This is a genomic window from Limnobacter sp. 130 (genome assembly GCF_902506325.1).
GTDB lineage: Bacteria > Pseudomonadota > Gammaproteobacteria > Burkholderiales > Burkholderiaceae_B > Limnobacter.
Genome location: NZ_LR732328.1, coordinates 458,210 through 572,042, shown reverse-complemented (window position 1 = coordinate 572,042; position 113,833 = coordinate 458,210). Strand labels below are relative to the sequence as shown.

The 113,833-nt window shown below is 51.8% G+C and carries 113 protein-coding genes, 1 tRNA gene, 1 pseudogene and 1 riboswitch (2 of these 116 cut by a window edge); of the genes and pseudogenes, 67 read left to right on the top strand and 48 right to left on the bottom strand.

Annotation, left to right across the window (positions count from 1 at the left end):
• From FRIGORI9N_RS02770 to FRIGORI9N_RS02755, 4 genes are all read right to left on the bottom strand, one after another.
• Positions 1 to 702 carry the 5' portion of an RND family transporter gene (locus FRIGORI9N_RS02770; RefSeq protein ID WP_159568370.1) on the bottom strand. 1,665 nt of this gene lie to the left of the window's left edge, so only the first 702 of its 2,367 coding nucleotides appear in the window; it begins with the start codon at positions 700 to 702; its stop codon lies beyond the left edge, outside the window.
• Positions 703 to 716: 14 nt separating this feature from the next.
• On the bottom strand, positions 717 to 1,877 hold the full coding sequence (locus tag FRIGORI9N_RS02765) for a YCF48-related protein (protein ID WP_159568369.1): 1,161 nt from the start codon (positions 1,875 to 1,877) through the stop codon (positions 717 to 719).
• 106 nt (positions 1,878 to 1,983) lie between these two features.
• Entirely contained in the window at positions 1,984 to 3,327 is a 1,344-nt protein-coding gene (locus tag FRIGORI9N_RS02760; protein ID WP_159568368.1) for a DUF1329 domain-containing protein, read from the bottom strand.
• Positions 3,328 to 3,382: 55 nt separating this feature from the next.
• A complete protein-coding gene (locus tag FRIGORI9N_RS02755; protein WP_159568367.1) occupies positions 3,383 to 5,365 on the bottom strand; it encodes a DUF1302 domain-containing protein in 1,983 nt (660 codons plus the stop codon).
• A gap of 280 nt (positions 5,366 to 5,645) precedes the next feature.
• On the opposite strand from FRIGORI9N_RS02755, the gene FRIGORI9N_RS02750 reads away from it, so the two are divergent.
• Positions 5,646 to 6,536 carry a methylated-DNA--[protein]-cysteine S-methyltransferase gene (locus tag FRIGORI9N_RS02750; protein WP_159568366.1) on the top strand — a complete coding sequence of 297 codons (891 nt, stop codon included), beginning with the start codon at positions 5,646 to 5,648 and terminating at the stop codon, positions 6,534 to 6,536.
• Here FRIGORI9N_RS02750 and FRIGORI9N_RS02745 read toward each other — a convergent pair.
• Positions 6,523 to 7,584, bottom strand: coding sequence for an aldehyde reductase (locus tag FRIGORI9N_RS02745; RefSeq protein WP_159568365.1), 1,062 nt, complete (start codon positions 7,582 to 7,584; stop codon positions 6,523 to 6,525). The genes FRIGORI9N_RS02750 and FRIGORI9N_RS02745 overlap by 14 nt on opposite strands.
• Before the next feature lie 84 nt (positions 7,585 to 7,668).
• Here FRIGORI9N_RS02745 and FRIGORI9N_RS02740 point away from each other — a divergent pair, with 84 nt between their 5' ends.
• Complete coding sequence (locus FRIGORI9N_RS02740) at positions 7,669 to 8,589, top strand: alpha/beta hydrolase (RefSeq protein WP_236550784.1); 921 nt, start codon at positions 7,669 to 7,671, stop codon at positions 8,587 to 8,589.
• A gap of 135 nt (positions 8,590 to 8,724) precedes the next feature.
• Positions 8,725 to 9,945: a serine hydrolase gene (locus FRIGORI9N_RS02735; protein ID WP_159568364.1), complete on the top strand. Its 1,221-nt coding sequence runs from the start codon at positions 8,725 to 8,727 to the stop codon at positions 9,943 to 9,945.
• A gap of 116 nt (positions 9,946 to 10,061) precedes the next feature.
• Here FRIGORI9N_RS02735 and FRIGORI9N_RS02730 read toward each other — a convergent pair.
• Positions 10,062 to 10,161 (bottom strand): annotated as a pseudogene (locus FRIGORI9N_RS02730) (transposase domain-containing protein); the annotation flags it as partial.
• Positions 10,162 to 10,420: 259 nt separating this feature from the next.
• Here FRIGORI9N_RS02730 and FRIGORI9N_RS02725 point away from each other — a divergent pair.
• The 4 genes from FRIGORI9N_RS02725 to FRIGORI9N_RS02710 all read left to right on the top strand — a co-directional run bounded on the left by FRIGORI9N_RS02725 (position 10,421) and on the right by FRIGORI9N_RS02710 (position 13,814).
• Positions 10,421 to 11,257, top strand: a complete 837-nt coding sequence (locus FRIGORI9N_RS02725) for a 16S rRNA pseudouridine(516) synthase (RefSeq protein WP_201301395.1) — start codon at positions 10,421 to 10,423, stop codon at positions 11,255 to 11,257.
• Positions 11,258 to 11,381: 124 nt separating this feature from the next.
• The gene (efp, locus tag FRIGORI9N_RS02720) at positions 11,382 to 11,942 is read left to right on the top strand and encodes an elongation factor P (protein WP_159568363.1); all 561 of its coding nucleotides are present in this window, start codon (positions 11,382 to 11,384) and stop codon (positions 11,940 to 11,942) included.
• A 69-nt stretch (positions 11,943 to 12,011) separates the two neighbouring features.
• The gene (gene earP, locus FRIGORI9N_RS02715) at positions 12,012 to 13,082 is read left to right on the top strand and encodes an elongation factor P maturation arginine rhamnosyltransferase EarP (RefSeq protein ID WP_159568362.1); all 1,071 of its coding nucleotides are present in this window, start codon (positions 12,012 to 12,014) and stop codon (positions 13,080 to 13,082) included.
• Positions 13,083 to 13,154: 72 nt separating this feature from the next.
• The gene (locus FRIGORI9N_RS02710; protein ID WP_159568361.1) at positions 13,155 to 13,814 is read left to right on the top strand and encodes a hypothetical protein; all 660 of its coding nucleotides are present in this window, start codon (positions 13,155 to 13,157) and stop codon (positions 13,812 to 13,814) included.
• Between the two features lie 14 nt (positions 13,815 to 13,828).
• On the opposite strand, the gene FRIGORI9N_RS02705 is transcribed toward FRIGORI9N_RS02710, so the two are convergent.
• Genes FRIGORI9N_RS02705 through FRIGORI9N_RS02685 form a run of 5 tightly spaced genes read right to left on the bottom strand, consistent with a single transcriptional unit; the run spans position 13,829 to position 17,986 of the window.
• Positions 13,829 to 14,725, bottom strand: a complete 897-nt coding sequence (locus FRIGORI9N_RS02705) for a tyrosine-type recombinase/integrase (RefSeq protein ID WP_159568360.1) — start codon at positions 14,723 to 14,725, stop codon at positions 13,829 to 13,831.
• Positions 14,686 to 15,336, bottom strand: a complete 651-nt coding sequence (locus FRIGORI9N_RS02700) for a DUF484 family protein (RefSeq protein WP_159568359.1) — start codon at positions 15,334 to 15,336, stop codon at positions 14,686 to 14,688. The genes FRIGORI9N_RS02705 and FRIGORI9N_RS02700 overlap by 40 nt, the downstream gene beginning before the upstream one ends.
• Positions 15,333 to 16,208 (bottom strand): diaminopimelate epimerase, encoded by an 876-nt coding sequence (gene dapF / locus FRIGORI9N_RS02695; RefSeq protein WP_159568358.1) that lies wholly within the window; start codon positions 16,206 to 16,208, stop codon positions 15,333 to 15,335. The genes FRIGORI9N_RS02700 and dapF overlap by 4 nt, the downstream gene beginning before the upstream one ends.
• Before the next feature lie 39 nt (positions 16,209 to 16,247).
• A complete protein-coding gene (locus FRIGORI9N_RS02690) occupies positions 16,248 to 17,123 on the bottom strand; it encodes a lysophospholipid acyltransferase family protein (RefSeq protein ID WP_159568357.1) in 876 nt (291 codons plus the stop codon).
• Positions 17,120 to 17,986: a lysophospholipid acyltransferase family protein gene (locus FRIGORI9N_RS02685; RefSeq protein WP_159568356.1), complete on the bottom strand. Its 867-nt coding sequence runs from the start codon at positions 17,984 to 17,986 to the stop codon at positions 17,120 to 17,122. The genes FRIGORI9N_RS02690 and FRIGORI9N_RS02685 overlap by 4 nt, the downstream gene beginning before the upstream one ends.
• 178 nt (positions 17,987 to 18,164) lie before the next feature.
• On the opposite strand from FRIGORI9N_RS02685, the gene metK reads away from it, so the two are divergent.
• The 4 genes from metK to metF all read left to right on the top strand — a co-directional run bounded on the left by metK (position 18,165) and on the right by metF (position 22,608).
• Positions 18,165 to 19,331 carry a methionine adenosyltransferase gene (metK, locus tag FRIGORI9N_RS02680; protein WP_159568355.1) on the top strand — a complete coding sequence of 389 codons (1,167 nt, stop codon included), beginning with the start codon at positions 18,165 to 18,167 and terminating at the stop codon, positions 19,329 to 19,331.
• Positions 19,332 to 19,408: 77 nt separating this feature from the next.
• Positions 19,409 to 19,490, top strand: a riboswitch (S-adenosyl-L-homocysteine riboswitch).
• A gap of 31 nt (positions 19,491 to 19,521) precedes the next feature.
• Entirely contained in the window at positions 19,522 to 20,949 is a 1,428-nt protein-coding gene (gene ahcY, locus FRIGORI9N_RS02675) for an adenosylhomocysteinase (protein ID WP_159568354.1), read from the top strand.
• A 17-nt stretch (positions 20,950 to 20,966) separates the two neighbouring features.
• On the top strand, positions 20,967 to 21,767 hold the full coding sequence (locus FRIGORI9N_RS02670) for a TlyA family RNA methyltransferase (RefSeq protein WP_159568353.1): 801 nt from the start codon (positions 20,967 to 20,969) through the stop codon (positions 21,765 to 21,767).
• Positions 21,768 to 21,786: 19 nt separating this feature from the next.
• Entirely contained in the window at positions 21,787 to 22,608 is an 822-nt protein-coding gene (gene metF, locus FRIGORI9N_RS02665; protein ID WP_159569573.1) for a methylenetetrahydrofolate reductase [NAD(P)H], read from the top strand.
• On the opposite strand, the gene FRIGORI9N_RS02660 is transcribed toward metF, so the two are convergent.
• Complete coding sequence (locus FRIGORI9N_RS02660) at positions 22,605 to 23,174, bottom strand: 5-formyltetrahydrofolate cyclo-ligase (protein WP_159568352.1); 570 nt, start codon at positions 23,172 to 23,174, stop codon at positions 22,605 to 22,607. The genes metF and FRIGORI9N_RS02660 overlap by 4 nt on opposite strands.
• Here FRIGORI9N_RS02660 and FRIGORI9N_RS02655 point away from each other — a divergent pair.
• The 5 genes from FRIGORI9N_RS02655 to FRIGORI9N_RS02635 all read left to right on the top strand — a co-directional run bounded on the left by FRIGORI9N_RS02655 (position 23,173) and on the right by FRIGORI9N_RS02635 (position 29,677).
• Positions 23,173 to 25,164: a lytic transglycosylase domain-containing protein gene (locus FRIGORI9N_RS02655; protein ID WP_159568351.1), complete on the top strand. Its 1,992-nt coding sequence runs from the start codon at positions 23,173 to 23,175 to the stop codon at positions 25,162 to 25,164. The genes FRIGORI9N_RS02660 and FRIGORI9N_RS02655 overlap by 2 nt on opposite strands.
• A 19-nt stretch (positions 25,165 to 25,183) precedes the next feature.
• Positions 25,184 to 26,158, top strand: a complete 975-nt coding sequence (locus FRIGORI9N_RS02650; RefSeq protein ID WP_159568350.1) for a complex I NDUFA9 subunit family protein — start codon at positions 25,184 to 25,186, stop codon at positions 26,156 to 26,158.
• A 123-nt stretch (positions 26,159 to 26,281) separates the two neighbouring features.
• The gene (locus FRIGORI9N_RS02645) at positions 26,282 to 27,463 is read left to right on the top strand and encodes an aspartate aminotransferase family protein (RefSeq protein WP_371717133.1); all 1,182 of its coding nucleotides are present in this window, start codon (positions 26,282 to 26,284) and stop codon (positions 27,461 to 27,463) included.
• Positions 27,464 to 27,500: 37 nt separating this feature from the next.
• Complete coding sequence (argF, locus tag FRIGORI9N_RS02640) at positions 27,501 to 28,412, top strand: ornithine carbamoyltransferase (protein WP_159568349.1); 912 nt, start codon at positions 27,501 to 27,503, stop codon at positions 28,410 to 28,412.
• A 35-nt stretch (positions 28,413 to 28,447) separates the two neighbouring features.
• A complete protein-coding gene (locus tag FRIGORI9N_RS02635) occupies positions 28,448 to 29,677 on the top strand; it encodes an argininosuccinate synthase (RefSeq protein ID WP_159568348.1) in 1,230 nt (409 codons plus the stop codon).
• Between the two features lie 56 nt (positions 29,678 to 29,733).
• On the opposite strand, the gene murB is transcribed toward FRIGORI9N_RS02635, so the two are convergent.
• The gene (murB, locus tag FRIGORI9N_RS02630; protein WP_159568347.1) at positions 29,734 to 30,759 is read right to left on the bottom strand and encodes a UDP-N-acetylmuramate dehydrogenase; all 1,026 of its coding nucleotides are present in this window, start codon (positions 30,757 to 30,759) and stop codon (positions 29,734 to 29,736) included.
• Positions 30,760 to 30,810: 51 nt separating this feature from the next.
• Between murB and FRIGORI9N_RS02625 the strand changes: the two genes are divergently transcribed.
• Genes FRIGORI9N_RS02625 through FRIGORI9N_RS02610 form a run of 4 tightly spaced genes read left to right on the top strand, consistent with a single transcriptional unit; the run spans position 30,811 to position 35,660 of the window.
• Positions 30,811 to 31,296 carry a YajQ family cyclic di-GMP-binding protein gene (locus FRIGORI9N_RS02625; protein ID WP_159568346.1) on the top strand — a complete coding sequence of 162 codons (486 nt, stop codon included), beginning with the start codon at positions 30,811 to 30,813 and terminating at the stop codon, positions 31,294 to 31,296.
• Between the two features lie 18 nt (positions 31,297 to 31,314).
• Positions 31,315 to 31,923 carry a hypothetical protein gene (locus FRIGORI9N_RS02620; protein WP_159568345.1) on the top strand — a complete coding sequence of 203 codons (609 nt, stop codon included), beginning with the start codon at positions 31,315 to 31,317 and terminating at the stop codon, positions 31,921 to 31,923.
• 23 nt (positions 31,924 to 31,946) lie between these two features.
• Positions 31,947 to 34,661, top strand: coding sequence for an aminopeptidase N (gene pepN / locus FRIGORI9N_RS02615; RefSeq protein ID WP_159568344.1), 2,715 nt, complete (start codon positions 31,947 to 31,949; stop codon positions 34,659 to 34,661).
• Positions 34,662 to 34,691: 30 nt separating this feature from the next.
• Complete coding sequence (locus FRIGORI9N_RS02610) at positions 34,692 to 35,660, top strand: class 1 fructose-bisphosphatase (RefSeq protein ID WP_201301436.1); 969 nt, start codon at positions 34,692 to 34,694, stop codon at positions 35,658 to 35,660.
• An 18-nt stretch (positions 35,661 to 35,678) separates the two neighbouring features.
• On the opposite strand, the gene FRIGORI9N_RS02605 is transcribed toward FRIGORI9N_RS02610, so the two are convergent.
• Positions 35,679 to 37,220: a M48 family metallopeptidase gene (locus tag FRIGORI9N_RS02605; RefSeq protein WP_159568342.1), complete on the bottom strand. Its 1,542-nt coding sequence runs from the start codon at positions 37,218 to 37,220 to the stop codon at positions 35,679 to 35,681.
• 207 nt (positions 37,221 to 37,427) lie between these two features.
• Here FRIGORI9N_RS02605 and moaC point away from each other — a divergent pair, with 207 nt between their 5' ends.
• On the top strand, positions 37,428 to 37,898 hold the full coding sequence (moaC, locus tag FRIGORI9N_RS02600; RefSeq protein WP_159568341.1) for a cyclic pyranopterin monophosphate synthase MoaC: 471 nt from the start codon (positions 37,428 to 37,430) through the stop codon (positions 37,896 to 37,898).
• 3 nt (positions 37,899 to 37,901) lie between these two features.
• Here the strand turns inward: moaC and FRIGORI9N_RS02595 are convergent, their stop codons facing one another.
• The 14 genes from FRIGORI9N_RS02595 to miaB form a co-directional block, all read right to left on the bottom strand.
• On the bottom strand, positions 37,902 to 38,405 hold the full coding sequence (locus FRIGORI9N_RS02595) for a pilin (protein WP_159568340.1): 504 nt from the start codon (positions 38,403 to 38,405) through the stop codon (positions 37,902 to 37,904).
• 156 nt (positions 38,406 to 38,561) lie between these two features.
• Positions 38,562 to 39,449 (bottom strand): succinate--CoA ligase subunit alpha, encoded by an 888-nt coding sequence (gene sucD / locus FRIGORI9N_RS02590; protein WP_159568339.1) that lies wholly within the window; start codon positions 39,447 to 39,449, stop codon positions 38,562 to 38,564.
• Between the two features lie 53 nt (positions 39,450 to 39,502).
• The gene (gene sucC / locus FRIGORI9N_RS02585; protein ID WP_159568338.1) at positions 39,503 to 40,669 is read right to left on the bottom strand and encodes an ADP-forming succinate--CoA ligase subunit beta; all 1,167 of its coding nucleotides are present in this window, start codon (positions 40,667 to 40,669) and stop codon (positions 39,503 to 39,505) included.
• A 268-nt stretch (positions 40,670 to 40,937) separates the two neighbouring features.
• Entirely contained in the window at positions 40,938 to 41,498 is a 561-nt protein-coding gene (locus FRIGORI9N_RS02580) for a regulatory protein RecX (protein ID WP_159568337.1), read from the bottom strand.
• Complete coding sequence (recA, locus tag FRIGORI9N_RS02575) at positions 41,476 to 42,555, bottom strand: recombinase RecA (RefSeq protein WP_159568336.1); 1,080 nt, start codon at positions 42,553 to 42,555, stop codon at positions 41,476 to 41,478. Before recA ends, FRIGORI9N_RS02580 begins: the two co-directional genes overlap by 23 nt.
• Before the next feature lie 62 nt (positions 42,556 to 42,617).
• Positions 42,618 to 43,115, bottom strand: a complete 498-nt coding sequence (locus FRIGORI9N_RS02570) for a CinA family protein (RefSeq protein ID WP_159568335.1) — start codon at positions 43,113 to 43,115, stop codon at positions 42,618 to 42,620.
• A 31-nt stretch (positions 43,116 to 43,146) separates the two neighbouring features.
• A complete protein-coding gene (locus FRIGORI9N_RS02565; RefSeq protein WP_159569569.1) occupies positions 43,147 to 43,614 on the bottom strand; it encodes a phosphatidylglycerophosphatase A in 468 nt (155 codons plus the stop codon).
• Positions 43,615 to 43,649: 35 nt separating this feature from the next.
• Positions 43,650 to 44,726, bottom strand: coding sequence for a thiamine-phosphate kinase (gene thiL, locus FRIGORI9N_RS02560; protein ID WP_159568334.1), 1,077 nt, complete (start codon positions 44,724 to 44,726; stop codon positions 43,650 to 43,652).
• Between the two features lie 15 nt (positions 44,727 to 44,741).
• Entirely contained in the window at positions 44,742 to 45,230 is a 489-nt protein-coding gene (gene nusB / locus FRIGORI9N_RS02555; protein ID WP_159568333.1) for a transcription antitermination factor NusB, read from the bottom strand.
• The gene (gene ribH / locus FRIGORI9N_RS02550; protein WP_159568332.1) at positions 45,223 to 45,729 is read right to left on the bottom strand and encodes a 6,7-dimethyl-8-ribityllumazine synthase; all 507 of its coding nucleotides are present in this window, start codon (positions 45,727 to 45,729) and stop codon (positions 45,223 to 45,225) included. The genes nusB and ribH overlap by 8 nt, the downstream gene beginning before the upstream one ends.
• The gene (gene ribBA / locus FRIGORI9N_RS02545; protein ID WP_159568331.1) at positions 45,726 to 46,850 is read right to left on the bottom strand and encodes a bifunctional 3,4-dihydroxy-2-butanone-4-phosphate synthase/GTP cyclohydrolase II; all 1,125 of its coding nucleotides are present in this window, start codon (positions 46,848 to 46,850) and stop codon (positions 45,726 to 45,728) included. Before ribBA ends, ribH begins: the two co-directional genes overlap by 4 nt.
• A 25-nt stretch (positions 46,851 to 46,875) precedes the next feature.
• Positions 46,876 to 48,414 carry an apolipoprotein N-acyltransferase gene (gene lnt / locus FRIGORI9N_RS02540; protein WP_159568330.1) on the bottom strand — a complete coding sequence of 513 codons (1,539 nt, stop codon included), beginning with the start codon at positions 48,412 to 48,414 and terminating at the stop codon, positions 46,876 to 46,878.
• Positions 48,414 to 49,328, bottom strand: coding sequence for an HlyC/CorC family transporter (locus FRIGORI9N_RS02535; protein ID WP_159568329.1), 915 nt, complete (start codon positions 49,326 to 49,328; stop codon positions 48,414 to 48,416). Before FRIGORI9N_RS02535 ends, lnt begins: the two co-directional genes overlap by 1 nt.
• Before the next feature lie 62 nt (positions 49,329 to 49,390).
• A complete protein-coding gene (gene miaB, locus FRIGORI9N_RS02530) occupies positions 49,391 to 50,758 on the bottom strand; it encodes a tRNA (N6-isopentenyl adenosine(37)-C2)-methylthiotransferase MiaB (RefSeq protein WP_159568328.1) in 1,368 nt (455 codons plus the stop codon).
• 137 nt (positions 50,759 to 50,895) lie between these two features.
• On the opposite strand from miaB, the gene coq7 reads away from it, so the two are divergent.
• Positions 50,896 to 51,582, top strand: coding sequence for a 2-polyprenyl-3-methyl-6-methoxy-1,4-benzoquinone monooxygenase (gene coq7 / locus FRIGORI9N_RS02525; protein WP_159568327.1), 687 nt, complete (start codon positions 50,896 to 50,898; stop codon positions 51,580 to 51,582).
• Here coq7 and FRIGORI9N_RS02520 read toward each other — a convergent pair.
• Entirely contained in the window at positions 51,579 to 52,001 is a 423-nt protein-coding gene (locus tag FRIGORI9N_RS02520; RefSeq protein ID WP_105027035.1) for an OsmC family protein, read from the bottom strand. The two genes, coq7 and FRIGORI9N_RS02520, sit on opposite strands and share 4 nt — an antisense overlap.
• 535 nt (positions 52,002 to 52,536) lie before the next feature.
• Here FRIGORI9N_RS02520 and rplM point away from each other — a divergent pair.
• From rplM to FRIGORI9N_RS02485, 7 genes are all read left to right on the top strand, one after another.
• A complete protein-coding gene (gene rplM, locus FRIGORI9N_RS02515; protein ID WP_008251461.1) occupies positions 52,537 to 52,965 on the top strand; it encodes a 50S ribosomal protein L13 in 429 nt (142 codons plus the stop codon).
• An 8-nt stretch (positions 52,966 to 52,973) separates the two neighbouring features.
• Positions 52,974 to 53,366 (top strand): 30S ribosomal protein S9, encoded by a 393-nt coding sequence (gene rpsI, locus FRIGORI9N_RS02510; RefSeq protein ID WP_159568326.1) that lies wholly within the window; start codon positions 52,974 to 52,976, stop codon positions 53,364 to 53,366.
• Positions 53,367 to 53,478: 112 nt separating this feature from the next.
• Complete coding sequence (gene argC, locus FRIGORI9N_RS02505) at positions 53,479 to 54,522, top strand: N-acetyl-gamma-glutamyl-phosphate reductase (RefSeq protein ID WP_159568325.1); 1,044 nt, start codon at positions 53,479 to 53,481, stop codon at positions 54,520 to 54,522.
• Between the two features lie 18 nt (positions 54,523 to 54,540).
• Positions 54,541 to 55,257 carry a DUF6776 family protein gene (locus FRIGORI9N_RS02500; protein WP_159568324.1) on the top strand — a complete coding sequence of 239 codons (717 nt, stop codon included), beginning with the start codon at positions 54,541 to 54,543 and terminating at the stop codon, positions 55,255 to 55,257.
• Positions 55,258 to 55,269: 12 nt separating this feature from the next.
• Complete coding sequence (locus FRIGORI9N_RS02495; RefSeq protein WP_159568323.1) at positions 55,270 to 55,671, top strand: polymer-forming cytoskeletal protein; 402 nt, start codon at positions 55,270 to 55,272, stop codon at positions 55,669 to 55,671.
• A 21-nt stretch (positions 55,672 to 55,692) separates the two neighbouring features.
• The gene (erpA, locus tag FRIGORI9N_RS02490) at positions 55,693 to 56,049 is read left to right on the top strand and encodes an iron-sulfur cluster insertion protein ErpA (protein WP_159568322.1); all 357 of its coding nucleotides are present in this window, start codon (positions 55,693 to 55,695) and stop codon (positions 56,047 to 56,049) included.
• 87 nt (positions 56,050 to 56,136) lie between these two features.
• Positions 56,137 to 57,036: an AEC family transporter gene (locus FRIGORI9N_RS02485; protein WP_159568321.1), complete on the top strand. Its 900-nt coding sequence runs from the start codon at positions 56,137 to 56,139 to the stop codon at positions 57,034 to 57,036.
• 23 nt (positions 57,037 to 57,059) lie between these two features.
• Here the strand turns inward: FRIGORI9N_RS02485 and miaA are convergent, their stop codons facing one another.
• The 4 genes from miaA to tsaE are packed head-to-tail and all read right to left on the bottom strand — an operon-like array spanning position 57,060 to position 61,732.
• Entirely contained in the window at positions 57,060 to 58,016 is a 957-nt protein-coding gene (gene miaA / locus FRIGORI9N_RS02480; protein ID WP_159568320.1) for a tRNA (adenosine(37)-N6)-dimethylallyltransferase MiaA, read from the bottom strand.
• 8 nt (positions 58,017 to 58,024) lie between these two features.
• On the bottom strand, positions 58,025 to 59,866 hold the full coding sequence (gene mutL, locus FRIGORI9N_RS02475; protein ID WP_159568319.1) for a DNA mismatch repair endonuclease MutL: 1,842 nt from the start codon (positions 59,864 to 59,866) through the stop codon (positions 58,025 to 58,027).
• A 30-nt stretch (positions 59,867 to 59,896) separates the two neighbouring features.
• On the bottom strand, positions 59,897 to 61,201 hold the full coding sequence (locus FRIGORI9N_RS02470) for an N-acetylmuramoyl-L-alanine amidase (protein WP_371717127.1): 1,305 nt from the start codon (positions 61,199 to 61,201) through the stop codon (positions 59,897 to 59,899).
• Positions 61,202 to 61,246: 45 nt separating this feature from the next.
• On the bottom strand, positions 61,247 to 61,732 hold the full coding sequence (gene tsaE, locus FRIGORI9N_RS02465) for a tRNA (adenosine(37)-N6)-threonylcarbamoyltransferase complex ATPase subunit type 1 TsaE (protein ID WP_159568317.1): 486 nt from the start codon (positions 61,730 to 61,732) through the stop codon (positions 61,247 to 61,249).
• Here tsaE and queG point away from each other — a divergent pair.
• From queG to FRIGORI9N_RS02445, 4 genes are all read left to right on the top strand, one after another.
• Positions 61,731 to 62,870: a tRNA epoxyqueuosine(34) reductase QueG gene (queG, locus tag FRIGORI9N_RS02460; protein ID WP_236550782.1), complete on the top strand. Its 1,140-nt coding sequence runs from the start codon at positions 61,731 to 61,733 to the stop codon at positions 62,868 to 62,870. The two genes, tsaE and queG, sit on opposite strands and share 2 nt — an antisense overlap.
• A gap of 97 nt (positions 62,871 to 62,967) precedes the next feature.
• Entirely contained in the window at positions 62,968 to 63,483 is a 516-nt protein-coding gene (locus tag FRIGORI9N_RS02455) for a PAAR domain-containing protein (protein ID WP_236550781.1), read from the top strand.
• Between the two features lie 6 nt (positions 63,484 to 63,489).
• Complete coding sequence (locus FRIGORI9N_RS02450; RefSeq protein ID WP_159568316.1) at positions 63,490 to 64,032, top strand: hypothetical protein; 543 nt, start codon at positions 63,490 to 63,492, stop codon at positions 64,030 to 64,032.
• A complete protein-coding gene (locus FRIGORI9N_RS02445; protein ID WP_159568315.1) occupies positions 64,029 to 64,286 on the top strand; it encodes a hypothetical protein in 258 nt (85 codons plus the stop codon). The genes FRIGORI9N_RS02450 and FRIGORI9N_RS02445 overlap by 4 nt, the downstream gene beginning before the upstream one ends.
• Before the next feature lie 128 nt (positions 64,287 to 64,414).
• Here FRIGORI9N_RS02445 and purM read toward each other — a convergent pair whose 3' ends face one another.
• Positions 64,415 to 65,455, bottom strand: a complete 1,041-nt coding sequence (gene purM, locus FRIGORI9N_RS02440; protein ID WP_159568314.1) for a phosphoribosylformylglycinamidine cyclo-ligase — start codon at positions 65,453 to 65,455, stop codon at positions 64,415 to 64,417.
• 156 nt (positions 65,456 to 65,611) lie between these two features.
• On the opposite strand from purM, the gene FRIGORI9N_RS02435 reads away from it, so the two are divergent.
• The 8 genes from FRIGORI9N_RS02435 to panD all read left to right on the top strand — a co-directional run bounded on the left by FRIGORI9N_RS02435 (position 65,612) and on the right by panD (position 71,715).
• On the top strand, positions 65,612 to 66,307 hold the full coding sequence (locus FRIGORI9N_RS02435) for a DnaA ATPase domain-containing protein (protein ID WP_159568313.1): 696 nt from the start codon (positions 65,612 to 65,614) through the stop codon (positions 66,305 to 66,307).
• Positions 66,288 to 66,953 carry an HAD family phosphatase gene (locus FRIGORI9N_RS02430; RefSeq protein WP_159568312.1) on the top strand — a complete coding sequence of 222 codons (666 nt, stop codon included), beginning with the start codon at positions 66,288 to 66,290 and terminating at the stop codon, positions 66,951 to 66,953. Before FRIGORI9N_RS02435 ends, FRIGORI9N_RS02430 begins: the two co-directional genes overlap by 20 nt.
• Positions 66,950 to 68,407 carry a polynucleotide adenylyltransferase PcnB gene (gene pcnB, locus FRIGORI9N_RS02425; RefSeq protein ID WP_159568311.1) on the top strand — a complete coding sequence of 486 codons (1,458 nt, stop codon included), beginning with the start codon at positions 66,950 to 66,952 and terminating at the stop codon, positions 68,405 to 68,407. The genes FRIGORI9N_RS02430 and pcnB overlap by 4 nt, the downstream gene beginning before the upstream one ends.
• Positions 68,408 to 68,415: 8 nt before the next feature.
• Positions 68,416 to 68,895 carry a 2-amino-4-hydroxy-6-hydroxymethyldihydropteridine diphosphokinase gene (gene folK / locus FRIGORI9N_RS02420; protein WP_159568310.1) on the top strand — a complete coding sequence of 160 codons (480 nt, stop codon included), beginning with the start codon at positions 68,416 to 68,418 and terminating at the stop codon, positions 68,893 to 68,895.
• 75 nt (positions 68,896 to 68,970) lie between these two features.
• Positions 68,971 to 69,612, top strand: a complete 642-nt coding sequence (locus FRIGORI9N_RS02415; RefSeq protein ID WP_159568309.1) for a deoxynucleoside kinase — start codon at positions 68,971 to 68,973, stop codon at positions 69,610 to 69,612.
• A 33-nt stretch (positions 69,613 to 69,645) separates the two neighbouring features.
• Positions 69,646 to 70,476 carry a 3-methyl-2-oxobutanoate hydroxymethyltransferase gene (panB, locus tag FRIGORI9N_RS02410; RefSeq protein ID WP_159568308.1) on the top strand — a complete coding sequence of 277 codons (831 nt, stop codon included), beginning with the start codon at positions 69,646 to 69,648 and terminating at the stop codon, positions 70,474 to 70,476.
• A 7-nt stretch (positions 70,477 to 70,483) separates the two neighbouring features.
• Entirely contained in the window at positions 70,484 to 71,335 is an 852-nt protein-coding gene (gene panC, locus FRIGORI9N_RS02405; protein ID WP_159568307.1) for a pantoate--beta-alanine ligase, read from the top strand.
• Entirely contained in the window at positions 71,335 to 71,715 is a 381-nt protein-coding gene (gene panD / locus FRIGORI9N_RS02400) for an aspartate 1-decarboxylase (protein WP_008251515.1), read from the top strand. Before panC ends, panD begins: the two co-directional genes overlap by 1 nt.
• A gap of 15 nt (positions 71,716 to 71,730) precedes the next feature.
• Here the strand turns inward: panD and FRIGORI9N_RS02395 are convergent, their stop codons facing one another.
• The 7 genes from FRIGORI9N_RS02395 to FRIGORI9N_RS02365 all read right to left on the bottom strand — a co-directional run bounded on the left by FRIGORI9N_RS02395 (position 71,731) and on the right by FRIGORI9N_RS02365 (position 79,212).
• Positions 71,731 to 72,762 (bottom strand): L-threonylcarbamoyladenylate synthase, encoded by a 1,032-nt coding sequence (locus FRIGORI9N_RS02395; protein WP_159568306.1) that lies wholly within the window; start codon positions 72,760 to 72,762, stop codon positions 71,731 to 71,733.
• A complete protein-coding gene (locus tag FRIGORI9N_RS02390; protein ID WP_159568305.1) occupies positions 72,749 to 73,924 on the bottom strand; it encodes a 5-(carboxyamino)imidazole ribonucleotide synthase in 1,176 nt (391 codons plus the stop codon). Before FRIGORI9N_RS02390 ends, FRIGORI9N_RS02395 begins: the two co-directional genes overlap by 14 nt.
• Before the next feature lie 16 nt (positions 73,925 to 73,940).
• Positions 73,941 to 74,462, bottom strand: coding sequence for a 5-(carboxyamino)imidazole ribonucleotide mutase (purE, locus tag FRIGORI9N_RS02385; protein ID WP_159568304.1), 522 nt, complete (start codon positions 74,460 to 74,462; stop codon positions 73,941 to 73,943).
• 4 nt (positions 74,463 to 74,466) lie between these two features.
• Complete coding sequence (locus FRIGORI9N_RS02380) at positions 74,467 to 75,363, bottom strand: phosphoribosylaminoimidazolesuccinocarboxamide synthase (RefSeq protein ID WP_159568303.1); 897 nt, start codon at positions 75,361 to 75,363, stop codon at positions 74,467 to 74,469.
• 85 nt (positions 75,364 to 75,448) lie between these two features.
• On the bottom strand, positions 75,449 to 76,513 hold the full coding sequence (gene fba / locus FRIGORI9N_RS02375; protein ID WP_159568302.1) for a class II fructose-bisphosphate aldolase: 1,065 nt from the start codon (positions 76,511 to 76,513) through the stop codon (positions 75,449 to 75,451).
• A gap of 39 nt (positions 76,514 to 76,552) precedes the next feature.
• Positions 76,553 to 78,031 (bottom strand): pyruvate kinase, encoded by a 1,479-nt coding sequence (pyk, locus tag FRIGORI9N_RS02370; RefSeq protein ID WP_159568301.1) that lies wholly within the window; start codon positions 78,029 to 78,031, stop codon positions 76,553 to 76,555.
• On the bottom strand, positions 78,031 to 79,212 hold the full coding sequence (locus tag FRIGORI9N_RS02365; protein WP_159568300.1) for a phosphoglycerate kinase: 1,182 nt from the start codon (positions 79,210 to 79,212) through the stop codon (positions 78,031 to 78,033). Before FRIGORI9N_RS02365 ends, pyk begins: the two co-directional genes overlap by 1 nt.
• A 101-nt stretch (positions 79,213 to 79,313) precedes the next feature.
• Between FRIGORI9N_RS02365 and FRIGORI9N_RS02360 the strand changes: the two genes are divergently transcribed.
• Complete coding sequence (locus tag FRIGORI9N_RS02360) at positions 79,314 to 79,856, top strand: rhomboid family intramembrane serine protease (RefSeq protein WP_159568299.1); 543 nt, start codon at positions 79,314 to 79,316, stop codon at positions 79,854 to 79,856.
• Here FRIGORI9N_RS02360 and FRIGORI9N_RS02355 read toward each other — a convergent pair.
• The 3 genes from FRIGORI9N_RS02355 to tkt form a co-directional block, all read right to left on the bottom strand.
• Complete coding sequence (locus FRIGORI9N_RS02355) at positions 79,810 to 81,804, bottom strand: S8 family peptidase (RefSeq protein ID WP_159568298.1); 1,995 nt, start codon at positions 81,802 to 81,804, stop codon at positions 79,810 to 79,812. The genes FRIGORI9N_RS02360 and FRIGORI9N_RS02355 overlap by 47 nt on opposite strands.
• A 262-nt stretch (positions 81,805 to 82,066) precedes the next feature.
• On the bottom strand, positions 82,067 to 83,077 hold the full coding sequence (gap, locus tag FRIGORI9N_RS02350) for a type I glyceraldehyde-3-phosphate dehydrogenase (RefSeq protein ID WP_159568297.1): 1,011 nt from the start codon (positions 83,075 to 83,077) through the stop codon (positions 82,067 to 82,069).
• A gap of 38 nt (positions 83,078 to 83,115) precedes the next feature.
• Complete coding sequence (gene tkt, locus FRIGORI9N_RS02345; RefSeq protein WP_236550780.1) at positions 83,116 to 85,116, bottom strand: transketolase; 2,001 nt, start codon at positions 85,114 to 85,116, stop codon at positions 83,116 to 83,118.
• 137 nt (positions 85,117 to 85,253) lie between these two features.
• On the opposite strand from tkt, the gene FRIGORI9N_RS02340 reads away from it, so the two are divergent.
• The 14 genes from FRIGORI9N_RS02340 (at position 85,254) to ruvB (ending at position 98,594) form a co-directional block, all read left to right on the top strand.
• A complete protein-coding gene (locus FRIGORI9N_RS02340) occupies positions 85,254 to 86,030 on the top strand; it encodes a 16S rRNA (uracil(1498)-N(3))-methyltransferase (RefSeq protein WP_159568295.1) in 777 nt (258 codons plus the stop codon).
• A 14-nt stretch (positions 86,031 to 86,044) separates the two neighbouring features.
• On the top strand, positions 86,045 to 87,547 hold the full coding sequence (locus FRIGORI9N_RS02335; RefSeq protein WP_201301394.1) for an NAD-dependent succinate-semialdehyde dehydrogenase: 1,503 nt from the start codon (positions 86,045 to 86,047) through the stop codon (positions 87,545 to 87,547).
• Positions 87,548 to 87,625: 78 nt separating this feature from the next.
• Entirely contained in the window at positions 87,626 to 88,552 is a 927-nt protein-coding gene (glyQ, locus tag FRIGORI9N_RS02330; protein ID WP_159568294.1) for a glycine--tRNA ligase subunit alpha, read from the top strand.
• Positions 88,553 to 88,566: 14 nt separating this feature from the next.
• On the top strand, positions 88,567 to 90,651 hold the full coding sequence (glyS, locus tag FRIGORI9N_RS02325; protein ID WP_159568293.1) for a glycine--tRNA ligase subunit beta: 2,085 nt from the start codon (positions 88,567 to 88,569) through the stop codon (positions 90,649 to 90,651).
• 28 nt (positions 90,652 to 90,679) lie between these two features.
• Positions 90,680 to 91,243, top strand: coding sequence for a D-glycero-beta-D-manno-heptose 1,7-bisphosphate 7-phosphatase (gene gmhB / locus FRIGORI9N_RS02320; protein WP_159568292.1), 564 nt, complete (start codon positions 90,680 to 90,682; stop codon positions 91,241 to 91,243).
• 26 nt (positions 91,244 to 91,269) lie between these two features.
• The gene (locus FRIGORI9N_RS02315) at positions 91,270 to 92,037 is read left to right on the top strand and encodes a 1-acyl-sn-glycerol-3-phosphate acyltransferase (RefSeq protein ID WP_236550779.1); all 768 of its coding nucleotides are present in this window, start codon (positions 91,270 to 91,272) and stop codon (positions 92,035 to 92,037) included.
• A gap of 3 nt (positions 92,038 to 92,040) precedes the next feature.
• Positions 92,041 to 92,796, top strand: a complete 756-nt coding sequence (locus tag FRIGORI9N_RS02310) for a M48 family metallopeptidase (protein ID WP_159568291.1) — start codon at positions 92,041 to 92,043, stop codon at positions 92,794 to 92,796.
• Entirely contained in the window at positions 92,793 to 93,185 is a 393-nt protein-coding gene (gene gloA / locus FRIGORI9N_RS02305; RefSeq protein WP_159568290.1) for a lactoylglutathione lyase, read from the top strand. The genes FRIGORI9N_RS02310 and gloA overlap by 4 nt, the downstream gene beginning before the upstream one ends.
• Before the next feature lie 172 nt (positions 93,186 to 93,357).
• Positions 93,358 to 94,407 (top strand): tRNA dihydrouridine synthase DusB, encoded by a 1,050-nt coding sequence (gene dusB / locus FRIGORI9N_RS02300; protein WP_256366097.1) that lies wholly within the window; start codon positions 93,358 to 93,360, stop codon positions 94,405 to 94,407.
• Positions 94,404 to 94,658 (top strand): Fis family transcriptional regulator, encoded by a 255-nt coding sequence (locus tag FRIGORI9N_RS02295; RefSeq protein ID WP_159568288.1) that lies wholly within the window; start codon positions 94,404 to 94,406, stop codon positions 94,656 to 94,658. Before dusB ends, FRIGORI9N_RS02295 begins: the two co-directional genes overlap by 4 nt.
• Positions 94,659 to 94,701: 43 nt before the next feature.
• Complete coding sequence (gene purH, locus FRIGORI9N_RS02290) at positions 94,702 to 96,294, top strand: bifunctional phosphoribosylaminoimidazolecarboxamide formyltransferase/IMP cyclohydrolase (protein ID WP_159568287.1); 1,593 nt, start codon at positions 94,702 to 94,704, stop codon at positions 96,292 to 96,294.
• A 27-nt stretch (positions 96,295 to 96,321) separates the two neighbouring features.
• Positions 96,322 to 96,870: a crossover junction endodeoxyribonuclease RuvC gene (gene ruvC / locus FRIGORI9N_RS02285; protein WP_159569561.1), complete on the top strand. Its 549-nt coding sequence runs from the start codon at positions 96,322 to 96,324 to the stop codon at positions 96,868 to 96,870.
• 62 nt (positions 96,871 to 96,932) lie between these two features.
• The gene (ruvA, locus tag FRIGORI9N_RS02280; protein WP_159568286.1) at positions 96,933 to 97,523 is read left to right on the top strand and encodes a Holliday junction branch migration protein RuvA; all 591 of its coding nucleotides are present in this window, start codon (positions 96,933 to 96,935) and stop codon (positions 97,521 to 97,523) included.
• A gap of 15 nt (positions 97,524 to 97,538) precedes the next feature.
• Entirely contained in the window at positions 97,539 to 98,594 is a 1,056-nt protein-coding gene (gene ruvB / locus FRIGORI9N_RS02275) for a Holliday junction branch migration DNA helicase RuvB (protein WP_159568285.1), read from the top strand.
• Between the two features lie 64 nt (positions 98,595 to 98,658).
• Here ruvB and FRIGORI9N_RS02270 read toward each other — a convergent pair whose 3' ends face one another.
• The gene (locus FRIGORI9N_RS02270; protein ID WP_159568284.1) at positions 98,659 to 100,212 is read right to left on the bottom strand and encodes a wax ester/triacylglycerol synthase family O-acyltransferase; all 1,554 of its coding nucleotides are present in this window, start codon (positions 100,210 to 100,212) and stop codon (positions 98,659 to 98,661) included.
• A 136-nt stretch (positions 100,213 to 100,348) separates the two neighbouring features.
• On the opposite strand from FRIGORI9N_RS02270, the gene ybgC reads away from it, so the two are divergent.
• The 11 genes from ybgC (at position 100,349) to FRIGORI9N_RS02215 (ending at position 110,456) form a co-directional block, all read left to right on the top strand.
• Complete coding sequence (gene ybgC, locus FRIGORI9N_RS02265; RefSeq protein WP_159568283.1) at positions 100,349 to 100,753, top strand: tol-pal system-associated acyl-CoA thioesterase; 405 nt, start codon at positions 100,349 to 100,351, stop codon at positions 100,751 to 100,753.
• Positions 100,754 to 100,796: 43 nt separating this feature from the next.
• On the top strand, positions 100,797 to 101,474 hold the full coding sequence (tolQ, locus tag FRIGORI9N_RS02260; protein ID WP_040513351.1) for a protein TolQ: 678 nt from the start codon (positions 100,797 to 100,799) through the stop codon (positions 101,472 to 101,474).
• A 31-nt stretch (positions 101,475 to 101,505) separates the two neighbouring features.
• Positions 101,506 to 101,934 (top strand): protein TolR, encoded by a 429-nt coding sequence (gene tolR / locus FRIGORI9N_RS02255; RefSeq protein ID WP_159568282.1) that lies wholly within the window; start codon positions 101,506 to 101,508, stop codon positions 101,932 to 101,934.
• On the top strand, positions 101,931 to 102,851 hold the full coding sequence (locus FRIGORI9N_RS02250; protein WP_201301393.1) for an energy transducer TonB: 921 nt from the start codon (positions 101,931 to 101,933) through the stop codon (positions 102,849 to 102,851). The genes tolR and FRIGORI9N_RS02250 overlap by 4 nt, the downstream gene beginning before the upstream one ends.
• Positions 102,852 to 102,865: 14 nt before the next feature.
• Positions 102,866 to 104,203, top strand: a complete 1,338-nt coding sequence (gene tolB, locus FRIGORI9N_RS02245; protein ID WP_159568281.1) for a Tol-Pal system beta propeller repeat protein TolB — start codon at positions 102,866 to 102,868, stop codon at positions 104,201 to 104,203.
• Positions 104,204 to 104,260: 57 nt separating this feature from the next.
• A complete protein-coding gene (gene pal, locus FRIGORI9N_RS02240) occupies positions 104,261 to 104,788 on the top strand; it encodes a peptidoglycan-associated lipoprotein Pal (RefSeq protein WP_159568280.1) in 528 nt (175 codons plus the stop codon).
• Positions 104,789 to 104,806: 18 nt separating this feature from the next.
• Complete coding sequence (gene ybgF, locus FRIGORI9N_RS02235) at positions 104,807 to 105,553, top strand: tol-pal system protein YbgF (RefSeq protein WP_159568279.1); 747 nt, start codon at positions 104,807 to 104,809, stop codon at positions 105,551 to 105,553.
• Positions 105,554 to 105,639: 86 nt separating this feature from the next.
• A complete protein-coding gene (locus FRIGORI9N_RS02230; protein ID WP_159568278.1) occupies positions 105,640 to 106,755 on the top strand; it encodes a YeeE/YedE family protein in 1,116 nt (371 codons plus the stop codon).
• Between the two features lie 67 nt (positions 106,756 to 106,822).
• Positions 106,823 to 106,899 (top strand) — tRNA-Met (locus FRIGORI9N_RS02225).
• A 307-nt stretch (positions 106,900 to 107,206) separates the two neighbouring features.
• Positions 107,207 to 109,498 carry a galactose oxidase-like domain-containing protein gene (locus FRIGORI9N_RS02220; protein WP_159568277.1) on the top strand — a complete coding sequence of 764 codons (2,292 nt, stop codon included), beginning with the start codon at positions 107,207 to 107,209 and terminating at the stop codon, positions 109,496 to 109,498.
• Complete coding sequence (locus tag FRIGORI9N_RS02215; RefSeq protein WP_159568276.1) at positions 109,485 to 110,456, top strand: hypothetical protein; 972 nt, start codon at positions 109,485 to 109,487, stop codon at positions 110,454 to 110,456. The genes FRIGORI9N_RS02220 and FRIGORI9N_RS02215 overlap by 14 nt, the downstream gene beginning before the upstream one ends.
• Before the next feature lie 21 nt (positions 110,457 to 110,477).
• Here the strand turns inward: FRIGORI9N_RS02215 and FRIGORI9N_RS02210 are convergent, their stop codons facing one another.
• The 3 genes in view from FRIGORI9N_RS02210 to fabR are tightly spaced (at most 14 nt apart) and all read right to left on the bottom strand, a layout consistent with a single transcriptional unit that may run on beyond the window.
• Complete coding sequence (locus FRIGORI9N_RS02210) at positions 110,478 to 112,046, bottom strand: glycosyltransferase family 39 protein (protein WP_159568275.1); 1,569 nt, start codon at positions 112,044 to 112,046, stop codon at positions 110,478 to 110,480.
• Positions 112,047 to 112,060: 14 nt separating this feature from the next.
• The gene (locus FRIGORI9N_RS02205) at positions 112,061 to 113,473 is read right to left on the bottom strand and encodes a UbiA family prenyltransferase (RefSeq protein ID WP_159568274.1); all 1,413 of its coding nucleotides are present in this window, start codon (positions 113,471 to 113,473) and stop codon (positions 112,061 to 112,063) included.
• A protein-coding gene (fabR, locus tag FRIGORI9N_RS02200; protein ID WP_159568273.1) for an HTH-type transcriptional repressor FabR crosses the window boundary here: on the bottom strand, positions 113,470 to 113,833 show its 3' portion. It continues 338 nt past the right edge of the window; the window shows 364 of its 702 coding nt (coding positions 339-702); its start codon lies beyond the right edge, outside the window — the gene reads right to left on this strand; it ends in the stop codon at positions 113,470 to 113,472. The genes FRIGORI9N_RS02205 and fabR overlap by 4 nt, the downstream gene beginning before the upstream one ends.

The window sequence follows — 113,833 nt, the reverse complement described above, 5'->3', positions numbered from 1 at the left end:
GATGTCTTTTGCACCTTCGATCAGATCACCCACAACCTTGGCAAAACCAGTGATGTGAATCGAAATGTCGTCACTCTGGTATTTGTCGCGAATCAATTCTTCGATTCGCTCTGACAACTTGCCGTAACTCAGCTTTTCACCAGAATCAGGATCAACCTCCAACAGCGGGGCCAGAATAATTGCCGACCGCTGATCATTCGATACCAAAGAACCGATTCGACCTGATTTCTCAACGTTGGCCCTCACAGCTTCAATTTGCTCAGGTGTCCCCGAGAAGCCCTGTCCAATCACAGGCCCCATGCGAAGACCTTCCTCGGTCACCTGCCGCCACATCACATTCGGCGTCCAGATCGAACTCAAATTACCCCGATCCACACCCGGAATGTAAAACACCTCATCCGTGATCAAGCGAAGCTTTTCAAGAAAATCTGCCTCGTAAATCGTGCCATTTTTGTTGTGTACTGCAATTCGCAACACGTTACCCAAAGGCCGTAACTCATTCTCGTAATTCAAATAATTGGCAATGAATGGATGCGTGACGGGTACCATTTTCTGGAACGATGCATCGGGTCTAAGTTGCACCGCGTGGTAGGCAAAAAACACCGACAGCACTGCAAAAATGGCGATAACCAACTTGCGGTGTCCAAACAAAATCGACTCAAAAAACCGTTCGACTTTTCCCAATTCTTCTTGATTGCTCATATCAATTCTTCCAGTTAGCGTGGCAGCGCGAGTGTTCTAGGGCCATTCTGGCCGCTCAGTACCAAAGTGTTATTGACCAATGCCATCCCAGTGACTGGTTTACCTTCCTCGGCACTGACCATTCTCAAAGTAGTACCCGACTCGTCGGTACTTATCAGACGGCCTTTCTGATCAACAAACAGGGCAGCCTTCCCGACCGCAAGTCCTTGAACAAAACTTTCCTTGCTAGGACTTTTCAATTGCCACCATGCCGCAGCGCCAGCACCCAATCGATACACATTGCCACCAAAGCCATAGGCAAACACAATGGGTTGCCCCTGTTCATTCCGCAACACAACCGTTCCATAGAAATGACCGTTGTATCCCGTCTCTGATCGTGTCCAATTGACACCGAAATCAGTAGAGATATAAACCCGGCCAGCCTCACCGGCAATCAATAGCAATCCAGTCTCATCGCCATACAAACCGTTGTAATGACGAAAATCAGGATTGTCCAAGCGATTCGCGATCAGCGTCCAGGTCACGCCACTGTCATTGGTTTCAAAAATCTGGCCATAGCTACCCACAACCCAACCTGTATTGGAATCTTTGAACCAAACATCCAACATCGGCCGGGCTGGGCCGAATCGGGCACCCGCCTCCGCATCTTCAAATGCAAAAGTAGCCGCCTCCAATGCTTCATTCATCTTGTCTTGGTCTGCAGGGCTTGCCGCGTCATAACGACTCTGCATGTCCTCCATCTTCTTTTTCGCTGCCGCCACAACCTGCTCGTTGGCTTTAATACCATCAAATACTTTGGCCCAAGTCGCGCCCGCATCTGTCGATTTCAACACGACACCGTCATGGCCTACTACAAAGGCAAGGGTTTCATTTACGAACTGCACACCAGTCAGATTAACTGACACAGGCACCTTGGCCTGAGTCCACACTTTACCCTCATTGTCTTTTACACCTTGAGCAACATCGCCAACTGCAAAGTCCCGCTTCAAGATAATGCCGCGCTCACCGACCATTAATACGGTATCGCCATACGAAGTAACATTCAGCAGCAATGCTTTTGCAGCTTTTGGCGCTTGAATTGCGGGCAACTCCAAAGGGTCCTTGAATGCATAACTGTATTGACTTGCACACAATCCAAAAGCGAGCAATGTTGCGCGCAACAGTGGCTTACTCATGCCATCTCCAATTTAAAAAACCCAGAGAATTTATTTCTCTGGGTTACAAAATATTTAAACCCCAGGTGCTTGGAGCTCAAGTTGCTCCAAACACACTGAATAATCATTACCGACCCATGCGACGCAATGCAGCTGTCGAAAAATCAGCGGTGGTGTACTTCTTGCCAAATTCGATAGGCTTCTCTTCGTTTGTCAAAGCATTCACGAGATAACGGCGTGCCTGAAGGTCGTAAATCACCTCGCCAGCGGGTCCAAATGTTGGTGCATCATAAAACTGCACACCAAACACCTCACGAACTCGCCACAAACCGCCACGCGCATCGTACTGATCACCGTGCAAAATCGCCCAGGAATCCTCATCCACATAGAACACACGCTTGGAGTAAATATGGCGCGCACCCGGCTTCAAGGTTCCCTCAACAACCCAAACACGATGCAATTCGTAACGCAAAAGATCAGGATTCACATGGTTGGTCTTGATAATGTCGCTGTACTTTAACGCCTTGCTGGTCAACTTGAAGTTGTTGTAAGCCACGTACATTTCTTTCTTGCCAACCAACTTCCAGTTGTAGCGGTCCGGCGCCCCGTTGTACGCGTTGAAGTCATCGTTTGTACGCAAACCGTCGGCACCAATACCTGGTGAGTCGTAAGCCAGCTCTGGCGCACGAATTACCCGGCGTTGGCCCGGATTGTACTGCCAGGCCAAACGAGGCTCTTGAACCTGGTTCAAAGGCTCATGCACCAAAGCCACCTCACCAGCCGCGTTTGCGGGTGCTGTTGTCTGGTTCAAGTAATAGAAAATTCGGTTTGGCTCCGGATCTGCCATGAAAGCCGCATAAGAAATGGTCTCTGTACGCTTACCCACGGTGAAACTTCCGTTGGTTTGAACCGGGAAATCTGCCGAATAACGCGTAATTGAACCACCCAGATCACGCATAATGTGGTTCCAGATCACCTGGATACCCTCGGTTGGAATCGGGAACGGCACATTGGACTTCTTCAAATTCAAGATACCATTGCCACCCTCGGCCAGCTTGATACCCGCCGCTTCTTCTTTTGCATATTTGTACACATCTGCACGGTAAGCAGCCGTACGTTGCGTAGGGTACACGTTGATTTTGTACGTGGGATAACGCTTCATCATCTCCATTTGACCGGGCGCCAGCTTGTCCTTGTGCTGCTCCATGTTGGCAGCATTAATGGTCAACAGCGGCTTGTCGGCCGCAAACGGATCCAGGTAACCCTTGCTGGGGTCAAACCCAGCGGGTGGTTTCGCCATACCGCCGTTCCAAGCCGGAATGGTACCAGCGGCATTTCCAGCCTTTTCTGCGCCGACCGGTGTTAGCGTTGTACCCAGTTTTGAAAAATCAGCCGACTGCGCGTGGACAGAGACCGCAGTTCCCAACAGTGCCAGAGACACGGCCAACTGCTTGATTTGCGTCAATTTCATTTCAATACTCTCCTAAAAACAAATCTCAAATGGCTCACCCTTGTAGTTCCACCTTTTACAGGTTGGCGCCCACTACCAAAGACAGGAAGTCACGGTCTTTGAATGGATCGAAATAAGCCTTGTCATTGAACATGCTGTAGTTCATCTCCGCGAAGTACTTGGCAGACTGAATCTCAGCCCTCAATCCCAAGCCCAAATTCATGCGGTCTTCAAGAAATACGCCATCCGCTGAATAACCCTTAAAGTCATGCGAGAAAAAGATTCGAGGCGCCAAAGTAACGCCAAACAATGCATCTGGATATTGGGCCACCGACAAAATACGATAACCAAATGCGGTCTCGGTTGCATAGCCATCAACAACGCAATTCTGGGGATTGGGGTTTACGCCGGCATTACAATCACCGCCATTGTATGTCGCGTGGGCACCGGCACCGAATGCAGGTGAACGGCCAAAACGTTCGCTGGTGAATGGATCGCCGATACCGCGCCACATTTGCGCGCCCACTTCAGCGACAAGAGCCACTTGGCTAGCACCTAGACGACGCGGAAACAGCTTGATCGTTGATACCTGTGCCTGAATTTTATCCAGGGGTTTGGATCCCGACAAAATTGATCCTTCCGGAAATGCAGTGTTATCCCCATAGCGTGCCAAAGGACCATCACCTGTGGCACCGCCTTTCAACAAATCGGCAGTGTTGTAGGCTGCAGGAAAGTCTTTAGTGTAACTAACCTCTCCAAACACTGAATAGCCGAAAAACTCAGTCGCTGCAGAAACCCCTGCCACCTGAATATTCTCAGCGCCATAGTCAAAGAAATAAGACAGCGGGTTCACTACACTCTGACCACCAGCTTCAAGTCCATTGAAAATTGAACCCTCGTAATTCGAAGGAGTTTTCTTCAAAGACAAATTGGGGATCCGTTGATGGTAATTTACGACGTAAGCACCGAACTCAGTGCCGATCTCACCAGCATAATACCGCGCAGCCAAGCCAACCTGCCCACTGTCTTTGGGTCTGCGGTCAGCCAACTGTGCCATGCGGAAGTTAAGATTACCCAAATCAGCAGGTAGCCCAGTGATCCCACCGATCAAACCCGTCAAACCATTAATCCCGGATGTTGTCGAGGTATCAAACGGCGCGCCACCGACAGTCACGGTACCCCCACCCTCGAAACTCTCGCGATCGTTGTATCCGGTAAAATCAATGTCACCCAATGGCGTACTCAGAATACCTGGGTTAATGGGGGAACCCTGAAAATTACAATTCAGCAAGTCAGCAGGAGAAAAGAAGGTACCACAACCATCAACCACCACTTTCTCGTGATTGAGTTGAACAAAAGTTTCTAGTGAAAGCTCGTCTGTTGCCTGCAAATTTGCAGAAATTTGTGGGATCGGCAGGAAGACTTCCTTCAACTGAGCGCCAGGGCGGCGCAAGGCAGCGGCGTCAAAGTTTGAATATTGATTCACACCGCCAAGTACGAAAAGGGCCTCCCCCCATGTCACAACCTGATTACCCGCTTTCACGGTCAGTGGTTTGCCCAAGGGTTCGAAATCCCCAAACACATAAGCATCCAGGAACTGGGCATCTTCAAACTTGGTACCTTTGTCGAACCCATTGTCGTTCAAAGGTTCGTTTGGCCGAAAACCATTGTTTGCGGAACCGTGAGGTACGCGGTTGCTGCGGTTGTGAAAATCTGAAAATGCCTTGGCACGAACGAACACGCCAACATTGTCTTTCTTCAACTCAAGCTCGCCCACCGCTTTGGCCACCGCGTTGAAGACATCACCCTTGTTGTAGTTCAAATTACCGTCGTCCACCGTACCGCTAGAGGCCTTGCCACCATTGCCGATAAACACCAGCGACTCATCGGCATCCTTCGTTCGCATAGAGGCACCGACAGTGACCTCCATTGCCCATCGCCCCTCAATGCCAGCAGGGCCTTCGAAGGCGCCTGCAGCGGCCGACAGACCGTGCGTGGAGACCAGCGCAGATAAAACGGCAAATTTCAAAGTGGAATTCTTGGGCAGAAAACCGGCCATGTGTGTCTCCTCAGGGCCTTATGGCCTCTCGAATAGGTAGTTAGGTCACTAATCTGAAGTGTTTAGTTGTTACCCCTCTTACTAAAACACAGAGCATTTAGATTCACAAATCGAACAATACCCACAAGAAATAGAAAAGCGCTTGCAAAAATCCATGTAACTTGTGAGTAAATTTCGATTCCCACTGTGCGCCCAAGTTTAAATTTGCGCAAGAAACAGATTGCCCTAACACACAGTAAGAATCACACTGACAAAGTGAACAACCATTCAGCGCACAGCCGTGGCACCATTTTATAACCACAAGCAATACCAACTGATTGCAAAAGCAATTCAGCTACTGGAGCAAAACGCAAGCGGCTTCGGCGTAGATCAACCGCAAATCGAGCTCAAACTTGACACACTGGCCAAACATTTGCACACCTCGTCATATCACCTGCAGCGCACGTTCACAGAGTGGGCTGGAATCAGCCCCAAACAATTTTTCCATTGCCTGCAGAAGGATCACGCCCGCAAGCTGATTGCCTCCGGCAAAAGCATTCTTCAAACGTCCACTGAACTCGGGCTCACAAGCGGCAGCAAACTCCATCACTTGATGTTGAAGTTCGAGGCCTTGACACCAGGGGAGATCAAAACGCAAGGCTTGAATTTAACATTCACGATTGGGCAGGCGGTCAGCCCGTTCGGTCAAGTATTCATTTGCCTCACAGACAAAGGGGTAAATAGCCTCGAGTTCGAAACCGATGAATTGACCTATGGGAGTTGGGCCAATGCGCTCGCCGGGCTGTATCCCAAAGCGACTTTCGTTGAGTCACACAAGAAAGCGGAGAGCATCATCGCGCAAATTTTTCGCCCAGCTGCACAGCCTCCATTCGATGTGTGTTTGCACTTGCGAGGCACCCCATTTCAACTTCAGGTTTGGCAAGCGTTGATGCATTTGCCTCTAGGGCACTTGGCCAGCTACCAACAAATCGCAGCTCACATCGGGAAACCTTCGGCCAGCCGTGCGGTGGGAAGCGCCATTGCGAAAAACCCGATCGCTTTTCTTGTTCCTTGTCACCGAGTCATACAAGCCACAGGGGAACTGGGGCAGTATCGCTGGCAAAGTGAACGTAAAAAGGCCCTGCACCTTTGGGAACAGGGCCAAACATCAGCATCGGTCAACGTCGCTTGAGCAACCCGTCTTCAATCATTTGTGCGAAATGCTCGCACAAAGTTTCTGTTAAAGGTCTGTATCTAACACCCAAGCTGCTCGTGGAACGACTGTTATCGAATTTCAGCGCATAACCCACATTCTTCTGAATAAAATCACGACTGACTCCTGCCGCAATCGGCGCTACCAACTTTACTAAAAACTTTGGCAACTGCTTCTTGGGCAGTGGATACTTTGGAAAACGTGCACGCAGAATAGTGGCCATTTGCAACAAGCTCGCGGTGTGGGCAGACAAAATATGACGTCCCTCCGCATCTGGATTAAATCCCGCCGAAATATGAGCCTTGGCCACCTCACGAACATCAACAATGCCGAACTCCAGCAAAGGGACCCCAGTGCGCTGTCGCCCACTACCCAAGTCCCGCATTACGTCGATACTTGTGGATTGGGTTTGTGTGGTCAAAGAAGGCCCCATAACCAAACTTGGATTAATTGTCACCAAGTCCCATCGAGATTGATTCTTACAAATTTCCCAAGCCCTTCGCTCGGCCATCACTTTCGAATACGAGTAAGGCTGATGGCTTTCGCTACTAGTGTTATTCCAAAGCTGCTCAGTGAAAACACCACCTGGTGCCTTCAAAATTTCAACTGCATCCCCATAAATCGATGCGACCGAACTGGTAAGCACAACTCGGCGAACCGATTCCACAGCGTTACAAGACTTTAAAACATTGTCGGTACCCTCCACTGCCGGGCGAATCAATGCCTCATAGGGATCAGTAAACCCCTTAATCACGAAAGGCGAAGCAGTATGAATAACCAACTCACACCCCTCGATTGCCTTCGTGAAACTACCTTCTTGAATCAAATCGGCGTCAAACAACTTCAGCGTGCCCTTGGCTCCATTGGCCGCCTTCAACAGGTGGGCAACCGAACTTTCTTTGCTTGAATCGCGCACCGTTGCATGAACCAAAAACCCGTCATCCAGCAAATACTTCACAATCCAGCTGGCGATATATCCCGACGCGCCCGTCACACAGATCGGCTTGTTCTTGTCAATTGCTACCATCTTCATCATCCTGCATTCAAATTCTGTTTAATATAAAGCATCACCCATTACCAGCACTGCCCTTGCGCACTACTGTAGCACCCCATGAAATCAACATTGAATTTATTACGCACGCTTAAAGTCATTCCATTCATCCTCCTGGGTGGTTGCTCAGCGCTTCAAGTCGTCAACTCCGTGTCAAAAATTTACACCGCTGAGGTAAAGGAAAATATTGAGTTTGGTGCCCACCCCAAGCTCAAATACGACTTGTACCTGCCAGACAACGCCAATGAAGAGTTCAGCAGCACGCCAGTTGTTGTTTTCTTTTATGGAGGAAGCTGGAATCGGGGTGACAAATCAGAATATGAATTTGTTGGGCGACGTCTCGCCTCCATGGGGTACATCACTGCCGTACCTAACTATCGCCTGTATCCCGAAGTTCAATATCCCGATTTTCTGGAAGATGGCGCACAAAGTATTGCGCACCTGAGCAAAGAGCTGGCCAAGCCTGAATACATCAAGCTAAACCCCGCCACACAATATGTTTTGATGGGCCACAGTGCCGGCGCGTACAACGCAGCCATGCTTGCCCTTGATCCCCGCTGGTTAAACGCCGCAGGCCTTGAACACCAAACAAAGGTCCAAGGACTAATCGGCCTGGCCGGTGCTTACAACATTTACCCGATCAAAGACACCGATGTACAGCCTGTCTTTAATCACCCCAACTACCCGACAAAGTCCCAACCAATCGATTACGCCAACAAAGGCAATGCACCAACGCTACTACTCGCTCCCGAAAGCGATACCTTAGTCAGCATCGAGAGAAATACCATCGCACTGAACAACGCGCTAACAAAGGCAGGTAATACCTCGACCGTAGAAAGCGTAGACGGAACTGATCACATCACCTTAATCGGCACACTGTCGCCCCTCTTGTTTTTCAAAGGCAGTACCGCAAAACCTATTGAAGCATTCATGCGCAAACTTCATCAAAACAGCGAAAAAACGGGTCCAATCAAGGGCTAGAGAGTCCGCCCTAAAAACTCAATTGACCTGAGCTTTGGCTTGGAATGATACTTGTAAGTTACACAAATACTTACAACAACGAGACAAGCCAAATCTATGTTTAAAAAATCAAACACAGTTTCCGTGCCGAGAAACGTGGGATCAGTCACCCAAATCGACTCAAAAGCAGAAACAAGTCCCTATGATGTCAGCATGACCCGCGATAACGTTGAGGCCATCTGGAACAGCGTAGAAAGCTTTTACAAAACAGGACTGCAGCCAGGCATAACCATGGTCATTCGCCGTCAAGGTGAAATTGTACTCAAACGTTCAATTGGCCACGCCAGGGGCAATCCCCCACCAAACCATCCCGACCAAGATGTTGAACAGGTGCTAATGACACCTGACACACCAATCTGTCTGTTCTCCGCTTCCAAGGCAATTACTGCCATGTTGATTCATAAGCTTCAAGAGCAGGGAAAACTTCAACTCAACGACACAATTGGGAAATATATTCCAGAGTTCGCATGCAATGGAAAAGAGAAAATCACCATTGCACAAGTGCTGTCCCATCGTGCGGGTGTTCCTCAAATACCCATAAGCAACCCTCATCCATCCCTGCTATTCAAATGGGATAGCGTTATCGATTTGATCAACTCCGGCTACACAAACCGCGGCGACGGCAGTCAACAGGCTTATCACGCGATCGTTGGTGGGTACATTCTGGGCGAAATGGTGAAAAGAATTACCGGTAAGTCAGTTGAATCTGCCCTACAGGAATTCATCGCGAAGCCACTTGGTGCCAAATACCTCACCTATGGTCTTAACAAAAAACATCAAGACTTGGCTGCATTTAATTACAGCACTGGCGCCACTCCAGTATTCCCGATCAACGTTTTGGCCAAACGGGCACTCAATATTGAATTTGAAAAGATAGCCAGCATTTCAAATACACCTGGCTTCATGGACGCCAGCATCCCAGCTGGAAACATTTATGGAACCGCGGACGAAGTCAGCCGTTTTTATCAAATGATGCTGGATGGTGGTACTTTTAATGGAAACCAAGTATTTGAAGAAAACACCATTAAGCTGGCCACCCGTCCAGCCGGTCCACTGACTATCGATCAGACTTTGATGATTCCAATCAGGTTTTCTACTGGTTTCATGCTGGGTGAGAATGTATTTTCTTTATTCGGCATAAAAGCTCGCAAAGCATATGGCCATCTTGGCTTGATTAACATTGTGACGTGGGCAGATCCTTCACGAGATATATCGGTGGCATTTTTGAACACTGGAAAATCACTGGATCCTCGTTCGCTACCCGCGCTTGGCAAAGTACTGATTTCAGTGAGCTCCAATTGCAGTGTTTTGAAATAACCCTACGTCGTCAGCACCCCTGACGAAACACCTAAGTAAACAAACAAAAAAAGCCAGTTTATTTGAACTGGCTTTTTTTGTGCTTTCTGAGTAAGCCCCCAGCAAACCCGTCTTGATTAGTTCGCTGGTTTCCAGTTGTGCGGCAGCAATTCATTGATCCTGCTGTACGGCTGCGTGGGCAGGCGGTCCATCACATCCTTTAGATATTCCAGCGGGNTAATCTCTGCAAAATTTACTAAACTCGACGGAGTAGATGTTATTCAAACCTTGACGATTTGAACTTCACTTACTTTATTCCGTGAGCACTAACTCTGAATCGTGATTCAAAGTCATTCTTTTTGAGAAAAGAACAAACCTTAAACCCATCTGGTCAGTGCCCACACTTATCGGCTGTTAACTTGTTAAAGATCGCTTCGAAATTTCTGCTAACCTTGCTGCTCTTCACTACTACTTAAAACCTTGAAGAACCGCTTGCTTGCTTCGTTTCGTCCTGCTTGTCGTGCAGCAGAGAAACGAGATTATGCACATCAATCCAAAACCTGTCAAACACTTTTGGCAAATAAATTCAAAGAATCTTTACATGAAAGTTAGACCGAGCGTAAAAATACTGCAATCACAAGGACTTGGGAGTCGACGCGAGTGTGAAAATATTTTCTGGAATTCAGAGATTTTTCGGAACGAAACTCGACTTGATCCCGAAATTGATGAAATTTCATTGGGCGATACCCTTTTAATTGATGGAAATACCTTTGAAATTACCCAGTACAAGTACTTGTTGATGCACAAACCGGCGGGGTATGAGACTTCTCACCTGCCCAGCCACAATCCTTCTGTGTTTGATTTGCTTCCCAAGCACTATATAAAGCGTGGCTTGCAGGCTGCGGGTAGGCTGGATGTGGACACAACCGGGCTTTTACTGTTCTCGGACGATGGTCAGTTTATTCACCGCCTGATTAGTGGGAAGGTAGGCACCAAACAAGAGATCGAGAAGATCTATGAAGTGGCTGGTGCCCGCCCGTTCACGGAATTGCAATTGCAACGATTACTGGAAGGCGTAGACCTGGATGACGAACCGGAGATTATTTATGCCAGCAGGGCCAGCCTGACGACAGATGGCAGACTTGAACTGGGCATTACAACCGGTAAGTATCACCAGGTAAAAAGGATGGTGGCGGCTGTTGGCAATCATGTAGAGAGATTGCACCGTCGCGCTGTTGGACCTTACGAGTTACCCGCGGATTTACCACCTGGCTCTTATATAGAGATAGACCCAAGCCCGGTGCTGAACAGAGGGTCAGCAAAAGCTGCCTGAATTAAAAGGCTTTCTTTCCCATTAACCCTTTAAAAATGCCCCGAATTCGAACTAGAAAGTGTGTTGTACCAACAAACACTTCGAGTACAATACGGGGCTTGAATTTTAAATCCTCATCAAACTCATGAAAACAGCACAAGAAGTTCGCCTAGGCAACGTGGTTATGGTTGGCAAAGACCCCATGGTGGTTTTGAAGACCGAATACAACAAATCAGGCCGTAACGCCGCCGTTGTAAAAATGAAAATGAAAAACCTGCTGACCGGCGCAGGCATGGAAAGCGTTTATAAGGCGGACGAGAAGTTCGAGCTGCTGGTACTGGAACGCAAGGAAGTCACTTACTCCTATTTTGCAGACCCGATGTACGTTTTAATGGATGCGGATTACAACCAGTACGAAGTGGAAGCCGAAAACATGGGCGACGCACTGAATTATCTTGATGATGGCATGGAATGTGAAGTGGTGTTCTATGACGGCAAGGCGCTGTCTGTGGAATTGCCGACAAGCCTGATTCGAGAAGTTGAATACACGGAGCCCGCAGTGCGCGGCGACACTTCAGGCAAAATCATGAAAACAGCCCGCATCAAGCCAACCAGCTTTGAAATTCAAGTGCCTGCATTTGTTGAAATTGGTGACAAGATTGAAATTGACACACGCACTGCTGAATACCGCAACCGCGTGAAGTAAATTATCCACAATACAGTGGACTTGCTGGGGCCCCATTGGGGCCCTTTGTATTTTCAGGCATGAGGCGCTATGCACATCGGGATTGTTTGCAAGGTAATCGATAATTTCGGCGATGCTGGTTTTTCCCTTCGTTTGGCCAAAGCATTGGCCTCTAATGGGCACAGCGTAGATTTATTTCATGACCACTCTGCTACTTTTAGTGCGCTGTACCCGACTCACGACATTGACAGGTTAACGTTAATTGATGCAACTCAAGCTGCGATTGAAGACACCGCAGTGCGAGCGCCAGATCTGATTCTGGAGCCTTTCGGGACATCGAGTGAACAAACCCGATTTCGTTTTGATGTGGCACTGAAACACAATTGTCCTGGTGTTCCGTGGTTGCTGATTGATTACCTGTCATCCGAAAAATGGGTCGAAAGCTTTCACTTGAGTACCTCTGTGGACCCCAGCACGGGACACATGACCACATTTTTTTATCCTGGCTTTACGGAAAAAACTGGTGGACTCATTCACTGCGACTACCCAAGGCACTTGCTTGATTGTCCACCGCAAGCGAAAAAGACAGGTCTCGATATTTTCATTTTTGCCTATTCGAATGCGCCGGTAAGGGAGTTAGTTGATGCCTGCAACTCGATGAATGAGCGCGAACACACGATACGAATTGGACTTGCCGGGAATGGAATGGCGCTTAAAGCGCAAGATTGCGCAAAGCTGCTCCCATTCGTGCCTCAAAGTCAATTTGATGAATTGCTGGCGCAACACGATGTATTGTTCGTGAGGGGCGAGGATTCATTTGTTCGGGCTCAACTGGCGGGCAAACCACTTATTTGGCAAATTTACCCCACCGAAGACAATGCACATGCCGAAAAACTGACCTGCTTTTACGAGCTTTATGCCGAGGGGCTTGACGCGGATTGCAAAGTGGCACTTTGGAATTGCTGGCTGGCTTGGAACGGTATTGATACAGAGGCCGATTTTGGCGAGATTTGGATAGCGCTTTTACCGCACCTACCCGAATTACAAACCCATGCGATGAGGTGGCAAACTCGACTTCTAAACGGTCGGGAACTTGTAAAGGAAGTTCTTACATGGTGCCGTTTGCAGACTCCTACTTTGCTTGAAAAGCCTGATTTATAAGGCTTTTCTCAGCAAAAAGAAACACACAGGGAAGGCAGACACTGAATTCAAGTTCAACGCTTGGATTCAACCATGCTGTCATTCCTTCTTTCTCTGGGTTTGGGTTTTGGCTCAATTGACCTGGCACAACTGCCAGCACAACAAGTTGAGCAAATCGCAAGAGAAGTCATGATCGAACTGGAATCTGACATGCGAACAAAACCCTCTTTGATTGTAACGGAGCGCCCAGAACCTACTCCCCTTGGTGCCTTGGCTTATGCCAACGGTAAATGCGTGGTTATTGTGAACACCAATGAAACGGCGTGGGCACAATGGGGAAGATTTTTGAATGAAAACAACCGCGCACAATGGCCAAAAATTATTGCAGCATCCGTTGCTCACGAAATGGGACACTGTTTCCGGGAAAGTCGTTCTTTCGTGGCCAATTACGAAGTGAATGAGGACGAGTTTCGTGGTATTCAGCACACCGGAAGCTTTGGACCAAAGCCAGAGATGGTCTACAAACAAGAATTGTTTGCGGACACTGTGGCGATTCTCTATGCAAAAGAGAATGCCGGGAGTGATGCCGACACTGTGATTGATTCCATGATCGAGGCACGGGAACGATTCAGTGCCAATGATCCAACACACAACACAGCAAAGATGTTGAACCGCCTGATCGCGAACGACACTTCACGCCAAGACAATGAAACATTGGGTTTGGCGGCCACGCGTTTGCTATCCGCACTCTAAACCCGCGCATTTACTTATTTGGCACGCGGAAATGCGTTGTCATAGACGCTGGAAAGGTGATCAAAATCGAGTGCGGTGTACACCTGCGTGGATGCAATTGATTCATGCCCCAGCAACTCCTGAACCGCTCGCAAATTTTGCGTACCTTGCAACAAATGACTTCCAAAAGAGTGACGCAGCATGTGCGGGTGCAGATGTTGACCCAAACCGCAATTCGCAGCATGGTCAGCGACGTCTCGCTGGGCTTGCCTGACAGTCAATGCCTGCCCCTTGGCGGACACGAACAGTGAAGTTTCTTGCAACCGGCCCAGCTTGACCAAATGACGCTGGCGAGGTTCTACAAATTCTTTGAAACGCGTTTGCAGCGCATCGACCACAGGCACAATTCGGGTCTTGCTTCCCTTCCCGATAACCCGCAGTTCTGCGGCCCCGTTCAAGACGTCAACCCGAAGTGTTAAAGCCTCGCTGATTCGCAAACCAGTGCAGTACAAAAGTTCAATTAATACATGCGCCTGGGCGAACCGAAACCGTTGCGGAAGCGGTATGGCAAGCAATGCTGCCAAAGGATCAACTCCCACCGCCTTGGGCAATGATCGAGGCAGTTTGGGTGTTTTGAGGCCCAAGGTGGGATCAGCCTCGATTGCGCCGTTGTTAAGCAAATATTTAAAAAAACCCCGCCAGCTTGAAGCAATGCGGGCGAGGCTTGCTGGCGCAGCGCCATTTGCATGACGCTGGGCGAGGATTGATTTGAGTACTGAGGCTGTGACTTGGTCATGTGGGCTGCGAATCAAAAGCAGGTCACGATGAGCAGCCTTCACAGAGTTGTCGCTGTAACGACGCTCCAGGCGCAGAAAATCCAGATACCGCTGAATCAGGATTGCGGATTCTGGAGTCTGCTCAGTGCGGCGCATGCGGTTTCAGCCAGTGTATTCAGAAAATCGGTTTCTAAAGTTGGCGAGAATCGGTCTTTGTCTGGTGAGCCGAAACCCAGACAACCAAAGGTCACCGGACTGGCACCAATACGCAAAGGGATCAACACCACCGAGCGGGGTGCCACTTGCTCTCCGTCAAATAACGACAAGGTCGGCGCATTTTCTGCAAAACCACAATAGAGATTTTTCATGTCATCAATCCGGCTCTTGTCGGAATCACCGATTGAACAATCGCTTTCGTTCCACAGCTGTAAACGAACAATTGGTACTACAAATTTCTTTTGGATTGCGTCTACCAGCACGGCAGGTAGATCGACTGCATCTTTGACTGTCAACAATGTGCGGGTAATCGCCTGCAAGTTGCCGATGATGGCTTGATTCTCAACCGCAGCATGGGTCAATTCAACGACACGGAGTTCAAGTGATTTGACTTTCTCACGCATGGTTTGAACTTGACGCTCGTGCAGCGAAGCCACATTCCCGGTGCTTTGCTCGGGCAATTTGATGAAAGCCAAAATACCCGGGTTCTTGATTAAGAAATCGGGATGTGCCTTCAAAAAATCGGCAACCTGAACGGCCTCGTCAGTCATAAGTAAAACTCTCCTTCAAAAACTGTTTGCGCTGGGCCTGTCATCAAAACATCACTGTCCTGTTGCCCACTCCATTCAATGGTAAGCGTTCCACCGGCTTTGACCACGTCTACACGCTCGGCAATAAGCCCCATTTTCATGCCCACGACAGCTGCCGCGCATGCTCCTGTTCCACAGGCCAGAGTTTCTCCCACGCCGCGCTCATAGACGCGAAGGTGAACCTGGCTGCGATCCACCACATGAAGAAAACCGACATTGACCCTCTCGGGAAAACGGGGATGTGATTCCAGGGTTGCGCCGAGGTGCTGAACCAATTCATCAGAGGCAGGTTGTTCCAAAAGTATCACAACATGCGGATTTCCCATGGAAGCGACGCCAACCCACAGCTCTTCGAGCTCAGGACCTAAATCGATCGGGAGCTTGTATTGCGTTAGGGCACCCGCTTTTCGGGTGACCAAACCTTCTGAAATAAATGGCACATTGCCAGGACTGAATTCAGCGGGCCCCATGTTGACTTTGACCCAATTGTGCCTGATCAATTCGGGCTGAATAATACCAGCAAGTGTTTCCACTGTGATTTGATTTTTCTGAGTGAGCCCTTTGTCAAACACATACTGCGCGAAACAACGTGCGCCATTGCCACATTGTTGTACCTCTTGTCCGTCTGCATTGAAGATGCGGTATTTGAAGTCGGCCTGCGAAGAAGATTCGACAACAAGGACCTGGTCTGCACCCACGCCGAAATGGCGGTCGGCGAGTCGCTTGATCAGCCCAGGACTAAGGTCAATTTGACCGGCACAGTTATCGAGCACAACGAAGTCGTTGCCCGCACCGTGCATTTTGGTGAACCTGAGTGTTGTCGGATTAGTCATCTTTGATCTGTTGAGCCATCAATCTGTTTAATTCAGGTGTCAGTATATTCTTGACTCACCCTCTGGGCGGGTTTTGAATCGTTTGTGCAACCACAAGTATTGTGGAATGTTGTCTTTGACCCAAGACTCAATGTGGTGATTCATGGCTTGTGTAGAGTCCGTGTCATCTTCCAGCGGGAAATTGGGTAAAGGTTCGTGAATATGGATGAGGTAACGGCCATTGCAGTATCTCGTGGTGACGGGCACGACCTGCGCCTTGAGCAATTTCGATAATCTGGCCACCGCCGTGACAGTGGCTGCTTTGACACCAAAAAAATTCACGAACACAGAGTCGCGCTCGCCGAAGTCCATATCGGGCAAATAATACAAAGGGCGCCCTTTTTTCATTGCTGCAAGCAAGGGACGCACGCCCTGTTGGCGTGACAAAAGCAATTGCTCCCCGAATTTGGACCGCCCCTCCAATATCAACGAATTTAATACCGGATTTTTCTGGTTGGAATACATGGTGACCATGTCGATTTCAAGGCACAAGCGGCTCCACGCTGCATCCAGACCCAAAAAATGGGGTGCAAGAAAAATGGTGGGAGTCTCGGTGTCAAGAATAGCCAAAGCTTCGGGATTGTCTATTCGAACTCGGTCACGAACTACCCTTTCGTTACCCGACCATAACCAGGCCCGATCCAAAAATGTACGCAGGTAAAAATAAATATGAGCCAAAGCCCAGCGAATGCGCTGGAAATTGGACGAGTCGGGAAAACACAAGGAAAGATTGGTGAGTGCAACCCGGCGACGCTCACGGGCCAATACAAACAGCACCAGGGCCAACAATGCAGACACCGATGTAGAGATGAATCGATAAGCGAAGAATGGCAAACGCGCGAGAGCAAACCAGATTGAAATCAATAACTGCGTCATGATTGCCCTTGTTGGCCAGGCTGACCTTTGGGAGGCTTGTAACGCTCATAGCCCCAATAATATTGATCGGGATGCATCAGAATCAGTTTTTCCATTTCAGCATTCACTTGTGTGGCGGCCTCTACGGGATCAGGACTCAGAGATTCTGGGCCAGGGTAAAGCTCAAGGCAAAACCCTTTACCACCCGGTTTTCGGTAACCGATTGCCAGAACAATTACAGCGCCGGTTGACTGATGCAGTCGACCCGGTAAGGTCATGGTGTAAGCAGGCTGACCAAACATGGGAGCCCAAATGCCCTCGCCTTGGGCCGGGACCTGGTCGGGCAACATCCCGACCGCTTCGCCTCGCCTTAGGGCTTTGAGCAAGATTTTCACACCACCAATCGTGGTGGGAGCCAAGGCGACATTGTCGCGGGCCCGGCTGTCTTCGATGATATTTTGGAGTTCTGCCTTGCGATTGGGGCGATACAAGACCGTGATGGGTGCGCGAGTGGAAAATATCTGGGCCGTGGACTCAAAACTGCCCATGTGCGGGGTTAGGAAAATAACCCCTTTTCCTTTGGATTGAGCCTTTTGGACAACATCCCAACCAGAAATATCGGTACAGCGCCCTGCACCCTTTTGCGTCGACAATCCCCAAAGGAAAGGCAATTCCAAAAGTGCCATTCCGGCATGCTTGACCGAACCTTTCACAGCCGCCAAGCGCAAGGACTCGTTGTGAGGAAAAGCGATTTTTGAGTGGACATCGATTTTTCGACGATAACTGGCCGACAAACCATATACCGCCCAACCCAACCATGCGCCTAGTGCGTGCAGGATTGGCAAGGGAAATACAGACAGGACTTTGAACAAATATTTGATCATGGGGCAGATTGTAACCAGTCCTCGCTTTGCCTTCGCCTCCAAATGTTGTATATTTCCCAAGTTCGCTGAGTTAAATGACAACTTGCGGGGCGAACTAAAACAAATCTGCTAAAGCGTCGCCGGGCTTCAATCGAACATGGCGGCTGTAATAACCCCCTGTTTTATTGGAGCTTTTTTAATGTCTAACGAATTCTTCTTCACCTCTGAGTCCGTGTCAGAAGGTCACCCAGACAAGGTAGCAGACCAGATTTCTGATGCGGTATTAGACGCAATTCTCGAACAAGATCCCAAGGCACGAGTCGCTGCCGAAACCTTGACCAACACTGGCTTGGTGGTAATGGCTGGCGAAATCACAACCACTGCGCAGGTAAATTACATCGAAGTGGCGCGTGATACCTTGAAAAAAATCGGCTACGACAATGGCGATTTTGGTATCGACTACAAAAGCTGCGCGGTGATGGTTTGCTACGACCGACAAAGTCCGGACATTGCTCAAGGCGTGGACAAAGCCCATGACAACGACCTGGACCAAGGCGCTGGCGATCAGGGCTTGATGTTTGGCTATGCTGTCAATGAAACCCGTGAGTTGATGCCGCTGGCGATCAGCCTTTCTCATCAGCTGGTTCAACGCCAGAGCCTGTTGCGCAAGGATGGACGACTGCCTTGGCTGCGCCCCGATGCGAAATCGCAGGTGACGATCAAGTATGTAGACGGAAAACCTTATTGCATCGACACCGTTGTACTTTCCACACAACATTCGCCGGACATCGAGTTGGCTACGCTGCGGGAGGCGGTGATTGAAGAGGTCATCAAACCGGTGTTGCCCAAAGAGTTGATCAAAGGCGACATCAGTTATTTGGTGAACCCGACTGGCCGCTTTGTAATTGGTGGACCTCAAGGCGATTGTGGTTTGACTGGTCGCAAGATTATCGTGGACACCTACGGTGGTGCCGCACCCCACGGTGGTGGTGCATTTTCCGGCAAAGACCCCTCGAAGGTAGACCGTTCCGCCGCATACGCAGGTCGATACGTGGCCAAAAACATTGTCGCAGCTGGTTTGGCAGAAAAATGCCTGGTGCAGGTGAGCTATGCGATTGGCGTGGCACGCCCTACTTCCATCATGGTAAATACTTTTGGTACCGGAAAAATTGACGACGGCGCAATTACAGAATTGGTCAGAGCCCATTTCGACCTGCGTCCCAAAGGTATCGTTCAGATGCTCGATTTACTGCGCCCGATTTATGCAAAAACAGCCGCCTATGGCCACTTTGGCCGCGAGGAACCAGAATTCAGCTGGGAACGCACGGACAAAGCCGAAGCGTTGAAAGCAGCCGCAGGCATTTGACACCAACAGGGTTGATCAGGACAGGGCTCGCTTGAATACCGCTTGGCCTTCCTGAACCAACCCTGTTACAATTTAGGCCGTTCGAGGAGCGTTGCGACACACCCATGCTTTTTGGGGTGCTAGGCTCGAACAAGAAATAAACAACGGCGCTCACGCTTCTTTCTTTATGAACTTTAAAAAGGAGGGCGTGATGAACGCCATTGCAAAACCTATCACCGCTAACGGCGAAAACGATTTTTTCGTAGCCGATATGTCTCAGGCCGATTTTGGCCGCAAAGAAATTGCAATCGCAGAAACCGAAATGCCTGGCCTAATGGCCATTCGCAAGGAATTTGCGGTATCCCAGCCTTTGAAAGGCGCCCGTATCACCGGTTCACTGCACATGACCATTCAAACAGCTGTGCTGATTGAAACATTGGCAGCGCTGGGTGCAGAAGTGCGCTGGGCCTCTTGCAATATTTATTCAACACAAGACCATGCTGCCGCCGCAATTGCTGCCGCCGGCATTCCTGTGTTCGCCTTCAAAGGCGAGTCGCTGACCGACTATTGGAATTTCACCCACCGCATTTTCGAATGGGCAGATGGTGGTTATTCCAACATGATTCTGGACGACGGCGGCGATGCAACGATGTTGCTGCACCTGGGCACCAAGGCTGAAAAAGACATCAGCGTACTGAACAACCCAGGCAGCGAAGAAGAAATTTGCCTGTTTGAATCCATTAAGAAAACGCTGAAGACTGACCCAAGTTGGTATTCCAAGCGCTTGAAAGAAATCAAGGGCGTGACTGAAGAAACCACAACTGGTGTGCACCGTTTGTACGAAATGCACAAGAAGGGCGACTTGGCTTTCCCTGCAATTAACGTAAACGATTCTGTAACCAAGTCCAAATTCGACAACCTGTATGGCTGCCGGGAATCACTGGTGGATGGTATCAAGCGTGCAACCGATGTAATGATTGCCGGTAAAGTGGCTGTTGTTGCTGGTTATGGCGACGTGGGCAAGGGCTCTGCTCAGGCATTGCGCGCCCTGTCTGCCCAGGTTTGGGTTACAGAAATCGATCCGATCTGTGCGCTGCAAGCTGCCATGGAAGGCTATCGCGTAGTGACCATGGATTATGCAGCAGACAAGGCTGACATTTTTGTGACTGCCACGGGCAACAAGGACATCATCACCCATGACCACATGGTCAAGATGAAAGACCAGGCCATCGTCTGCAATATTGGTCACTTTGACAATGAAATCGACATTGCTAGCGTAAAGAAATACCAGTGGGAAAACATCAAACCACAGGTTGACCATATTATTTTCCCGGATGGCAAGCGCATTATCATGTTGGCTGAAGGTCGTTTGGTGAACCTGGGTTGCGGCACTGGCCACCCCTCTTTCGTGATGTCTTCAAGCTTTGCCAACCAGACGATTGCACAAATCGAGCTGTGGACTAATACGGAAAACTACCCCGTGGGTGTTTATGTATTGCCCAAGCACCTGGACGAGAAAGTAGCCCGCTTGCACTTGATGAAAATTGGCGCGCAGTTGACTGAACTGAGCACCGCACAGGCGAGCTACATTGGCGTAAATCAGGACGGCCCTTACAAGCCGGACCACTACCGCTATTAATCAGGACAGACCTACCCTTGCGCGCTGACCTGGCCTTGGTTGAAAAAGGCTTGTGCCCCTCAAGGGCGCAAGCACAGACTTTGATTGAGCAAGGAAAAGTGTTGGTACGCAATGGTGTAGTTCATGCCCCTGTTGTTGTCAAAAAAGCATCGCAGCAGATCGAGCCCTTCATGACGTTGGAATTGATTCACTGCGATGCCCCTAGTTTTGTATCGCGCGGTGGATTGAAGTTGCACCATGCGCTTGAACACACCCAAATTGAAGTCCGCGGCAAGCGTTGTATTGACTTGGGGCAATCTACCGGGGGGTTTACTGACTGCCTTCTTCAACGTGGGGCGCTCAGCGTGACAGGAATTGATGTTGGACGGGATCAGCTACACCCCAGCCTGAGAGCACATCCTGCTGTAATGGCCATGGAAGGCATCAACTTGTACAAAGTGAATGCCGGCGAACTTGAGCAGGACATCGTCAGACTGAAACCAGAATTCATGCCTTTTGAGCTGGTTGTGGCAGATTTGAGTTTTATTTCACTTCGCAAGGTGCTGCCCAATATCGCGCTGCTTATGCCTGCGAATTGCGAAGGTTTGTTCTTGGTTAAACCTCAATTTGAAGTTGGACCAGAACACATTGGGAAAAATGGTTTGGTGAAATACCTCGAGAACCTCATTGCTCAACTGGAAAACGATGTGAAGACTTGCTGCGCGCTACTCGACCTGACCGTGAATGATTTTTTCGCGTGTGAGTTGAAGGGTGGTGACGGCAACCAGGAATATTTTGTGTACGCAGCGAAGAATTCACTTGCTGCGGAGAACCAATAACACAGTGAATAAACACACCATGATGAATATCAGCTTTGAGTTTTTCCCCGCGAAAACAGATGAAGGCGCAGAGAAATTGCGCGCTACGCGTGAAAAACTGTCTGAACGAAAACCCGAGTTTTTTTCGGTAACCTTCGGTGCCGGTGGTACAACCCAGGACGGAACACTTTCAACTGTGCTGGAAATCAAGGCTTCAGGCGAAGAGGCGGCGCCACATCTGTCGTGCGTCGGCTCATCCAAAGAGAAAGTAGCCGCTTTGCTGAAACAATACAAAGAAAACGGAATCAAGCGTATCGTCGCGCTTCGTGGAGACTTGCCCTCTGGCATGTTGGAGACAGGCTCGTTTCGCTATGCGAGCGAGTTGGTGGAGTTTATTCGACAGGAAACAGGCGATCATTTCTTTATCGAGGTAGCCGCTTATCCAGAAACACACCCACAAGCAAAAAGCCCAGCAGCCGATGTGGATGCATTTGTACACAAAGTGAATTGCGGTGCAAATTCAGCGATTACGCAATATTTCTTCAATGTGGATGCTTTTTTGTATTTCCGTGATCAGGTTCAGCATCGCGTTTCAATACCGTTGATCCCCGGCATTATGCCGATCACGAATTTCAGTCAACTTGCCCGTTTTTCTGACGCTTGCGGTGCAGAAATTCCGCGATGGATGCGCACCCGATTACAACATTTTGGTGACGATCGAGAGTCAATTCGCGCGTTCGGGCTGGAGGTCGTGTCGAACCTGTGCGAACAACTAATTAAGGAAGGTGCCCCCGGTCTGCACTTTTACACCATGAACAATGCACAACCAACGTTGTCTGTTCTGGATCAAATCGGCTATTAAGAACACCCTGGGCGAGTGGAAATCAGCTCTCGCTCAGTAGCAATATAATCGAGCAGCACATCATGCTTTTCTGAAAAGTCATACGTGGATTCAGTCGAAGCGTAGGCAACACCGACTACCAGGGGCTTGTGCGACATTTGACTCAAAGTGCGGTCATACCAACCTGCGCCATATCCCAGTCTGGCACCTTTCCTGTGAAAGGCGAGACATGGAACAATCAAGACAGAAGGCTGAACCCAGGACTTGGATTTTGGAACTGGTATATCGTATCGACCAACTTCCAATTCCAGGTCGGGAGCAAACTGCGCGAACTGCAAAAAATGTTCTGTTGGGGACTCGCAACACACTGGCAAGGCCCATAAAAAGGCATTAAGGGCCAAATTATTCATGATGCCCAGTACATTCGGCTCGCCGCGCGTGGGATAGAACAGACCCACAGTGCAAGGCTGGAATGTTTGGAGTAGAGTTGAGACAGAAATCGAGATGTCTTGGCTCAGCGCATGGCTTTCATCAAGCTGCAGCTGATTTCGATAGGCCAACGCACTTTGCCGCAATGATTTTTTCATGACAGGAACAATGACAATTTCTCACCACATTTCACGTTGGATTTCGCTACCCTTGTTTGTATTGGGCGCTATGGCATTTCAACCCGCTTTGGCCAGCAAGGAAAGTGATTCAGAGTTGATCAAACAAATCAAATCTGCGTATGCCGATGGCGCGTATGACAAGTTTAACCGCTTGGCCGCCGACCTGCCGCAAAAAAGCATATTTAGACCCTACGTGGACATTTGGCAGTTTCGCTTTTTTCAGAAAGGTGTGGAGAAGCAATTCCCTGACCAGGAATTGGTATGGAATAAATCTGAAATTTTGCCGTTGCTGAACAAACACGACAACAGTTGGCCTGCTGAAACGCTACGACGCGACTGGCTGGAGCAACTTGCGCGTACCGCCCAATGGACCGATTATGCGGAACAGCGACAACACTTGCGTTATCGCCCAGATCAAGGGGTTGAGTGTGCCGACTTGATGTACTCCGCCGAGCAGGGTCAGTTGGTGAGATACAAACTGGATGCTGTACTGGGGTTTGACAAACGCTTGCCCAAAACATGCCGGGTGTTATTGAAAAATCTTTACAAGCGCGGAGGCGTTAGCGCGCAGGACCTGGATCGCCATGTGTTGCAAATGGTGGCTGCAAACCAGCTGACAAATTCGATCAAGTTCGTTGAAGAATTCAACGACACCGCTTGGGGCAAAGCAATTGATAGCCAAACTTTGAGGGAGGCTATTTTCAATCCCGACAAGTATCTTAAATCTCCAAGTCGCTCTACGGACACTGACCTTTATTTGACAGGCGCACTGGCCAGAAAAGCTGTCGATGACCACGAACGAGTGGCACGACAAATTGCAGAAAACTACCAAAGCAAACTTTCACCAAGCTCGGAACAATGGTTATGGGCACACGTTGGGTACCGTGCCGGCTTGGTGTGGGACAGAAACGCACTGAATTACTTCAAGCGCAGTAACCCTGACGTGATGAGCCAGGAACAACAGGAATGGAAAGTGCGCGCCGCACTCCTTTTAGAAGACTGGAATGCAGTGCTTCAGGCCACCAATGAGATGAGCCCTAACGTGAAAGAAGACCGGGCCTGGACCTACTGGCGCGGACGCGCTATGGCACAGTCAGGCAAATTGGTGGAGGCCAGACAAGAATGGATCAAAGCCAGCAGTCCGTTTTCTTTTTATGGAAAACTGGCTCACGAAGAACTGGGTGATACGGTTACAGCACCCAAGCGACCCGAATTGTTGAGTGCTGCAGAGCTGGATTGGGCAAAAAAACACCCGGGCCTAGCACGCTCACTTGCGCTTTACGATGCGGGCTTGCGTACAGAAGGATTCTGGGAGTTCAACCTGCAAGTTGCGCAAATGAACGACCGGCAATTACTTGCTGCTGCCACTTGGGCTGAACGTAACCAGTTGTATGACCGCGCGATTGCGGCCGCAGACCGAACCGAAGCTGAACATGACTTGGGTTTGCGCTACCTGACGCCGTTTCGCGACAATATGCGAGCGAAAACCAAGGAAATTGGTGTGGATGAATCGTGGGTGTACGGCTTGATTCGCCAAGAATCCCGCTTTGTAACCATTGCCCGTTCTGGCGTGGGTGCCAGTGGTTTGATGCAGGTAATGCCAGCTACCGCCAAGTATGTAGCGAAGAAAATCGGTTTGTCCGACTTCAAACCAACTGATATCACCGAAATTGAAACCAACCTGACCTTGGGTACCAGTTACCTGAAAATGGTATTCGAGCAGCACGACCAGTCACCCGTACTGGCTTCGGCTGGGTACAACGCGGGGCCAAGCCGCCCTTCCCTGTGGAAACGCCGCCTGGGTGACAGGCAAATTGAAGGGGCCATTTTTGCAGAGTTGATTCCTTTTGATGAAACCCGGGGTTATGTGAAGAACGTGATGTCCAATACGGTGGCTTATTCCCTGCTGTTGAACAATGCCTCGACCCCTTTGAAACAAAGACTGGGTATCATCTACGGATCCAAGTAATTAGGTTGATGCTGTTGCTATGAGTAAAACGAAAAATGTATTGGTAATCGGTGGTTCGGGCTTTCTGGGCCAGGCTGTTTGTAATCAACTGGCCAAATCGGGTTACCGAATTACAGTGCCTACCCGTCGCTATGACAAGGCGAAGCATTTGCTGACCCTGCCCACTTGTCAAATTGTTGAAGCGAATATTCATGACCGCGCCACCTTGGGTCGCCTTGTCTCAGGGCAAGACATCGTCGTGAATTTACTGGGCGTGCTTCACAGCAAACCGGGTAAACCGTATGGCCAGAACTTTCGGGTCAATCATGTTGAATTTCCAAAAGCGTTGTGTACAGCGATGTCAAAGCATGGTGCAAAGCGCATCGTCCACATTAGCGCGCTGGGTGTGGGCGTACAAAACCCTGCACCATCCATGTATCTTCGCTCAAAGACAGATGGTGAAGCCGTAGTCAAAGACAGCGGATTGGCCTGGACAATTCTTCGACCCTCGGTTGTGTTTGGTCGTGAAGACAAGTTTTTGAACACCTTTGCCTCACTTGCAAAGATTGCGCCTTTCATTCCATTGGCTGGCGCGGACGCCCGTTTTCAACCGGTGTCCGTCAGTGATGTCGCCAAAGCTGTATTTGCATGTGTAGAGGACCAGGGCAAGGACACGCTGCACAACACCTATGACCTGGTCGGCACCGAGATATTCACGCTCAAAGAGTTGGTGAGGCTTTCGGCCCGTGCAGTGGGCAAGAATCCGCTGATATTCGGTATTCCAGATGTTGCGGCAAAAGCCCAGGCGTTTTTGATGGAACTGGCACCCGGAGAGCCGCTCATGAGTCGAGACAATGTCGATTCGATGAAAATTGACAATATTCGGACCTCGGGCAGAGCGTTTCCCTTGCCCAGCTACGAGTGCTTGTCCGTAGTTGCCCATGAATACTTGAGAGCCAAGCATTTACCCTCTGATCTTGATGAATTTAGGACCCGGGCTCACCGGCAAGACTAGCCCTTAAGCCTTGATTCATCGTACAATGTCGCTTTGCATAACGCAGCCGCACGTCGACCGATTGGCTGCGTTTGTTTTTAGAGCCCGCGTTTTGCCTGAACACTGCTGATAGAGAGTTTTACCGTGACAGACCACTTGATGAAAACCTACGCCCGCCAGCCTATTGCCTTCACCCACGGTGACGGCGCCTGGCTGTGGTCCACTGATGGAAAAAAGTACCTGGATGGTCTTTCCGGTATCGCGGTAAACGGTTTGGGGCACAATCACCCAAAACTGGTCAAAGCGATTGCGGAACAAGCTGGCAAACTGATTCACACCTCGAACCTTTACGGCATTGTGGAACAGGCTGAACTGGCCGACCGCCTGTGCGAAATTTCTGGCATGCAGGAAGCTTTTTTCTGTAATTCAGGCGCAGAGGCCAACGAAGCAGCCATCAAACTGGCGAAATACTACGGCCACAAAAAGGGCATTGAGAACGCGAAAATCATTGTGATGGACCGCGCCTGGCATGGCCGCACACTGGCAACGCTTGCTGCAACCGACAGCCCGAAAGCCAAAGTGGGTTTTGGCGACTTGCCGGGCGGATTTGTACGCGTGCCGTATAAAAACTTTGCAGCCATTGAACAGGCCGCTGACGAACATCCGGAAATTCAAGCCGTATTGCTGGAAGTGCTGCAAGGCGAAGGCGGCATTAATGTGGCTGATACGGAATACCTTCAGGCGTTGCGCAAGCTGTGTACGGCCAAAGGCTGGCTTCTGATGATTGACGAGGTGCAGAGCGGAATTGGACGTACTGGAAAGTGGTTTGGTTATCAGCATGCTGGTATTCAGCCTGATGTGATTACCTTGGCCAAAGGGCTTGGATCGGGTGTGCCCATTGGAGCCTGCCTTGCCGCTGGTCCGGCAGCTGACGTATTCACACCCGGAACCCACGGCACCACTTTTGGCGGTGGCCCCTTGGTTTCAGTCGCCGCCCTGGCAACCATTCAGATCATGGAAGAGGATGGTCTGCTGGAACATGCCGAACAAATGGGGCAACTGATTCGTGCCGTTTTGTCACGCGAGCTGGCAGGTATTGCTGGTGTAAAAGACATTCGCGGACGCGGTCTGATGGTGGGTGTTGAATTGTGGAAACCTTGCGGTGAACTGGTTGCCATTGCACGCGACAAAGGTTTGATTATCAACGTGACCCGAGACAATGTGGTGCGCTTGTTGCCACCATTGGTGATTAAAAAAGAAGAAGCAGAAACGCTGGCCATGGAATTGGCCCCATTGATTAAAGCGTTTCTTGAACAATCCGCATAAGGAGGAACCGGCCTGCCAGGCAAGCCGGTCTACAAAAATGCCTATCAAACATTTTTTGCAATTCAACGACATCAGTAAAGCTGAGTTCGAATACCTGATGCAATCGTCGCGCGACGTGAAGGCGCGATTCAAGCGTTATGAGCCTTACTATCCGCTGCAAGACCGCACACTGGTGATGATTTTCGAGAAAGCATCCACGCGCACGCGCCTGAGCTTTGAAGCGGGCATGCACCAGCTGGGCGGGTCGGCCATTTACCTGAACACGAAAGACTCCCAATTGGGTCGCGGTGAACCGGTGGAAGACGCTGCACAGGTGATTTCACGCATGTGCGACATTGTAATGATCCGCACTTACGAGCAAGAAATTATCGAACGTTTTGCTGCCAACAGCCGTGTGCCGGTGATCAACGGGCTAACCAATGAATACCATCCTTGCCAGATTCTGGCGGATATTTTTACATTCATTGAGCACCGCGGCAGCATTCAAGGCAAGACAGTGGCGTGGGTGGGCGATGGCAATAATATGTGTGCCACCTGGCTACAAGCTGCGGAATTGCTGGACTTCAAAGTCAATATTTCCACACCCAGCGACTACAACATCGACCCGGCTAAAACCAATATCAAGGGTACCCACCATGAGTGGTTCGAAGACCCGATGGACGCCTGCAAAGGCGCTGACTTGGTAACCACCGACGTGTGGACCAGCATGGGCTTTGAGAATGAGAACAAGGCGCGCCGCCGCGCGTTTGCTGACTTTCAGGTAGACACTGAAATGATGGATGTGGCCAACCCGGAGGCACTGTTTATGCACTGCCTGCCCGCCCACCGGGGCGAGGAAGTGGCGGCCGAAGTGATTGACGGGCCCAAAAGTGTGGTGTGGGATGAGGCAGAGAACCGCCTGCATACGCAAAAAGCCTTGATGGAATTCCTTTTGTTGGGCCGCAAGTAAGCGGACCTGTAACAACCCTTTTTGAATCGAGAACCATGAGCGATATTAATAAAGTAGTACTGGCCTATTCAGGCGGTTTGGACACCTCAGTCATCTTGAAATGGCTGCAAGACACCTACGGTTGCGAAATCGTGACATTCACGGCCGATTTGGGCCAAGGTGAAGAACTTGAACCTGCGCGCCAAAAAGCGCTGAAGTTTGGCATCAAACCCGAGAACATTTACATCGATGACGTGCGCGAAGAATTCGTACGCGACTTCGTATTTCCAATGTTCCGTGCCAACACCGTGTACGAAGGCGAGTACCTGCTGGGCACCTCGATTGCTCGCCCGTTGATCGCCAAGCGATTGATCGACATTGCACGTGAAACTGGCGCAGATGCCATTTCCCACGGTGCAACCGGCAAAGGCAATGACCAGGTTCGTTTCGAACTGGGTGCTTATGCGCTGATGCCCGGCGTAAAAATTATCGCGCCTTGGCGTGAATGGGATTTGCTAAGCCGCGAAAAACTGCTGAAGTACGCAGAAGACGCTGGCATTGAAATCGACATGAAGCACAAGAAAGGCGGTGCACCCTACTCCATGGATGCCAACCTGCTGCACATCAGCTTTGAAGGCCGCCACCTGGAAAACCCAAGTGCGGAAGCCGAGGAAGCCATGTGGCGCTGGACAGTCAGCCCCGAAGCGGCACCCGATGAAGCTGAGTACCTGGATATCGAATACGAGAAAGGCGACATTGTTGCCCTGAACGACAAGAAAATGAGCCCAGCCACAGTGCTGACCGAGTTGAACCGCTTGGGCGGCAAACACGGTATTGGTCGCCTTGACCTGGTTGAAAACCGCTACGTGGGCATGAAAAGCCGTGGCTGCTACGAAACCCCGGGTGGCACCATTATGTTGAAAGCACACCGTGCCATTGAATCCATCACGCTGGACCGCGAAGTGGCCCACCTGAAGGACGACTTGATGCCCCGCTATGCAAGCATGATTTACAACGGTTACTGGTGGGCGCCAGAGCGTGTGGCGCTGCAAACCCTGATCGATCACACCCAAAGCACAGTGAACGGTTGGGTGCGCATTAAGCTTTACAAAGGCAACGTGATTGTGGTGGCCCGTGACTCGAAAACCGATTCGCTGTTCGATCAGAATATCGCGACATTCGATGAAGATGGCGGTGCTTACAACCAAGCCGATGCAGGTGGTTTTATCAAGTTAAACGCCCTGCGCATGCGGATTGCCGCCAACGCAAAATTGAAACGCGGCTAAGTAATCAATCGGTTGTGAATTCAATTTAAGAACCGCCACCCAATGTGGCGGTTTTTTTATGCTTGAATCAAATTGGGTTCGGGTTCGATCAATACCCCAAATTTGCGCTGAACACTGGATTGCACATGCTGAACAAGTTGCAACAAGTCGCTGCCAGTTCCAGAACCCAAATTCACCAAAATCAAGGCCTGCTTGCTGTAAACACCCACACCGCCCAGCACATGGCCTTTCAAGCCACACTGCTCAATTAACCACCCAGCCGCAAGCTTTACTTTGCCATGGTCAGCCGGGTAATTAACCAAATTCGGATATTGCTGAATCAGGGCCTGAGCCTGTGCAGTGTCTACAATCGGATTTTTGAAAAAACTTCCACTGTTTCCCAACACGGCGGGATCAGGAAGCTTCTCAGTGCGAATGGCACTGATCGCCTTTAATAAATTCAAGGGACTTAAAGCGCCCAAATCGGAAACTCGCCGAGCAACGTCGCCGTAGCCCAGTACGGGTTGCCACTGAACTGGCAAAGCGAAATCGACTGCGGTTATGACACAGCGACCGAGTTGCGCATGCTTGAAAACGCTGTCGCGATAGGCAAACTCACATTCATCCAACGAGAAAATTCGTGCCGATTGTGTGTCCAGATCAAATGCATGTACTGCGGATACCCGGTCTTTCAGTTCAACCCCATATGCTCCGATGTTTTGCACAGGGCTTGCTCCCACACAACCAGGAATCAAAGCCAGGTTTTCCAGCCCCCCCCAGCCCATGGCTACAGTCCACTCTACAGTGTGATGCCAATTTTCACCTGCTTGCACTCGCAGATGGTGATGAACCCCATCACAACCCAGGTATTGACGCCCCAGCAAGGCCACCTTCCACACCGTGGCGTCCACTTGTGGGGTGGTAAACACCGTGTTGCTGCCTTCGCCCAACAACAAAAAATCTTTTTGCTCTTGCCTGGCGCGGGCAAAAGCCAGCAAATCAGCTGTATTGGCCAGCAAACGCAACTCGCGGGCACGGACTGGCAAACCAAAGGTGTGCAAGGGTTGCAGATCGACGCTGTGGGTGACAGTGTGGGCTGACATAGGGGATGGTCTAGCGATTACAATGAGGCATTATGCTTGAAGGAATGAACTATGCCGTCTTTTGATGTGGTCTGCAAACCGGACTTGATCGAATTGCGCAATGCGGTTGATCAGGTGAACAAGGAAATTGGTACCCGCTTTGATTTCAAGGGGTCGGATTCCAAGGTGGAATTAAACGAAAACACCATCATGGTGTACGCCGACGATGACTTCAAACTGGAGCAAGTCGCGGAGATTATTCGCAACAAATGCGCCAAACGCAATGTAGATGTTCGCTTTCTGACCTTTGACAAGAAAGAAAAAATGTCTGGCGACAAAATCAAGCAGACCGTGACCGTGAAAAACGGATTGGACAAAGACTTGGCCAAGCAGGTGGTGAAGGAAATCAAAGACAGCAAGATGAAAGTGCAAGCCAGTATTCAGGGCGACACGGTGCGAATTCAAGGTGCCAAACGCGACGACTTGCAAAGTGCAATTGCCTTGCTGAAACAGAAAGTGACAGAAACACCGTTGGGTTTCGAAAACTTCCGAGACTAACCGAATTAAGGACATGCCATGAGCGCAGACCATTCACACGACCATGACCATGGTCATGACCACGAACACGAACACGGCCACGATTGCGGCCACAACCACGATGTGGTGTACAACAAATTGGTGAAAGCCAACCACAAAGTGGCCTCGGTGCTGCTGCGCAATGCCAAAACGATTGAACTGACATTTGATGAGCGCCAGGAAGTACCTCACGATGTGAAGGCCACCGATGGCAGCACACTGATTTGCCACCTGCACGACACGGTTGAAGTGGGTGACAAACTGGTGTCCAACACCAACGAGTGGGCTGTTGTTGCAGCCGCGCAAGAAGAACTGTTTGAGATAGCCCGCGGCCAGAAAGGTTTTGAAGAATTTCTGCACGTGGCTGGCTTGAATTTCTGGCCAGTGCAACTGAATGACACAGGTGCTCGCATTGTGGCCAGCCATGAATGCATGCACATGCTGGAACACTTCGAACTGAAGTTCGGCACGTTGACTGCACCAATGCTGGAAATTGTGGTGCCTGAAATCAAACACCACGACTGTTGTGACCACGACCATGGTCACAGCCACGAGCACGGTCATGCGCATGAACACAAACACGGCCCCGATTGCGGCCACGACCACTAAGCAGTAAAAAAGGATTTCCCGGCATGAGAGACGCACAAGCACCCATCACCTTTTATCGCAAAGACTACACCGCGCCGAACTACAAAATCAGTCAGACTGATTTGACCTTCACGCTAAACCCTTCGCGCACCAAGGTGGCAAGCCGCTTGCAGTTTCAGAGCTGGGATGAAAGCACCCCAGATAACGTGCCTCTTGAACTGGATGGGGAAGATCTGGAGCTGGAAATGGTACTGCTTAACGGCGAGAAACTCGACCCAGAGCATTACACCCAGAGCCCCACGGGCTTGAGCATTCACAACCCAGGTCGGGCAGGTGTTCTTGAGATTACAGTTCACATTCAACCCGATCAAAACACTCGACTGGAAGGTCTGTACGTATCCAACGGCAACTTTTTTACGCAGTGCGAGGCGCAGGGATTCAGGCGCATTACTTACTTTCCTGATCGTCCCGATGTTCTAAGCCAATTCACCGTCACACTGATTGCGAACGAGGCCACTCATCCAGTCAGTTTGTCCAATGGCAACTTGCTAGAAGAAAAGCAGTTGGGTGAAGGCTTGCACATGACGCGCTGGGAAGATCCCTTCCTGAAACCTGCTTACCTGTTTGCCTTGGTCGCTGGTCGCTTTGTGTGCCAGGAAGAAACCGTACAAAAAGGCGATGGCAAGCCTGCATTGTTACAAGTGTGGGTGGAGCCGGGCAACCTCGACAAAACCGACTTTGCCATGCAAAGCCTGAAAAAGTCCATTGACTGGGACCGCGCACGTTTTGACCTTGATCTGGATTTAGACCGCTTCATGATCGTGGCCACAGCTGATTTCAATATGGGTGCGATGGAGAACAAGGGACTGAATATTTTCAATACCAAGTTTGTATTCGCCAACCCTGAACTGGCCACTGACGTTGACTTTGAAAATGTAGAAAGCGTGGTGGGCCACGAATACTTCCACAATTGGACCGGCAACCGGGTCACCTGCCGTGACTGGTTTCAACTGTCGTTGAAGGAAGGTTTAACCGTGTTTCGCGACCAAGAGTTTTCAGCGGACATGATGGCCGATGGGCTGGACGAAGCACAGGCAGACTCTGCCCGCGCCGTTAAGCGAATTGAAGATGTGAAAGTGCTACGCGCCGCACAGTTTCCGGAAGACGCTGGGCCCATGGCCCACCCGATCCGGCCAGACAGTTATCAGGAAATCAACAATTTTTACACGGTCACCGTGTATGAAAAAGGTGCAGAAGTGATTCGCATGCAGCACACGCTGCTGGGCGAACATTTGTTTCAGCGCGGCATGAAAATTTATTTTGAACGCCACGATGGTCAAGCTGTGACCTGTGAAGATTTTGTCAGCGCCATGGAAACGGCACTGCAAGAAGACCATCCCGAACTGGATTTGAAACAGTTTCGCCATTGGTATTCCCAAGCTGGAACCCCGGAAGTGTTTGCCAGCTGGAAACAAACAGAAGACAAACTGGAACTGACGCTGAAGCAACATTGCCGCCCGACCCCAGGGCAGAGCAAGAAACCAGCTTTTCACATTCCGGTGAAACTGGGTTTTGTCGATCAAGCGAGCGGACTAGACATGCCATTGAAGCTGGTCGGCCAGCCAGGCGCACTTCATGGCGATGTACTGGACTTCACCGAAGCAGAGCAAACATTTGTATTCACCGGACTGGACAAACCGGTGGTGCCTTCACTACTGCGCGGATTTTCCGCACCGGTGATGCTGCAAACTGCGCACAACACAGATGATTTGATCTTTTTGGCCGGACACGACAACGACCCTTTCAATCGCTGGGATGCCTGCCAAAAGGTATACGGCAAAGCCATTCTGGACATCTACTTGCAACGCGGACAAACCGACAGTTCAAATACGCAGGCGGCCGTACAAATTGTGGGTAACCTGTTGAATGACAGGCAATTGTCGGACGGCTTTCTGGCTTTGGCCTTGCAATTGCCCAGTGAAGGAACCTTGCTTGAGGCATTTGATGGCTTGGTCGACCCTGTCGCCATGCATTTTGCACGCACCACGCTGCGCGATTTGCTGGCCTGTACCTTTGGGGCCGAGTTCAACGAAATTTACGAAGCGCGCCACACACCTGGGCAACCATACGACTACAACGCGGTGGCTGCAAGCCAGCGTGCATTGAAAAATGTGGCCTTGGCTTATCTGGTGGCTGCAGGTGGTGATGACGAACTGATTGTCGCCAAGACGCAGTACGCAGCCTCGAACAATATGACTGACCGCATGGCGTCGCTGAGCAACATTGTGCACAATGGGCCAGCCAATCCAGCGGAACTTTCAGAGTTCTTTGACCGTTTCAGAAACGAAGCGCTGGCCGTGGACAAATGGTTCATGTTGCAAGCCACCGTGCCCGCCAGCAATGAAAGCGTCAACACCCTGAATACAGTGCGTGCATTGTTGAAGCATCCCTCATTTACGCTTAAAAATCCAAATCGCGCACGTTCACTTCTGGCTGCTTTTGCAATGCAGAACCCCAGCGTGTTTCACTCACATTCGGGTGAAGGCTATTCGCTGTGGGCAGACCTGGTGATCGAATTGAATACCATTAACCCGCAAGTGGCTGCGCGCATGGCACGTGGCCTAGACCGCTGGACCAAACTGGTGCCCGCGTTGCAGGAGAAAGCCAGAGAACAGCTGGAGCGAATTTTCAAGACAGACCAGCTGTCGCCCGATGTACGGGAAGTGATCGGCAAAGCGCTGGATGCGGCCACCCATTAATTTTGAATTGAACAGAGGACAAGAATGAGCATGAATTTGGCGCAATACCTTGAACACCATGCCGACGCGCACATGGGTGTGTTGATTTCGGCAATTGCCGAAGTGTCGCAATCCATTTCCGCGGCGGTTCACAAAGGCGCGCTGGGCGGTGTGTTGGGTAGTGCAGGTTCGGAAAACGTACAAGGTGAAACCCAAAAGAAACTCGACATTATTGCCAATGACATGATTCTGGATGCGCTGGGCGCCACTGGTGTGGTGGCTGGCATGGCATCCGAAGAGCTGGATGATTGCTCTCCGGTTCCCGGACATTCAGATCGCCCATTCCTTGTGCTGTTCGATCCATTGGATGGCTCCAGCAATATTGACGTCAATGTGTCGATCGGTACCATTTTTTCAGTGCTGCCCAACCCCGATGTGGGCGAAATTACCAATGAAAGCTTCCTTCAGGCTGGAACTGAACAATTGGCAGCAGGCTATGTGGTGTATGGCCCGCAAACATCACTGGTGCTGACATTTGGCAAGGGCGTGGTGGCCTTTACTCTCGATCGTGAAGCAGGTGAGTATATTCAAACCAGTGAGAGCATGGACATTCCCGAAGACACAAAGGAATTTGCCATCAATATGTCAAATCAGCGCCACTGGTATGCACCAGTGCAACGTTATATTGCTGAATTGCTGGAAGGGAAAACCGGCGCACGCGGAAAAGACTTCAACATGCGCTGGATTGCCTCCATGGTGGCTGATGTGCACCGTGTACTAACCCGGGGCGGCATTTTCATGTACCCCAAAGACCTGCGCGATCCCGGCAAACCGGGCAAACTGCGCCTGATGTACGAAGCCAACCCGATGAGTATGCTTGTGGAACAAGCGGGCGGCAAAAGCTTTGATGCCACTCAACGCATTCTGGACATTCAACCCACAGATTTGCACCAGCGCTGCGCGGTTATGCTGGGTTCGGCCAATGAAGTGCAGCGGGTCAGTGATTATCACAAAGGCTGATTTGGCTTTGCCCGTCAATTAATTGCCGAATTTCGCGAATTCACGCTCTGCGTCAGCCTTGCGCTTGTATTCGCGTTGTTTGGCATCAATTTCCGCTAACAAATAATAATTATCCTTGGCATAACGCTTGGCAATTTCAGCCTGTTCAATGGCTGGCAAATACGCTTGACGGGCATTGTAAGACTGCGCCAACGCCATGTGATGTTCCGCAGGCTGGCGTAGCGCCAGGGCACTTTGCGCGAGCAAATCGAACACCTCTGGCACTGAACGATAAGCTTGGGACAACTCTTTCAAGTAGGCATCTGATTCAGCAAACAAGCCCAAGCGTTGCAAGCCCTCCGCATACAGCAAGCGAATCGACATTTCACTTTTGAAATCATTGCGCAGTGCGGTCAGCTGCCCGAGCAGGGCTCTTTCCTGCGCATTCAGTGCGGAGCGGTCCCTCACGGGTCGCTGATCCATGGGTGCAGAGGCCAAAGGCAAATTGACATCCATGGCCATTCGCATGTGCTGACTTTGCAGTAGCTGTGGCACTTCGGTTTTCTTGACCACCGATTGCCCAGCCTTGAACAACTCAATGGCTTTTTCACTGGCGGCAAGAGCCTCTTGCTTTTTACCCATTGAATTCAGAACCAAAGAACGTCCATAGGTCAAAGCAACCTGGCCTTTAATTCCCTCTTGCTCGTTCGGCGACTCGAAAGTACGCAGACGATCAAGCAATTGCTGGTTACTGCGCTCTGCAAATACGATTGATTTGACCCTGATCAATTCAAATTCCAGACTCGACTGGTTCCGGGTACGATTTGAACCACTTTCCAGGCCAGCCCGATTTCGGATGTCAGCAATTCGCTCGGTGGTCAGGGGGTGCGTGCGCAAATAGGAGGGCGCGTTGTTTTCATACAGTCGGGAAGCTGTTTGCAAACGTCCGAAAAAATCCACCATACCCTGGGTGTCAAATCCAGCTTGTTGAAGCGTTAGAAAACCGACCCGATCAGCTTCGCGTTCTGCATCCCGGGAAAAAGCCAATTGCTGATCGATGGAGTACCCGGCACCCGCAGCCATCAAACCAGAGGCCGCTTGAGGGTTGGAGCCGGCGACCAGCAAGGCGGCAATCAAGGCCGCGGTGGCGACCAGACTGGCCTGCTTTTGTTGGCCAAAACGACGTGCAATGTGGCGTTGGGTAACGTGCCCTACTTCGTGTGCCAACACCGAGGCCAATTCTGACTCGGTTTGCGACGCAGCAATTAAACCCGTGTGCACGCCGATGTAGCCACCAGGCATAGCGAATGCATTGACCGATTTATCTGTGACCAGGAAAAACTCAAAATTGGAAGGAGATTCAGATGCAGCTTGAACAATTTTATTGCCCAACCTACTGATGTACGCAGTGATTTCAAGATCGGTGTTCACTGCGCCGAAGGCACGATAATCTTTCATGATCAGCGCACCCAGACGGCGCTCGTCCTGAACGGACAGCTCTGCTCCGCCTGCATCGCCCAAACTGGGCAAGTTGTTCAAGCCATCGGCATGCGCAACAGGCGAAATCAAGGATGACAGCAACAGGGTACTGCACAGCACACTCGCAACACTTTTCCGAAAATCAAGACGCATCATGGGCTTTTTACGGTGATAGTCTGGGTATGATAGCGCGATGAAAAACAAGTTCAATCAACTTCGGGCTTTGTGTTGTGTTTCCATGGGTAAATTTAGGTAAATGCAGCAGGCACCATTGAAGTTTGGAAAATCAGTTAGCAGGGGATTACAACAATGAACGGACTCACGCATTTTGACCAGGAAGGCAATGCACACATGGTCGATGTGGGCGGCAAAAGCGAGACAGAACGCAAAGCGGTGGCCACAGGGACCATACAATTGGGCCGCGAGGCTTACGCTGTTTTGAAATCGGGGACAGCCAAGAAGGGTGATGTGCTGGGAGTGGCACGAATTGCTGCAATTCAGGGTGCCAAACGAACTTCTGATCTAATTCCACTTTGCCACCCACTACCCCTGACTCGATTGGCTGTTGAATTTGAACTAAACGATGAACTGTGCGAGGTGCACTGCACCTGTACGGCGCAAACAGTGGGTAAAACCGGCGTTGAAATGGAAGCCCTGACCGGTGTTCAGGTAGGGCTTCTGACCATTTACGACATGCTTAAAGCGATAGACAAAGGCATGGTGATGACGCAAACCAAGCTAGTGGAAAAACGCGGCGGCAAGAGTGATTTCAGTCGATAAATACTAGTTAACGTTGTTGTTACGGCAGGCTGCCGGTAAGTAGCGCCGGAACTCGGCGGTGACATTAGTTACGCAGCGCCATTCTCCCACAGGCTGCAAAGGGTCTGTATGCCTTACTCCACCTGTGAATGGAATCAAGGCAATGAAATTGTTAGCAACAATGCCGGCCGCCACCGTGTTGGCTTGAAATGTCACCTGAATTCTTCCGTTTGCACCAACCAGCAATTGACGTGCGTACTGACTTTGGGCCGCTACGTTGGACTGACACCCGGCATCGCCCGCGTTGGCTGGCCATGCATTTGTAGTTGCGGTGAACTCGATAATACCCGCCTTGCAAGACTGGGCAATATTCATCAATTCGGTGACCTTGGCGCGATTCAGATAATCCTGAAACGCTGGAATTGCGATGGCAGACAGCACGCCAATAATTGCAATGCCAATCATCAATTCGATCAGGGTAAAACCCTTCGAAATCTTGCTTCGGGTAAAGGTTTTTGGAGTAATCATCGTCGCATTCCTCACATCGAAAAGTGGTGTTGAGAGACCATTCTTCGGTGTTCAGCCTGCGCGAAGTACCCCCGCTAGGGTTAAAAACAAAAACCCCACCATTCAGGGTGAACAGTGGGGTTTGCGTAGTTGGCCATTGAGACCCAGTGCAGACTCTTAGGCGCCGATTGCCTTTTTCAGCAATTGACCCATGACCGAGGGGTCTTTGGTCACAGTGATACCGCACTCTTCCATAATGGCCAGTTTTTCCTGAGCTGTACCTTTACCGCCAGAGATAATGGCACCTGCATGGCCCATACGCTTCCCGGGGGGCGCTGTGACACCAGCAATGAAACCAACCACTGGCTTGGTCATATTGTCCTTGACCCACAACGCAGCTTCTTCTTCATCGCTACCGCCAATTTCGCCAATCATGACTACAGCATCCGTGTCCGGATCATCATTGAACATGCGCATGACATCAATGTGCTTCAATCCATTCACGGGATCGCCGCCAATACCCACGGCAGTGGACTGGCCCAAGCCCAACTCACTCAACTGACCCACCGCTTCGTAAGTCAGGGTACCTGAGCGGGATACAACACCAATACGACCCTTCTTGTGAATGTGGCCGGGCATGATGCCGATCTTGATTTCATCAGGTGTGATTACGCCTGGGCAGTTTGGACCGACTACGATTGTTTTACGGCCTTCACGACGCATGCGATCGCGTACTTCGATCATGTCGCGAACAGGAATGCCTTCGGTGATACAAATCACCAGGTCCAGATCGGCTTCGACTGCTTCCCAAATGGCAGCAGCCGCGAAGGGAGGTGGTACATAAATAACTGAGGCATTGGCGCCAGTTTGCTTTTTGGCATCGGCCACGGTGCCAAAAATAGGCACGCCTTCGAAGTCCTCGCCGGCTTTCTTCGGGTTCACACCCGCTACGAAACAGTTATTGCCGTTGGCATATTCACGGCACATGCGCGTGTGGAACTGACCAGTTTTACCAGTAATACCCTGGGTAATTACCTTGGTGTCTTTGTTAATGAGAATAGACATTGTGAAAATCCTTTTTCGTGTTGAATGGCTGTCAAATGTGGAGCACCAGGCGCTTAAGCACCTTTGGTAGCAGCCACCACTTTTTGAGCAGCCTCACCCATGGTGTTCGCTGCAATGATCGGCAAACCAGATTCGGCCAGAATTTTCTTGCCCAAATCTTCGTTCGTACCTTTCATGCGCACTACCAAGGGAACCGACAAACCCACCGCTTTCGATGCAGCAACCACGCCATCTGCGATCACATCGCAACGCATGATGCCGCCGAAAATATTCACCAAAATGGCCTTCAGGTTGGGGTTTTTCAACATGATTTTGAAAGCTTCAGTCACTTTCTCGGTTGTGGCACCACCACCCACATCCAGGAAGTTGGCTGGCTCGCCACCAAACAATTTGATGGTATCCATTGTGGCCATGGCCAAACCAGCGCCGTTGACCAAACAACCAATGTTACCGTCTAGGCTAATGTAGCTGAGGTCAAACTTACTGGCCTCGATTTCTGCCGGATCTTCTTCAGCCAAATCTCGCAAGGCTACGATTTCAGGGTGGCGATGCAAAGCGTTGGAATCAAAGTTCAACTTTGCGTCCAGGGCGATGATGTCGCCTGAACCAGTCAGAATGAGCGGGTTAATTTCGGCCAGGCTGGCGTCAGTTTCCCAAAAGGCTTTGTACAAACCCTGAAATGCGACACGTGCCTTGGCCACCGAACCGGCGGGGATACCAATTTTTACAGCCAAATCGTCAGCTTCTGCGTCGGTCAAACCAGATACGGGATCAACATACACTTTGTGAATCAGGTCGGGCGTGTGCTCTGCAACCTCTTCAATTTCCATGCCGCCTTCGCTTGACGCCATGACACATACACGTTGGGTAACACGGTCGACGACCATACCCACATAGTATTCTTTCTTGATGTCCGCACCCTCTTCAACCAACAAACGGCTCACTTTCTGGCCTTCGGGGCTGGTTTGGTGGGTAATCAACTGCATGCCCAGAATTTGGCTTGCATAAGTTTTTACATCTGCCAGGCTTTTGGCAACCTTCACGCCACCGCCCATGCCGCGACCACCCGCATGGATTTGCGCCTTCACGACCCACACCGGACCACCCAGTTTTTCCGCGGCAGCCATGGCCTCGTCGATTGAATAACAGGGGTAGCCGGTTGGCACAACCACACCGTACTTCTTCAGAATTTCCTTGCCTTGATACTCGTGAATCTTCATTTGAATTCCTTGCTGGGAAAGTTAATGCAAATCGGCTAGACGCAACAAGGCGACTGAACTGACAACATTGTAAAGTGGAGAGTGTTTTTTTCGCGTGACAGCGCAAGCGGGTTCTCGGACGTAAAGCCGAGGCAAGGACGAGGCATGCCGAGCATGCTATGAAGGTTTTTATCCATCTCTTTCTTTGCTTCTTGTGTCGTTGAATAACGCTTCGTTATTTAACTAGACTATCACTTCTATGGAAACACATAAGCCGAGCGAGATGATATCACGCATTGGATTTGAACTCAGCTAGAATGCGACGCCAGGCGCGTTCTATGTTGCCAAATTCAAACCCGCGAGCGGAAAGTCCTCTGTATACCTTGGATTTCAAAGTTAACAGTTGTGCCTGGTCGATTCCCGCATCACTGTTCAACACAGTGTCCAGGCTTGAGAACTGTCTGCGTTTGATCCAGTCATAGGCCCTGTCCTCTTCACCGGTCAGGGTATGTGCGTCGGAGTCTGTTTCTGAAATCGATTTAACGTCGCCCAAACCGTGTTGTCCCAATTCAGCCGTGATCGCCCTATCACCGAAGGTGGGCGCGCGCCTGCGAAACAGACTCAGCTTAAAACGCTCATCAGACTGAAATTGGTGTGAAGTAGCCCACTCAATGGCCTCCTCCACTTCACTGGACTCGTATCCGCGTTGTAATAACTTGGCTCGAAGTTCTGACTGGCTGTGCTCCCTTCGGGCGAGCAGTGCAACAGCCTTTGATTTGGCGGAGGCCACGGGCTTGCTCAAGCCTGTGGCACCCCCGAAAGAACGCTTACTCGGCGTCTTCGACTTCATTCTTCTTCTTGGCAACTGGGGCTGACGCTGCAGCCTCAAGCAAACGCACACCGAGCTTTTCACGAATTTTGTTCTCGATCTCGGCAGACATTGCGGAATTGGCCTTCAGGAAGTCACGGGCGTTGTCTTTGCCTTGACCAATTTTCTCGCCATTGTAGGAATACCAAGCACCGGCTTTGTCTACGAAGCCATGCAACACGCCCAGATCAACAACCTCCCCCTCTCGAGACGTACCTTGACCGTACAAAATGTCGAATTCAGCTTGTTTGAATGGCGGGCTTACCTTGTTTTTAACCACCTTGACGCGGGTTTCACTGCCAATAACCTCGTCGCCTTTTTTGATCGCACCAATTCGCCGAATATCCAGACGAACAGACGAATAGAATTTCAAGGCGTTGCCACCTGTGGTGGTTTCCGGGCTGCCAAACATGACACCAATTTTCATTCGGATTTGGTTAATAAAGACAACCAGGCAATTTGTACGCTTGATGTTGGCCGTTAATTTGCGCAAGGCCTGGCTCATCAATCTGGCTTGCAAGCCAGGCAGTGAGTCGCCCATATCACCTTCAATTTCGGCTTTGGGGGTTAGCGCTGCCACCGAATCAATGACGACCAAGTCTACCGAACCCGAACGAACCAAAGCATCAACAATTTCCAGTGCCTGCTCGCCAGTGTCAGGCTGGGAAATCAGCAGATCGGGCAAATTAACGCCCAATTTGGAAGCGTATTGAACATCGAGCGCGTGTTCAGCATCGATAAACGCACAGGTGCCGCCAAGTTTTTGCATTTCAGCAATTACTTGTAAAGTCAGAGTGGTTTTACCAGATGATTCAGGCCCATAAATTTCGACGACGCGGCCACGTGGCAAGCCACCGATGCCCAAGGCAATATCGAGACCCAAGGAACCGGTTGATACCGACTGAATGTCGTCGATGATCTCATTTTCACCAAAACGCATGATACTGCCCTTGCCAAACTGCTTCTCGATTTGGCTAAGCGCGGCGGCCAGGGCTTTGACTTTTTCTGAGGATTGGTTCTTTGTTCTGAGATCTTCCATGGTCTGCCTTCAACTGAATTGGGTTTCGATTTCTGAATTATTGCACAATTTTTACTGTAAATCTATACAGCCTTTTTGAGTGATACTTTTGAAAGTATAGTTAACCCGGCTTGTACTGCCTGCTGGCGAACGGAGTCACGATCTCCTTCAAAAACATGGTGAAAAGCTTCAATTGACCTGTGCCGCACCGCCAAGCCAAACCACACTGTGCCCACGGGCTTGTTGGCTGAACCACCCCCTGGCCCGGCAATGCCAGACACAGACAGGCAACAATCCACACCCAATGCGATCATGCCCCCATTGGCCATTTCTTTGACGCACTCTTCACTGACTGCCCCGTGTTGCTCCAACGTGGACTCACGAACATACACTGACTTCATTTTGACTTTGTTTGAATAGGTAATCAGCCCACCCTCAAACCAGTCACTTGAACCCGAAATACTGGTCAATGCCGCGCCAAGCCCACCACCCGTGCAAGACTCGACCACGCCGAGTTTGCCAGCCGATGCATTGAATGTGTCCGCAATTTGCAGCAAAAGTGCTTGGTCTGGATTGCTCAAGAGGCTCCCCGTAATAGGTTGGAAAATCGGTTCACTTCAAAAAATACAAATAAACCGCCAGTGTAAGCAGCGTCATGAAGGCCGCCACGATGTCGTCGAACATAACACCAAAACCGTTTTTCCAATGTCGGTCGAACCAACGGATGGGGGGCGGTTTCACCATGTCATAAAACCGGAAAAGCGCCACGCAGGCCAGTTGGGCAGCTGGACCGGAAAAGTGGTTGGAGGCCACAAACAACACCAGCCAGATTGCCACGATTTCATCCCATACAATGCCGCCGTGATCAATAACTCCCAAAGCTTTGCCCGTAACCTGGCAAGCCCACACGCCCGCCAAGAAGGCACCAGCTATTGCCCAAACCCACTGGCTACCAGCCAGGTAGGGATCAAGCCACAGGTATAACAACCAACCCATCAATGTGCCGAATGTTCCCGGCAAAAACCACGCCAAACCACTGCCAAAACCCAAGGCCAACAAGTGAGCCGGGTGGGCCAACATAAAACGCCAATTCGGTCTGCGACTGTGGTTTGAGGTCAATTCTTGCTCTCGGCAAAATGATTGTAAGAAGTTCCAGAAATACGCTTGCGCTCTTCTCCCGGGGTTCGAAGCCACAGTCCGCTTCCCTGCTCAATAATGCCCACACAATGAAGACCCGCGCCCAAGGATTGTATTGCATCGCGATGTCGCGGGTGGGCTGTCCAGCACAATTCGAAATCGTCACCGCCTTTCAAGGTTTGTGCAATCAGCGTTTTCAACAACCCGGCAACATCAGCGTGTTGATCAATTTCGGGCCAAAGATGCCGCCAAATGGACTCCAGGCTTGTCTGAGAAAGTACGGCTGCAACTTCACTGGCTTTTAAAACATGAGCCAGATCGCCACTTAGACCATCGGAAAGGTCCAGACAGGCACTGGCCAGGCCGTGAAGCATCAACCCAAGTTCAATTCGCGGCACTGGCATTTCAAGCCGGCTCACAGCCTGCCGAACCAGATGTTCGGGCAATACGGCCAACAAGGCCTGGACCTTTTGCAACTCGGCACCCCGGCAACATTCCGCCAAACGGCCACGCTTTTGGTATTCAAGTAAAAGCCCGAGCCGAGCCAGCCCGGGGGTGCCGCTAACCCAGATTCCCTCATCCGCTTTTGCATGCCCCCGGTTGAACCCGCGGTGAGATGCGGCCGCTTGCCCAAACACGGTGATCGACACGGTTTTCAAAGTATTCAACCCGGCAGACGTGGTGTCACCACCCACAAGTGGGCAGTTAAATCGGGTGGCCACCTCGAGCAAACCTGCCGAAAAACCGGCAAGCCATGTTTCATCGACCTCGGGCAAACTTAAATTCAGGGTGAATCCCAATGGCGTGGCCCCACTGGCAGCCAAGTCCGACAGATTACAAGCCAGTGCTTTCCAGCCTGTTGTACGCGGCGCATCGTCGGAAAAGAAATGCACACCTTCAACCAAGGTGTCGGTGGAGGTGAATAGATTCTGACCCGGAGAAATTTGAAGTGCGGCACAGTCATCGCCAATACCAAGCAAGACTGTGTCAGCATTGGCCCGCGCCAACGGGCCAAAAGGCGTTTTGAAATGGCGATGAATAAGGTCGAATTCCAAAACGCCTCTTGAGTATTAGCTGGACTGACTATTCGCCTGGGCCTTGATTTCGGAATCACGCGCCTGAGCGGCTACTTTGTCGAGCACGCCATTGACGAACTTGAAAGCGTCGGTACCCCCAAAGGTTTTGGTGAGTTCGACAGCCTCATTGATTACAACCCGATAGGGAATTTCAGCATGGGTATTCATCTCATGGCTGGCAAGTACCAAAACAGCCTTTTCAACCGGGCTGAGTTCACCCCAAGGTCGGTCGATGAATGGCTGGATTTGATGCATCAAGTCTTCAAGGTGATGAACAGAACCATGCAAAAGCGATTCATAGTGTTCACGGTCAGCCTTGTCGAAACCGGGGGCGTTGCGAATGTGCGCATCCACTTCACCGACCTCGGTGGGATTCAAAAACCACTGATACAAACCCTGCAAGGCCAATTCGCGGGATCGACGTCGAGCGTTGCGTGTGTGCCCTTGCCTCTTGCCTGATTCAGGCCTGCTGGCTTCACTCATCGTCTTCTTCCTCGTCATCAGCACTGGGCAGGTTGTCGTCCAGCGTCATCATTAAATTGCCCATTTCCACGGCACAACGCGCTGCATCAACACCTTTGTCTTCAATGCGCTCAATGGCCTGTTCTTCGGTGTAGGTGGTCAGGACCATGTTGACCACAGGCACGTCGTGCGCCAAAGCCACGCTTGAAACGCCGCGCGCGCTCTCGCCGCAAACAATCTCGAAATGATAGGTATCACCCTTGATCACGGCGCCCAAAGCGATCAGGGCATCGAATTCACCTGAAAAAGCCAGTCGCTGCAAGGCAATTGGAATTTCCATGGCACCTGGCACGGTAATGTGCAAAATATCCTCGTTCAACACACCCAAACGCAGCAACTCGCTGCAACAGGCAGCCCAAAGGCCATTGGTGATTTCTTCGTTGAAGCGGGCCTGAACCACACCCACACGAATGCCATCGCCGTTCAAATTAGCAGGCATACTTCCTGGACTGTTGCTCATTTCGTTTCTCCGTTGACATAACCTGACACTTCCAAATCAAACCCGGTCATGCTTGGCATTTTCCGTGGCCGGGACAGCAATTTCATTTTGTTCACACCCAAATCGCGCAAAATTTGTGCGCCGATACCGTAGGTTCGCAGGTCCGGGTTCGAGCCAGCGCCCTTGCGTGCGGTTGTGCCACGCTGCTCAATGTCGTCGAGCGAAGCAAACTGCCCCAACAAGCGGTCAGAGGAGACATCGCAGTTCAGCAGCACAATGACGCCTGCCCCTTCTTCCACCACTTTCTTCATGGCTGCGGGAATCGAGAATGAGTGCTCCGACAAGTTCACTTCCAGAAAGTCGATCAGCGAGGTGGGTTCGTGCACACGCACCAAGGCTTCTGTATCCGGGTTCAACTGGCCATACACAAGCGCAAAATGTGCGCTGCCCGTTGGCTTGTCACGGAAAGAAATGCAATTGAACTGGCCCTGCACGGTGTCAATGACACGTTCGTGCATGCGCTCGATCAGGGATTCTTTGGTGCTGCGGTACTGAATAAGGTCGGCAATGGTACCGATCTTCAAGTTATGTTCTTTGGCAAACTCGACCAGATCGGGCAAACGGGCCATGGTGCCGTCGTCTTTCATGATCTCGCAGATCACGGAAGCTGGACTTAAACCAGCCATTGCAGACAAATCGCAGCCTGCTTCTGTGTGGCCGGCTCGCATAAGAACACCACCGTTTACGGCAGTCAGCGGAAAAATGTGGCCAGGCTGAACCAAGTCTTCGGGCTTTGCGTTTTTGTTGACTGCCACACGAATGGTGTGGGAACGGTCAGCCGCTGAAATGCCAGTGGACACACCCTCAGCAGCTTCGATAGACACGGTAAAGTTGGTGCCATGCGAAGAACCGTTGGCAGCCACCATCGGGCGCAGACCCAATTCGCGGCAACGGGCTTCGGTCAATGTCAGGCAAATCAGGCCCCGGCCATATTTGGCCATAAAATTGATTGCTTCTGGCGTAACAAAATCGGCGGCCAACACAAGGTCGCCCTCGTTTTCACGGTCTTCTTCATCGACGAGAATGACCATGCGGCCCGCACGCATTTCTTCAACAATTTCGTTGATTGGACTAATTGACATGGCAGTGTAAGTTCTTGAGATTGATTTAATGGGCTCTATTGTAAGCCTTCAAGCGCCATTCACGCACGCACAGCAGTAGAAGGACTACTCCCCAAATCGAAAACCACAGGCGATTGCCCCACTTCGCAAAGAAGGTTTGCCCCAATCGACCCTCGATTTGCCCCGACCACACCAGTGCCTTTCCGGGATCGACCCGCAAAGCCCACTGCCCATGCTCGTTCACAAAGCCAGACATCCCCGTGTTGGTCACCCTTAATCCAGGCTTACGGTGCTCGGCAGACCGGGTTCGACCCATTTGCGCGTGCTGATCGAGTGCCCAGGATTGACCAAACCAGGCCAGGTTACTTAAATTCACAAACAGCGTTGGCTCTTGCGTGGAATTGGCGACCAAACCTGCAAACTCCCCACTGAAAATGTCTTCGTAACACACGGTAGATGCCAAGGCATTGCCATCGACCAAAAAGGGCTTCAGTGGGCCCGAGCCTGAAGTGAACTCGCCCATGGGCATGTTCAACATGGCAACAAACCACTTGAAACCCAATGGAATGAATTCACCAAAAGGCACCAAATGCCGTTTGTCGTGCCTTATTTTGGGCACCTCCAGGTCATTCAGCGCCTCATCGCCTTGAAACATAACAATTGAATTGAAATACCGTGAACCCTCTTGAATTGCAGACCCCATAACCACGGCTGTTTCCCCCGGAGTGGCAAAGTCACGAAATGTAGTTCGCCATTCCTCGGGGGTGTCGGTCCACACCAAAGGATTGACAGTTTCCGGAAACACAAGCAATCCACCGCCTTGCTGGGCCAACTCATGCTTGGCCGTGTCGCCAAGGGCAAAGGTTTTTTGCATGTTCGACACAATCAATTCGGGATCAAACTTGATACTTTGATCCACATTGGTTTGCACCCCCACCACCGTCAACGGGCCTGCACTTTGGGTTTTCACCGGTAACTGCACCAATACCAGCGCAGCGACCAGCACAGAGGACACGGCCAAGGCCAAACCACTGCGGCGCGTAAGCACAAATGACACAAGCAAATGCCCAATCAGCATGAGAACAAACAAGCTGCCGTAGCTGCCGAGCCACGGTAACAAATTGGTAAATGGAGAATCGACCAAGGCATCGCCCAAACCCAACCAGGCAAAACCAGTCATGAAGGTACCCCGGGCCCACTCAAAGAAGGTCCACAACGCAGCCCACAACAACGCATTAAACACTTCCCCGGTTGGGGATGCTGCATTGGTGGACATAAATCGGTTGTAGAACCACAGCGCCAAGGCAGGAAAAAGTGCCAAATACAGGGTAAACGCTGCGATAGCCGCCCAGGCCAGCAACGATGGCAAGCCACCATAAGTATGCAGACTGATATGCAACCAGGAAACACCAACCCCATAAGCCGACCAGCCAAATGCCAAACCTGTCAGCCAGGGCCGACGTGTTTTAAGTGCAACAAATGGCAACACCGCAAGCAACAGCAGCCCTAGCCACCACAATGAAATCGGGGCAAACGACAACGCCCAAGGCGCTCCCAAAAGTGCGCCTGCAAAAAAGGAGTACATCAAGTGGGCCTGTCGGAGTCGGAATTTTCAGCGGATGGGTTGGAATCAAGGGAGTCTGGAGCAGGTTCTATTTTTTGAACTCGAAGCAAATGCACCTGCCTTGCATCTGCACGCAACACCTCGAAGCGGAAAGGTGGCGACTCAACCACGTCGCCACGCACTGGCAAACGCGCCAAGTGGTCGGTCAACAGTCCGCCCAATGTATCCGCATGTTCGTTTGAAAAGGTCGTTCCAAATGTTTCATTGAACTGCTCAATCGTGGTCAGGGCTTTGACGCGATACACACCAAGCTGATCGCCGCCCAAGCTCACAATATTGTCGGCTTCTTCATCGAAATCGTATTCGTCTTCAATGTCACCCACAATTTGCTCAAGCACGTCTTCGATGGTCAGCAAGCCAGCCACCCCACCGTATTCATCGACCACCAAGGCAATGTGATTGCGGTTCAGGCGGAAATCATGAAGCAGCACATTCAAGCGCTTGCTTTCGGGAATGAACACCGCCGGGCGCAGCATGTCGCGCAAATTGACCTCAGAATCAGCATGAATGCGCAGAAGATCTTTGGCCAACAACACACCAATCACATTGTCGCGCTCGCCTTCATAGACTGGAAAACGCGAGTGAGCCTTTTCTACCGCAAAAGCGACGATTTGATCGATGGAATCTTCGGCATTGATGGCGTCCATTTGAGCGCGGGGCACCATGATGTCGCCTGCGGAAAGGTCGCTAACCTGCATGACGCCTTCAATCATTGAAAGCGCATCGGCGTCCAGCAGGTTTCTTTCATGAGCCTGCTGAAGGACTTCCAGCAACTGCTCTCTGTCCTCTGGCTCTCGAAGTAGCAGTGAAGACAAACGTTCTAGCAGGCCCCGCTCTTTTTTACTGGGGACCTGCAACGGACTCGATTCTGACATGGGGGAGGATAAACCTCTGCAAACAATAACGGCTCAAGGATAACCGAAAAAAATGACGGATATCAGGCAGCCGTGATTGGCACCAGTCCACGCAAGGAGTTGGGATAGGCCTCCACAATGTCCAACTCAACGATTTGCCCCACCATGCGGGGATTACCGGCAAAGTTGACCACCCGGTTGTTCTCGGTACGGCCAGCCAATTCAGCAGGGTCTTTTTTGGAAGGTCCCTCCACCAACACCTTCTGGCGCGTGCCCAGCATGGACTTGCTGATGCTGGTGGCGTGGTCTTGAATTGTTTTCTGTAGACGGGCCAAACGCTTGAGCTTGGTGATCTGGTCGACACCGTCTTCCAGATCAGCGGCAGGCGTGCCCGGCCGAGGGCTGTAAACAAAGGAAAAAGAGGTATCGAAACCCACAGAGTTGATCAAATCCATGGTTTTCTCGAAGTCAGCTTCAGTTTCGCCGGGAAAGCCTACGATGAAATCGGAAGACATGGAGATATTGGGGCGAATTTCACGCAGCTTGCGAATAATTGACTTGTACTCGAGTGCGGTGTAACCGCGCTTCATGGCAGCCAAAATGCGGTCGGAACCCGCTTGAACCGGCAAATGAAGGTGATCCACCAGCTTGGGAAGCTTGGCATATGATTCGATTAAGCGCGGACCAAACTCTTTGGGATGCGAGGTGGTAAAACGAATACGCTCAATGCCTGGCACCTCAGACACATATTCCAACAGCAAGGCAAAGTCTGCAATTTCAGCAGTTTCACCCATTTTGCCGCGGTAGGCATTCACGTTTTGCCCCAACAAATTGATCTCTCGCACACCTTGATCTGCCAAGTCAGCAATTTCCATGAGCACATCGTCGAAAGGGCGGGAAATTTCTTCGCCGCGTGTGTAAGGCACCACGCAGAAACTACAGTACTTGCTGCAACCTTCCATAATGGAAACAAAGGCTGTGGCACCGGTGTTTTTGGCCAAGGGCAGGTTGTCGAATTTTTCGATTTCAGGAAAGGAAATATCAACCTGTGGCCTGTGAGTGTCCCTACGCTGCTTGATCAGTTGCGGCAAGCGATGCAGGGTTTGGGGACCAAATACCACATCCACATAAGGTGCGCGCTCAACGATCGCCTTGCCTTCCTGACTGGCCACACAGCCACCCACCCCAATAATGAGGTTGGGATTGGATTTTTTCAGGTGCTTGACTCGACCAAGATCGCTGAATACTTTTTCCTGCGCTTTTTCACGTACCGAACAGGTATTGAACAAAATAATGTCCGCATCATCGGGGGTATTGGTCCGCTCCACCCCATCAGAGACGCCCAGCACATCGGCCATTTTGTCGGAGTCATACTCGTTCATCTGGCAGCCAAAGGTTTTGATGAAGAGTTTTTTCTTGGAAGTCATGGTTTGCCTAAAATATGCCACCATGAAGCAGACCTGCTTCAGAACAGAAACAGGAGCCAACACGGGGACGTTGTAAATCGTTGCGCGTTGCCGCGGATTTTACGTGTATCCCTTGCTAAAATGAAGACTTCGTTGAAAAAACACAGGATTGGTGCGTAGTAATGCCAAATCAACCCCCACGCTTTCCCGGTTTTCCGGGTTTGCCTGCACTTCCGAAACTCCCCTCTGTGGATGCAGTGCTCAATGAAGTCGACAAAGCCCTGAAAACACTCGCAGCCACGCCCGTGGCACAGCGCCCAAACCCCGCCGGGCAAAATCTGCGTGCCGAGCAGTTAAGCGACGCAGAAAAAGAACAAGTCATTGGTTTGATGCGCGTCAACCATGTTGGCGAAATTTGCGCGCAAGCGCTTTACCAGGCGCAAGCCTTGGCCAGCAAAGATCCTGAAAAGAAAGCCCTGTTCGATCACGCGGCCAAAGAAGAAGCAGACCACTTGGCCTGGACGCAGGAAAGGCTTGACCAATTGGGCGCGCGCCCCAGTCTGTTGAACCCATTCTGGTACGGCGGCGCGTTTGCCTTGGGGTTTGTAGCAGGCACCTTGGGCGACAAGGTGAGCTTGGGTTTCATGGCTGAAACCGAGAAACAGGTTGAAAAACACCTGAATGACCACTTGGGCAGGTTGCCTGCAGGCGATCAGCAATCACGGGCAATTCTGGAACAAATGCGCCAGGATGAAATTGAGCACGGGCAAACTGCCATTGACCAGGGCGCCAACAATTTGCCCATGCCTGTAAAACTGGCCATGACCGCCATGTCAAAGGTCATGACCACACTTGCGCAGAAAATTTAATCTTCAATAATTTCGTGCGTGAACACCAGTTCAGCGGTTTTGCCCAGCATGGCAGACGCTGAACAATACTTCTCGTGCGACAACTTGATGGCCCGATCGACCAGATTGGGCTTTAACCCCCTGCCGATCACTTGAAAGTGGAAATTGATCCGGGTAAACACCTTGGGGGCTTCTTCAGCGCGCTCTGCACTCATTTTCACCTTGCAGTCGCGAATGTCTTGTCCGCTTTTGCGAAGTATCAACACCACGTCGTAAGCCGTACATGCACCAGTGCCCGCCAACACCACTTCCATGGGACGCGGAGCCAGGTTATTGCCCCCGCCATCTGGCGCTCCGTCCATACACAACATATGACCACTGCCGGTTGTGGCCACAAATGACATGCCGGGCAACCCGGACCAGCTAACTTCGGCTTCCATAAAGCTCCTTGTTTATGATTAATCACTCATTATGCATTGCACAATATTTAGCGAAAAGAAGTTGAGAAACTGCTCTATTTTATTAGATTGAATTAACAAATAACTATTCAGTCACTAGTTTTAAATACAAGCTATTGTTTTTGTTGGAATTTTTTAAACCACTTTTAAATTGTGGAATAAGTTGCTTTTTTCGGACAACAAAAACAGACTCTTGCGCCGCAACAGAAATGTCTCTAGAATTCAAATTGTAGTCACTTGAATGAACCACGACACATCAATCGCAGAGTTTCTTTCACAGTGCAAAGTTGTCTCCTCCACCCTCCTCCTTTGGTGGATTAAACCCAAGCACTTCACAGTGCTTGGGTTTTTTTTATCCAACACTCAAAAAAGTTTAACCGAAAGCAAAAAACTTTGCTAAAATCGCGGGTTACCTGTTGGGAGAGCCCTTCGGCTGCCGACCTGCATATTAATTGTGGGCTGCATGTACAAGTAGGGAGACAGGTAAAAAGCACTTTTTTATCTTTAAGGAAAAATCATGAAAACCTACTCAGCGAAACCCGGTGAGGTTAAACAAGAGTGGTTTGTGATCGACGGCACCGACAAGGTGTTGGGACGTGTAGCCAGTGAAGTTGCACGCCGCCTCCGTGGTAAACACAAACCTGAGTTCACACCGCACATCGACACAGGCGACTTCATTGTTGTTGTAAACGCCGGTAAATTGCGTGTTACAGGCACCAAAGGCCTGAACAAAAAGTATTTCCGTCACTCTGGTTACCCAGGCGGTATTTACGAAACAAACTTTGACAAGATGCAAGAACGCTTCCCCGGCCGCGCGCTGGAGAAAGCAGTGAAAGGCATGTTGCCAAAAGGTCCTCTGGGCTATGCGATGATCAAGAAATTGAAGATCTACGCTGAAGCAGAGCACCCGCATTCCGCACAACAACCCAAGCCACTTGAAATCTGAGGTGAACCATGATTGGTGAATACAATTACGGAACCGGTCGCCGCAAAAGCTCAGTGGCCCGTGTTTTTATCAAAAAAGGTACTGGCCAGTTCATCGTGAACGGCAAGCCTTTGACTGAATACTTTTCTCGCGAAACAGGCCAAATGGTTGCACGTCAACCTTTGGTATTGACCGAGAACGTTGAAACTTTTGACATCAAAGTCAACGTGCGCGGCGGCGGCGAAACTGGCCAAGCTGGTGCAGTTCGTCACGGCCTGACTCGCGCTTTGATCGACTTCGACGCAGAACTGAAGCCAACTCTGTCCAAAGCAGGTTTGGTTACTCGTGACGCGCGTGAAGTTGAACGTAAGAAAGTGGGTCTGCGTGGCGCTCGTCGTCGCAAACAGTTCTCCAAGCGATAAACCAAGCGTTAATAATCAAAGTACGCTTACACCCAGCAGCCCTCCCAGCTGGGTTACAATCAAAAGCCGCACAAATGTGCGGCTTTTTTTCTTTTCAGCACAAGGATTAGTCATGATCAAGGTAGGCATTGTCGGCGGAACCGGTTACACAGGCTCTGAACTTCTTCGCCTGTTGGCCCTGCATCCGCAGGCCGAACTGAAAGCAATCACATCGCGCGGCGAAGTGGGCCAACCTGTGGCCGACATGTTCCCTGCCCTGCGCAAGCGCGTGAACATTGCTTTTACAGAGCCTAAGTTTGAATCACTGAAAGATTGTGACGTGGTGTTTTTCGCCACACCCCACGGCGTGGCCATGGCCCAGTCCGCTGAACTGGTGAACGCTGGCATTCGTGTCATCGACCTGGGCGCAGATTTTCGCCTGAAAAATACCGCTGAATTTGAAAAGTGGTACGGCATGCCACACTCTGAACCCGAACTACTTAGCCAAGCCTGTTATGGCCTGGTGGAGTCGGCCCGCACTGAGCTCAAGAAAGCCAAACTGGTGGGTCTGGCAGGTTGCTACCCCACTGCCGTGCAATTGGCCTTGAAGCCACTCCTTGTTGCGGATACGCCATTGATCGACGAAAGCAGCATTGTGGCCGATTGCAAATCGGGCGTTTCCGGTGCTGGCCGCAAAGCCACGGTAGGCTCTTTGTTCTCGGAGGCTGCTGAAAGCTTTAAAGCCTACGGAGTAAGCGGCCACCGCCACTTGCCAGAAATTGAACAAGGCCTGGAATTGATCTCGGGCCGGAAAACCCAGATTACTTTTACCCCCCACTTGGTGCCCATGGTGCGCGGTATTTTGGCAACCACGTACGTGAAACTGAACGAACAGGGCAAAAACACCGACATTCAGGCACTTTACGAGCAGCACTATGCCAAAGAGTACTTTGTGGATGTGATGCCAAAGGGCTCCCTCCCAGAAACCAAGTCAGTGCGCGGCTCAAATTTTGTGCGCATTGCATTGCATCGCCCGCAAGGCCGCGACACCCTGGTCATTGTCTCAGTGATCGACAACTTGGTAAAAGGTGCTGCAGGCCAGGCCGTTCAGGCCATGAATGCGATGTTTGACCTGCCCGAACACATGGGTTTGGAACAGCTGCCGCTGTCGCCTTAATAATCAGGATTTCGTAGTTTGAACCCAAAAAAAACACATCATTCACGTCGAACACTGCTTCCGGGAGTTAAACGATCCTCCAGGTTTGCATTCGCTTATGGCCTGCTGCTGGGCCTTGTCATTTTGGGCGCATGCGCTGCCTATGCGCTGTGGGGCCCCAAAGGCAACGTTATACAGGGCTTGTTTTCTACGCAGGAAATCGAAGTGTTGAATGCTCAACTTGCTGAGCTTCAAACCAAAACCATCGAGATGCAGGAAGATATTTCACGTACCAATGAGCTGGTGAAACTGGACAAGGAGGCGCGCAGCAAGTTGAATTTGCTGATCAGCAACCTGGAGTCAGAAAATGCGAAATTAAAAGAGGACTTGGCATTTTTTGAAGGTTTTATTCCGGGCAGCCTCCAGGGGGCTATTTCATTAAAGCGTTTGCAAGTGAACAAGGACACGGTTCCTGGTCAATACCGCTACAAAGCACTCGTGATTCAGGGTAGCCAGCGCCCGGAGATTACCCTGAATGTGCAGGTCTTGATTAAAGTGTTGAACAAAGACGGATCCAGTGTCATAGTTTTACCGAACGCAGAGTCTTCAGAAGATCCCCAGTTCAAAATCACACTGACCCGTTTTTCAAGGGTATCGGGCATGTTTTCCCTTCCGGAAGACAGCAAGCTGCAAAGCGTAGAAATGAGAATTCTGGATGCGGGTGCCATTCGCGCCCAATCAACTATCAAACTGTGAAGGGGTTTACACATGTTTTCGAAGAAAAATACAAAGCGACTGCTGCCTATTCAAAGTTTGGTTGGTGCCGACATGGTGCTCAAAGGAGATTTGCATTTCAAAGGTGGCCTGCGCATTGACGGCGAGGTGGACGGCAACGTGGTGGCCGATGAAAGCTCACAATCACTTTTGGTCATTTCCGAGACCGGCAAAGTGCGTGGCAGCGTGCGCGTGGGCCATGTGGTGGTCAGCGGCCTGATCGAAGGACCGATAGAAGCCAATCAGCTTCTGGAACTACACCCTTCCGCAAATGTCTCAGGTGACGTAAGATATAGGGCATTAGAGATGCATCCAGGTGCTGTTGTTGACGGTACCCTGCATCACGAAAGTGAAGAAGTGGTGCCAAGCAGGCTGGCATTGGCATCAAGCAAGTAAAATCCAGCACATAGGCAGGACATGATGGAAGTAACTACGACAGAACAACCCAGCGTATTGGTCTTCACCGATTCAGCAGCAGCCAAAGTGCGCGACCTGATCAATGAAGAAGGCAACCCCAACTTGAAGTTGCGCGTATTCGTGCAGGGTGGTGGATGCTCTGGTTTCCAATACGGCTTTACCTTTGATGAAGACGTGAACGAAGACGACACCGCTTTGGACAAAGGCGGAGTGACTCTTCTGATCGATTCAATGAGCTACCAGTATTTGACTGGTGCAGAAATTGACTACAAAGAAGACATCAACGGCGCACAATTCGTGATTAAGAACCCAAATGCCACAACAACCTGTGGCTGCGGATCCTCTTTCTCGGTGTAAACCGGAAGCGGGCTGGCATTCACCCCAGACCTGATCGAAAAACCCACCCTAGGGTGGGTTTTTTATTGGCAAAACAGATACATCCCATTGTCTCCACTGCTTCTTTTTCCTGATTTCGCCATCATCGCGCTGGGCTACTTGCTGCGTCGCTTCTGGATGGCACCTGCGGCTTGGGTCACCATTGAAAAACTGGTGTACTTCGTGCTGTTTCCTTGTTTGCTGTTTTTCTCGGTGGTATCGAGCAATTTCAACGTGAGCACCGTGGGCTCATTTGCATTGGGCGGTCCCACAGTTATTTTCGCTTCATTTTTGCTTGGGTGGCTGGGTCTGCTGGTCAGCAAAATGGGACGGGTGGATTTTGCGTCGGGCCTGCAAACCGCTTACCGGTTTAATTCTTACATCGGCTTGGCCCTGGCAAGTCGCTTGGGCGGGCAATCGGCTGTCGCGAATATCGCCATTTTGCTGGCCCTTGGTGTGCCACTGTGCAATGTGTTGGCTGTTGGCACCATGAGCAAGGGTGGGCGATTTACCGCCTTCCTTGAAATCTTGAAGAACCCACTCATTATTGGCACCAGCCTGGGCATTGCAGCCAAACTGCTGGGTGTTCAGGTGCCAGAACCCATGATGCTGACACTGGAACGGCTTGCGCAAGCCGCCGTGTCACTGGGTTTGCTGGCAGTGGGATCGGGGTTGGTGTTTTCCGGTTTGAAGGGAAATTGGGCCGTGTCCATTTGGTGGCTATTCATCAAACTGATGGTCTCGCCGCTGCTTGCCGTGTTGTACGCACACTTCATGAATTTGCCAGAAGAACAGGCTGTTGTGCTGCTGGTGTTTTCCGCCATTCCATCGGCATCCAGTGCCTATATTCTGGCAGCAAGAATGGGCGGAAATGCACCGTTGGTGGCCTGCCTTATTTCCATGTCGACCGTGGGGGCTGCAATGACCCTACCGTTGGTGTTTGCCCTTGCTCAGCGTTTTCCGCTTTAATCAGACCAAACACACGCGATCTTTCAGGGCAACAATGCCTCGATCTGCCTGTGTATCCAGGGTTTAACTGACTCAAGCCAATCAGCTTGCAGTGGATCTACCACCTCTTTGTTGGCTGTTGAACGCAGCCAGGTGATTTGCCGCTTGGCCAATTGTCGGGTGGCTGCAATTCCGCGGTCTATCATGTCTTGCCGGGTACAGTGGCCGTGCAAGTGTTCCCACACCTGCCGGTACCCCACGCAGCGCATGGAAGGCATGCTTTCGTCCAACACATAATTGTGCCGAAGCTCAATGAGCTCTTCAACAAGCCCCTGATCCAGCATGGTGAGAAAACGCGATTCAATGCGCTTGTGCAACACAGCCCGGTCAGAGGGCTCAATCGCCAGCGTGGGAATGCGTAAATCAGCCTGTTGGTCTCGCTGATGAAAACTTGACAGAGGTTGACCTGTAATTTGAAAGACCTCGAGCGCACGTTGCAATCGCTGAGAGTCATTGGGCTTCAAACGTTGGGCCGTGGCGGGATCTACCTCAGCAAGGCGGGCGTGAATGGCAGGCCAGCCTTCTTGCAGGGCCTGTTGCTCAATGGCCTGCCGAATGTCCGCATTGGCGACAGGAAGATCGTCCATGCCACTGACCAGTGTTTTGTAATACATCATGGTTCCGCCCAAAATAACGGGCACTTTGCCCCGAGCGCGTATGTCGGCGATCAGTGCATGGCATTGAATGACGAATTCGGCCGCACTAAAGGTGTCGCTGGGCGTGATGATGTCGATTAAATGGTGGGGCACCAAGGCCAATTCCTGGGGCGTCGGCTTGGCAGTGCCTATATTCATGTCGCGAAACACCAACGCAGAATCGAGACTGATAATTTCGATCGGAAAACCTTGATCGGCCATCCAAAGGCCCAACGCCGATTTTCCCGATGCGGTTGGCCCGAGTACAGCCAAAGCGGGAATGGAAGCTGTGCTTGCGGGAGTCATGGTGCTGCTCACTGACCGCGCAAAAACCATTTGTCCATTTCAGACAAACTGAAGTGGCGCCAAGTGGGTCTGCCATGATTGCATTGGTCCGAGCGCTCGGTTCGTTCCATGGAACGCAAGAGCGCATTCATCTCGGGTATGGTGAGCTTGCGATTGGCACGCACGGCTGTGTGGCAGGCGAGCCCCGCCAACCATTCGTTGCGCTGGCGTTCAAGCACATGAGCTACGCCATACAGCTGCAGGTCCTCAAGCCACTGTTGCAGCAACGCTGACAAATCCTGGCCCGCCAACATGGAGGGTACGGCACGCACGGCAAGTTCTTGCGTTGAAATCAGGCTCAACCTGAACCCGAGCTTTTCCCATAGGTGTTGCCCATTGTCGACCTCGCTGGCCAGGCGTGGATCAATTTGAACCAATAAAGGTACCAGTAACTCTTGAGATGAAATGGTTTGTTGATTGTCGAGCGCATTCTTGAACTGCTCATACAACACCCGCTCGTGGGCTGCGTGCATGTCAACCACCACCATGCCATCCGTTCGCAAAGCAAGAATATAAATGCCATGCACCTGTGCAATCGCCTGCCCCAAATATTCCGCATCTTCAGCGGCGCGAGGTGGCTCTGCCTGTGGCTCTTTGGGTTGTGCGGTGATCTGTACAGGCCGGGGTGCCGGTTCAAGTGGACGATACGCCTGAATGTAGTCAGCCAGCTCCTCGCGCAAGAAAGGGAGCGCTGCGCTTTTGGCCTGAACCTGCACCACGGGGGCTGAGCCCGTGGACGAACGCCACGCATTGCTGCTGACTGGGGTCGACGCAGCGACCTGATCGGCACTGGCAGGCGAATCGCTAAGTGGCACTACTGCCCTGGACGGTGCGAGGCTGGCCTGAATCGAATGACGTACCCATTGGTGTACCGCCCGGGCATTTCTAAAACGCACCTCGGTTTTTGCAGGGTGTACATTCACATCCACTTCATTGGCGGGAAGGTTTAAAAAGAGTACGAACGATGGAAACTTGTCCCCATGCAACACGTCTTCGTAAGCTGATCTCACCGCATGGTTGATCAACTTGTCTTTCACAAAACGGCCATTCACATAGAAAAACTGCATGTCGCCCTTGCCACGGGCCGCGTCGGGCAAACCCACTGCACCATGTAGTTGCATGTCGGCAGCGTGCACATCGATTGGTTTTGAAGCGCCGTTGGCCATGGCTTCCAGAATACTGAAGACCCGCGCGCTCCAGCTGCTTTCCTGAAAGCGGCTTTGAAGTTTGCCATCCCGATACACCAGCCAAGTGACTGCTGGATTGGCGAGTGCCATGCGTTTGACAACGTCCAGGCAATGAAAAAACTCGGTTTGCTCCGTTTTCAGGAATTTACGACGGGCTGGCGTACTGAAATACAGCGATTGCACATCAACCGTGGTCCCGGGACTGGCGGCAGAGGGTTCAAGCAACCACTGCCCGGATTGATTGCTGATGCTATAGGCGCTGTCTTGATGCTTTGGATAACTGCTTAAAGTGAACTGACTCACAGAGGCAATTGAGGCCAAAGCTTCTCCGCGAAAGCCCAGGCTCATCACGCTTTCAAGTTCATTGAGCGATTGGATTTTTGAAGTTGCATGGCGTGTAACCGCCAACTCCAATTCGTCTTGCGGGATGCCTTTGCCGTTGTCTTGAATACAAATTCTTTGAATACCACCGCCATCGATGCGAACGGTAATTTCAGATGCACCGGCGTCCAATGCATTTTCAAGAAGCTCTTTGACCACCGACGCAGGGCGATCAACCACTTCGCCAGCGGCAATTTGGCTGATCAAGACATCGGGCAACAGGGATATGGGGCGATGGTTCATGCGCCCATTATAAGTGCCAGCAAGCCGGGTTTAAGTGAGTGGAGTGCGCGCTACTGGAGGGTTCTTGGCAAAGTAATTGGCAATACCCTTGGCGATTGCCTCCGCCAATTCTTGCTGATGCGCCGAATTGGCCAACTTTTTTTCCTCTTCCGGATTGCTGATGAATGCTGTTTCAATCAGGATGGAAGGAATATCAGGCGCTTTCAGCACTGCGAAACCAGCTTGCTCAACACGGGGCTTGTGCAAGCGATTGACCTTACCCAGGTTACCCAGTACTGCGTCGCCCAGCTTCAGGCTGTCATTGATTTGGGCCGTGGTGGACAAATCGAGCAAAACCCTTGCCAATTGCGCATCGGTGCCTTTGATGTTCACGCCACCAATCAAATCAGAGGCATTTTCCTTGTTGGCAATCCATTTGGCGGCTGTACTTGAGGCGCCCCGCTCGGACAGGACGTAGACCGATGAGCCGCCCGCAGTGGGACGAATGAAAGCATCGGCATGCACCGATACAAACAGGTCCGCATTTACGCTTCGGGCCTTTTGCACGCGTGTGTTCAAGGGCACAAAAAAGTCACCATTGCGAGTCAGCATGGCACGCATGCCGGGCATTTTGTCAATTTCTGCTTTCAGCTTTTTACTGATCGCCAACACCACATTTTTTTCGTAGGTGCCGCCTTTTCCAACTGCGCCAGGGTCTTCACCACCATGCCCGGGATCAATTGCAACAGTCACCATACGCTTCAATTCAGGTACGGTTTTTTGCTCAACTGGCGCATTGGGCTGAGCCTTGGCAACTTCTGTTTTGCTGGAGTTTTTGTCAGGCAACGCACCATCTAGCTTTAACTTGCCGTTTGTTTCCGATTCAGCCAAACGCAAGGCACGAGAAATCTCATCTTCCCGCATGGCGGGGTCGTCAGACTTCTGAAGCAAAGCCAGCAAAGGGTCAGTTGGATTTTTCGGGTAAAAATCGACCACAAACCGATTTTTGTACTCTGCAATCGGATCAATGGTGAAAATCTCGGGTTTGACTTCCGCTTTCAGATCAAATACCAGTCGGACAGTGTTCGCATCGTATTGTCCAACACGAATTTGCTGAACATAAGGGTCATCCGGATGAAGGCGACTTGTCAGATCTTTCAGTGTGCTGTCCAGCCGCATGTCGAGCAGGTCGATTACCATGCGCCAGGGGTTTTCAATCAGGAAATGTTTGTACTTGATGGCGCCGGCGTGCTCGAGCGTGACCCGTGTGTATTCATCGGCGGGCCACAGGCGCACATCGACAAACTTCACCTGGTCGGCAGCCAATGCGCCCACAGGAATCAGTTTCAGGAGCATTCCTGCTCCAACAGTTTTCAACAAGTCGCGACGCGAATTCATAGGCTATTGTTGTTCGTTCAGTTTTTCTACCAAATGCTGCCCATTGATCGACAGGGCCTTCACCTCGATGCGTCGTCCCGTTGTTTCCGGGCTCGCTTGCTGGTGATAACTCAATTGAATTTCAAGATCGGCTTGAGGAAGTAGACCACCTGCTTTCTCTGGCCATTCGACCAAACAAATGGCGTTTTCCTCAAAATAATCTCTAAATCCAGATTCTTCCCATTCATTCTGATCGAAGAATCGATAAAAATCAAAGTGATACACAGAATAATTCGAGAAATTGTAAGGTTCTACCAACGCATAGCTTGGGCTTTTCACCGCACCTTGCACACCCAAAGCCCGCAAAAAAGCCCGCACCAAAGCGGTTTTACCTGCGCCCAACGGGCCGGAAAGATAGACGCGAAGCGGTGCTTGTGTAAGTTTGGCCAGCTTTTCCCCTACACTGTGGGTTGCGGCGTCGTCGGGTAAATAGCGGGTAAAAGTTTTCATGCAGGCTCATCAAGAACAAGAGAACTGGGCATTGTTACAGCGTGTGGCCAAAAAGCAGGGCTTGGGCTGCATGGGTGTAAGCGACACCAATTTGCAGGCCTGTGAACCACACTTGCAAGCCTGGCTTAACCAAGGCATGCATGGCGAAATGGCCTACATGGAGCGCCACGGACTGAATCGCCTGAATGCAGACACCCTGTTTCCCGGTGCGATTCGAATCGTATCACTGCGCGTGCCCTACGTACCTGAAACAACGCTGAACCAACCCGATGCGGCGACATTCAGCGAAAAAACCCTGAGTGAGATTGAAGCACGGGACAAGCCCTATGTCAGTTTGTATGCCCGGGGACGGGATTACCACAAAGTAATTCGCCAACAATTAAAACGATTCGCCGACGCCGTGAATGCGGAAGTACAAGGCTTCGGATTTCGTGTGGCTGTGGACAGTGCCCCCACAGCCGAAGTAGAAATTGCGCGCAAAGCAGGCTTGGGCTGGCGCGGCAAACACACCTTGTTGATTCACCCAGATGAAGGCTCGCTATTTTTTCTGGGCGAGGTGTTCACCAACATGCCCCTGCCCCTAAGCGGCGAATTTGGAAAAAACCACTGCGGCACCTGCAACAGCTGCATGACAGCCTGCCCCACCAACGCGATCGTGAAACCCTATCAGGTTGATGCCCGGCTATGCATTTCTTACCTGACCATTGAACACGACAGCGAAATACCCCTTGAACTACGCCCGCTTGTTGGTACCCGAATATACGGTTGTGACGACTGCCAACTGGCCTGCCCGTGGAATAAATTTGCCAAACCGGCAGAGTACGCCGACTTCAATCCGCGAGAGGAATTCGATCAGCCTGACTGGTTTGAAATGATGCGGTGGACCGAAGCCGAGTTTTTAAAGCGAACCGAGGGCAGCGCCATTCGGCGAATCGGTTACAAACGGTTCAGGAGGAATTTGGCCGTGGCCGCGGGAAATAGCGTGGGGGTGGCGGGTAGTAAAGATGCGCTTCTAGCGATGCGGGAAAGTGCCAACGCATTTTTGCGCGAGCACATTGATTGGGCAGTTGAAAATTTGCAAAAAGATGGACTCAACTCCATTACTCAAGTGAACAAACAAGGCAAAAACTGTGACTGATATGAACAGCAGCCGATCGTAGCCAATCAGTGCTTGGAGAGAGTGACACAAGGCAAGGTACGACATTGATTTTTGCCTTTGAATCAGGCGATGATAATTGCTGTTTACAAATGCAATTGAGCGCAAAGTGACGAGACCTATCATCAATGGCAAAGCCCAAGTGGTTGTCGGCGACGCCACCAGCCATGGCGGCAAAGTAATTTCAGGTAGCCCCACTACCACTTGGGGGCCCGGAAAAATCCCAATCGCCAGGGTTGGCGACATGGTCACATGCCCAAAATGTAAACCTCACTTGTTTCCAATTGTCGAAGGCTCTGGATTGTTTACGGATAACTACATGGCTGTGGCCACACACGGAGACAAAGTTGCATGCGGCGCAACATTGATTGCCGCGGCAAGGCCCCTAGATTACAACTTTGGACCTGATGATTTGCACTTCAACGACAGATATATTTTGCGTGACTCAGAAGGCGTTCCGATGCCCAACACCTACTATGGTGTGAAGTTTCCGAATGGTTCAACAAGCTTTTTCACAACAAGCGAGTCAGGGGAAACGGAGTTCTTCGACACACAAGACGAAATTAAAGATTTGAATTTCTTTATTGCAGGCTGATGCTCAATGTCAGAAGAAACAATTACCGCCCCGAATGGTGAAAAACTTCGGAAAATTTCAAGCGTTAAAACCACTGAACACACCGACAAGAAAGTCAAGTCGATTTATACCGATTCCACTACCCTCGAGGTAATCATAAGTGACTCACGATTGATCAGTTCGGGATCACAATTTGGACATGTTGCGATAATTATCGACAATGTGGTGTACGGTCGAGCACCAAAAGGATGGGATGTTGATTCAAAGTCAAATTATTTGGTTAGACAGCAAGTAAAAATGAATCGCGACTCTGTTGGTTTTGTTCTTAGAATATCGAGTACGGAGAAAAGCAAATTACTCAGTTTAATTAAATCTCGAATATCGGCGAACACGCCTTATGATTTGGGAAGCGATAGTTGTTCTTCAAATGCAGCAGAATTGCTAGGTGGCATTGGCATTCAGGCTCATGATCCCCGATGGTCACCTTTGATTACGCCAACTGACATGGCTATTGCACTTGGGCGCTCAAAAAGACTGTCGACGAAAATAACCTACCCGAAAAGCAAATGAAATTAGTTGCAATATTGGCTTTGATCACAGTGGGGTGCAGTTCTGATGTACCCAATGGAAATTGGAGAGCCACCCAGGAATTACAGGTTTTTTACCATGTAAACGGGAACGAATATTTCACCGTGAAGACAGGAGATATTTGTAGAAAGGGAGGATTTTCTTACGGCAAAACAGATCGTTATGTTGAAGTAAACTGCGACGGCAAGCAGGGTTGGTTGATAAATGACGAATTCCTTGAACTCACACAGGAATAAAAAACCAAAGCACAATTGCGAAAAGGGCGAGGGCTGGGTTGTTTATCCGTACCGCTTTAAGCATGCTTCGAGGCTGAACCAACCCAAACCGCTTTCGCTGATTCAGGTTTGGATCAAATGAACAACAATCAGTTGGCAGGCCGAACGAGTGTGTGCGCCTCACCTTCCACGCGCGGGCGGACAACACCCACCTGATAAACATTCTCGCCCGCAGCGCTCAACAAATCCATTGCAGCCTTGGCCTGCTCAGCTGGCAACACCACGACCATGCCAATGCCGCAGTTGAACACACGATTCATTTCATCAAACGGCACCTGGCCGTTTTCTTGTAGCCACTTGAACAATTCAGTTTCTGGCCAGGTACCGCGATCCAGCTCAGCCACCAGGTTGTCTGGCAACACACGTGGAATATTTTCAACCAGTCCACCGCCAGTGATGTGCGCCAGCGCGTGAACAGGCACTTTCTTGATCAACTCAAGCACAGGCTTTACGTACATGCGCGTGGGCGCCATGATGGCTTCACGCAAGGGCATGCCGTCGCACATCTGGTTCAAATCGGGCTGTGCACGTTCCAGGATTTTGCGCACCAAAGAAAAACCATTGGAGTGAATGCCATTGGAAGCCAGACCCAAAATAACATCGCCCGCTTTTACCTTGCTGGCATCCAGAATTTCAGACTTTTCAACAATACCCACAGCGAAACCCGCCAGATCGTATTCGCCATCGGGATACATGCCCGGCATTTCGGCTGTTTCACCACCAATCAGCGCACAACCGGCTTGTTCGCAACCGTAAGCAATACCACCCACTACGCTGGCTGCTGTTTTTACATCAAGCTTTCCACAGGCAAAGTAGTCAAGAAAGTAAAGGGGCTCAGCGCCTTGAACCAAGATGTCGTTGGCGCTCATGGCCACCAAATCAATGCCCACGGTGTTGTGAATATTCCATTCAAAAGCCAGGCGCAATTTGGTGCCCACACCATCGGTACCGGAAACCAGCACTGGCTCCTTGTAACCTTTGGGCACCTCGAACATGGCACCAAAACCGCCAATACCAGCCAATACGCCAGGGCGCATGGTGCGTTTGGCCAAGGGCTTGATTGCATCAACCAGATCATCACCGGCTTGCATGTCGACGCCGGCGTCTTTGTAGGTCAAGGGAGAATTCATTGAAATTCGGTCCGAAAAATTGTGGAGCTGGGTTGCTTGCTTCAGGTTTGTGGCCACAAGCGCGAGTGGGTGTATTTTAACCGAGACAAGGCGTAAAAAGTGCTATTCAAGGGTATTATTGGGAGCTGCTCGATTCCCCCCGCTTTGGCAATGCCCATGCAACAGTTGCTTCTCGATGTGTTCACGCCACCCAGGCCCACTCTGTCCAATTTTCTGATCGGACAAAATGGACAGCTTGTGCACGAATTGCGAGAACTGATTAATTTGAAAGGGACAAGTCCGTTTATTTATATTTACGGACCGTCCGGTTGCGGAAAAAGCCATCTGCTGCGGGGCGTGGCAAGCCAGTTGGGCGTGAATGTATTTGCGGGCAGCAATCGCTTTGTTTTTCGGCCCGACGAGCAGGCACTGATCATTGACAACATTGACCGACTAACGCCCTATTCACAGGTGCAGTTGTTCAATGCTTTCAATTCAAGCATGGCAGAGCGCAAACCCGGTAAAATCGTGTTGGCGGGTGAGCACCCCACAACAGAGTTAAAGCTGCGCGACGATTTGCGCACACGCATTGAGGCAGGCTTGTGCCTGCGTGTGCAACCATTGAGCGACCAGGAAAAACACGAAGCACTGCAAGCCATGGCAAGATCACGGGGCCTGCAACTTAGCGAAGAAGTGATTGAGTACGCGCTGCGCTATTTTCAGCGCGACATGGGTTCGCTGATGGCGGTAATGGACGGACTGGATCGCTTTTCCCTTGAACAACAAAAACCAGTCAGCGTGAATTTGCTGCGCCACTGGATGAAACGACGAGAAAGTCTGGTAATTCGAGAATATGAAACTCGCACTGTTTGACCTGGACAACACCCTGTTGCCCATTGACTCTGACCACGGATGGTCGCAATTTCTCATCAACAAAGGTGTACTGGATCGTGCCGATTTTGAGGCGCGTAACAATCAGTTTTTTGCGGATTACAAGGCGGGTACGCTGAACATCGACGAGTTTCTCGACTTTCAATTGCGCCCGCTACGCGACAACAAGCGCACACAACTGGCTGTTTGGCACAATGAATTCATGGCCGAAGTGATTCGACCCAATATGAAAGCCAGTGCCATTGAGTTGGTCAAGCGGCATCAAGCCGAGAACGCAGTGTGTGTCATCATTACTGCTACCAACAGCTTTATTACCCAACCCATTGCACAGGCATTCGGCATTGAAGCCTTGATTGCCACCGAACCTGAGCTGGTAAACGGAGAATACACTGGCAAAGTGGCTGGCTTGCCGAGCTTTCGGGAGGGCAAGGTAACACGCCTGAACGACTGGCTGGCGGAAAAAAACTGGACCATGGACAGCTTCGAGAGCAGCCACTTTTACAGTGACTCGATCAACGATCTGCCCCTTCTGGAATGCGTTTCCCACCCTGTGGCTGCAAACCCCGACAACAAACTGGCTGAAATTGCACAAGCTCGCGGCTGGCCTGTACTTGAGTTGTTTAAATGATAAAGAAACTTTTTAAACGAATGTTTTCCAAGCCTGCGACCCTGGGGCGAGAAGCTCCCAAACCTGCGGCGCATCTCAATATGGGTGAGTCGCGAAAAGTCAAAGCCAGCTATGGCGTGCACAAACCCAAGGTATGGGGGGTGGCCGAACACAAAATTGATCGCCGCCTGGTTAGCCACAATGCAATTCGCGTGTGCGAAACCTTGCAAAGCAAAGGCTACAAAGCATTTGTTGTTGGCGGCGCTGTTCGCGACTTGCTACTGGGCATGCGCCCGAAAGACTTCGACGTGGCCACCGATGCAAGCCCCGAGCAAACCCAACGACTGTTTCGTCGTGCGCGGGTAATTGGGCGCAGATTTCAGATCGTGCACGTCATGTTCGGCCCGGAAACCATCGAAACCTCGACCTTTCGGGCATTGGCCAGTGCCAGCAACGAGAAAGATGAACATGGCAGAGTGCTGCGCGACAATGAGTTCGGTCGACAAGATGAAGACGCATCGCGCCGCGACTTCACAGTGAACGCCATGTATTACGACCCCAGCACTGAAACGGTGTGGGACTACCACCATGGCATGGAAGACCTGCGAGCCCGGGTTCTGCGCATGATTGGCGAGCCCAGCCTGCGCTACCGCGAAGACCCGGTGCGCATGCTTCGCGTGGTGCGATTTGCCGCCAAACTGAATTTTTCAATTGAACCAGCCACCTACGCGCCCATCGCGGAACTGGCGGATCTGTTGCGCAACGTGCCAGCTTCCCGGTTGTTTGATGAAATGCTGAAGCTGCTGATGAGCGGTTCAGCCATGGCTTGCCTGAAAGGCTTGCGAGAAGCTGGCTTGCACCACGGCGTATTTCCGCTGCTCGATGCCATTCTGGAACATGAACGGGGCGAGCCCTTCTTGACCGAAGCCCTTGCACGCACCGACAAGCGAGTGAAGGAAGGCAAACCACTGAGCCCCGGCTTCCTGTTCGCCTGCCTGCTGTGGCATTTGGTGCTTGAAAACTGGGAAGAAAAACTTGAACAAGGCGAACTAAAATTCCCTGCCCTGTTTGCAGCGATGGATGATGTATTGGCCGAGCAAGCCGATCGCACCGCTATTCCGCGTCGCCTGACAGGCGATATGCGTGAAATTTGGGCATTTCAACCCCGTTTCGAAAAACGTGCAGGCAAAGCGCCATTCCGCATGCTTGAACAACAAAAATTCCGGGCATCGCTTGATTTTTACGAATTGCGCGCCATGGTTGGTGATGTAGATGCCGACACTGAACTTGCCGAATGGTGGCGCGAGTTCAGCGATGGCGATGTGAACAATCGCCAGAATATGCTGGATGCGCTGCGTGGCACCCCGGCGGGTACCGATGGGGCTGCCAAGAAAAAACGCCGCCGCAGAAAACCCAAGCCGGGTACCGGCGCAGCCAATGCAGGCGAAACCGGACAAGGACAGCAAGGGGAGTGAGCGACCCCATGAACACAACACCAAGCTATTTGGGCTTGGGGGGCAACCTGGGGCACCCCATGGCCCTGTTTGACGAGGTGGTCGATCATTTTCGTGCCCACCCGCTGGTGAACGCGGTCAAAGAGTCATCCAGGTTTGAAAGTGTGCCTGTCGATGCAAGTGGCCCAAACTATGTGAACTCCGTGCTGGAAATTCAATGGCTGGGCAGTGCCGAGCAACTGCTGCAATCCTGCATGGCACTTGAATCAAAGTTGGGGCGAGTTCGTACTACTCGCAATGCCCCCCGCCCTATTGATGTGGATGTGCTCTTGGTAGGCCATCAAATCGTTAATACATCACAATTAACGGTGCCGCATCCCCGCATGCACCTTCGACGCTTTGTACTGGAACCGCTGTTGCAGTTGAATCCCGACGTTCTTATCCCCGGCCTGGGCCCAGCCAAACACTACTTGCCCGCCACGCTGGACCAGATCGTCACTGTAATTTGAAGTTTTTTTCCAATACCTGCTTCACCCCTGCGCTACACTGAGGCCGCGCGTAAGCCACCCACCGGAGACTAAAACTTGTTGTCAGAAAAGTATCGCCACATCGTAATTGAAGGGCCCATTGGCGTGGGTAAAACCTCGCTGGCCCGACTGATTGCTCAGCGATTCCAGGCCGAGCTATTGCTTGAAAAGCCCGAAGACAATCCTTTCCTGGAGAAGTTCTATCAGGAGCCCGCGCGTTACGCACTGCCCACTCAATTGTTTTTCCTTTTCCAGCGTATTGGCCAGCTGCGGGACTTAACCCAGCGAGACTTTTTTGAGAACATGGTGATAAGCGACTTTTTACTGGAAAAAGACCGCATGTTTGCCAGCCTCACGCTGGACGAAGAAGAACTGAAGCTGTATCAGCAAATTTACCAACACCAAAGCCCACAGACCAGCGTGCCTGATTTGGTGATTTATCTGCAAGCCTCGCCACAAGCACTCATTGAACGAGTACAAAAGCGTGCCACGCCCTACGAGGCCAATATCACCGAAGCGTATTTGTCCCAGTTGAGCGATGCATACAGCCGGTTTTTTTACCACTACGACGACGCCCCATTGTTGATTGTGAACACTGAACATTTGAACCCGGTTGACCATTCCGAAGACTTTGATTTGCTGTTAAACCAGATCGAAGGCATGAAAGGTCGCCGCGAGTTTTTCAATTGGTCTGAGTAAAAAAGCACCACACCAAACACGAGAGCAAACACCATGAGCGCACAACCCCAAGCCGCCACAAACCAAGCACGCAAGGCCGTTACCCTGCCTGCGCTGCTTGAGATGAAGAAGAATCAGGAAAAAATTGCCATGCTGACCTGTTACGACGCCTGCTTTGCCAGCGTGCTCGATGCCAGTGGCGTGGATATTTTGCTGATTGGCGACTCCTTGGGCATGGTGTTGGCCGGTATGCCGAGCACGCTGCCAGTGACCATGGACATGATGGAATACCACACCCGTTGCGTGGCTGCCGGCAACAAAAATGCATTTGTAGTGGCAGACATGCCTTTTGGAAGCTACCAGGAAAGCCCTGAACAGGCCTACCGCAATGCGGCCCGCCTGATGGCAGCAGGCGCGAACATGGTGAAACTGGAAGGCACCGCCTGGCTGGCCCCGACAGTGGAGTACCTGACCACACGCGACATTCCCGTGTGTGCCCACTTGGGTTTGACCCCACAATCCGTAAGTGCATTGGGGGGGTATCGCGTGCAGGGCCGCGACGCAAAAGCTGCAAAAATACTGAAAACCAATGCCAAAGCCATGCAGGAAGCGGGTGCCCAAATGGTGCTGTTCGAACTGATCCCAGGCAAGCTGGCCGCCGACATTTCTAAAACCCTGACTGTACCCACGATTGGCATTGGTGCCGGGGTTGATTGTGACGGACAAGTTTTGGTGCTACACGACATGTTGAATGTATTTCCGGGTAAAAAACCAAAGTTTGTGCGCAATTTCATGGATAATCAGCCCTCGATTCAAGCTGCCGTGCAGGCCTATGTGTCTGCTGTGAAAGAGAAAACTTTCCCCACGGCAGATCACACATTCTGAGTATTCGATGAGACAGATATCTTCCATTTCCGAACTGCGCGACCAGTTGCGCGGCCAGAACCGGGTGGCTTTTGTGCCCACCATGGGCAATTTGCACGAGGGCCACATGTCCTTGATGCGCATTGCCGCCAAACACGGTGACCCCGTGGTGGCCAGTGTGTTTGTGAACCGCCTGCAGTTTGGTCCGAATGAAGATTTCGACAAATACCCGCGCACCATGCAAGATGATGCGGAAAAACTCGAGAAAGAGCAGGTGTATGTGATGTTTGCACCCACCGAGCGCGACCTGTACCCCGAACCACAGGATTACCGTGTGAAGCCACCCGATGACTTGGGCGGCACGCTGGAAGGCGAATTTCGCCCCGGTTTTTTTGAAGGTGTTAGCACCGTAGTCACCAAGCTATTCAATTGCGTGCAGCCAAAAGTGGCCGTATTTGGCAAAAAAGACTACCAACAGCTGATGATTATTCGACGCTTGGTGGCCCAACTGGCCATGCCCATCGAAATTATCGCTGCGCCGACCATTCGGGACCCTGACGGGCTGGCCATGTCGTCCCGCAACCGTTACCTGAACGAGCAAGACCGCGCCGAAGCGCCGTTTTTGTATCAACTTTTGAATGATCTCTCGAATCAGGTAAAATCGGGTCGCCCGAATTTGGACCAGTTGGTACAATTGGAGCGCAAATGCGCCGACACACTGGCAAGCCGTGGCTGGAAGCCCGATTATTTTGAGGTACGCAGGCAAGCAGACCTGCAGCGCCCCACCGATGAAAACCTGTCCGATCAAACGCCGCTGGTCATTTTGGCAGCGGCCAAGCTGGGTCAAACCCGTCTGATCGACAATCTGGAGATTGCGTAATGCACCGTGAAATGTTGCTCGGTAAAATTCACCGGGCCAAAGTGACCCACTGCGAACTTCATTATGAAGGCTCATGTGCGATTGACGAGAATCTCTTGGAGGCCTCCGGCATCATTGAGTTCCAGCGCATTGACATTTATGTAATCGACAATGGTGAACGCTTCTCAACGTACGCCATCAAGGGCGAACGTGGAAGCGGAATGATTTCGCTGAACGGGGCTGCAGCCCGCCGCGCGCAGAAAGGCGACTTGGTGATTATTGCAGCCTACGGCACCCTGGATGATCAGGAATGCAAAACATTCCAGCCCAAGCTGGTATTTGTGGATGACAACAATGTGATCGCCGAGCAGCGCGGGCACATTCCAACACAGCAAATGTAATCCCCTTGGGGCGATTCAAGCGGAAGCGCGTTTCAACCGGTCGTTGACCGCTTCCCACTCTGCAGACTCTTCTGGTTTCTCAAACAACACTTGTTTGCAGGCCAATTCGTCGGCCTGCCGTAAAGTGGCATACAGTGCCTTGGCGACTTCCGATGGGTTGTAGCTCAAGGCTTCGACCACGACTTTTCCGTGCTTTTCTCGCAATGCATCGGCCTGCGCCAGAAAGGCATCGCTCCAACCCACGCACAATGTTTTTTGCTGCACGGGTACAACAAACAGTTCGTTCGCGTTCAATACCCACACTTTGGCATCCGGGCTGTAGTGCTTTTCAAGCGCACCGGAAACCCGGGGATTGGCATTCGGTGTTTTTGACACCTGACCATGGGTTTTTACAGCAACTCCCAATACGCCCTCAATTTGGGCGGCGGTGATTGCTCCAGGTCTCAAAATCGCCGGTTGATCGTTCAACAGCGAAACAATGGTAGATTCGATGCCCACTTCGGGCACATCGCCATCAAGAATAAGCGGAATTCGATCACCCAGTTCAGCCAGCACATGGCTTGCACGTGTGGGGCTGACTTTGCCAAACCGATTGGCCGAGGGCGCAGCCACCGGTACACCGGTGGCTTTTAACAATTCAATGGCAACCGGGTGTGACGGACAACGAATACCCACGGAACTTTGTCCACCAGTGACCTGCAAGGGCATGCACGCACCTTTGGGCACAACCAGTGTAAGTGGGCCAGGCCAAAAGGCATCCATCAGCTTTTGCATGGTGGGGGTGACTTCAGCCACCCAGCCGGTCAAATCGGCGCCGGGGGCCACATGCGCAATCAAAGGGTGTTCTGATGGGCGGCCCTTGGCTTTGAAAATGCCTTCGATCGCTACCAATTGATTAACGGCTGCACCCAGGCCGAACACGGTTTCTGTGGGGAAAGCCACCAACAGGCCTTGTTTCAGGGCCTGCGCACAACGCTGAATGTGGGAATCACTGGCGACCAACAATTCAGCATGCACATGGGGCACACCCGAATCAGTCGTCGTCATCGCCAATGCCCAGAATGTCACGCACCTCTTGGGCAACCGCCAGGGCACGGTCAAGGGTTTCTGCAATCACCGTGATGTGGCCCATCTTGCGCCCGACCCTGGCCTGTTCTTTGCCGTACAGGTGTAGCTTCACCTCGGGAATGGCCAGCACTTTTTCCCAAGCGGGTTCACGCACGCTGCCATCTTCGCCATACCAAAGGTCACCCAGCAGGTTTACCATGACCGCAGGGCTGTGCTGGCGCGTGTCGCCCAAGGGCAAACCTGCAAGCACACGAGCCTGCTGCTCGAACTGGCAGGTTACGCAAGCGTCAATGGAGTAATGCCCGCTGTTGTGTGGGCGTGGGGCAATTTCATTGACCACCAAACCCAACTCGTCAACCACAAAAAACTCAACGCACAACACACCCACATAATCGAGCGCACCAGCAATTGAAATGGCGTTGGCGCGGGCCTGGGCCGCCATGGCGTCGTCAATGCGGGCTGGCACAATGGTTGTGGCCAAAATGCCTTTGCGGTGGTGGTTTTCAGCCACAGGGAATGTGGCGCATTCGCCTTTGTGATCACGCGCCACAATGACCGACATTTCCTTTTGCAAGGTCAATCGCTTTTCAAGCACGCATTCCACTTCATTGAGATCAGCAAACGCCTTGCGTACTTCTTCCAGCGTTTTCACGCGGACTTGTCCCTTGCCGTCGTAGCCCAAACGAGCTGTTTTCACGATGCCAGGCAGCAAGCCTGAAAGGTCATCAGTGATGTCGGCCATGCTGCGAATGGCTGCATGGGGTGCCACGGGCACTCCGCAACCCATGATGTACGCTTTTTCTTCAATGCGGTTTTGTGCCACACCCACCGAAAAAGCCGATGGGCTGACCGGAATGCTTTTGGACAGGGTATCGAGCGCCAAAGCAGGTACATTTTCGAATTCCGTGGTGACCCCGATGCAACGCTGCGCAAGTTTGGCCAAACCTTGGTCGTCCATGTAATCGGCCAGCACCTGGTCGTCGGCAACAGAGCCCGCAGGGCCGTTGGCCACAGGGTCGAGCACCAGCACCCGGTAACCCATACTTTGAGCCGCCATGCAGAACATGCGGCCCAATTGGCCGCCGCCCAACAGGCCTAGCCATTGGCCAGGTTTAGCTGTTTTGAATTCGATCTTGCTCATGTGTTTGGCTTAAAAATTAACGCAACGGGGGCAATTCCATTTCACGGGCCACATTGGACTGGCTCACGCGAAAATCCTGCAATTTCTGGTTCAGTTCAGAGTCGGTCAAGGCCAAAATGGCCACTGCACCCAGGGCGGCATTGGCTGCACCGGCTTCGCCGATGGCAAAGGTGTGCACCGGAATGCCCTTGGGCATTTGCACAATAGACAACAGCGAGTCTTCACCCCGCAGGTATTTGGAGGGCACAGGCACACCCATGACGGGCACAATGGTTTTGGCGGCCAACATGCCTGGCAGATGGGCGGCACCGCCTGCACCGGCAATAATCACCTGAATGCCGCGGGTGGCGGCTGTTTCTGCATAAGCAAACATTTCGTCAGGCATGCGGTGGGCTGACACCACGCGGGCCTCGTAGTCCACGCCAAAGTCGCGCAACACTTGCACGGCGTTTTTCATGACTTCCCAATCGGAAGACGAGCCCATAACCACGCCCACTTTGGGATGGTCGGAGGTGTGCAGGTGTGTGGCTTCTGTCATATTCTTATCCAATCCAAAGGCGACCAGTCAAAATTTCATAGGCTTGACGGTATTTGGCCGCTGTTTTGTCGATGATGTCTTGTGGCAGTGTAGGCGCTGGTGCCTTTTTGTTCCAGCCTGGTACGCTTTCCAGGTAGTCGCGAACAAACTGCTTGTCATAAGAAGGTGGGGAAATACCCACTTGGTATTGATCGGCTGGCCAAAAACGAGAGGAATCTGCGGTGAGCACTTCGTCCATCAAGGTCAGGGCGCCGTTTTCATCCAGCCCAAATTCAAACTTGGTGTCGGCAATGATAATGCCCTGGCGGGCTGCGTAGTCACTGGCCTTGGTGTACAAGGCAATGGAGACATCGCGGATTTGCTTGGCAAGATCACGACCCACCACATCGCTCATGGTGTCGAAATCAATGTTTTCGTCGTGTTCACCCATGGCGGCTTTGGTGGCCGGTGTAAAAATGGGTTCATCCAGCTTGGCTGCCATTTGCATGCCAGAGGGCAATTTAATGCCGCACACTGCACCTGTGGCCTGATAGTCTTTCCAGCCTGAACCAATCAGATAACCGCGCACCACTGCTTCAATGGGCAGGGCCTTCAGCTTCTTGACCACCATCGAGCGGCCTTTGATTTGTGGCGCTTCTTCAACGGACACCACCGTTTCAGGGGAAATACCAGTGAGGTGATTCGGTACCACATCGGCCAGAATATCGAACCAGAACTGGGCCATCTGAGTCAGCACCATGCCTTTCTCGGGTATGGGTTGATCCAGAATGACGTCGAATGCAGACAGGCGGTCGCTGGCCACAATCAACATTTTGTCGTCGCCAACAGAAAAATTTTCCCGAACTTTGCCACGGTGCAGCAAAGGCAGGGAAGTCAGCTTGGTTTCAAACACAGTACTCATTCAAATGGCCTCTAGGGATTCAGGCTTTAAAAATAAAACACGCGGGGCACAGCCCGCGTGAGCTTCCAAACGGGTTGGCAATCGATTACTGAACGATTTGGGCCAGTTCACCCTTGGCATATTTCTGGGCAATTTCGCTCATGGGGATCGGCTTGATTTTCGCACCCTGCCCCTCACAGCCAAACTCCATGTAACGCTGTTTACAAATTTGCTTGGCCGCTTCGCGCGCGGGCTTGAGCCACTCGCGAGCATCAAACTTGTCGGGGTTCTCAAACAAAAATTTGCGCACAGCACCTGTCATGGCCAGGCGAATATCCGTGTCGATGTTGATTTTACGCACACCATACTTGATGGCTTCCTGAATTTCCTCTACGGGTACGCCGTAGGTTTCTTTCATTTTGCCGCCATACTGGTTGATGATCGCCAACAGCTCCGCGGGCACAGAGGACGAACCGTGCATAACCAAATGGGTATTTGGAATGCGCGCGTGAATTTCTTTCACACGTGAAATAGCCAAAATGTCGCCAGTGGGTTTGCGGCTGAACTTGTAAGCGCCGTGGCTGGTACCAATGGCAATGGCCAAGGCGTCCAGCTGTGTGCCTTTCACAAATACGGCTGCCTCTTCGGGGTCAGTCAACATTTGGCTGTGGTCCAATTTCACATCGGCGCCAATGCCGTCTTCTTCACCTGCCTCGCCAGTTTCAAGGTTGCCCAGGCAACCCAGTTCGCCTTCTACGGTTACACCAACCTTGTGGGCCATCTCGACTACTTTGCGAGTCACCTCAAGGTTGTAGTCGAAGGACGCGGGCGTTTTACCATCGTCCATCAGGGAACCGTCCATCATCACCGAGCCAAAGCCAAGGTCGATTGCGCCTTGGCACACTTTGGGGCTGGTGCCGTGGTCTTGGTGCATCACCAGGGGAATGTGCGGGAATGCTTCAACCGCGGCTTGAATCAGGTGTTTGATAAATGGTTCGCCTGCGTACTTGCGGGCACCGGCGCTGGCTTGAAGAATTACGGGTGCGCCCACTTCATCAGCAGCGGCCATCACGGCTTGAACCTGTTCCAGGTTGTTCACGTTGAACGCAGGGATGCCATAGCCATTTTCAGCGGCATGGTCCAGCAATTGGCGCATGGATACGAGAGGCATTTCAAAGTCTCCGAAAAATAAAATTAGTCAAATAAGTGGTTAATTCAGTAAGCCAATGTGTTCGCCCACGCGAACAATTTTCATGGTGTTGGTTCCACCCGATTTACCAATTGGCTCACCAATGGTGATCACAATCAGATCACCCAACTCAACCACTTTGGCGTCCAGCAAAGCCTGTTCTGATTTCGCCAGCAACACTTCACGGTCCTCAGTTTCGTACTGCATCATGACAGTGCGCACATCGCGGTACATGGACAGGCGACGGCGGGTTTTTTCCTCTGGTGTGAGTGCAAAAATTGGCACGCCACTGTTCAAACGCGACATCCACAATGCTGTTGACCCTGACTGGGTCAACGCGGCAATTGCTTTCACCTCCAGGTGGTGCGCTGTGAACAAGGCCGCCATGGCGATCGATTGATCCACACGTTTGAACTTGCGATTCAGAAAATCCGCATCCAGGCTAATGGTGGCTGATTTCTCAGCCTCGACACACACGCGAGCCATGGCCACAATTGTTTCTACCGGGAACTTGCCCGCTGCGGTTTCAGCAGACAACATGACCGCATCGGTACCATCAAGTACAGCATTGGCCACATCCGACACTTCAGCACGGGTAGGCACAGGGCTTTCTATCATGCTCTCCATCATTTGTGTTGCCGTGATAGTCAGTTTGTTGGCCTCGCGAGCGGCGCGGATAAGGCGCTTTTGCGCGGCTGGTACCGCTGCATCGCCAATTTCAACTGCCAAATCACCACGGGCTACCATCAAGCCGTCGCAAGAACGAATCAGATCATCGAGGTTCTCAAGCGCCTCACAGCGCTCAATTTTTGCGATCATCATGGCATGTCCACCAGCCGCGCGCGTCAATTCACGGGCCATGTACATGTCGGCACCACTTTTCGGAAAACTGACGGCAATGTAGTCCGCCTCGAAAGACACCGCAGTGCGAATGTCTTCCATGTCTTTTGAAGTTAGCGCGGGAGCAGACAAACCACCGCCCAGCTTGTTAATGCCTTTGCGGTTTTTAAGCACTCCACCCACTTCCGTTTCGCAGAGGATCTGGGTGGGCGTGACCTTCTTGACCTTCAGCACGATTTTGCCATCGTCTAGCAGCAGTGTGTCGCCAGCTTTTACGTCATTCACCAACTCGGGATAATCCAGGCCCACGCGCTCATCATTTCCGGAATCACATTTGGCTTCGAGCACGAAGGGTTGACCATTGACCAAGGTGGCTGACCCATTGGCAAACACACCAATGCGAATTTTTGGACCTTGCAAATCGGCCATCACAGCGATGTCCCGCTTCAAACGGGCCGCGATTTCACGCACGGTTTTAACCCGGTCAATGTGCTCTTGGGCGGTGCCATGCGAGAAATTGACTCGCACCACATTCATGCCTGCAGCAATCATTCGCTCAAGTACAGCGGGGTCGGTGGATGCAGGCCCCAAAGTAGCCACGATTTTGGTTTGACGGGGTACATACACGTTAGGCACTAATTTGCTCCCTGAGTTAGCCATCAAGCCGCTCTCTGTTGAAGAATTTCCACGGCCGGTAAAGTTTTACCTTCCAGAAATTCAAGGAATGCGCCACCACCGGTGGAAATATAACTGACCTGATCACCAATGTTGTACTTGGAAATGGCGGCCAGTGTATCGCCACCGCCCGCAATTGAAAATGCATTTGATTTTGCAATTGCCATGGCCAAGCGCTCTGTACCTTTGCCAAATTGATCAAACTCGAACACACCCACCGGGCCGTTCCATACAATGGTGCCTGCTTTGTCAAGAATGGCGGCCAGTTCCTCGGCTGTGTTGGGGCCAATGTCGAAGATCATGTCATCGGCTGCCACATCGCCCACTTTCTTGGTCGTAGCGTAGGCTGTTGGAGAGAACTCTTTGCCCACCACCACATCGGTTGGAATGGGCACAGCGGCACCCCGGGCTTTCATGTTGTCGATGATGGTTTTCGCCTCACTCACCAAATCATGCTCCGCCAGTGATTTGCCAATGGGCAAACCCAAAGCAGCCATGAACGTGTTGGCAATGCCGCCGCCCACAATCAGCTGATCTACTTTATTGGCCAGGCTGTTCAGAATTGTCAACTTGGTCGACACCTTTGAACCGGCCACAATGGCCACCATGGGGCGCTTGGGCGCAGAAAGTGCAGCACCCAGTGCATCTAGCTCGGCAGCCAACAAGGGGCCTGCACAGGCCACAGGGGCGTATTGTGCTGCGCCATGTGTGGTGGCTTCCGCGCGGTGGGCGGTGCCAAAGGCATCATTCACGTAAATATCGCAAAGGGCTGCGATCTTCTGGGCCAGTTCGGCGTTGTTCTTCTTCTCGCCTTTGTTGAATCGGCAATTTTCGAGCAGCAACACTTCGCCCGCTTTCACGTCCACGCCATTGACCCAATCTTTAACCAATCGCACAGGGCGACCCAGCAACTCGCCCAGGCGGACAGCCACTTGGGCAAGGCTTAGCTTTTCATCGTACTCACCTTCGGTGGGGCGACCAAAGTGGCTGGTCAACAACAGGGCTGCGTTGTTGTTCAGGCAGTATTCAATGCCGGGCAAGGACGCACGAATACGGGTGTCTTCCGTGATGTTGCCATTTGCATCCACTGGCACGTTAAAATCGACGCGGATCAACACGCGTTTGTTGGATACGTTTTGGTCGGTCAGGCGCAGGAAACGCAACATTGCTGTTCAACTCTCAAGGAAGGTTATTGGAAACAATCCGGAATTATAACGCCCCCAGCCCACTTTTCCTCAGTGTTGCATACTCCTTTGCGATTGGAATATTGGCAATTTCAGGACAACTTTTTGCACCTGACTTTGCGCAGCAAGGGCTTGATTTAATTGACTCATTCTTCATTTATGCATTGTTGGCGCAGTTTACGCACCTGGGCTGGGTACACCTGGGCTTGAACCTCGCCGGTTTGGCTATCGTCACATGGGGCTTTTCAAGCCTGCGCAGCCAGGGTGAATGGCTGTGGATGCAGCTTTTGTCCGTGGTGTGGGTTGCATTTTATTTGGCACAGGTCGAGCCGATCGATTGGTATTGCGGCTTAAGTGGTGCTTTGCATTTTCAATTCACCGCATGCCTGTTACTTGCGCTGCACAGGAGCCCAAACACGCTTCGGCAAAGCTGGCCACTGTGGGTGCTTGGCGCGGGGTTGATGATCAAATTGATACTGGAGTGGAATTCAGGCCCCACCACCGATTCACTGGTGGGCGGGCCAATTGCGTTTGAGGCACACAGGGGCGGCGCCCTGGGGGGTACATTGCTCGGACTGTTTATGATTGGGCAATCGGTTTGGATGAAGTCGAAGCAAGTGCCCTGAACACCCACATCAGCAGTGACATTAACAACAAACCGGGCAAGGTGGTGGAACCCCCGCCCCCGCCACCGCCGTCAACTGCTGAAACCGACGAACTTGAGCCTGAACTGTTGTCAGTGGTGGGTGTTGTCGTGCCGCCCGAGCTGGCGCTGGCCACCGAGGAAGGCGAGCTGCCATCGTCCCCGCTGGCGACCACGCGCAGCGCTGTAAAGCTGCTGTGCGATTCACCAACCGAGTCAGTCACGGTAAGTTGAAAGACCAAATCAGAACTCGACGTTGCCGCGGGTAAATCAACATCGGCGGTCGTTTGCGTGCCGCTCATTAACTGCTCACCCGAAACCTGCGTCCATGCATAAGAAGCAATGCTGCGACCCGCTGTAACACTGCTTGCGGAACCACGCAAACGAACTGGATTCAAACCAGTGGCGCTTTCCTGATACCCACTGGTGCTCAGGCCATTGGCAGAGGCTGAGGCATTGGCCACGGGGCGTGTGCCCTTGGCTGAAGTGACCGCACCAAATGTGTCCAACATTCCTGCTCCACACACTGCGGTGGTGCAATTGCAACTGCCTGAACCCTGATTGACTGTGCAGGTGCTGCTTCTAGGACTCAAGAAGCTTGCGGTGTTGGCCAGAATTTGACTGCGGATTTGGGCCGGAGTCAGTGCAGGGTTGATTGCACGCATCAGACCTGCCGTTGCCGCCACCAGGGGCGCGGCAAACGAAGTACCTGTTTTGCTCACCAAGCTGGCTGAAGTGGGTGTAGTGGTGCCTGAGTTACCCAAACCAACCAAACCGTTGCTGAAACCACCGGGGGCCATCAAGCTGATCGCAGAACCTATTGCACTGTAGCTGGCACGGCTGCCGTCGCGATCAAGGGCCCCAACTGACAACACATTGTTGCAATTGGCTGGGGAATCAACCGAACCGCCGCTGTTGCCCGCTGCGGCCACCACCAAGGTACCCGCTGCATTCACGCGGTCGACCACTGTTTGCTCAAATGAACTGCATGTGGTGGGACTACCCAAACTCAGGTTGATCACATCGGCAGGGTTGGGGTTACGGGGTATGCCGGGCACGTCCAGACCGGCTGACCACAGCATGGCATCCAGCACATCGGACAGCAAACCGCCGCATTTACCAAGCACACGAACCGGCAACACCTTCACGTTCCAGTCAGCGCCAGCCACATCCGAATCACTGTGGGTATTTGCCGCAATTTGGCCAGCAACGAAGGTGCCATGCCAACTCGAATTTTTTACACTACAACCCGAAAATGCAGATGTTTGGGTATCAGCACTGCTGACCCAATTACCAGGATCTGCCGCATTGGCATCACGACCATTGCCGTCATTGGCAGTGGGCACATCCGATACAAAATCGTAGCCGCTGAGCAGTCGACCCTTCAAATCCGGGGTTTCGAACACCACGCCGGTGTCCAAAACGGCCACCACCACGTCGGCGCTGCCACGAACCACATCCCAGGCTTGATCAAATTTTGCGCCCGCTGTGTTAAAGGTAGAGCGTAGTGCCCACTGATTCAAAAAGCTGGGATCGTTGGGTGTCGCGAAAGCCCTGACTGCGCGGTCTTCGATGACAAACTCAACTTCGGGGTCGCTGGCCAGGCGATTCAACATGGCTTGCTGATCACCTGCACGTACGCTGCCACCCCAACGCATCACATGCGTTCCCACCGAACCTGCACGTAACCAGCTTGCATCGATATTGTTTCTGGCCATCACATCGGCAAGGAACTCACCCTCCCTTTCCAATCGGCGCACGGAAGGTGTGCTGCTTAACTCAACCGAGTTCTTCAATTTGATGATGAACTGCCCTGCACCGCCCTGAGCATGGGCTGGCGCGACCAGAAGAATCCAGAGCATCAGCAAAACGGTAGTCACCAGCACACGCAGTGGCGTCAATTTTTGCTTCTTGGAACGGAAGGTCAGCATGGCAGTACTCGCTTATCACAATGGGTTCAGGTTACCCAGCGAGGTGCGCAATCAATTTATTGAAAAGAAAGCAGAACGGAGCCTACTTCTCAGCCACCTCGCCAAGACCCGACGAATACCGCTTTAACGGCATAAAACAAGGCTTTGCGCATAACCAATAGGGGTAGGGACACCCACAAAAGGGAGGGGGGTCTGAGGAATTCGGTGACATAAAAAAAACCGGGCTCGAGGCCCGGTTTTTTTGCATGAAGCGCGTATGGAATTACTTGGCGTTCATCAGTGCAACAGTGGTGTCCAACATGCGATTGGAGAAACCCCACTCGTTGTCGTACCAGCTGGATACCTTGACCAGCTTGCCACTCACCTTGGTCAGTGTGGCATCGAACGAACTGGAAGCTGGGTTGTGGTTAAAGTCAATCGACACCAATGGCGCCTCGTTGTACTCCAGCACACCTTTCAATGGGCCTTCGGCAGCAGCTTTCAAAATGCTGTTCACTTCATCAACCGTGGTTTCACGCTTGGCGATGAACGACAAATCAACCATCGACACGTTGATGGTGGGCACGCGAATCGCGTAGCCGTCGAGCTTGCCATTCAATTCTGACAACACCAAACCAACCGCAGCAGCCGCACCTGTTTTGGTGGGGATCATGCTCATGGTGGCGGAACGGGCGCGGCGCAGGTCTTCGTGGTACACGTCAGTCAACACCTGGTCATTGGTGTAGGCGTGGATGGTGGTCATCAAACCTGTTTCCAAACCAATCACATCATTCAAAGGCTTGACCAGTGGGGCCAAACAGTTGGTGGTGCAAGACGCATTGGAGATCACCGTGTCGGTGCTCTTCAAGACACTGTGGTTTACGCCAAATACAACTGTGGCATCCACGTCTTTGCCGCCAGGTGCGGAAATAATTACTTTCTTGGCACCACCTTTCAGGTGGGCCGATGCTTTTTCTTTGGATGTGAAAAAGCCGGTGCATTCCAGCACAACATCCACACCCAACTCGCCCCAAGGCAGTTCGGCCGGGTTGCGGTTGGCCAGCACCTTGATTTTGTCGCCATTCACAACCATGTAATCGCCATCTACGCTCACGGTGCCGGGGAAACGGCCATGGGCGGTGTCGTACTGGGTCAGGTGGGCGTTGGTTTTGGGATCGCCCAAATCGTTAATCGCCACGATTTGGATGTCGTGTTTTTTGCCACCTTCATAGTGGGCACGCAGTACATTTCGGCCGATGCGGCCATAGCCGTTAATCGCTACGCGAATGGTCATGACAAATCTCCTTGAAAGTAAATCAATTATTGCGTTTTTTAAGCTGTGACCAAGGCCAATGCGGCCTCGGTGAATTTCTCGGTGGTCAACCCAAAGTGCTTGAACAAGGCACCCGCCGGGGCAGACTCACCGAAGGTGCTCATGCCCAGCACAGTGCCCTTCACGCCAGCCTGCGCAATGTACTTGTACCAACCATCGGTCATACCGGCTTCAATCACGGCGATCGGGGCTGTACCCAGCACTTCGGCCTTGTAGGCCGCGGACTGGCGATCAAACACATTGGTTGATGGCATTGAAACCACACGGGCAGCTATGCCTTTCTCGGTCAGTGCTTTTTGCGTGTTCATCGCAATTTCAATTTCTGAACCGGTGGCAATCAGGGTGACCTTGGCGTTTACTGCCTCGGCCAACACATAACCACCCTTGGAGATGGAGTTCAATACAGACTCGGAACGGGCCAGGAAAGGCAGGTTTTGGCGGCTGAACAGCAATGAACTAGGACCGTCTTGGCGCATCACTGCACTGTTCCATGCAGCCATCGATTCAACTGAATCGGCCGGGCGCCACACGTCCATATTGGGCAGCAAACGCAAAGTGGCAGCGTGCTCCACGGGTTGATGGGTTGGGCCGTCTTCACCCAAGCCAATCGAATCGTGGGTGAACACGAAAATATTGCGCTTCTTCATCAGGGCAGCCATACGCAACGCATTGCGGCTGTAATCAGAGAAAGTCAGGAAGGTTGCACCAAAAGGAATGTAACCACCGTGCAGGGCCACACCGTTCAAGGCTGCGCTCATACCAAACTCACGCACACCCCAGTTAATGTGGTTACCCGCAGTAAAACCTTCAGCGTTTCGGCGCACAGCCACGCACTTGGCCCAGTTGGTCAGGTTTGAACCAGTCAGGTCGGCAGAGCCGCCCAGCAATTCGGGCAATTCGGCAGCCAGTAAAGTAATCGCGTTCTGGCTGGCTTTGCGGGTGGCAATGGTTTCACCCTTGGCAGCCACTTCAGCCAGCAGGCGTGCGGCGGTTTGTTCAAACTGATCAGGCAAATCACCGGCCATGCGGCGCTTGAATTCAGCAGCCTTGGCCGGGAATTTTGCGCTGTAGGCATCGAACAACTTGTCCCAGGCTGATTGGCGTGCAGCACCCTCTACCTGAGCATCCCAAGCGTTGTACACCTCGGCAGGAATCTCGAAGGGAGCATGTTCCCAGCCAATGGCGGCGCGGGTGGCGGCAATTTCAGCGTCACCCAGCGGTGCGCCGTGTACTTTGTCGGTGCCGGCCAAATTGGGCGAACCTTCGCCAATATTGGTTTTGCAGCAAATCAGGGTGGGGCCTTTGTCCAGCGCAGCGTTTTGTTTGGCCTGGGCAATGGCGGCATCCACCGCGTCTACATCGTGACCATTCACGTTGGGAATCACGTTCCAGCCATAGGCCTCGAAGCGCTTGGGTGTGTTGTCGGCAAACCAGTGTTCAACTTCACCGTCAATCGAAATGCCGTTGTCGTCGTACATCACGATGAGCTTGGACAAGCCCAAGGTACCCGCCAACGAGCAGGCTTCGTGGGAAATGCCTTCCATCAGGCAACCGTCGCCCAAGAACACATAGGTGTTGTGATCCACCACCGGGAAGCCGGCTTCGTTGAACTCAGCAGCCAGCAGTTTCTCAGCCAACGCAAAACCCACTGCATTGGCAATACCCTGCCCCAAGGGACCCGTGGTGGTTTCAATACCGGGGGTAATGTCCACTTCGGGGTGGCCCGGTGTTTTAGAATGCAACTGGCGGAAATTCTTCAATTCCTCGATCGGCAGGTCGTAACCGGTCAAGTGCAGCAACGCGTATAGCAGCATGGATCCATGGCCGTTGGACAAAACGAAGCGATCGCGATCGGCCCAAAGGGGATTCTGCGGGTTGTGCTTCAAGTGGCGAGCCCAAAGGGCAACGGCGATTTCGGCCATGCCCATAGGCATGCCAGGGTGGCCGGATTTGGCGGCTTGAACTGCATCCATGGCGAGCGCGCGAATCGCGTTGGCCATGTTCTTTGACGGTGAGGACATAGGTATGGGGATTGAGGGTTATGCCTGTGGCAAAGTTGGAAAAAAATGAATTTTATCAAAGCTATCCCAATAAAGCGCGCCCTTGCGGACAAACCATTGAATAAAGACGGGAAAACATGAAACACGACCAAGGCAAGCGTCTACCTCGCTTCCTGCTAGAACACTGCAACAGCGTGGGCCAAGTGCTTGATCTGTCTGACGACTTGATGCATTACGCGTCCAGAGTTTTGCGCCTGCGCGAAGGCGAAGCGCTGCGGGTGTGGAACGGAAAAGGTTGTGAGTACAACGCCACAGTTCACTATGTATCCAAAAAACTGGCGCAAATCCATGTGGGCGAAAAACTGGCAGTGCGCAATACCGAATTGAACCGACAAGTCCATGTACTTCAAGCGCTGCCAGAAGGCGACAAAATGGATTGGGTGCTTGAAAAATGCACAGAATTGGGCGTAGCTGGCTTTCAACCGGTTCAGGCCCAGCGCAGCGTGGTTAAACTGGAAGGTGAGCGGGCTGCCAAAAGGCAAGCCCACTGGGAAAGGGTTGTTTTGGCGGCTAGCCTGCAAAGCGAACGGGAACAACTGCCCTTCGTTGAACCTGTCAGGTCACTTTCCGCAGCCTTGGAATACGCTGCGCAAAGCTGGCCCAACGCGCAAGTGCTTTGGTTTACGCCACAGGCCGAGGAATCGTTGAAAAACTGGTGTCTCGATGCCAAAACTGGTGAGCCTCTTATTGTTTGTGTGGGACCAGAGGGCGGCTGGTCACCAGAGGAAACCAATACGGCAAGGCAGCTTGGTGCCCTACCCCTGAATTTTTCGCGACGCGTGTTGCGAACCGAAACATTTGCAGTGGCTTGCACGGCACAGCTGACAGCCTTGCTGAACCTTGAATCAGACTAACCAGAGAGACGGACATGAGCAGTAACGTGAGCAATGAGGCAAGCAATCAAGTGAGCAAGCAGTTCCAATTCAAGAACCCGAGCTTGTTGCAAACCAATCCCTTTGTGTATGGCAGTTTCCATGAATGTGAAAAAGACTTTCCGGTGGACAATCCCTCAACGGGTGAAACCATCGCGCAGGTTGGAAACACATCGATTGCCCTAGCCCACGATGCCATTTTGTGTGCTGAAAAGGCCTTGGCCAGCTGGCGCAACACCACGGCCAAAAGCCGTGCGCAAATGATGCGCAAGTGGTTTGACCTGATTATCGACAATGCCGATGACCTGGCCTTTCTCATGACACTGGAGCAAGGCAAACCGCTTTCAGAAGCCAAAGGCGAGGTAATTTACGGCGCAAGCTTTGTGGAATGGTTTGCCGAACAGGCCAAACGAATTGAAGGCAGTGTGCTGGAATCGCCACAATTGGGCCGGGAGTTGCTGGTGTTGAAGCAAGGCATTGGCGTGTGCGCAGCCATTACGCCCTGGAATTTTCCGATCGCCATGATCACCCGCAAAGTAGCCCCTGCACTGGCTGCAGGCTGTACAGTGGTGATCAAACCTGCCGAGCAAACCCCGCTCAGCGCGCTGGCCTTGGCTGAACTGTCGCGTCAAGCAGGAATTCCCGCCGGGGTTCTCAATGTGATCACCGGCGATGCGGACCGTTCCGTGGAAATTGGCAAGGTACTCTGCGAAAGCGATGTGGTTCGAAAACTCACCTTCACGGGCAGCACCGAGGTGGGCCGAATCCTGATGCAACAGTGCGCCCCAACCATCAAAAAACTCAGCCTTGAACTGGGTGGCCACGCGCCATTCATCGTGTTCGAAGACGCAGATCTGGACAAAGCTGTCGATGGCTTGATCGCGTCTAAATTCCGCAATGCGGGCCAAACCTGCGTGTGCACCAACCGCATTTATGTTCAACGCAGCGTGCAACAGGCTTTTGCAGAAAAACTGCACGCCAAGGTGGCCAAGCTGGAAGTGGGCGATGGCCTGAAGACCAAAGCCAGTATTGGCCCCATGATCGACGACCAAGCGATTGCCAAAGTTCAAAAACATGTGGATGACGCGCTTGCAAAAGGCGCAAAATTGCTGCACGGCGGCAAACCGCACACCTTGGGGGGGCGCTTTTTCGAGCCAACCTTGATCGACAATGCAGACCACCGCATGCTGGTGGCGCAAGAAGAAACCTTTGGCCCACTGGCAGCAATTTTCCCATTCGACACCGAAGAGCAGGCGATCAACTACGCCAACAACACGCCCTACGGCCTGGCCGCCTACTTCTACACCGAGAACTCTGCGCGCACCTTCCGGGTGGGTCGAGCGCTCGAGTACGGCATGGTAGGCATTAATGTGGGCGTATTCTCCAATGAAGTAGGGCCTTTTGGCGGCGTGAAGCAATCGGGCTTGGGGCGAGAAGGCTCTGTGTGGGGCATTGAAGAATTCCTGGAAATGAAGTACCTGTGCATTGGCACGCTCTGAGTTCGAAAGCCCCGGTAACCATTACAATACGGGGCAATCGACGTACAAAAAATTGAATCACGAAGGACACCGGCGCACATGCACAAGAAACCGCTGACGTTTCAACAGGCCATTCTGACCCTGCAAAACTATTGGGACCACCAAGGTTGTGCCTTACTGCAACCTTTCGACATGGAAGTGGGCGCAGGCACCAGCCACACCGCCACATTTTTGCGCGCATTGGGCCCCGAGCCCTGGAATGCAGCCTATGTGCAGCCATCGCGCCGGCCCAAAGACGGCCGTTACGGCGAAAACCCAAATCGCATGCAGCACTACTATCAGTTCCAGGTGGTGCTAAAGCCTTCGCCCGAAAACATCATTGATTTGTACCTGGGTAGCCTGGAAGCACTGGGTATCGACACCAAGCAAAACGACATTCGTTTCGTTGAAGACAACTGGGAAAACCCAACGTTGGGTGCCTGGGGTCTGGGCTGGGAAGTGTGGCTCAACGGCATGGAAGTGACCCAGTTCACCTATTTCCAGCAGGTTGGCGGTCTGGATTGCGCGCCAATTCTGGGCGAAATCACCTATGGCATTGAACGCCTGACCATGTACCTGCAAGGCAAGGAAAACGTGTACGACCTGGTGTGGACTGAACGCGAAGAAAAAGGCGTGATGAAAACACTGACCTACGGCGATGTGTTTCATCAAAACGAAGTGGAACAATCCACCTACAACTTCGAGCACAGCAATGCCGACATGCTGTTTCGCCACTTCGGCGAATACGAGGCGGAAGCAAAGCACCTGATTGAAGTCGGCCTTGCCCTGCCCGCCTACGAGATGATTCTGAAAGCCGCGCACACCTTCAACTTGCTGGACGCACGCGGTGCCATTTCAGTGACCGAGCGCGCAACCTACATTGGCCGAATCCGCAATTTGTCGCGTGCCGTGGCGCAAGCCTACTTTGATTCACGCGAAAAGCTGGGTTTCCCAATGTGCGATACCCCCAATACACAAGCCGCCTAAAACACGTGAGACCCATGAATTCAACACTACTGGTTGAGCTGTTTACCGAAGAGCTCCCACCCAAAGCACTGCAAACACTGGGCAACGCATTCTCTGAATTGCTCAGCAAAACCCTGCGCGATGAAGGCCATCTTTCTGATTCCAGCGTGATCGAGGGCTTTGCCAGTCCACGCCGTTTGGCCTGCCGCATTACCAACGTGGCCGCAATCAGCCCCGAGAAAAAAATTCAGGAACGTTTGCTGCCCGCGAAAATTGGCCTGGATGCGAACGGCCAACCCACGCCACCCTTGCAGAAAAAACTGGATTCCCTGGGAATGGGTGCGATCAGTGTGGATCAACTGGAAACCATCAATGACGGCAAGCAAGATGTATTGCACATTTCACGCACGCAAGCGGGCAAGGCACTTGATGAATCGCTGAACAAAGCGCTGGAAGCTGCCACCACCAAGCTGCCCATTCCAAAAGTAATGAGTTACCAGCGCCCCGATGGCAGCACCGTGCATTTTGTGCGCCCTGCCCACCGCTTGATTTGCCTGCATGGCAACCACGTAGTGCCCGCGCAAGTGCTGGGTTTGGAAAGCGACCGCATCACCTTGGGTCACCGTTTCCTGAGCAGCGGCGTGGTGAACATTGCCAGCGCCGACAGCTATGAAGCGCAACTTGAAACCGAAGGCAAAGTAATGGCCAGTTTCGAGAAACGCAAAGCCGCCATTGAAAAAGCCCTGAATGATCAAGCTGCAGGCGACAAAGTGGTGCAGCCCGAAGACTTGGTCAACGAGGTGTGTGCGCTGGTTGAATGGCCCGTGGTGTACGAAGCCGGTTTCGAAAAAGAATTTCTGGAAGTGCCGCAAGAGTGTTTGATTCTGACCATGCAGGCCAACCAGAAGTACTTTGCCATTACCGACCAGAATGGCAAGATGAAAAACCGCTTCTTGCTGGTTTCAAACCTGCTGACGCACACCCCCGAACTGATCACAACAGGCAACGAACGCGTGTTGCGCGCACGTTTGGCCGACGCGAAATTCTTCTTCGATCAAGATCGTAAAAAATCACTGGAAAGCCGCTTGCCCGGCTTGGCCAACGTGGTGTACCACAACAAGCTGGGTACACAGAAAGACCGCAATGGCCGCCTGGTTGAACTGGCTGCAGCGCTTGCCCCAGTGTGCGGCGCCAATGTGGAGCAAGCCAAGCGCGCAGCACTGCTGTGCAAAGCCGACCTGCTGACCGACATGGTTGGCGAGTTCCCCGAACTGCAAGGCAATATGGGCGAACATTACGCCCGGCACGATGGCGAACACGCCGATGTAGCCCAGGCAATTGCTGACCATTACAGCCCTCGCTTTGCTGGCGACCAATTGCCCCGCAACCCGGTGGGTGTGGCTGCTGCGCTGGCCGACAAACTGGAAACCCTCGTGGGCATTTACAGCATCGGCTTAATCCCCACTGGGGACAAAGACCCCTTTGCATTACGTCGCCACGCCTTGGGCGTGATTCGAATGGTGATCGAAAAAAATCTGAAACTGGATTTAATTGATGCACTGAACAAGGCCAGCAGCCTGTTCACAGAATTTCCCGACTTCAAACAAAGCGTGGAAGGCATTGCCGGCTTTATTCAAGACCGACTGCGTGGCTACCTGAAAGACCAGGGCTACTCCACCGCCGAGGTTGAGTCAGTGCTTAGCCAGAATCCAAGCCAGTTTGCCGACTTGCCCAAACGCCTGGAAGCTGTGCGTGCTTTCTCGCAACTACCGGAATCGCAAGCATTGGCAGCCGCCAACAAGCGAATCACCAATATTTTGAAGAAGACAGAAGTCACTTCTTCCAAGGTGGACGCAACCCTGTTGCAAGTCGATGCCGAAAAAGCACTGGCCGCACAAGTCAAAGAAGTGGAACCAAACGCCACCAAGGCATTCGAGCAAGGGGACTATCAACAGGCACTGCTGGTTCTCGCGCCCTTGAAGGCCAATGTAGACGCCTTCTTTGAAAACGTGATGGTGATGGACAACAATGAAGCACTAAAAAACAACCGCCTCGCCTTGTTGAAACACATGCATGGTTTGATGAACCGCGTGGCCGACATTTCACAATTGGCCGCTTAAGACCTGAACACTGAGCAAGGACAAGCCCATGAAACTCATCGTGCTGGATCGGGATGGCGTCATCAACGAAGACTCGGATGAATACATCAAATCAGTGGATGAGTGGATCCCCATTCAAGGCAGCATGGAAGCCATCGCACGGTTGAACCGCGGCGGTTATCGGGTGGTGGTAGCCACCAACCAAAGTGGTATTTCGCGCGGCATGTTCGATCTTGAAACCCTGTCGGCCATGCACAAAAAAATGCATGATCTCGCAGGCCAGGCAGGCGGCCATATCGAGGGCATATTCTTCTGCCCGCATGGCCCAGACGACAAATGCAACTGCCGCAAACCCAAACCCGGGCTGTTTCAGGAAATTCAGGCACGCACTGGTTTTAATCTTGAAGGTGTGCCTTGCGTGGGCGACTCGCTACGCGACCTGCAAGCAGGTAGCAGCCAGGGCTGCAGCACATTCTTGGTAAAAACAGGCAAAGGAAAAAAAACCCTGGAAAAAAGCAAAGAAGAATTGCCCAAAGGCACCTTGGTGTTCGACAATCTGACAGCTGTCGCCGAGCACTTGGTGCCTGACGATCCTTTCGCAAACAATCGATAACAACTAAAACTTTTCGGAGGCCTGTGGTGAGATCCGTCATTGGTTCTATCCTGTTTTTCGTCTACGTGGTGGTGTACACGCCCATTCATGCGACCTTGCTGCTGCTGGTTTCACCATTTATCTCAATTCGCAACCGCTATGTGTTTGCCTGTTGGTGGAATGCCTTGAACATTGAAATGTTGCGCCTGCTGTGCAACATTCAATACAAAGTAGAGGGCATGGAACACCTGCCCAATACCGGCGCAATCATTCTGGCCAAACACCAGTCGGCCTGGGAAACTTTTGGCATCCCCGCACGCCTGTTGCCACGCCAACTTTGCCTGGTTTACAAAAAAGAACTTCAATACGTGCCCTTTTTTGGCTGGGCCTTGTGGGTATTGCGCATGGTGCCTATTGATCGGAAAAATGGCGTTGAAGCTTTTGAGCAGGTCAAAACCATGGCCGGGCAACGCATGAAAGAAGGCGCCTGGATGATGTTTTTCCCTGAAGGTACACGCGTTCCTGTGGGTTACAAACGCCGCTATAAAACCGGCGGTACGCGCCTTGCAGTTGCAACAGGTACACCAGTGGTGCCAGTAGCGCACGATGCTGGCGAATACTGGAAGCGCAAAGGATTTTTCAAGAAGGCCGGCACAGTGACCTTGCGATTTGGCCCGCCCATTTCACCTGAAGGGCATGATGCCCAAAGCCTGATGGACGTGGTCGAAGAATGGATTGAAAACGAAATGCACAAAATCAGCCCACACCGCTACACCAGCGCTGAAACACCACTGGTGGGTAAAGGCGACCAATAAACCATGCGATTAACAGCAGCACCCAGCCCCACTGAAGTTCGCAGCATTGAACTGCCGTGGGGTTTGTGCAGCTATATTCTGAAACGCAGTAAACGCAAATCGGTCGGCTTTCTAATCGGCGATCATGGCCTGCAAATTTCGGCCCCCCTTCGGCTTTCCATCACCGAACTCCAAAGCATCATCGCCTCCAAATCTACGTGGATCGAAAAACGCCTAAGACAATGGGAAACGCGAAGCAAACAGACAATCTCCTTGTCAAGCTTGCTCGATGAAAGTAAACCGATTCCGATTCGAGGCGAGCCCTACCAAATTGAAACCTTGCCAGCACGCAGCAAACCCATGCTGAATCCCTGGACAAAAAGCATTGCCCTGCCCGCTTGCGAAAATAGCGTGCAGCGTGACAAGGCCATTGAAAAACTATTGAAATCGCATGCCAAAGAAGTGTTCACGCACATGGCCACCAAACTGTTTGAACGCCAGGCAGCGGCGCAGCGTTTGCCTCATTTCTCAATTCATTTGAGTAGCCCAAGTTCACGCTGGGGGAGTTGCAACAGCAAACGCGAAGTGCGCCTGAATTGGCGCCTGGTGCATTACCCGCCGCAACTGATCGAATATGTGATCGCACACGAACTGGCTCACCTTGTTGAAATGAATCACAGCGCGCGCTTTTGGGCTGTGGTTGAAAGCCTGATGCCCGATTACCAAACACCCCACAAAGCGCTGTCCAGAATGAACCCTGCCGAGGTACCCGTATTATGAGAATTCTTCACACCATGCTGCGCGTTGGCGACCTTCAACGCTCCATAAATTTCTACACGCAGGTCATGGGCATGAACCTGATCAGGACCACCGAACGACCCGATCAAGGTTATTCCTTGGCTTTTGTTGGCTATGGCAACGAACAAGACGGCGCTGTCCTTGAATTGACCTACAACCACGGTGTGGATAGCTACGATTTGGGCACTGCGTACGGCCACATTGCAATCGCAGTCAACAACGCTTACACACAATGCGAGCGAATTACCTCAGCTGGCGGAACAGTGACGCGCCCCGCCGGACCAGTGAAAGGTGGGAGTACTGTCATTGCGTTTGTTGAAGACCCTGATGGCTACAAAATTGAATTAATACAAATATCGCAATCACATTGATTTCAATACATAAAAGCCCTTGCATTTCCACAAGGCACGCAAGGCCTTGCGGCCCACTTTGACAAACAGAAGTCAAGTAAAAAATTTCCGGTTTTTTCCTGATTTGGGCTCGAATAAAATCGCCCTGCCCGTTACAATGGGCTGCTCGAAATTTGCTTAAATTTTGTGCAACGTGCGCATCGCCCATTTAACACTTCCAAACAATCTGTTCCTTGCTCCAATGGCAGGTGTAACCGATCGTCCCTTCCGCCAGTTGTGCAAAAAACTGGGCGCGGGTCATGCTGTGTCGGAAATGGCCGCGAGCAACCCTGCACTGTGGAAAACAGACAAAAGCACGCGCAGGTTGAACCACTACGGCGAAACAAAACCAATTGCTGTTCAAATTGCTGGCGCCGACCCGGAAATGATGGCGCATGCCGCCGCCTACAACATTGAACGCGGCGCGCAAATCATCGACATCAACATGGGTTGCCCGGCCAAAAAAGTGTGTGCGGTTGCTGCGGGCTCTGCCTTGCTGCAAAACGAAGGTTTGGTCGAACGCATTTTGAAAGCAGTGCACGCCGAATGTGAACAACGCGGTGTGCCCCTTACTTTGAAGTACCGCACCGGTTGGTCACCCGAACACAAGAATGCAATACACATTGCGCAAATGGCGCAGTCTGTTGGTGTATCGCTTCTCACACTTCATGGTCGTACGCGCGCTTGCGGTTACATGGGCGACGCGGAATACGACACCATCAAGGCCGTGAAGCAGGCCGTCAACATCCCAGTGATCGCGAACGGTGACATCACCAGCCCCGAGAAAGCGAAATTTGTCTTGGATTACACGGGTGCAGATGGCCTCATGATCGGTCGGGCCGCACAAGGCAATCCCTGGATTTTTAGAGAAGTGCTGCATTACCTGAAAACGGGTGAACGCATTGATCCACCCACACTTGAAGAAGCCCATGAAGTCATGATGCATCACTTGCGTGATCACCATGAATTTTATGGAGAGAAAACGGGCCTGCTCACCGCCCGAAAGCATTTGCAGTGGTATCTTTGCGGCCCAGCCGGAAAAAACAACACCGTGGTCGACCAACTGATGTTGGCGCAAACCACAAGCGAACAATTGCGCATTGTTGATGAATTTTTTCTGAACTGGTTATCAAGCGGCCAGCAGTACTTCGCCGCTGCAAACGATTCACTCCAACCAACACCAAGAAGAAGATTGGCAGCATGAAACCCAATGACAGTGATCTAAGTCCCATCACCATTTCAGAGTGCATACGCAGCAATCTGGACAAGTTCTTTAACGACCTTGAAGGTGAATGTGCCAAGTCGGTATACGACATGGTGTTGTCTGCAGTTGAGCGCCCCATGCTGGAAGTGGTCATGGAAAAAGCCAACATGAACCAAACCATCGCAAGCCAGATGCTGGGTATTAATCGCAACACCCTGCGCAAAAAACTGCAACAGCACGGCCTCATCTGATTTTTAATTTTTACCGACCGCTTAACAACCGGCCCCCGATACCATGACATCAAATCCAACCATCAAACGCGCGCTACTCAGCGTGTCCGACAAAACCGGCATTCTTGAATTGGCCAAAGCACTGGCTGACCAAGGCGTGGAAATTTTGTCCACAGGCGGAACCGCCAAATTGCTCGCCGAGAAAGGACTCGTGGTCAAAGAGGTCAGCAGCCACACTGGTTTCCCGGAAATCATGGATGGCCGTGTCAAAACCCTGCACCCAAAAATTCACGGCGGTATTTTGGCGCGTCGCGATTTGCAAAGTCACCTGGACGCCATGGAAGAGCATGGCATTGGCGCAATCGATTTGGTGGCTGTGAATCTGTACCCCTTCGACAAAGCCACCGCCGGCGACAACGTGAAGCTGGAAGATGCGATTGAGAACATCGACATTGGTGGCCCCGCCATGGTGCGTGCCTCTGCGAAAAACTACACCGGTGTCACCATCATTGTCGACCCGGCTGATTACGGCAAAGTGATCGATGAAATCAAAAGCAACGATGGCGCAACCACGCTGAAAACACGCAGTGGTCTGGCGGCCAAAGCCTATGCGCACACCGCACGTTACGATGGTGCAATTGCTGCATTCCTGACCAGCCTGCAAGGCACCGAAGGCGCACTGGAAGACACACCCACACGCATTGAATACCCGGAAGTGCTCAGCATGCAGTTTCACAAAGTGCAAGACATGCGCTACGGTGAAAACCCACATCAAAGTGCCGCCTTTTACCGCGAGGCAAAAGCACCCGTGGGCCTGTTGGCCAACTACCGCCAACTGCAAGGCAAGGAACTCAGCTTCAACAATATTGCTGATTCCGACGCAGCCTGGGAATGCGTCAAAACATTCGACGCCCCCGCCTGCGTCATCATCAAACACGCCAACCCTTGCGGTGTGGCCGTGGCCGAAGGCCCGTTGAACGCCTATCACAAAGCGTTCAAAACAGACCCCACCTCCGCATTTGGCGGCATCATCGCTTTTAATCGCCCGGTCGATGAAGCCACGGCACAGGCCGTTGCAAAACAGTTTGTTGAAGTGGTGATTGCGCCCGCGTTCGACGAAGCCGCACGCGCCGTATTCTTTGCCAAGCAAAATGTTCGATTGCTGGAAATTCCTGTGGAAACCGGCATGCACAAATTTGATTACAAACGCGTGGGCGGCGGTTTGCTGGTACAAAGCCCCGATGAACGCAATGTGCTACAAAGCGAAATTAAAGTGGTCAGCAAACGCCAGCCCACCGAGCAGCAATGGGCTGATTTGATGTTTGCCTGGCGCTGCGCGAAGTTCGTGAAAAGCAATGCCATCGTATTCTGCAAAGACGGCATGACCATGGGTGTTGGCGCAGGCCAAATGAGCCGTGTCGATTCAGCACGTATCGCATCCATCAAGGCACAGAATGCAGGCCTTACTCTGGCTGACAGCGCTGTTTCATCCGATGCGTTCTTTCCCTTCCGCGATGGTTTGGACGTGGTGATCGACGCAGGCGCAAGCTGCGTCATTCAACCTGGTGGCTCCATGCGCGACGAAGAAGTCATTGCGGCTGCGAATGAGCGTGACATTGTCATGGTGCTTACTGGTGTGCGCCATTTCCGCCACTAAACGCATCACGCCCCCTACCCTACCGTGATGCGTATCCTTGGCATAGACCCAGGCCTGCGCATCACCGGTTACGGCGTGGTCGACATCATTGAAAGCCAGCAAATTTATGTGGCCAGTGGCGTGATCCGTTCCAATTCCGATGCTTCCCTGCCCGACCGTTTGCACACCCTGTTTTCGGGTTTGTGTGAACTGGCGGAACTGTATAAACCCCAAGTGGCCGTGGTTGAAAAAGTGTTTGTGAACGTGAACCCGCAATCTACCTTGCTACTGGGGCAAGCACGCGGCGCGGTGCTTACTGCGCTCACTCACAGCGGTTTGGCAGTAACCGAATACACGGCGCTGCAAATCAAGCAAGCCATTGTTGGGCACGGCAAAGCCAACAAAGAACAGGTACAGGAAATGGTCAAACGCCTTCTAAAACTACCTGCCCACCCTTCAGCCGATGCAGCCGACGCACTGGCCGCCGCATTAACGCACGCGCAAAGCAGCAAACTGCTGGGTGCACTGGCAGCCAAAGACCTGCCCACCAGTATTTTCAAAACTCGCACTCGAAAGGGCCGCACGAGCTGGAAATGAAATCGCTTGGCGTATAATCAATTTCAGTTTACTGTGCATAAAAACAGTGTGGAGACGCTGCAATGATTGGTCGCCTGAAAGGCACTTTGCTTGAAAAAAACGCCCCGTGGATTTTGCTCGACGTGCAAGGCGTGGGCTACGAATTGCAGGTGCCCATGAGCACACTGTTCAACCTGCCCGAAATCAACGCAAGTTGCACGCTGTTAACCCACCTTGTTGTTCGCGAGGACGCGCATACCCTCTACGGCTTTCAAAACATTGCTGAAAAAAACCTGTTCAAAACCTTGATCAAAGTTTCCGGCATTGGGCCGCGCACCGCATTGGCCATTTTGTCTTCCATTTCCACCAACGACTTTTTGCTTGCCGTGCAAAGTCAGGAAACGGCGCGTTTGGTAAAAATCCCCGGCATTGGCAAAAAAACTGCCGAGCGTTTGTTGCTTGAACTGAAAGGTCAAATCGTCGCTTTGGGCGGCACCGCGAACATTGCAGAAGGCATGCCATTGTCTGGCAGCAATCAAAGCGAAGTTGTTCAAGCCCTGTGTGCCTTGGGTTATTCTGACAAAGAAGCAGCGCTGGCCTGCAAAGGCCTGCCCGAGGGCACCAGTGTTACCGATGGCCTGAAACTGGCCCTGCGCAATTTGTCGAAAGGCTAACAGAGAACACCCACAATGATTGAACCCGATCGCCTGATCAGCCCCACCAAAACCACACATGCCGAAGAAGCGTTCGAGCGCGCCCTGCGCCCCAAGCATTTGGACGAGTATGTGGGGCAACAAAAAATTCGCGATCAACTCGACATTTTTATTGCTGCTGCACGCGCACGCAAGGAAGCGCTTGATCATGTGCTTCTGTTTGGTCCCCCCGGTTTGGGCAAAACCACTTTGGCGCATATTTTGGCCCGTGAAATGGGCGTGAACCTGCGTCAAACCTCTGGCCCTGTGCTTGAACGCCCTGGCGACTTGGCAGCGTTGCTGACCAACCTCGAAGCCAATGACGTGTTGTTCATCGATGAGATTCACAGGCTTTCGCCCGTGGTCGAGGAAATTTTGTACCCGGCGCTGGAAGACTATCAAATCGACATCATGATCGGCGAAGGCCCCGCCGCACGCAGCGTGAAACTTGATTTACAACCTTTCACACTGGTGGGTGCCACCACCCGTGCCGGCATGCTGACCAATCCGTTGCGCGACCGTTTTGGCATTGTTTCACGGCTCGAGTTTTACTCGCCCGAAGAGTTGTCCCGGATCGTTGCACGCTCAGCCAGTTTGCTGGACACACCTGCCGAGGCCAGTGGTTGCCTTGAAATTGCCCGCCGATCACGCGGTACACCACGTATTGCCAACCGGCTGTTACGCCGGGTGCGCGACTATGCCCAAGTGAAAGCTGATGGGGTAATTACAGCTGAAGTGGCCGATGCGGCACTGGTAATGCTTGATGTCGACAAAGTGGGCCTGGATCCCATGGACCGCCGCTTGCTGGAGACCATCATTCACAAATTTGGTGGTGGACCTGTTGGCCTTGAAAGCGTGGCGGCCGCCATTGGCGAAGAAAAAGACACCATTGAAGATGTGCTGGAACCCTACCTGATCCAGCAAGGCTACATTCAACGCACGCCGCGTGGGCGAATTGCCACGCTGAACACCTACGCACATTTTGGTCTGACTGCACCGGCCAGTTTGGCAGGTACGCATGCGGCGAATGTGCAGCAAGGCGACCTGCTGTAACACCGGCATTCAGGCGAAAGACCGGAACCCAATTTAATTGGGCTGTCCAACAAGCTGCGGGCGATCAATCCTCAGCCGCTTTCACCGGCTTACCCGCACCAACCTTGGCCGTGGCAGGCTTTCGAGCAACCGGCTTCTTGGCCACCGCCGGGCGTTTTTCACCAGCAGGTTTAGCAACTGCCTTGCTTGCAACAGCAGGCTCTGCTTTCTTGCTCTCCCACTTCACGCCCAAAGCCGCTTCAAGCTCTTCCAGTGCCTCGCCGGTGTACACCGACAAACGCTGCATGGAAGGCAAGGCATCGTGGTCACCGGTAAACGCCACATTGAACTGGCCGGAATAACTGACCACTGTAATGTTCAATGCCTGCCCGTGCGGAATCAGGGAAATCGGATAAAACTGCTCCAGGCGACAACCCGAAAAGTACAAGTCGCGCGATGGACCGGGCACATTGGAAATGACGGTGTTGAAAATTGGACGGGTTAAACCACCCAGACCCGACACCAATTGCAACATCATGGGGGCCATCAGCATAATGGTGTAGTTGTTGATCGCCTCCTTGGGCATGGCCTGCAAATTGGCTTTTGCCAATTGTGTTGACCGACGGATCTCTTTCAGACGCGTCAATGGGTCGCTTTCAGTGGTGAACAGGTTCGCAATGATAAAGCTGATGGCATTGCCGCCATCCAGGTCATCAGCAGGCCTTACCGACACGGGCAAGCCAGCCGTCAGAGACTCCGATGGCAAGGCATCGCGTTCCAGCAAATAGCGACGAATGGAGCTTGAACAAATTGCCAGAAAAATATCATTCACACTGACCTTGGCGGCCTCTGCAACAATCCGGATACGTTCCAGCGGATAAGTTTGAGTGGCCAATCGGCGGGCACCACCCACGCGTTTGTTCACAATCGACTTGGGTCCCGAGAACGGCGTAGCCAGTGCTGAGTCAGTGGGCTTGACCGCCTCCCGCATCAAGTCCATCAAGGCTCGGCCAGCGGCGGGCAATGATTGCCCGTTGAGCTTTGCCGCTTCCCAAGCCTCGCGCGCCTGGTCTGCGAAATGTTGCTGTTCGGTATTTTTTTTCTTTTTGCTGATGGTACCCACCGACCAGGGAGCAGGCAGGGCCATGCTTTCTTTGGCAGACTTGCCAAAAATTCGCTCCATCAGTCGCATGCCGCCCACGCCGTCCATCAGCGAATGATGCATTTTGGTGTACAGGGCAAACCGGTTGCCGTAAAGCCCTTCAATCAAATGCATTTCCCACAGCGGTTTGCGAAAATCGAGCGGATGAGAATGTAAACGGGAAATCAAGGTTCCCAATTCACGCTCGCCTCCGGGCGCAGGCAAGGCGCTGTGCCGGAAGTGGTAATCCAGATCGATTTTGTCGGCCTCGATCCACTTGGGCATTAATGTGAGCAGGCGCGGACTGGACAAGCGGTAGTTAAAAGGCGGTGCGAATTCCAGAGAACTGCGAAGCATTTGGACAATTCGGGCAATCGCCTGCTGGGACGTTTCACCTTCGGGAACTGTAAAAACTGCCATGCTACCCACGTGCATGGGTGCTTCTTTTGATTCAACATACAGCCAGGATGCATCCAGCAAAGGGATATTTCGTGCCATGTCAGCGGTCTCCACTTCTCGTTGTTATTTGAATATGAATATTTAATTAATTTAATAGTGGCAGGATCCCACAACCCCAAGAGGCAGCCCTACTCCTGCTTACAATACCGTTAGCATACTAGAGACGGGCCATTTAATGACATTCAAGTATTCACTGCGTGTGTATTTCGAAGACACCGATGCGGGCGGCATTGTGTATTACGGGAATTACCTCAAGTTCATGGAACGCGCTCGAAGCGAATGGTTCCTTCAGCAAAGCATTGGCATGAAATCGCTGATGAATGACCATCATTTGGTCTTCGTTGTCAGCCGAACTGAATTGAACTACCTACGCTCTGCTAAACTTGAGGATATACTTGAAATATCGACGGAACTTACTGAACTTAAGCGAGTTTCTGCAGTCTTCAAACAAACCGTAACGCGCAACGGCGAAGTGCTGTGCGAGGGCAAAACCAAAGTGGGCTGTGTCAACACTGAAACTTTGAAACCCAGTGCAATACCGCCTGCCGTGTACGCGCAACTCAACCAATTGATGCCCTAGTGCGTTACAAGACTCAAATCATTTTCCTTACCGCGGATTGTTAATGGATATCTCTACCGACATGTCGTTCATTTCCCTGATCGCAGAGGCCAGTCTGGTTGTTCAGCTGGTCATGTTGATTTTGGTCATGATTTCCCTCATTTCCTGGGCCACCATTTTCAAGAAATGGGCGGTACTCAAGCGAACCAAGCAACAAGCCGACAAGTTCGAAGAAGAATTCTGGTCAGGCGGCGATCTCAACACGCTGTTTCAGCGAGCTGGCATGCGCAGAAACGATGCAGGCCCACTCGAGAGAATTTTCGAGGCCGGTATGAGCGAATTTCTTCGCGCTCGCGACAAAAAAGGCCTGACCGATTATTCGCTGATCATTGACGGCGCCCGCCGTGCCATGAAAGCCGCCTTTCAGCGCGAAAATGAAATCCTTGAACGCAACCTGCCATTCCTGGCATCGGCCGGCTCAGTCAGCCCCTACATTGGCCTGTTCGGAACCGTTTGGGGCATCATGCATGCCTTCGTGGGCCTGGCCAACGTGCAGCAAGCCACGCTTGCATCGGTCGCACCAGGCATTGCAGAAGCCCTGATTGCCACCGCAATTGGCCTGTTTGCCGCCATTCCCGCTGTTGTGGCCTACAACCGCTATGCCAACGACATTGATCGTTTGTCCACCCAGTTTGAATCTTTCGTTGAAGAGTTTTTGAATATTCTGCAACGTCAGCACTAATGCCAGCAATGAGCAACAGGAAATTTAATCGATGAAAGCCGAACTTGGACGAAAATCCAGACGCGCCATGAACGAGATCAATGTGGTGCCCTACATCGACGTGATGTTGGTGCTGCTGATCATTTTCATGGTCACGGCCCCAATGATCACCCCGTCGGTTATCGACTTGCCGTCCATGGCCAACACCAACCCGCCCAAACAAATGCGCCCCATTGAAGTCACCGTGCGCCAAGTGGGTAGTTTGGTGGTGAAAGACATGAAAACAAACAAAAGCACTGAAGTGACGTTGGAGCAACTGGCCGCAGAAGTGAGAAAACTTCAGGCAGATGAACCTGATCGCCCAGTTGTAATTTCTGCGGAAAAAGCCATTCAATACCAGGCCGTGGTCGATGCGATGGATGCACTGCAAAGTGCGCAAATTCAGAAAGTGGGCCTGCTGGTGAAGCCAAAAAGCAAATGAGCACTGATTTAACCCGTCCACGCAACGGCTGGGAATTTACATCAGCCCATGAAGCACTGCTTTCCAAAATGAGCAAGGAAAGCGGGCTTGAGGCACGCCTTGACCCACCAGTTGACCACACTGGTGAAAAGGCGGGCCTGACTGTGTCTGTGTTGGCTCATTTAACTTTGGTTGCGTTTTTTGTGGTGGGGCTCAATTGGAATACCGAAGAACCGGCCGCGTTTGAAGCGGTGTTGTGGTCTGAAATGCCAGCCAACGAACCAGTGGCTGTTCAACAACCCAAACCTGAGCCCGTGCCAGAACCACCCAAGCCCGAGCCTGTGGTTGAAACACCACCGCCACCAAAGCCGGTAGAACCTCCAAAAGCAGACATTGAATTGCCCAAGCCCGAGCCGAAGAAAAAGCCTGAGCCAAAGCCAGAACCCAAGCCCGAGCCAAAAAAACCAGAACCGAAGCCTGAACCAAAGCCTGAGCCCAAAAAACCTGAGCCCAAGCCCAAGCCTGAGCCAAAGCCTGAGCCGAAGAAAGTTGAACCAAAAATTGATCCTGAATTGGCCAAAAAGCTTCGTCAGGAAGAACTGGCCCGCATTATGGGTGGTTCGCCAAACACGGGCAGCACCTCGGCTGGCACCAGTCGCAACAAGGCGCTGTACAGCGATCGAATTCGACAGTACGTGCGCAGCAAACTGGTGTTCCCTGGAGCCGACTCAGTCGATGGAAACCCAGAAGCAGTTTTCGAAGTCAAGCAACTTCCCAATGGGGAAATTGTCTCTATCACACAGAAAAAAAGCAGTGGGTTGCCAGCGTGGGACAGCGCTGTAGAGCGCGCCTTACAACGCTCTAGTCCACTACCCAGGGCCGAAGACGGTTCAGTTGAACCGGTGCTTGTCCTCTCATTTCGTCCAAAAGACGTTTAATTCATAGTGAAACAATGAACTACGCCAACCAAGCCATGTATTTACAACCGTCAAGTACCATGTGGACCCGTTTTCGGCGTGCTGCATACACCCTCTTTGCCGCGGCCACTTTGCTGGCCACAACAACGCCTGCCCAAGCGCAACTGAAAATTGACATTACCGGCGTGGGGGCGAATCAAATCGCATTCTCCGCTGCACCATTTCAGGGCAACCAAGGTTTGCCCGAAGACATTAAAAAGGTAATTGAGGACGATTTGGTTCGCAGCGGCTTTTTTCGCTCGATCAACACCACCAGCAATGTGGAACTCAATGAGTCCACCCTGATCGACCCTTCAGCATGGAAATCAATTGGTGTTGATGCGCTGATCGTGGGTTCAGTCAAAAAGCTGCCAGACGGCAGACTGGATTTGCGCTTCAACCTGCACGACACAGCGCAACAAAAGTCATTGGGCAAATTCAGCTATGTGATCGCAGCGTCTGCCTTGCGCTTGCATGCCCACAAAATCGCTGATTTTGTATACGAGAAAATGCTGGGTGAAAAAGGCGTGTTTGCTACTCGCCTGGCGTATGTAGAAAAATCCCCAGGTCGCTATCGTCTGATTATTGCCGATGCCGACGGTGCCAATCCTCAAGTTGCACTGGCCTCCAAAGAGCCAATTATTTCGCCAGCTTGGTCACCAGACGGCACACAACTTGCCTATGTTTCCTTCGAAACTCGTAAACCTGTCGTATTTGTTCACACACTTGCAACAGGTCGTCGCAAGGCGTTGGCGAATTTCAGGGGCAGCAACAGTGCGCCAGCGTGGTCTGCGAATGGTCAGCAAATTGCTGTGGTGTTAACCAAAGATGGTGGGTCACAAATTTTCTCGATGAGTGCAGATGGATCTGGCTTGAACCGCTTGACCAACACAGGTGGAATCAACACCGAGCCCGTTTACAGCCATGATGGTCGAAGCATCTATTTCACCTCTGATCGAGGAGGTGGCCCACAAATTTACCGAATGGGTACAAATGGCGGTGATGCGTCACGCGTGACATTCGAAGGTGGATACAATATCTCGCCTCGAATTAGTCCCGATGACAAAACATTGACATATGTAACTCGTCGAGATGGGCAGTTTCGAATCGCCGCACTTGATTTGGGGGGCGGCACAGAGATGCTGCTGACCAATACAGGGCGAGATGAAAGCCCAAGTTTCGCGCCGAATGGACGCTACATTTTGTATGCAACCAAGTCGGGCGGCAAAGGGACCCTGGCCGTGGTGTCAAAAGACGGACGAATCAAGTACACCTTGAGCAGTTCTGGTGCTGACATTTCGGAACCCACCTGGGGTCCATTCATTAATGATTGATTTTGAATTTGTTTTAACTGGTTTTACACTAAACATTCTTTAGGTCTGGAGAAAAATATGAAACACTCAATGGTCAAGTACCTGGCAATTTCCGCAATGGTGGCAGTATTGGCCGCTTGTAGCTCTGCCGTTCCTTTGAACGACAAGCCTACAGTTGAATCAAAAACTGGCACAGCCCCAGGTTCAGGTGACGGCCGTGCCGTACCCACAGTAACCCCAGGTGACGCCGACCCACTGAACGACCCACAAGGTGTATTGGCCAAGCGCAGCGTTTACTTTGACTACGACAGCTACTCTGTCAAGTCCGAGTATCGCGATCTGGTTCAAAACCACGCCAAATATCTGGTTGCCAACCCAAGCCGTAAAATCGTTGTTCAAGGCAATACCGACGAACGCGGCGGTGCTGAGTACAACCTGGCCTTGGGTCAGCGCCGTGCCGACGCAGTGAAAACACTGATGCTGGCTTTGGGCGTAAAAGAAGGTCAAGTTGAAACAGTAAGCTTCGGCAAGGAAAAGCCAAAAGCCACTGGCAGCAACGAAGCAGCTTGGGCTGAAAACCGTCGCTCTGACATCGTTTACCAGTAATCAAGGAACCCATTCGAGATGACTTTTAACTTCAAGCAACTTACCTGGGCAACTGCCCTGTTCTGCGCCTTTGCATCCAATTCCGCTTTTGCGATATTCGATGACACGGAAGCACGCAAGGCAATTCTGGACTTGCGCCAGCAGGTTAAAGTGCTTGAAGATCGGGTTGCTCGAATGGAGGCCTCAAATCAGGGGCAGCTATCACTGGCCGAATCCCTGAGTGAAAAAGACCGAGAGATCGCCCGCTTGCGTGGTGATCTCGAAGTCGCCAACAACAACATTAGAAAACTGCAAGAAGACAATCGAATTCTGTATACCAATCTTGACGAACGCATCAAGCAATTGGAACCCAAGGCCGTTCAACTGGATGGCGAAGAGCTCACAGTTCCCCCCGAACAATTCAACAATTACCAAGCTGGCCTTGATCATTTCAAGGCAGGAAATTACAAAGACGCTGCCCTGCAATTTCAGGATTTCCTGAACAAATACAAACAAAGCAAGCTTGAGCCACAGGTTCGCTACTTTCTGGGCAGTACACAGTTCGCGCAGGGCGAGTATAAATCGGCACTGATTACCCAACGCGATTTGGCGAAAGACTTCCCGGACAGCCCTCGTGCTCCCGATGCATTGCTCAGCATGGCCAGCTCTCAACTGGAGTTGAAAAGTATTCCAGGCGCGAAGAAAACGCTGGGTGAGCTGATCACCAAGTACCCAGGCAGCCCCGCAGCGGCGAGCGCGAAAGCGCGACTGGAAGCACTGAAGTGATCGCACCAAACTAATCACACCCTGCACGCCCGCAAGTGTGCAGACACAGTTAAAATACTGGCACTTCAATCCAAAGGTGCCGGTTCATGGAAGAAATCAACCTTAGCAGTATCCAAAGCACTGTGCTTTGGGCCACATTCGCGGTTGGCCTGGCCTTCGGTGCCATTTCCCACCGCACGCACTTTTGCACCATGGGTGCAATTGCCGATGTAGTCAACTTTGGCGACTGGAACCGGATGCGCATGTGGTTGCTGGCCATTGCAGTTGCAGCACTCGGCTTACAGGGCTTGAGCATCACCGGCCATGCGAATCTGAACGACACCATTTTCCTAAACAGCCAATGGTCTTGGTTGTCCGGCATTGTCGGCGGTTTGCTTTTCGGCGCAGGCATGGTGTTGGCCTCGGGTTGCGGCAGCAAAACACTGATTCGCCTTGGCGCCGGCAATTTAAAGGCACTCATGGTGTTTGTCATTATGGGAATTACGGCCTACATGACGCTTAAAGGCGTATTTGGCGTGTTCCGCGCCAATTACCTTGACCCGGTTCGTTTTGAATTCAGCAGCAGCCCCTACCTCCCCGAACTCCTGGCCAATCTGATCAGCGCCGAGTCAGGCACCCTGGTTCAAATTCTGGCCATTGCCTTGCCCGCAGCCTTGTTGATCGGTACTTTGGCCAGCAAATCTGCCTGGAACAAAGAAGTGATTGTGGGTGGCGCAGGCGTGGGGCTGACCATCTTGGCAGCGTGGTGGATTGTGTTTCAGGTGGCCTACATTCCAGAACATCCGGATACCCTGGAGGCGGCCTATTTGGGTAGTTATGCAAACCGTGCCGAAGGCTTCAGCTTTGTGGCCCCCTATGCGTATACCCTTGAATGGCTCATGTTCTTCTCAGACATCACACGCGTGCTCACAGTGGGTGTAGTGGCTTGTTTCGGCGTGATTCTGGGTGCCACGGCCAACGCCTTGCTTGAAAAATCTTTTCGCTGGGAAACGTTTCAGGGTGTTGAAGACACTGCCAACCACACGGTGGGGGCTGTGCTGATGGGTGTAGGCGGCGTGCTGGCCTTGGGCTGCACAGTGGGCCAGGGTTTAAGCGGTGTAAGCACCCTTTCACTGGGGTCCTTTGTGGCTTTGGGCAGCATTGTTGTTGGCGCCATGGTGGCGTTGAAATATCAAATGTGGCGTGTTGAGCGCATGGTTTAAGTTTGATCACAAAGAAGTGAAGAAGCGCTTCTTTTTTTGAGAAAGCTCAGTTATAATCTCGGTCTTCGGCGAATTAGCTCAGCCGGTTAGAGCGACGGAATCATAATCCGCAGGTCCGGGGTTCGAATCCCTGATTCGCCACCAAACAAGAAACCCCTCAGTGAAAGCTGGGGGGTTTTTTCTTTTCTGCTTGCCTGTTGACTTTGCTCACAAATCCTTCTCAAAGAACATCCAAATGATTGCTTGATATACGTTGCATTACTATTTTTCAATAGTATTGCAACGATTGTTCAAAACCATAATCACGGTTATTATTTTTAGAAAGATGCATCTAAAAATGCACTTCAACAGTAACAATTGTTAACACAGGCAAGGAAGAGCAATCGCAGTACCAAAACAGCTGCGCCTGGTCTTTCTTCTACAAAAACAGCTTGCTAGGAGGAGATGACACGTGTTCAAGCTGAATAAATTATCTGCAGTAATCGCCATTGGATTGGGAACTGCTCTACCCGTACAAGCCGGTCTTCTTGATGACCTGATCGGTGCGAAATTCAACCCCGTAAGCACAAACAAAGGTGTGGCAGCTGAGGGCCAAAAAGGCTCGTTCACCAAGCCTTTCGCTGAGCCGTTCGTGTACGAACGCTCTGTGGGCGACGACAACAACCCAGACCTGCAAGGCTTCCGCACTGACAACAAGTGCGAAGGCATTGGCGCCAATGGGAAGCTTCGCTGCAAACCTGCCGCCGGCACCATTTCATTGCTGCCAAACGGAGACTTCCTGTACTTCAACGCCCTTGAAGGCACCGAAGATTTCGAATTCAGCATTTTGCTTGATTTTGGTCAAAAAGCCATTAACGACCAGACACGCATGATGCGAATTCCAGAGGGAGCAAACGCTGCCAGCCTGTGGACTCGCCCAACCGACGTGGATTCTGGTGCAAACCCCGACGGCTATGAAATTACTGAACTCATTCCTGGCCTGTCCAACAAAGAAACCAACAGCGCGGATGGTGCCCTGTTCTGCGCCGACGTGGCCATGCTGGCCGACGGTCGCATTATGGCCGTGGGTGGAACCGCCTACTACAGCGAGCCAGGCAGCAATTTCATTGGCTACGGTTTGACTGAACTGGAAGGCTTGAAGAATAGCCGCGCCTACAATGCCAATACCAATACATGGAGCCAGTTGGCGGACATGAACTTTGGCCGTTGGTACCCTGCGCTGATTACGCTGCCCGATAGCAAAATGTTCGTGGCCAGTGGCGTCACAAAGCTGATCAAACCAATTTATCCTAACGCACCAGAGCAAAGCGGCAGGAATGTGGTTCAAACCGAAACCTATGATCCAGTTACGAACAAGTGGACGGTAAACGCGCAAACAGCTCAACGCTCGCTTCCCTTGTACCCAAGAATTCACCTGCTGCCCAACGGCCATGTTTACTACAACGCGGGCGGTCAGGCATTCAACCCGAATGGTCAGTCTTATGACCAGCCACTGTGGAATATTTCTGCAACGTACAATCCAGCAAACCAAACCTGGTCTGATCTGGCATACGCGGGTTTTCCGCTGAAATTCAGCGACGCAGGTCTTGAGTCCCTGACTCAAATTCTGAATCCACAAACTGCTCCCAACGCAGCCATGAGCGCCCTCACCAAAACATTGATGAGCGCACCCATGAAAAGCCCTCAAGCATTGCAAAAGCTTTTGAGCACGGCGAACCCTGGGGGCAACCCTGAGCAAATGGTTCAAAAAATCGTTGGTTCAGGCATGCGTGGCTCCACATTCTCCGTCATGATGCCGCTGCGCCCCAATGCGCAGGGTCAGTACAAGGAAGCCAGCTTCCTGACAGCAGGTGGCGTTTTGCCGCTGGTTGGTGCTACTTCGCCCGGTGGATATGTGGCAGTTGCAGCTTCACGCATCGACACAGTGAAAACTGATGGTGACAATATTGTCGACTATCAAAGTGAAGTAACTGGTTCGCTGAATGAAACCCGCTGGTACGGTTCAGGCGTATTGATCCCCGATGATTCAGTCATGGTGTTCAGCGGCGGTGACCGCGACGGTGTTGCAGCCCCTGGCGTGGAATTCCCCCGCAAAACAGCAGAGCGTTTTGATCCTGTTACCAAAAAGTGGACCCAAATGGCTGTGGCCAACAACCCCCGCACTTATCACAACACTGCCTTGCTAATGCAAGATGGTCGCGTGTTGATCGGTGGCCATGCGCCAATTTCCACCTTGTACCTGAAGAACATCAATTTGGCAGCATTTGGCTTTTCACCCAACGATGGTCGTGATCCCTCTTTCGAGATTTACTCACCACCCTACGTGAACAATCCAAACCGTCCCAACTTGATTGGCTTCGCCGGTGGCAATGCAACACCTGTAGGCAACGGCAAAACAATGATGCGTGAATTCCGCAAAGGGCAACAGGTAACACTGGAAATGGCACCGGGTACGGACATGAGCAAAATTGACTCAATCTCCCTGGTTCGTCATACAGTGACAACCCACTTGACCGACGCTGACCAGCGCACTGTTGTCATTCCCAAAAATCAACTGACTGTGACCGGTCAAAGCATTCGCTTTAACATTCCAGATCAGGCAGCTGTAGTTCCACAAGGTGCCTACATGACATTCGTACGCGCCAAGCTAGCGGATGGTGCACTGTTGCCATCCAAAGCTGTCAGCTTCATGTTGAAGCATGACAATGGACAAGGAGTGATGACCGCCAATGCCCGTCGTTAAAACGAACTGGGTGAAGAAAACGCTAGGCGCCTGCCTGGCGTTTTCTTTTTCTACCCTGCTAATTTCCAGCCCATTTGTTACAAACACAGCTTTCGCGCATGCCGAGCATGGTTCGGAAGGTGGCATTCCCACCGTCAGTCCGAAAGCCAAATTACCCAAAGGCATTTCACTGCAAGTCGTGAAAACCAACGCCTATCAATTTGCATTGGCCACCGATGGACAACAGCAAATCGAGATCTTGGGAGAAGACAAACGCGCCTTTTTGCGCTTTGATGGCGACAAACTGTACGCGGATCTGAACGCGACAGGCTGGCACCGTTCCCGCCAGCCCGGTGGTGGCCCTGTGCCTGACCGGCTAAAAGACAATCCAAAAATGAAACCCAACTGGGTACTGTTGAACAAGCAACCCGGCTATGGGTGGTATGACCCGCGCTTGATCAAGGAGGACGTTGCTCATTTCAACTTGAGCCTGTTGAGTAACGGCAAACCGCTCAATGTCCGGATAGAACGTATTGAGCCAAAACCCATGACGGGTTACTGGCGCCCTTTGTTGATCAATGAGCCCGACTTCACCGGCTTGAACGCCATGGTACCCGGCCTGAGTGGCAACACCTTCATGTTAAGCCGTCTGGGCACGGCAAAAGGAGAGTTCCAGGTGCTCGACGACCAGGGGCAGCCATTCCTGGAACTTCGCAAAGATGGAGTTTGGCTAAACAGCATGCATGCCTGGGCAAACACTGTAGAACTTTTCCACAACCCGGGAACAGATCAATCGCCATGGGTCAAAGTGTCGGAAACCGGAACTGTGACCTATGCCGATCCACGCCTGGACAACAAACCCGAAAAAACCTCAGAAACTGGCAGTTGGGTTATTCCTGTCAAACTTAAAGACGGTGAGCAGCAAAGCACACTGAACGGCGAGCTTAAATGGCAAGCGATTGTTGACAAACAAAAATAATCTTTAACCGCTTGGTGTGGACTAATTGAATACACCAATGTCACCCAGGCGGCACTCTTCCTCGAATCCATACTTGCGTGCAAACGGACAATCCAGAACAGGCAAAGCCGATGGGATTTGGTAATACTTTTCCACGGCCTCCCGCAGCACCACATCCCTGAACCGCTGATAATTGAAATTGCTGCCATCCACAATCGTGAAAGGCACGCCACCAATGGTCTGCGTTTTTACCGAGATATCGCTGAGATAATCCGTGTAAAGCGATGGGTCAATCGGCTTGGCCTTGGCCACGATCCGAATGGGTTTGCCATCCATTTGCCGCCAATCCACAAAGGTATCGTCGTTGCGTGCATGGTACTTTCCAGGACCGAACACTGGTACCACTTGGCCATAGTGGTAGGTCATTAACGCGGCGGGTGAATAGGCTATTGTGGTCAGCACGCCATTGGCTGGCATGTCGCGTTTAAACTCGGCGAGAATTTCAGGCATGTTTCTGTGGAAAAGCACATCTTCCTGAAAATCCTTTTTAGGCCAAACAGAAACATCGGCATGCATCAACAAGCCAAACAAAACCAGATGCGGAACAGACAAAAAAGCATTGAACCAAACGTAACGTTTCATCCAGATGCCCTGAGTGCACAGGGCCAGCAATACAAAAGCAATGGGCAGAAATCCCAGCACCCAATGCAAACCCACCGTTTTCTCGAGCGAAATAACCAGAAACAAAACCAAGGGCACAAGCAACGCGAAGGCCAAGGCGCTTTGTCGCAGCCACACACGGCTACCCTTGAGCAAACTCCACATGGCCCAAGGTGTGATCAGGTAAAGCATCATCCCCAGGTAGGTGAGAACGGTACCCCAGCCCAACTGGGCATCCTCATGCCGGTTCACCAGGTTGAACATAATGTTGTTCCAGCAATTGTGCAGGTTGTACCCAATGTTCACGCTTGCAAACGGCAAGACACCCGCAAGTAACAAAAACAGGTACTTGAAGCGCTGCCGCTGAAACAGCAAATGAAAACCAAATGCAACACCCAGCAACACTGCGAAATATTTGGACAGAAACGCCAGCCCCAAAAAACAACCCGCCAGAAAAATACCTGCGCCCGATTCAGACCGAATTGCTTTTACATACGCATAGATGGCAAGACCCATGAAAAATATCAAGGGCGTGTCGGTGGTTACAAACACAGCGAACCAGGATGCTGGCATTGACAGGTACACGGCTCCTGCCAGCCAGGCCCGGGACTCTTGCTCACGGGGCAACAACTCGCGGGCCAGCAGCACCACCCCACCTGCAATTGCGGTGGTCAGCAACAGGGTCAGGCTGCGAATTACAATTGGCTCATTGCCCAAATGGCTAAGTGCCCACAACCACCACCCCACCATGGGAGGGTGATCGTAATAACCCCAATTCAGGTCAGTCGACCACAAATGAAAGAAGGCCTCATCGCCTGTCATCGGGAAAAACCAGGCCAACCAAATTTTGATGACCGCAGTGATCACCACAATCCACCCAAAAAGGCTTTTCGCGGTTTTCAGGGTCAACTCTGGTCCGTGTTGATCGGGTCGGGAAAAGTGACTTGGCATGTGTGTAATGGGTCTTAAGAGGCCAAATAGACGAGCACACCCACGGAAGCCAGGAAGCCCCAACTGATGCGATCGTGAATGGCGAAATGCACTGGGTCGTCGATCATTTCCTTGCGGGAAGTCATGATCCAGATCCGCATCAACCAGTACAGGAACAAGGGGCAAATACCCCACAAAAACTCGGGTGTTGCATACAACATGGAGCCATTTTGACTGTCTACATACAAGGCCAACACCAGTACAGCCACAAACCCGCTGGAAATCCCCATGGACACCAGGTAGCTGAGGTCGGTCATGCGGTACCCACGCCCCTGTGGTTGAGTACCCTCAAGTTGCAAAAACTCGAGTTCAGCGCAACGCTTCACCAATGCCAAACTTAAAAAAACAAACAGGGAAATGGCCAACAGCCAACTGGATAGTTCAATGCCAGTGCCCACACCACCTGCAATCACCCGCACCGTGTACAGCATGGCCAACAGCAAAACATCCACAAAAGCCGTTCGCTTGAAAACAAATGTGTAAAGCAAGGTAACCACGGTGTAAACCAACAACACCAAGGTAAATTGCCAACCCACTGCAAACCAGGCCACAGCAAAACCCAAAAGGCCCAAAAGCTTCATGAACACAAAGGCTTTGCCAATGCCAAGCGCACCACTGGCCATGGGGCGATGGCGCTTGCGCGGATGTTGGCGATCCGCGTTCAAGTCCATCAGGTCATTCCAGATATACGTCGAGGACGCCAAAAGGCCAAACGCCAAAAAGCCCCATGCCATTTTGCTCCACAGAACGATGTCAGTTTCATGGGCAGCAATCAGCGGTAAAAACAGCAATCCGTTCTTTGCCCACTGTTGCAGGCGCATTGCTTTGAACCACACTTTCAAGCCTGTGCGGCGTGTATCAAGGCGGTTCAACTGAATGCCTGCTGCTGCAGCCTTGCTGCGGGTACTTCGCCCCGTGTTCACACCAAAAGCGAGCGCCGCCCGCTTCCAGATCGGAATGTCCACAGTGGCATCGCCAAAATACATAAAGGGCTGACCTTGGCTGTCTGCCTGAATGGCTTGCAGTTTCTGCTGCCCTTTCAAATTGCTGTGTTCGCTGGCAATAACCCTGGCAAACACGCCCAGACGAGTAGAAATTTTCAGCACATCGCGCCGCATGGAGGCACTGGCCAAGACCAGTTCGTGTCCGGCAGAGCTCAGCTGATTCAAGCGCTCAAGTACCAAGGGATCAATCGGCAAGTGATCCAAAACCGGGTCGATTCGTTTGGCCAACTCGGTTTTAAATACCCAGGCTCCGCGAATTGCCCACACCAACATTGGAAACACGTAAAAAATATTTCGCTTGAGAAGCAACAAGCAACTTTCAAGCAGCACATCCGATGGGCTCAGCGTGCCGTCCAGATCAACGTAAACAATAGGCTTGGTCATTTTGGTTTGGACAAACCACTGAGAAGTGACTGCGTTGGCTCTTCTTCCCAATGGGCTGCACCAAGAAACACCATCACGATCTGCTTCACAAAATTGTCGAGCATCTCTTTCTCAATTTGTGGTTGATCAGCCCTGACATCCAGAAAGTCAGTGGCCGAGTTCATCATCAAAGTAACCACCAAACTACAAATCAAGGTAAGGGTGTGTGTAGAAAGTCCGGGGAAAATATTCAACAGACGCAAGTCGCTGGCCATCTCATTGGTGAAATGTGCAATTTCATTTCGAATCGCATTTCGCAACGATTGCGAACCGCCTGATCTTTCGGAGCTGATAAAACGCCACTCCAGGTGATGTTGCTTC

Excerpts from the sequence above, each read along its gene's own strand:
- FRIGORI9N_RS02765 (WP_159568369.1), bottom strand. The coding sequence starts at position 1,877 with ATGAGTAAGCCACTGTTGCGCGCAACATTGCTCGCTTTTGGATTGTGT.
- FRIGORI9N_RS02760 (WP_159568368.1), bottom strand. The coding sequence starts at position 3,327 with ATGAAATTGACGCAAATCAAGCAGTTGGCCGTGTCTCTGGCACTGTTG.
- FRIGORI9N_RS02755 (WP_159568367.1), bottom strand. The coding sequence starts at position 5,365 with ATGGCCGGTTTTCTGCCCAAGAATTCCACTTTGAAATTTGCCGTTTTA.
- FRIGORI9N_RS02745 (WP_159568365.1), bottom strand. The coding sequence starts at position 7,584 with ATGGTAGCAATTGACAAGAACAAGCCGATCTGTGTGACGGGCGCGTCG.
- FRIGORI9N_RS02740 (WP_236550784.1), top strand. The coding sequence starts at position 7,669 with ATGAAATCAACATTGAATTTATTACGCACGCTTAAAGTCATTCCATTC.
- efp (WP_159568363.1), top strand. The coding sequence starts at position 11,382 with ATGAAAACAGCACAAGAAGTTCGCCTAGGCAACGTGGTTATGGTTGGC.
- earP (WP_159568362.1), top strand. The coding sequence starts at position 12,012 with ATGCACATCGGGATTGTTTGCAAGGTAATCGATAATTTCGGCGATGCT.
- FRIGORI9N_RS02710 (WP_159568361.1), top strand. The coding sequence starts at position 13,155 with ATGCTGTCATTCCTTCTTTCTCTGGGTTTGGGTTTTGGCTCAATTGAC.
- FRIGORI9N_RS02705 (WP_159568360.1), bottom strand. The coding sequence starts at position 14,725 with ATGCGCCGCACTGAGCAGACTCCAGAATCCGCAATCCTGATTCAGCGG.
- FRIGORI9N_RS02700 (WP_159568359.1), bottom strand. The coding sequence starts at position 15,336 with ATGACTGACGAGGCCGTTCAGGTTGCCGATTTTTTGAAGGCACATCCC.
- dapF (WP_159568358.1), bottom strand. The coding sequence starts at position 16,208 with ATGACTAATCCGACAACACTCAGGTTCACCAAAATGCACGGTGCGGGC.
- FRIGORI9N_RS02690 (WP_159568357.1), bottom strand. The coding sequence starts at position 17,123 with ATGACGCAGTTATTGATTTCAATCTGGTTTGCTCTCGCGCGTTTGCCA.
- FRIGORI9N_RS02685 (WP_159568356.1), bottom strand. The coding sequence starts at position 17,986 with ATGATCAAATATTTGTTCAAAGTCCTGTCTGTATTTCCCTTGCCAATC.
- metK (WP_159568355.1), top strand. The coding sequence starts at position 18,165 with ATGTCTAACGAATTCTTCTTCACCTCTGAGTCCGTGTCAGAAGGTCAC.
- ahcY (WP_159568354.1), top strand. The coding sequence starts at position 19,522 with ATGAACGCCATTGCAAAACCTATCACCGCTAACGGCGAAAACGATTTT.
- metF (WP_159569573.1), top strand. The coding sequence starts at position 21,787 with ATGATGAATATCAGCTTTGAGTTTTTCCCCGCGAAAACAGATGAAGGC.
- FRIGORI9N_RS02655 (WP_159568351.1), top strand. The coding sequence starts at position 23,173 with ATGACAGGAACAATGACAATTTCTCACCACATTTCACGTTGGATTTCG.
- FRIGORI9N_RS02660 (WP_159568352.1), bottom strand. The coding sequence starts at position 23,174 with ATGAAAAAATCATTGCGGCAAAGTGCGTTGGCCTATCGAAATCAGCTG.
- FRIGORI9N_RS02650 (WP_159568350.1), top strand. The coding sequence starts at position 25,184 with ATGAGTAAAACGAAAAATGTATTGGTAATCGGTGGTTCGGGCTTTCTG.
- argF (WP_159568349.1), top strand. The coding sequence starts at position 27,501 with ATGCCTATCAAACATTTTTTGCAATTCAACGACATCAGTAAAGCTGAG.
- FRIGORI9N_RS02635 (WP_159568348.1), top strand. The coding sequence starts at position 28,448 with ATGAGCGATATTAATAAAGTAGTACTGGCCTATTCAGGCGGTTTGGAC.
- murB (WP_159568347.1), bottom strand. The coding sequence starts at position 30,759 with ATGTCAGCCCACACTGTCACCCACAGCGTCGATCTGCAACCCTTGCAC.
- FRIGORI9N_RS02625 (WP_159568346.1), top strand. The coding sequence starts at position 30,811 with ATGCCGTCTTTTGATGTGGTCTGCAAACCGGACTTGATCGAATTGCGC.
- FRIGORI9N_RS02620 (WP_159568345.1), top strand. The coding sequence starts at position 31,315 with ATGAGCGCAGACCATTCACACGACCATGACCATGGTCATGACCACGAA.
- pepN (WP_159568344.1), top strand. The coding sequence starts at position 31,947 with ATGAGAGACGCACAAGCACCCATCACCTTTTATCGCAAAGACTACACC.
- FRIGORI9N_RS02610 (WP_201301436.1), top strand. The coding sequence starts at position 34,692 with ATGAATTTGGCGCAATACCTTGAACACCATGCCGACGCGCACATGGGT.
- moaC (WP_159568341.1), top strand. The coding sequence starts at position 37,428 with ATGAACGGACTCACGCATTTTGACCAGGAAGGCAATGCACACATGGTC.
- FRIGORI9N_RS02595 (WP_159568340.1), bottom strand. The coding sequence starts at position 38,405 with ATGATTACTCCAAAAACCTTTACCCGAAGCAAGATTTCGAAGGGTTTT.
- sucD (WP_159568339.1), bottom strand. The coding sequence starts at position 39,449 with ATGTCTATTCTCATTAACAAAGACACCAAGGTAATTACCCAGGGTATT.
- sucC (WP_159568338.1), bottom strand. The coding sequence starts at position 40,669 with ATGAAGATTCACGAGTATCAAGGCAAGGAAATTCTGAAGAAGTACGGT.
- FRIGORI9N_RS02580 (WP_159568337.1), bottom strand. The coding sequence starts at position 41,498 with ATGAAGTCGAAGACGCCGAGTAAGCGTTCTTTCGGGGGTGCCACAGGC.
- recA (WP_159568336.1), bottom strand. The coding sequence starts at position 42,555 with ATGGAAGATCTCAGAACAAAGAACCAATCCTCAGAAAAAGTCAAAGCC.
- FRIGORI9N_RS02565 (WP_159569569.1), bottom strand. The coding sequence starts at position 43,614 with ATGTTGGCCCACCCGGCTCACTTGTTGGCCTTGGGTTTTGGCAGTGGT.
- nusB (WP_159568333.1), bottom strand. The coding sequence starts at position 45,230 with ATGAGTGAAGCCAGCAGGCCTGAATCAGGCAAGAGGCAAGGGCACACA.
- ribH (WP_159568332.1), bottom strand. The coding sequence starts at position 45,729 with ATGAGCAACAGTCCAGGAAGTATGCCTGCTAATTTGAACGGCGATGGC.
- ribBA (WP_159568331.1), bottom strand. The coding sequence starts at position 46,850 with ATGTCAATTAGTCCAATCAACGAAATTGTTGAAGAAATGCGTGCGGGC.
- lnt (WP_159568330.1), bottom strand. The coding sequence starts at position 48,414 with ATGTACTCCTTTTTTGCAGGCGCACTTTTGGGAGCGCCTTGGGCGTTG.
- FRIGORI9N_RS02535 (WP_159568329.1), bottom strand. The coding sequence starts at position 49,328 with ATGTCAGAATCGAGTCCGTTGCAGGTCCCCAGTAAAAAAGAGCGGGGC.
- miaB (WP_159568328.1), bottom strand. The coding sequence starts at position 50,758 with ATGGTGGCATATTTTAGGCAAACCATGACTTCCAAGAAAAAACTCTTC.
- coq7 (WP_159568327.1), top strand. The coding sequence starts at position 50,896 with ATGCCAAATCAACCCCCACGCTTTCCCGGTTTTCCGGGTTTGCCTGCA.
- FRIGORI9N_RS02520 (WP_105027035.1), bottom strand. The coding sequence starts at position 52,001 with ATGGAAGCCGAAGTTAGCTGGTCCGGGTTGCCCGGCATGTCATTTGTG.
- rplM (WP_008251461.1), top strand. The coding sequence starts at position 52,537 with ATGAAAACCTACTCAGCGAAACCCGGTGAGGTTAAACAAGAGTGGTTT.
- rpsI (WP_159568326.1), top strand. The coding sequence starts at position 52,974 with ATGATTGGTGAATACAATTACGGAACCGGTCGCCGCAAAAGCTCAGTG.
- argC (WP_159568325.1), top strand. The coding sequence starts at position 53,479 with ATGATCAAGGTAGGCATTGTCGGCGGAACCGGTTACACAGGCTCTGAA.
- FRIGORI9N_RS02495 (WP_159568323.1), top strand. The coding sequence starts at position 55,270 with ATGTTTTCGAAGAAAAATACAAAGCGACTGCTGCCTATTCAAAGTTTG.
- erpA (WP_159568322.1), top strand. The coding sequence starts at position 55,693 with ATGATGGAAGTAACTACGACAGAACAACCCAGCGTATTGGTCTTCACC.
- miaA (WP_159568320.1), bottom strand. The coding sequence starts at position 58,016 with ATGACTCCCGCAAGCACAGCTTCCATTCCCGCTTTGGCTGTACTCGGG.
- mutL (WP_159568319.1), bottom strand. The coding sequence starts at position 59,866 with ATGAACCATCGCCCCATATCCCTGTTGCCCGATGTCTTGATCAGCCAA.
- FRIGORI9N_RS02470 (WP_371717127.1), bottom strand. The coding sequence starts at position 61,201 with ATGCTCCTGAAACTGATTCCTGTGGGCGCATTGGCTGCCGACCAGGTG.
- queG (WP_236550782.1), top strand. The coding sequence starts at position 61,731 with ATGCAGGCTCATCAAGAACAAGAGAACTGGGCATTGTTACAGCGTGTG.
- tsaE (WP_159568317.1), bottom strand. The coding sequence starts at position 61,732 with ATGAAAACTTTTACCCGCTATTTACCCGACGACGCCGCAACCCACAGT.
- FRIGORI9N_RS02450 (WP_159568316.1), top strand. The coding sequence starts at position 63,490 with ATGTCAGAAGAAACAATTACCGCCCCGAATGGTGAAAAACTTCGGAAA.
- FRIGORI9N_RS02445 (WP_159568315.1), top strand. The coding sequence starts at position 64,029 with ATGAAATTAGTTGCAATATTGGCTTTGATCACAGTGGGGTGCAGTTCT.
- purM (WP_159568314.1), bottom strand. The coding sequence starts at position 65,455 with ATGAATTCTCCCTTGACCTACAAAGACGCCGGCGTCGACATGCAAGCC.
- FRIGORI9N_RS02435 (WP_159568313.1), top strand. The coding sequence starts at position 65,612 with ATGCAACAGTTGCTTCTCGATGTGTTCACGCCACCCAGGCCCACTCTG.
- FRIGORI9N_RS02430 (WP_159568312.1), top strand. The coding sequence starts at position 66,288 with ATGAAACTCGCACTGTTTGACCTGGACAACACCCTGTTGCCCATTGAC.
- pcnB (WP_159568311.1), top strand. The coding sequence starts at position 66,950 with ATGATAAAGAAACTTTTTAAACGAATGTTTTCCAAGCCTGCGACCCTG.
- folK (WP_159568310.1), top strand. The coding sequence starts at position 68,416 with ATGAACACAACACCAAGCTATTTGGGCTTGGGGGGCAACCTGGGGCAC.
- panB (WP_159568308.1), top strand. The coding sequence starts at position 69,646 with ATGAGCGCACAACCCCAAGCCGCCACAAACCAAGCACGCAAGGCCGTT.
- panC (WP_159568307.1), top strand. The coding sequence starts at position 70,484 with ATGAGACAGATATCTTCCATTTCCGAACTGCGCGACCAGTTGCGCGGC.
- panD (WP_008251515.1), top strand. The coding sequence starts at position 71,335 with ATGCACCGTGAAATGTTGCTCGGTAAAATTCACCGGGCCAAAGTGACC.
- FRIGORI9N_RS02395 (WP_159568306.1), bottom strand. The coding sequence starts at position 72,762 with ATGACGACGACTGATTCGGGTGTGCCCCATGTGCATGCTGAATTGTTG.
- FRIGORI9N_RS02390 (WP_159568305.1), bottom strand. The coding sequence starts at position 73,924 with ATGAGCAAGATCGAATTCAAAACAGCTAAACCTGGCCAATGGCTAGGC.
- purE (WP_159568304.1), bottom strand. The coding sequence starts at position 74,462 with ATGACAGAAGCCACACACCTGCACACCTCCGACCATCCCAAAGTGGGC.
- FRIGORI9N_RS02380 (WP_159568303.1), bottom strand. The coding sequence starts at position 75,363 with ATGAGTACTGTGTTTGAAACCAAGCTGACTTCCCTGCCTTTGCTGCAC.
- fba (WP_159568302.1), bottom strand. The coding sequence starts at position 76,513 with ATGCCTCTCGTATCCATGCGCCAATTGCTGGACCATGCCGCTGAAAAT.
- pyk (WP_159568301.1), bottom strand. The coding sequence starts at position 78,031 with ATGGCTAACTCAGGGAGCAAATTAGTGCCTAACGTGTATGTACCCCGT.
- FRIGORI9N_RS02365 (WP_159568300.1), bottom strand. The coding sequence starts at position 79,212 with ATGTTGCGTTTCCTGCGCCTGACCGACCAAAACGTATCCAACAAACGC.
- FRIGORI9N_RS02355 (WP_159568298.1), bottom strand. The coding sequence starts at position 81,804 with ATGCTGACCTTCCGTTCCAAGAAGCAAAAATTGACGCCACTGCGTGTG.
- gap (WP_159568297.1), bottom strand. The coding sequence starts at position 83,077 with ATGACCATTCGCGTAGCGATTAACGGCTATGGCCGCATCGGCCGAAAT.
- tkt (WP_236550780.1), bottom strand. The coding sequence starts at position 85,116 with ATGGCCAACGCGATTCGCGCGCTCGCCATGGATGCAGTTCAAGCCGCC.
- FRIGORI9N_RS02340 (WP_159568295.1), top strand. The coding sequence starts at position 85,254 with ATGAAACACGACCAAGGCAAGCGTCTACCTCGCTTCCTGCTAGAACAC.
- FRIGORI9N_RS02335 (WP_201301394.1), top strand. The coding sequence starts at position 86,045 with ATGAGCAGTAACGTGAGCAATGAGGCAAGCAATCAAGTGAGCAAGCAG.
- glyQ (WP_159568294.1), top strand. The coding sequence starts at position 87,626 with ATGCACAAGAAACCGCTGACGTTTCAACAGGCCATTCTGACCCTGCAA.
- glyS (WP_159568293.1), top strand. The coding sequence starts at position 88,567 with ATGAATTCAACACTACTGGTTGAGCTGTTTACCGAAGAGCTCCCACCC.
- gmhB (WP_159568292.1), top strand. The coding sequence starts at position 90,680 with ATGAAACTCATCGTGCTGGATCGGGATGGCGTCATCAACGAAGACTCG.
- FRIGORI9N_RS02310 (WP_159568291.1), top strand. The coding sequence starts at position 92,041 with ATGCGATTAACAGCAGCACCCAGCCCCACTGAAGTTCGCAGCATTGAA.
- gloA (WP_159568290.1), top strand. The coding sequence starts at position 92,793 with ATGAGAATTCTTCACACCATGCTGCGCGTTGGCGACCTTCAACGCTCC.
- FRIGORI9N_RS02295 (WP_159568288.1), top strand. The coding sequence starts at position 94,404 with ATGAAACCCAATGACAGTGATCTAAGTCCCATCACCATTTCAGAGTGC.
- purH (WP_159568287.1), top strand. The coding sequence starts at position 94,702 with ATGACATCAAATCCAACCATCAAACGCGCGCTACTCAGCGTGTCCGAC.
- ruvC (WP_159569561.1), top strand. The coding sequence starts at position 96,322 with ATGCGTATCCTTGGCATAGACCCAGGCCTGCGCATCACCGGTTACGGC.
- ruvA (WP_159568286.1), top strand. The coding sequence starts at position 96,933 with ATGATTGGTCGCCTGAAAGGCACTTTGCTTGAAAAAAACGCCCCGTGG.
- ruvB (WP_159568285.1), top strand. The coding sequence starts at position 97,539 with ATGATTGAACCCGATCGCCTGATCAGCCCCACCAAAACCACACATGCC.
- FRIGORI9N_RS02270 (WP_159568284.1), bottom strand. The coding sequence starts at position 100,212 with ATGGCACGAAATATCCCTTTGCTGGATGCATCCTGGCTGTATGTTGAA.
- ybgC (WP_159568283.1), top strand. The coding sequence starts at position 100,349 with ATGACATTCAAGTATTCACTGCGTGTGTATTTCGAAGACACCGATGCG.
- tolQ (WP_040513351.1), top strand. The coding sequence starts at position 100,797 with ATGGATATCTCTACCGACATGTCGTTCATTTCCCTGATCGCAGAGGCC.
- tolR (WP_159568282.1), top strand. The coding sequence starts at position 101,506 with ATGAAAGCCGAACTTGGACGAAAATCCAGACGCGCCATGAACGAGATC.
- FRIGORI9N_RS02250 (WP_201301393.1), top strand. The coding sequence starts at position 101,931 with ATGAGCACTGATTTAACCCGTCCACGCAACGGCTGGGAATTTACATCA.
- tolB (WP_159568281.1), top strand. The coding sequence starts at position 102,866 with ATGAACTACGCCAACCAAGCCATGTATTTACAACCGTCAAGTACCATG.
- pal (WP_159568280.1), top strand. The coding sequence starts at position 104,261 with ATGAAACACTCAATGGTCAAGTACCTGGCAATTTCCGCAATGGTGGCA.
- ybgF (WP_159568279.1), top strand. The coding sequence starts at position 104,807 with ATGACTTTTAACTTCAAGCAACTTACCTGGGCAACTGCCCTGTTCTGC.
- FRIGORI9N_RS02230 (WP_159568278.1), top strand. The coding sequence starts at position 105,640 with ATGGAAGAAATCAACCTTAGCAGTATCCAAAGCACTGTGCTTTGGGCC.
- FRIGORI9N_RS02215 (WP_159568276.1), top strand. The coding sequence starts at position 109,485 with ATGCCCGTCGTTAAAACGAACTGGGTGAAGAAAACGCTAGGCGCCTGC.
- FRIGORI9N_RS02210 (WP_159568275.1), bottom strand. The coding sequence starts at position 112,046 with ATGCCAAGTCACTTTTCCCGACCCGATCAACACGGACCAGAGTTGACC.
- FRIGORI9N_RS02205 (WP_159568274.1), bottom strand. The coding sequence starts at position 113,473 with ATGACCAAGCCTATTGTTTACGTTGATCTGGACGGCACGCTGAGCCCA.